Origin of the sequence: Streptomyces cadmiisoli, from assembly GCF_003261055.1 — a bacterium.
Lineage (GTDB): Bacteria > Actinomycetota > Actinomycetes > Streptomycetales > Streptomycetaceae > Streptomyces > Streptomyces cadmiisoli.
Genome location: NZ_CP030073.1, coordinates 1036743 through 1152085 on the forward strand (window position 1 = coordinate 1036743; position 115343 = coordinate 1152085).

A 115343-nucleotide genomic window follows, 5' to 3' on the forward strand; every position below is an offset into this window, starting at 1 on the left:
ACGAAGCCGAGATCGCCGCATTCACCGCGTTCCTGATCAGCGACGAAAGCCCGTTCATCAACGGAGCGGCTCTAGCGATCGACGGCGCGCTGACCGCAGGTTACTGAGTCGGCGTCCGCGCGCTTGGACCTTCTCGAGCCCGCACACCGTGCGGGGCACCGCGGGCCGGTCGACCGGTGACGCAGTTCCGGTCGACCGGCCGTCGGCTCGCCCGCCCGCCGGGCACAGGTGCCAGAAGGGGTCACCCGAACTCCCGCGACCCCGCCGCCCAGTTGCGCGGTCAGCACGCAGCCGCGGCCAGCACGCAGCCGGCGTTCGCAAGACAGGCGCCACCGGTCAAGGCGATCCGGGAAGGGCTCGCGCGCCCTGGCCATCCGACTGGACTGCATGCGCGGGATCCTGGAACAGCAGCTCGAGGACACTCTCCAACTGCCGGGCCAGAGCATCGCTTTCGGCCTGGACCAGCGCCGTATCGCCGATGATCTTTCGCATCAACCAGAACCCGGCGATCAGCGAAAGCGCGAGGCCCGCACGCTCCTGGGTACCGCTTCCCGTGAGCAGGTTCGCCAGATCCCGCCCCACGTGCCTCTCGATGGCCTGCCGCATGATCTCCGCGCTTCTCTCGTTGGACGCGGACCGAAGCATCAACAGGAACGGATCAAGATGGCCTGCTTCGGGGGCCGTTCGGTCCACGAGCGCCCGGGCCACGTCCCGGCTCAGTTCCCGCGGGTCACCCGTGACCACCGTGCGCGGGGCGAAGGACACCTCCACCGCCTCGGCGAACAACTGCTCCTTGGAACCGAAATAGCGGTTGACCAGCATGGCGGTCACACCCGCCGCCCTGGCGATCTCACGCACGCCCACACCGTCGTAGCCGAACCGGGAGAAGGCCTCCACCGCGGATCGCAGGATCGCCTCGCGCGTGGCCGCGGCGTTCCGGGGCCTCTTGGCGCCGGTTGCGCTGGTCGGCGGCTCGGGGAGGTCCATGTCCATGGTGCGCAGTGTAGCCAAGCACAGACGGCAATTCTACGGACGTATACATGTCGCTGACCTTGTCCGTTGGCTCACATGGTCCGTTGCCCTACAGGGTCCGTCTCCCTCAGGGTCCGTGGTCGGCACCGCGCGTCGTGCGTGGTCGACCTGCCGGCGCTGTTCCGATGGCGACGGTGCGTTGTCAGTACACCGAACGGATCGTGCCGCCGTCGACGCGGATGGTGGCGCCGCTGATGTAGTCGGCGTACGGACTGGCCAGATAGGCGACGGCGCCCGCGATCTCCACCGGTCGGCCGAAGCGGCCGATGTCGTTGGGCACGAAGTCGTGGGAGGCGTTGCGCTCGATCTCCTCCCACGATTCTCCCCAGCCGCGCTCCGGGGCGATCGCGGTGACCAGTTCCTGCACCGCGTCGACGAGGACCGCCCCCGGAGCGACCACGTTGGATGTCACGCCGGTGCCCGCCAGTTCCCGCGCGAGGGACACGGCCAGGTTGTGCCGCGCGGCGAGCGACGCGTTGTAGTGGGGCAGCGTCGCGATCGGCTGCGAGGCGAGACCGCCGCCGATCTGAATCACCCGCCCCCAGCCGCGCCCGCGCATCCCCGGAACCAACCGCTGGATCATGCGGACACCCGAGACCACGTTGACTTCGTAGGTACGGGCCCATGCCTCCGGCGTCGCCTCGGCCCAGCCGACGTGTTCGTACGATCCGGCGTTGTTGACCAGGATGTCCACCTCGCCCGCGGCGGCGGCCACGGAGTCCGCACCTTCGTCCGTGGCGAGGTCGCCGATGGCCACGGCGACGGCGCCGATCTCGTCCGCCACCTTCCGGGTCCGGGTTTCATCCCGCCCGTGCACCACGACCTCGGCGCCCTCCGCCGCCAGCAGCCGGGCGATCGCCTCGCCCAGCCCCGAGCTCGAACCGGTCACCAGGGCCCGGCGGCCCGTCAGGTTCAGATCCATCGCTCTAGCCTTTCCCTCTTGTATACGACTGTAGACATGACTTAAGTCTACACCCGGCAACATGCGGGTGCGGCGAAGCGGCGCGCGCCGCGGTCGCGGGCCGGTGTGCTGAGCGCGCCGGGAAGTCCGGCTATACCGTTGAACCGGGTGCGCGCCGCTGAACGAGGTGCGCACCGCGTACGACGAGCGCCCTTCGACCCAGTCGGTCGACTCGGGCCGCACGCTCTCACCCTCCTCGGCATGTGGTGCGGTTCCGGCCGTGGCGGAACGGAGGAGGGATGGCAGGTTCAGGCGACCGACCCGCTGATCCGGGGTTGGGAACGAAGTCACAGGTCCTGCTCACCACTGCCGCGGGGTGTGTCAACGCCATCGGCTTTCTGACCCTCGGCGGTGTCTTCACCAGCGTGATGACGGCCAATTCGGCACTGCTGGGGTTGGCACTGGGAAACGGCGACCCGGCCATGGCGAAACTGGCGGGGGTGGCGATCGTGGCCTATCTCGCGGGCGCGGTGCTGGGCGGGTCGGCTGCCGCACGAAGCGGCCGCGGGGTCCGCTCGGGCATGCGCGGGGCCCTGGCGGTGGAGTGCGTCGTGCTGTCAGCCGTGTGGGCGTTCTGGCTGGTCGTCGACGGCAGGCCTCAAGCCGTGGAGAAAGCGGTGCTGCTCGCCGCCAGTTGTCTCGCCATGGGATGTCAGAGTGGTGGTATCCGAGTGGCGAGCGGTGGCGCACTGACCACCGCCTATATGACGGGTGCCATGACCGGTGTCGTGACGGACTTCGTGACGCGCAGACGGTTCGACAGACATGTCGCGCTGATCGTGCTGCTGCTCCCCGTCGGAGCCGCCATCGGCGGCTTGACCGTCCGCTGGGCCCGCCTGGCAGCCCCCGCCGTACCCGTACTGCTGGTGGCCGCGGCCCTCGCAGTCGTGATGTACGGCGGACGAAGCGCGGCTCGCCGCCACCACGGTGCCGAGCACAGCGACTAGGTCGCTCCCGGCACTGGACGACGGCGAGCACAGCGTCAGTCCCGCCGGCCGTGGACGACGGCCGGCACAGCAAGTAGGACTCTCTGGGCCCTGACCGCTGACGAGCGCGACGAGTGGGCCGCACTCGGCCCCGAACTGCGGCCGGCAGGCCACTCGGGCGAAGGCCCGTTGATGCGGGGCTGTCCGATCAGCGGCGGACGGCGTCGGCGGCGTAGGCCCAGAGCCGTTCCGCCGCGTGACGGTCGAGGGCGTGCCGGGCGACACCGCCGGGGCCCTCGTCGTCGATCTCCACGACCCGGGCCTCCTGGTTGTCCTCGAAGTAGCGGCCGGTGACGCCCTTCACCAGCGGTGACGCGGCCAGCAGTACGGATGTCGCGGCTCCCTGGGCGGGTGTCTTGTAGTACGGCAGCGGTGTCAGGTTCCCTTCGTCGTCCATCACGCCGAAAGCGCGCATGGTGTCGTCGTCGAGATGGCGCTGCAAATTGGTCAGGATGTACCCGGGGTTCAGGGCGTTGACCGCGATGCCGTCCGCCGCCCATCGGTCGGCCCCGACGGCGAAGAGGACCATGGCGGTCTTGGACTGCCCGTACGCGACCCAGGGATCGTAGGGGCGCCCCTCGAACTGCGGGTCGTCGAAGTCGAACGGCACATTGCGGTGGGCGCCTGAGCCGACCAGCACCACGCGGGCCGATCCCGCGGCGCGCAGCGCGGTGTGCAGGGCGGTGGTCAGCGCGAAGTGACCGAGGTAGTTCGTGGCGAGCTGCAGCTCCCAGCCGCCGGGACCGACCTCGCGGGTCGGCAGGGCCATGATCCCGGCGTTCGCGACCAGGATGTCCAGCGGACCCTCCCAAGCCTGCGCGAAGGCGTCGACGGAGGTGAGGTCGCCCAGGTCGAGTGCCTCGGCTCGCACGCTCCCCGCGCCGCGAACGGCGGCGATCTCGGCGGCCAGCGACTCGGCGGCCTCGGGACGGCGGGTGGCCACGGTGACCTCGGCGCCGGCCAGGGCCAGGGCCCTGACGGTTTCGGCCCCGATACCGGAAGCGCCGCCGGTGACCACGGCGCGGCGTCCGGTGAGGTCCACGCCGTCGATCACCTCGGCGGCGCTGGTGTGGGAGTGGAAGGGGGTGGTCAGTCTGGATGCGGCGTTCACAAGTGGTCTTTCCGGAGATGCGGAGTCCGTACGCACTTCACCGTACGATGGCCGAATCGGACGATCTACAATTCAACGTCCGAGATACTTCAGCCATCGTCCAGAAGGAGTGCCATGGATCCGCTGGAGGACGTGCTGGCCCTGCTGCGGACACGCAGCCACCTGTCGTCGAGCCTCGCGGCGGGAGGCCGGTGGGCCGTGCGGTTCCAGGCACCCCCCGGTGTGAAATTCAATGCGGTACGACGGGGCAGCTGCCTCCTGGAAGTCGACGGCCTGCCCGAGTCCATCGCCCTGTCGGAAGGAGACTGCTACCTGCTCACCCGCCCGCTGCCTTTCACCCTGCGCAGCGACTCGGAGGCGACCCCGGTCGACGCGGCCTCCGTCTTCGCGGACGTCACCGGCGGCGTGGCGCGCACGGGAACGGGCGACGACGTCTTCCTGATCGGTGGTCGCTTCTCCTTCGGTGAGCGGGCCCAGGAACTGCTGCTCGACGGACTGCCCCCGGTGGTCCATGTACCTGCCGGTACCGAGCAGGCCGAGGCCCTGGAGTGGGCGCTCACCGCCATCGACCTGGAACTGCGGCGCAAGCCGCCGGCCTCGACCCTCGTGGCGGAACACCTGGCCGTCGTGATGCTCGTCCATGTCCTGCGTCTGCACCTCGACCGGCGGCCCCACGCACTGTCGGGATGGCTGTCCGGTCTGGCCGACCCGGTGGTGGCCGAGGCTTTGGCGGCGATGCACGAGAATCCCACCCACGCCTGGACGGTGGCCGAACTGGCCGGGGCCGCCAAGGTGTCACGCTCCACGCTGGCCGCGCGGTTCAAGGACACGGTCGGTCAGGCCCCCCTGGAGTACCTGACCGGATGGCGGATCGAACTCGCCTCCCGGCGGCTGCGGGAGGGCACCGAAACCCTTGCATCCGTCGCCCGCTCCGTCGGGTACGGGTCGGAGAGCGCGCTCAGCGTCGCCTTCAAACGGGTCACGGGAATCTCACCCAGCACGTACCGAAGGCAGTTGAACGCCGTCGGGCCGGCGCACGACGAGGACTCGGGCACGGTGGACCAGGGCCTGTCCCCAGCAGGGGCGCGCGGGAGACGGGCACCGACACCACCTGCACCGCGGACGCGAACCGATCGGAACGGCGTGGCACGGTGCCGGTGAGGTCCACGACCGTCAGGACCGGGCACCTGAGGATCGGTCAAGTGCCCTGTCAGCGAGTCGACGCACGGCGCGGGGACGGCGTTATGCGGACCGGCTTCTCCACCGGCGCGCTCTCGAGGTCGTCGAGCTGCGCGACGATCGTGCCGCGCAGGTCGTCGTAGTCCTCGAAGCAGTGGTCGTTGAAGAGGGTGTAGCCCGTCCACATGAGATTGGCGCACACCCGTGCCGGCACCCGGCCCGTCTGCGCGCCCATGCCGACCAGCGCCACCGAACGGATGCTGCCCGGCGTTCTCTTGTTCTGCTGGTGGATCGCCTGGAACGCGGCGGCGCAGGCCAGGGCCACGTTCAGTGTGTCGCTGACGTTCTGCGACGACGTCTCCATCGTCGGTGTGGAGATCAGGAATCTCGGCTTGACCGCGCCGGACGCCACGCACACCGCGCTGCCCACCGGCAGCGATCCGGCGAACTGGCTCTGGATCGCCTTCTGCACCCTCAGCTGGATTCCCGCGCCGAGATACCGCTTGACGACCGCGTCGACCCCGCCGTCCATCCGGCCCCGGGAGTTGGTGGGGCTGACCCAGGCGTCGACGTCCTCGTCGAGCAGGGAGCCCCGACGGATCTCGATCTCCGGGGTGTCCGCGAACGCCGCTCGCCAGGCCTCCACCACTTCGGTGTTGATGTCGGTCAGCACCACCTTGAGCGGCGACGGCACGCGGTCCACAGTCATGGCTAACTCCGATCGGGAAGCGGTCACTCGACTGATCGGGACGCTACCGCGACCCACTGACAGCGCAGCCGCTCGGACCGGTGGCCGCACGCGTCGGAAGCGACTGTCAGTGGGCTGCCCTAATCTCCTGTGCACCTTACGGATCAGTCCTTCCACCAGGACAGTTCAACCTCTCGGAGTCCGTCCACCATGAGCGATGCCCGCACCCCCGCCACGCCCGACCCCAACGACCCGCTCGCCCTCGCGGAACTGTTCAAGGGCGGCGGTGAACCATGGCTTCCGCTGCTGAAGCCGGTCATCGAGGCGCAGCCGGACGCTGCCGCGTTCATCGGCCCCGGCCGCAGCCCGGAGGTCGTCCCTGTTCGCGAACTGACCTTCCAGGCGCTGAAGCCCAACGCGCCGCACAAGTGGAAGGTCGTGGTCTTCGGCCAGAATCCGTATCCGCGGCCGGAGAGCGCCACCGGCATCGCCATGTTCGACAACACCTTCCACGACTGGAAGGACAGCCAGTTCGGCAGGGTCGTCAGCATCCGCTGCATCATCAAAGCGGCGGCGATGTGGAAGTACGGGATTCCCAAGAAGACCCCGATAGCCGACATTCGCGCGCTGCTGAAGGAGCGCGACACCGTGCAGCCGCCGGAGTGGTTCCAGGCGATGCTCACGCAGGGCGTGCTGCTGCTGAACGCGGCGCTGACGGCCAGCGGCGACGGCGCGATGGGCACCGACCGGCACACCCGGTTCTGGCGACCGGTCGCCGAGCGGGTCGTCGAGGAGATACTCAAGGCCAAGCAGAGCGCCGACGAGGAGGACCGCGGGGTCGTCTTCGCGTGGTGGGGGGCGCACGCGCGCAGCCTGAAGAAGGTCGTCCTCCAGCTCCAGAAGAAGTATCCCGAGGTCGAGGTCCGGCACATCGACCACGCCAATCCCGCGGCACAGGGCGACATCTTCTGCGACGGCGACCACTTCGAGATGGTGAACAACGCCCTCGCATCGCTGGGCGCCGACCCGATCGACTGGCTGCCGAGCACCGGCTGGAACAATCTCGCGGCGGGCAGCGGTCAGGCCGGCGGTGATGTCGCGGACCGTATGGGCGCGTTCATCGCGTCCACCATGGAACTGCATCAGCTGTACCTCGACCGTCTCTCGGGGGTCAAGGACGAAGGTCTCGTCCTCCCCGCGATCACCGGGATGTTCGACACTCCGCTGATGGAGTTCCGCGAGGCCGTCGCCCCGGTCGCCGGGCTGCTGTCCGGACTGGGCCATCACGTCGACCGTTCACACGAGTTCGGCAAGCGGCGGGCCGACGAGGCGTCCGGCGGCCTGTCCGCCGAAGCGATCGCGGCTCTCTACCTCTACACGTGCGAGTCCACGTTCTACCGGGAGATCAACTCCGTCCTGCGCACCCCGGACCGGACCAGACTCGTCCCGTACCTGCCCTACCTGCGCCTGCTGTTCTCGGCGGTGTCACAACTCCCGGCGCGGACAGCTCCGTTGTGGCGCGGTGTGGCCCTGGACATGCGTGCGCAGTACCCGCTCGGCCGGACCGTGACCTGGTGGGGTGTTTCCTCGTGCACCTCCGAGCTGGGCGTGGCCAAGGCGTTCCTCGGCGGCCGGGGCAAACGGACGCTGTTCGAGGTCGTCCCCGCCCGAGCGGTGAGCATCCGCGACTTCTCCGCGTTCACCAGCGAGGAGGAGTTCATCCTGCTGCCGGGAACGCAGTTGAAGGTCACGGACGTCAAGGCCGAGCGCGGCGGTCTGTGCACCGTGAAGCTGACGGAGGTGCAGGAGCAGACCCTGGTGTCCTGACCGGCGTCGCCGCCGGCCGCCGTCCCGAGTGGGGTGGCGGCCGGGGCGGTGTGGTCACCGATCCGGGAGCGGGCAGGCCGTAGCGATCGTTCCGCCCCCACGGACGGCACGGCACCGTACGGCACGACACGGCGTGGCGGGCGTGGTGTGGCCTGGCCACCGCACCTTCGGACGAGACGGATCACCAACCGCATGAAAGGATTCAACGGGTCAGGGCTCGGAAGCTATCCCCCAGTCCGCCGTCGCGTCAACGACTGAGGCAAAGAAAGCGCCTTCAGTCGCACGGCTGCACACCGGTCCCTTGACAGAGCATGCTCACGTCTCTAGCTTCCAGTTTGAATCGTTACAAAAAGGTCGCAGATTCGGAGCCGCTCGTGATCAGTAGAAGACGACTGCTCAGCACGACCAGCACCGCCGCTCTTGCCACCGCGCTCACCGCACCGCTCGCTCGGGCCGCCGCACCCGACTCCGCCGGCGCGCAGCACTCTTCGCGAACATCGCTGGATGTCACCGCTCCCAGCGTCGAGTACACCCGAAATCCGCTGGGCGTCGATGTCGCACGTCCTCGACTCACCTGGCCGCTCTCGGGCGACGGGACGCAGAGCGCGTACCAGGTCCGGGTCGCAACGACCGTGAACCGCCTCACCGACCCCGACGTCTGGGACAGCGGCAAGGTCGCCTCCCAAGACTCGGCCCTGGTGCCGTACGGGGGCCCGGCCCTCACGGCGCGCACCCGTTACCACTGGCAGGTCCGCGTCTGGGACGCCTCCGGAAAGGCGTCGAAGTGGAGCGCGCCGTCCTGGTGGGAGACAGGTCTGGACGACTGGTCGGCACACTGGATCGCCGCACCGGCCGCGCTGGTCGGCGCACCCGATCTCAAGGACGCCTCCTGGATCTGGTTTCCCGAGGGGGACCCGGCGAGCAGCGCTCCGGCCGCGACCCGCTGGTTCCGGCTCCGAGTGGACGTTCCGACCGGCGTCACCCGGGCGCGCCTGGTGACGAACGCCGATGACGGCTACACGGCGCACGTCAATGGCACGCAGGTGGCGCACGCGGACGCGGACGGCCCCGCCGAGAACTGGCGCCGCCCCGCTCTCACCGACGTCACGGCGGAGCTGGGCTCCGGCCCGGCGGTGGTCGCGGTGGCGGCGACCAACGCCTCGGTGAGCCCCGCCGGCCTCCTCGGCACGCTGGAACTGACGCTGGCGGACGGCACCGTGCGCAGGGTGCCCACCGGCTCCGAGTGGAAGGTCACCGACAAGGAACCGTCCGGGAGTTGGACCACGACGGAGTTCGACGACACGTCCTGGTCCGCGGCCAAGGTCCTCGCCGCCTGGGGTGCCGGGCCATGGGGCAAGGTGACCCCGGCCCACTCCCCCGCCGCTCAACTGCGCCACGAGTTCCGGCTCAAGGGCGGACGGATCACACGGGCACGTCTGTACGCGACGGCGCTCGGTTTGTACGAGGCCCAGCTCAACGGCCACCGCGTCGGACAGGACAGGCTCGCGCCGGGCTGGACGGATTACCGCAAGCGGGTGCAGTACCAGACCTACGACGTGACGAAGCTGCTCTCCCCCGGCAGGAACGCGCTCGGCGTGACCCTGGCCGCCGGCTGGTACGCAGGCAGCATCGCCTGGTTCGGCGCCCACCAGTACGGCGAACGTCCGGCGGTGCTGGCCCAGTTGGAGGTCACCTACGCGGACGGGACGACGCAGACGGTCGTCTCGGACCCGGAGTGGCGCGCCGCCACGGGACCCGTCACGAAGGCCGACCTGATGGCGGGCCAGGACTACGACGCCCGGCTGGAGACGGCAGGCTGGACCGGCGCCGGCTTCGACGACCGCGGGTGGACGAAGGCAGAGGTCCTCGACAAGGTCACGGCGACCCTCGTCGCCCAGGTCGACGGCGCGACGAGGGTCGAGGACACGTTGCCCGCGCGGACGCTGACCGAGCCCGAGCCCGGCGTGTTCGTCTACGACCTGGGGCAGAACATGGTCGGCACGGTTCGCCTCACCGTGTCCGGGAGGGCCGGTACGAAGGTGCGGCTGCGCCACGCCGAGGTCCTGAACCCGGACGGCACGCTGTACACGGCGAACCTGCGCACGGCGCGCGCGACCGACACCTACACCCTCAAGGGCAAGGGCCGGGAGACCTACGAACCGAGCTTCACCTTCCACGGCTTCCGCTACGTCGAGGTGACCGGATACCCCGGGAAGCCTCCGCTGAGCGCGGTCGTGGGGCGGGTGGTGCACACGTCGGCGCCGTTCACGATGGATTTCCAGACGAATCTGCCGATGCTCAACCAACTGCACAGCAACATCACCTGGGGGCAGCGCGGCAACTTCGTCTCGGTTCCGACGGACACCCCCGCGCGCGACGAGCGGCTGGGCTGGACCGGCGACATCAACGTCTTCGCCCCGACGGCCGCGTACACGATGGAGTCGGCACGGTTCCTGACCAAGTGGCTCACCGATCTGCGCGACGCGCAGACCGACGACGGGGCGTTCACCGACGTGGCACCCAACGTCGGAGGGCTCGGCCACGGGGTCGCGGGCTGGGGCGACGCGGGGGTGACGGTCCCGTGGGCGCTGTACGAGGCCTACGGCGACACCCGTGTCCTGGAGGAGTCCTGGGAGTCGATGCTGAAATGGCTCGCCTACCTGGAGGCGCACAGCAAGGGGTACCTGCGGCCGGCCGAGGGCTACGGGGACTGGCTCAACGTGCAGGACGAGACCCCCAAGGACGTCATCGGCACCGCGTACTTCGCGCACGCGGCCGATCTGGTGGGGCGTACGGCCGCGGCGCTCGGCAAGGACCCCAAGCCCTACCAGGAGTTGTTCCACGCCGTGCGCGACGCGTTCCGTGCCGCCTACGTGACCGGTGGCGGCCGCGTGAAGGGCGACACACAGACCGCCTATGTGCTGGCCCTGTCCATGGATCTGCTGGCCGACGGGGACAGGGGTCCGGCGGCGGACCGCCTCGTCGACCTGATCCGCTCGAAGGACTGGCACCTGTCGACCGGCTTCCTGGGGACGCCGCGGCTGCTGCCCGTACTGACGGACACCGGCCACACGGACGTCGCGTACCGGCTGCTGACGCAGCGCTCGTTCCCGAGCTGGGGCTACCAGATCGACCGGGGCGCGACGACGATGTGGGAGCGCTGGGACTCCATCCGTCCGGACGGCTCCTTCCAGGACGCCGGCATGAACTCCTTCAACCACTACGCGTACGGGTCCGTCGGTGCCTGGATGTACGCGAACATCGCGGGCATCGCCCCGGCCGCTCCCGGCTTCCGCTCGATCCGCGTCCGGCCGCGCCCCGGTGGGGGTGTGACCCGGGCCCAGGGGCGGTTCGAGTCGGTGCACGGCCCGATCACCACACGCTGGACCGCGGGCGACGACGGCTTCCGGCTGTCACTGTCCGTGCCGGCGAACACGACGGCCGAGGTCTGGGTCCCCGTCGGCGACGGTGCCGCGGATCAAGTCAGCCATGGTGCGGCGAAGTTCCTGCGCACGGAGGACGGCTGCGCCGTGTACTCCGCGGCTCCGGGGCGCCACGAGTTCGCGACCTGAGCCCACCGGCCGCCGAGCGGTGAGCACCGCTCGGTGGCCGCAGCTCGACGAGGAGTGCCGCACCCGCGGCGCTCCTCGTGCCTCGACCCGTCCGCGGGCAGGCCGGGCAGAGGTCCGCGAATGAGCGGAGGCCCGCGGCGGGCCTCGCGTGCCCAGGGGCACCGAGTCCGGCAGACTGTGCGCATGCATGACGATGCCATAGCCCAACTTCAGGAAATCCGGACGCTGTTGGCTTCCTTCGAGGGAACCTCCAGCATTCACCGCGCCGCGGAACTGGACGGTGCCGCGGAGAAGGTCGCGTCCTGCGCGGCCGACCTGGTCGACGTCAAGGTGCCCTACGATCTTCAGCACCGGCTGGCCTTCGCCGTCAAGGCGATCCAGGCCGCGGAGAAGGCGGGACGCGCACACCGAAGCAACCCCCTGGCTCGGCCGCTGTCCCAGGTGCGCTTCGCCCTGAAGACGGGATCGGCCCAGGGCTGGCTCCAGGGAGCCCTGGAGATCATGGATCCGGCGAACACGCCCTCGTCGCAGCGCGCCGAATAGGGCCTGGCGCACGCCCGGCATCGCCGCCCCGCACCCGGAGCATCACATCGACTGCGCGGCCCTCACCGCCGAGCACCCTCGGAACCAGATTAGATCGCACGTTCGATTTCTCGGGAAATCGGACGTACGCTCTGACATGTGACCCAAGATCCGCCGTCCCGCCTCGAGCTGCTGCGATTCGCCCGGCGCGTGTTCGTCCAGCAGGCCAGGGCGGGCCTGACACAGATCGACCGGTGGATCGCCGACGAGGAACGCCGGGAGACGGAACGCCGGCGCCGCCTTCTCGCCCGGCCTCCCGCGCCGGAGTGGCTCGTCGAACAGGGCCTCGGCGAGAGCACCGCGGTGTACGTCCATGTCGGCGACTGCCACATGGCAGGCAAGCGGTCCAAGGGCGTGCAACGCGATCAGGCGGTCCGGGCGCTGGCCGACGGAGTCGACGCCTGCCCGCACTGCCGACCCGACACACGGCTGGGAATCCTCGACTAGTGCCGTGGGTTCGCCGCGTTCAGGCCGCCGCGGCGGCGGCCGTCGCCGGATGCGGGGCGGGGCGTGCGGGTCGGCCGGTGCGGCTCCCTCAGGCGTATCCGAGCAGCAGTTCCCGGTAGCGCTTGGCGTGCAGGGCGAGTTCCTCGTCGCTGGTTCCGCGGGCGTCGTGCAGTACCAACGGGTCGGCGTACGCAAGACCCATCCGGTGCGCCGTCTGCTCCAGCGGCCTCAGCAGTTCCGCCATGGTGAAGCGATGGAAGCCATCGGGTCCGTACGCGTCCTCGACCCCGCCCGTCGACGTGACGAGCTGAAGCGTCTTGCCCTCCAGCAGCGGACCGGTGTCGTAGGCGAAGTCCCGCAGCATGACCTCGTCCAGCCACTGCTTGAGGAAGCCGGGAACGGAGTACCAGTGGAACGGGAACTGGAAGACGATCACGTCGTGCTCACGCACCAGCCGCTGTTCGGCGGCGACGTCGATGACCCGGTCCGGGTACGCCTCATGGATGTCGTGCAGTGTGACGTGGTCCAGTCCGCGGACTTCGCCGGCCAGCGCCGCATTGATCCGTGAGCGGTGCAGGGCGGGATGGGCGAGCAGCACCAGAGTGCGTGTCGGCATACGCGCTTCTTCTCTCTCCAGACAGACCTGTCTGTCTTTTTCGGGCGGTCCGACCGGCTCGCCCGGAGCAGGGCGATACGCCGGTGGGCCGTCGAACAACTAGTGCGGTGCGGGGATCGCCCGGTCGACCAGGACACGCGCGGCGGCCTTGGCGGCGGCCGGCATGGCCTCGTTCTGCTCCAGCCTGCCAGCGGCCAGGGTTCCGTCGATCAGGAGTGTGAGCTGGAGTGCCAGGGCCTGCGGCTGAGGAGCGCCGGCCGCCTCGGCCAGCCCGTGCACCCACTCCCGGACCAGCTGCTTGTGCTCGACGGTCACGGTGTGCGCGGCCGTCCCCGGCTCGCTCTCCGCCGCGGCGTTGATGAACGGGCAGCCGTGGAATCCGTGACGGCGATAGGAGGCGGCGACGGCGTCGAACATGCCGACGAGCTGCTCACGGGGATCGTCCCCCGCGGCGAGCGCGGCCGCCCGCAGCTTCCCGCGCCAGGAGTCGTCGGTCCGGCGCAGATACTCCGCGGCCAGTTCGTCCTTGGACGGGAAGTGCGCATACAGCGTCGCCTTGGCGACACCGGACTGATCGATGATGCGGTCCACGCCCACACCCCTCAGCCCGTGCTCCCTGAACAGCTCACTCGCCGTGTCCAGGATCCGCTGACGGGCGGGCGGGCGCTTCACCGTACCTGCCATGGCAACCACCTCCTCCTCGCTTCCGGTGCCACCCACCATAACGAACAGACAGGTCTGTCTAGTCCGCTGCCGATGTGTGCCGCACCACACGCGGATTCCTGTCCGAACGGCTGCTCGGGACCGTTCAGATCGCGTCGGGTCCGAGGTCGCCGGGGCCGGCTCCGTACGCCCCCGCGTGTTGGCGCCGGTAGGTGCCGGGGGTCGTGCCGTACTCCCGTTTGAAGGCGCGGTTGAAGGCGAACTCCGATGTGTAGCCGACGCGCTGGGCGATGGTGCGCAGGGCGGTGTCGGTGCCCTGGAGCTGCCGTCCCGCGATGGTCATGCGCCACCAGGTGAGGTACGCCAGCGGTGACTGGCCGACCAGCGATGAAAAACGCCGGGAGAAGGCCGCCCGTGACAAGCCGGCCCGAGTGCCCAGCTCGGCCACGGTCCAGGCGCGGCCCGGCTCCCGGTGGATGTGGTGCAGCGCGGCGCTGACAGCCGGGTCGTGCAGGGCGCGGGCCCAGCCGCCGGTGCTCTGGGCGGCCTCGTCCTCGTACCACGCCCGCAGGATGTACAGCAGCATCGTGTCGAGCAGCGCCGGGACGATCGCGTCGGTTCCGGGGCGGCGGGCGTCCAGCTCGCTGCCGAGAAGGTCGATGACGGAACTCAGCGAACCGTGGTGCCCCACCCTTTTGGGGATGTGGATGTACGCGGGCAACTGCTGGAGAACGGGGTGCTGGCGCACCTGGTCCAGCTGGTAGGAACCGCAGATCAGCACGGTCGTCGGCCCGGAACGGGCCGGGCGGGCCGGCCGCCATGCGTCGTCCATCTCCTGAGTCACCGGGACGAGCCGGCGCTCCGGGTGATCAGCGAGCGCGATCCGCTGCCCCTGCGCCACGAACACGACGTCCCCGCTGCTCAGCGCCACGGGTTCGCCCGGTCCCGGGGGCAGCAGCCAGCAACTTCCCTGGAGGACCACATGAAACCCGGCACCCTGCGCCGCGGGGAACTCCAGACCCCAGGGCGCGGCGAGGTGCGTCCGGGCGGACATGGGGCGCCCGCTGCGGATGGCACTGACGGCATCGCTGACAACATCCATGACCGGCAGGGTATGTCAGCCGCCGGGAGGAGGACGATCAGACAATGATCGGAGACAGACAGGCATTGAACGGCTCATTCCGGAGTCCTTAGGTTCATGGAGTGCCCTGTTCCGGGGCCATGAACCACCACAGCCGAAAGAGCCGAGAAGTGACATCCCCAGCGCACCACAGCAACCCGGTCAGCGATGAACTCGAATTCTCCGGAAAACGCGCCTTCGTCACGGGCGGCACCCGCGGAATCGGGGCAGCCGTCGTCGAGCGGCTGAGCCGCGCGGGCGCCCAGGTCGCCTTCGGCGCCCGGTCGGCACCCGGCGACCGGCCTTCGGAGCTGTTCGTCCAGGCGGACATCGGCACACGGGCCGGCGTGGAGGCCATCTCCCGCCATGTCGCCCGGCACATGGGCGGGGTGGACATCCTCGTGCACAACGTCGGTGCGGACGGGGGCGAACACGTCCCGCTGCTGGGCCAGGCCGACGCCGTCTGGCAGTTGGTCATGGACATCAACGTGCTGGGACCGGCGCGCCTGGATCGTGCCCTCGTTCCCGGGATGGTCGAGCGCGGGTCCGGCGCGGTGGTGCACGTGTCGTCACTGTCACGGTCGGCACCGAACCCCAACCGGGTTCCGTACGGCTCGGCCAAGGCGGCGCTGACCCACTACAGCAAGGGCCTGGCCAACGAGGTCGCTCCGCACGGCGTCCGGGTCAACAGCGTCACGCCCGGATTCACCGAGAGCGACTGGGGGCGCTCGTTCGTCGCGGCCGTCGCGGACAGCAGCGGCAGCACCTACGAGGAGGCGCGGCAGAGCGTCATGGCCCGGATCGGCATCCCTCTGGGCCGGCCGTCGCGGCCCGACGAGGTCGCCGAACTCGTCGCGTTCCTGGTCTCGGACCGCGCTTCGGCCATCGTCGGCGCGGAGCACGTCATCGACGGCGGCAGCAAGCCCACGGTGTGAACGCGCCGGACCGAACCGACACATCGCCGTACAGGCACATCGCTGTAGCGGCACATCCCCGTACAGACACATCGACTCACCGAGAAATCGACGTACCGAGTAGGAGACAACGATGACCGTCACTGCCGCTGGACTTCCCGAGTGCGTGGCCACCTATCTGACCACCCCCGTCGCCGAGTTGGCGGAGCTCTCAGATTCGGTCTTCACGCCGGACGCCGTCGTCCGCGACGAAGGCAGGAGCCACCAGGGCGCGGCCGGTGTTCACGACTGGCTGGCCGATCTCGCAGCGAACTTCACCCTCGACTGCACGATCCGACGTACCGTCCCCGGACCCGGCTTCGTGGTCGCCGAGACCACCTACGACGGCGACTTCCCCGGTAGCCCCGTCGACCGCTACCTGCACTTCAGCATCGCGGACGGACGGATCTCGGCGCTGACCATCTCCGACTGAGCAGCGGGTCGGGCGCCCGGCCGCCCCGGAGTCCGCCGTCGCCGGCCCCGTGCGTGTGCACGGGGCCGGCTCACGGCATCAGCGGGGTGTCGCCGCGTCCGAGGCCGGATCACTTGGCCTCGGCGAGCCGGACGGCGTCGGCGCCCGCCGGGAAGCGCAGCCGGCCGGTCGTGTCGTGCGCGGCGCGCCACACCGTCTCGGCCACGTCGCTCTCCCGGGTGTACACGTCCTGGCCCATGAAGTCGGCCATGACCTTCTCCGCCCAGGAAAGGTAGGGCTCCGGCACCATCTCCTCCAGCCGCCTGCCGTTCAGAGCCCTGGCACCGAAGTTCGTGGTCAGACAGGCGCCCGGCTCGACCGTCTTCGCCTGCACTCCGAAGGGCGCGAGTTCGAGAGCGAGGGACGCGGTGAACCCCTCGACGGCCATCTTGCTCGCCTTGTAGACGGCCGAGAGCGGCATGTGCCCCAGCACCACGCTGGAGGTCACGTTGACGACCACACCGGAGCCGCGCTCACGGAACTGCGGCAGCACCGCCTGGGTCATCGCCATCACGCCGAACGTGTTGGTCTCGAAGACCTCCCGGACGCGGGCCATGGGAATGCCCTCGAACACGCTGATGGACGGGACGCCCGCGTTGTTGACCAGGACGTCGACGGGCCCCGCCGCCTCCAGCGCGGCGGTGATGCTCTCGGGCTTCGTCACGTCGAGGGCGACGACACGCAGCCGGTCCGACTCGGGCAGGACGTCCGCGCGCGGCGTGCGCATCGTGGCGATGACGTTCCACCCCTGGGAGTGGAAGTGCAGGGCGGTCTGCCGCCCGTATCCGGATGAGGTACCAGTGATCAGGACTGTCTTCATGCCCACCACGCTATGAGCGCCGGGCCGGACTATCTATAATTGCGAGTCCGCAATTAGTTATCAGAAGTCCGGGAGCGTGGAATGAGCGATCCCCTCGCCCAGGTGGTCGAGCTGCTGCGGCCGCGGGCGGTGTTCGCCAAGAGCATCAGCGGCGCCGGTGCCTGGGGCGTGCGCTACTCGGAGTTCGGGGAGCCGGGCTTCTGCGTGGTCCTGGAAGGGCGGTGCCTGCTCACCGTCGCCGGGCATGCGCCCATCACTCTGGAGCAGGGCGACTTCATCCTGCTGCCCTCGACGCCCGCCTTCACCCTGTCGGGCTTCACGCCGGTGGACCCGCCCGTCCGTGACCCGAAGCTCGCACCGCGCGGCACGAACGAGGCGCACCACCCGCAGAACGAGGACCCGGACGTGCGCATGCTCGGCGGGAATTTCGTCTTCGCCTCCCCCGACACCGCCCTGCTGGGCTCACTCCTGCCCGACGTCGTGCATGTGCGCGACGTCGGGAGGCTCGCCGTGCTCGTCCAGCTCGTCCGGGAGGAAGGGATCGCGAGCCGACCGGGCAAGGAACTCGTCCTGACCCGGCTGGTGGAGGTGCTGCTCATCGAGGCACTGCGCAACACCTCCGGGGTGCACGCGCCTCCCGGCCTGTTGCGCGGCCTGGCGGATCCCCGGCTCGCACCGGTGCTGCAGCAGATGCACGAACGTATCGAACAGCCCTGGACCGTGGACCGGCTCGCGAAGGCGGCGGCGCTGTCCCGATCGGCGTTCTTCGACCGCTTCACCAGAAATGTGGGTCTGTCCCCCATGGAGTACCTGCGTGCGTGGCGCATGGCGGTCGCGAAGGATCTCCTGAGCCGGCGGGACCTGGGCATGGCGGAGATCGCCGAGCGCATCGGCTACGGCTCGGCCAGCGCGTTCAGCACCGCGTTCAGCCGGTATGCGGGCCGGCCACCCGGTCAGTACGCACGGCTGCCGGCCGGGTGACCGATGTGGCTCACGGATGTGTGGCCGCGGCCCTCAGCTCGTCCAGGTGGGACCGGCACGCGGCGTACGACGGCAGCAGGCCGGACGCGCGCGCCTCGGCGAGGGACGGCGCCGCGGCATCCTTGTCGGAGAGCAGGGGCACGATGTCCGGCCACTCGATGCCCAGTTCGGGATCCAGCGGATCGATGCCGTGCTCCCGTCGGGGCGCGTATCCCTCGGAGCAGAGATAGACCACGGTCGCGTCGTCGGTCAGCGCCATGAAGGCGTGGCCGAGTCCCTCGCTCAGGTACACGGCACGGTGGTCCACGTCGTCGAGGCGGACCGCCTCCCACTGTCCGAACGTCGGCGATCCGACTCTGATGTCCACGATGACATCGAGGACGGCACCGTGCAGGCACTTCACGTACTTGGCCTGACCTGGCGGCACGTCCGCGAAGTGGACGCCGCGCAGCGTCCCCCTGGCCGACACCGAGCAGTTGGCCTGTGCCAGCGTCAGGTTGTACCCGAGGTGCTCGGCGAAGGCGTCCGCCTTGAACCACTCGTGGAAACTGCCGCGGCTGTCCCGCAGTATCCGAGGCTCGAGGACCCAGGCCCCGTCGATGGAGAGTTCCTTCACATGCATCACGTCCTCTGATTCCCGGCCTGCGCCGAGGCGTTGGTCCGCGCGTCGCGCGGGCTCATGAACGGGCCGGTGTCTCCGCTTCGACCAGTGCCGGGATCGCCTCCGCCAAGGCCTCACGCCAGTCGCGGATCGGGGCGATTCCGGCCGCCCGCCAGCGTTCGTGGCCGAGCACGCTGTAGGCGGGGCGGAGCGCGGGTCGTCTGTACGCTTCGCTGGTGGTGGGCCTGACCCGCCCGGGATCGGCACCGAGGAGTGCGAAGATCTCGTGTGCGAGACCGCACCATGTCGTCTCGCCCGAGCTGGTCGCGTGGTAGACGCCGGCGGGCGCGGTGCCCGCGACGGCCGCGGCGCCGAGCCGCACCAGACGATCGGCGAGATCGACCGTCCAGGTGGGCTGGCCTCTCTGGTCGCCGACCACGTCCAGGGACCGGTCGGTGGCCGCCAGTTCGGTCATCGTGCGGACGAAGTTCTTGCCACCCGCGCCATAGAGCCACGCCGTCCGTACGACATAGCCTGTGTCGGGCAGCGTCCGGAGCACCGCACGCTCACCCGCGGCCTTGGTCCGTCCGTACGCGTTCAGCGGCGCGATCGGCGCGTCCTCCGCGTACGGCGTGGCGGCGTCGCCCGCGAACACGTAGTCGGTGGAGATCTGGAGCAGCACGGCACCGCTGTCGCGGCACGCCTGTGCGAGTGTGCCGGGTCCGGTGCCGTTGACCTCCAGCGCACGGTCCTCGTACGTCTCCGCGTCGTCGACCGCGGTCCACGCGGCGGCGTTGACCACGACGGCGGGGCGGTACGTTTCGAGGGCTCCCCGGACCGCTTCGGCATCGGTGATGTCGAGAGCCGCCCGGTCGAGGCCGGTCGTGGGTTCACCCCCCACCGCCAACCTGGCCAGCAGGTCCCGGCCCAGCATTCCGCCCGCGCCCGTGACGAGCCAACCGCTCGCGCTCACCCGGCCGTTCACAGGGCCGCTCGCTCCTTCAAGGCTTCCCACCAGGCACGGTTGTCGCGGTACCACTGCACGGTCTCGGCCAGTCCTTCGGCGAAGTCCTTGCGTGGCTCGTAGCCGAGTTCCTCACGGATCTTGGCGCAGTCCACTGAGTAGCGGCGGTCATGGCCCTTGCGGTCGGTGACGTACTCGACAGCGCTGTCCCAGTCCGCTCCGCACGCCCGGACCAACAGCTGCGTCAGTTCCTTGTTGGACAGCTCGGTTCCTCCGCCGATGTTGTAGACCTCCCCCGGACGTCCCTCGGTGCGGACCAGTTCGATGCCCTGCACGTGGTCGTCGATGTGCAGCCAGTCGCGCACATTGCCGCCGTCGCCGTACAGCGGGACCTTCCTGCCGTCCAGCAGGTTGGTGATGAACAGCGGGATGACCTTCTCGGGGAAGTGATGGTGCCCGTAGTTGTTGGAGCAGCGCGTCACCCGCACGTCGAGGCCGTGAGTGCGGTGGTAGGCCAGCGCGATCAGGTCGCTGGACGCCTTCGCCGCGGAGTACGGCGAGTTGGGCGCGAGGGGGTCGGTCTCGGGCCAGGAACCCTTGTCGATCGAGCCGTACACCTCGTCCGTGGAGATGTGCATGAACCTCTTCACGCCCGCCCGGTACGCCGCGTCGACCAAGGTGTGGGTGCCCAACACGTTCGTACGGACGAACTCGCCGCCGTCGTGGATGGAGCGGTCCACATGGGACTCGGCGGCGAAGTGCACCACCTGGTCGTGCTCACCCATCAGCTCGGCCACGAGTCGGCTGTCGCAGATGTCGCCCTGGACGAAGGTGAACCGGGGGTGGCCACGGACCTCGTCGAGGTTGGCGGGATTGCCGGCGTAGGTGAGCTTGTCGAGCACGGTCACCGCGACATCACCCGGACCCTGCGGTCCGAGCACCGTACGGACGTAGTGCGAGCCGATGAAGCCGGCCCCACCGGTGACGAGAATCCGGGTGCGGCGCGTGTACGGATCCGTCATGAGGAGATCTGCACCTTGCTGTGGTCGCCGAGGATGAGACGGTGTTCGGACGGATTGCGGGGAGCGGGGGTGACCTCCACGTTGCGGCCGATCAGGGACGCCGCCACCCGGCGCACTCCGACGACGGAGGAGTCCGGCAAGAGGATCGAGTACTCGATTTCACTGTCCTCGATCCGGCACCCCTCCGAGACCGAGGTGAACGGACCGATGTAGGCGTTCGTGACGACGGTTCCGGCGCCGATGATCGCGGGGCCCACGATGCGGCTCGCGCTGACCTTCGCGCCCCGCTCGATCCGGACGCGCCCCACGATGTCGCTCTCGGCGTCGACCGTGCCGAGGCAGACCGGCTCGACCGTCTCCAGGACCGAGCGGTTGACCTCCAGCATGTCGGTCACGTTCCCGGTGTCCTTCCAGTACCCGGAGATCGTCGTGGAACGAACGTCCCGGCCCTCGTCGATCAGCCACTGGATGGCGTGGGTGATCTCCAACTCACCACGCCAGGACGGTGCGATGGAGCGCACCGCCTCGTGAATGGCGGAGGTGAACAGGTAGACACCGACCAGCGCGAGATCGCTCTTCGGCTCTTTCGGCTTCTCCTCGAGGTTCACGACGCGACCGGTCGCGTTCAGCTCCGCGACGCCGAAGCTGGTCGGGTCCGGCACCTTCGTGAGGAGGAGTTGCGCGTCGGGCCGCTCCGTACGGAAGGAGTCCACCAGGGACGTGATGTTTCCGACGATGAAATTGTCGCCGAGGTACATGACAAAATCGTCGTCGCCCAGGAATTCGCGGGCGATCAGTACGGCATGGGCGAGACCCAGCGGTGCGTCTTGCCGAAGATAGGTGACGGAAATCCCGAACTGCGATCCGTCGCCCACCGCGCGCTGGATCTCCGCGGCGGTGGATCCGACGATCACGGCGACATCCGTGATTCCCGCCTCGGCGATCGCCTCGAGGCCGTAGAAGAGCACGGGCTTGTTGGCGACGGGCACAAGCTGCTTCGCCGAGGTGTGGGTAATGGGTCGCAGTCGTGTGCCGGCGCCCCCGGCGAGGACGAGAGCCTTCATTGTGAGCTTCCTGTGGTCTGGTGCGGGGACGGCGAGCCGACCGTCGCGGAACGTCGACTTGCCGCCCCCGTGGGTGCGGGGACGGCGAGCCGGCCGTCGTGGAACGTCGACTTGCCGTCCCCGTGGGTGCATGCCCGGCACGGGCAGGAGGACTGTCGCGCCGAGGCCCTACCGCGAGATGGCCGAAGCGAGCCGCTCCGCGACCTCGGCAGGGGTGTTGTAGTCGGCGATCTCCGTGGCGATCTTCTCCGCGACGGTCCGGTAGCTCGGTTCCGCCAGGACGGTGCGGACCGCGTCGGCCACCTTCTGAGGGGGTGCCTCACCCATCGGGAAGGCGATGCCGGCACCGGCGGCGCCCACACGCTCGGCCTGAACGGGCTGGTCCGCGCCCTGCGGCACCACGACCATCGGAAGACCCTCGGCCAGTGCGCCGAGCACGGTGCCCGCTCCGCCGTGGGTCACCACCACATCGACGTCCCGCAGCAGTTCGGCGAGCGGGGTGAAACCGACGAACTCCAGCCCGCCGACCGCGGCGACGTCCACGTCGAAGTCCTCAGCGGACGCCCTGTTGAGGGTGACGCGCACGTCGATGTCCTGCTTCAGCAGCTCCCGCAGCAGCGGGCTGACAACCTCGGGCGCCGCGTACGACGTTCCGGCGGTGACCAGGACACGCGGTCGGCCCTCGCCGCGCTCCACCCTGGCCGGCGGCACCTGCCCCGCAGCACGGTGCGCCTGGGGCTGGATGCCGATCCAGTTCTCGGGAGCCACCCAGCCCGGCCGCTGCAACGCGGGAGGGCAGGTGTCGAGGTACCAGCGCGCCGCCTCGTACTGCAGGCCGCGGGACTCATACCGCTTACTGACCCGAGCCGTGGTCTCCTCGATACTCTGGGCGGCCAGCACCGGGCCGTAGGCCAGATTGGCGACCGGCACGCCCAGGATCGCACCCGTCAGCGGGCCCACGAAGTCCAGGTGCTCGGAGACGATCAGGTCCGGCTCCCAGGCACGCGCCGCGGCGACGGCCTCCTCGATGGTCAGGTCCACGCGCGCCCCGGCGAAGAACTCCGCTTCCGTCTCGAGGGTGACGCCCTTGAACAGATCGTGTCCGGTGGTGCGCAGAACCTCCGCCACCGACACTTCCACCCCAGCTCCTGCGCGCAGGAACTCGATGTCTTCACCGGCGATAATGGACGCCGCTGATTCTGCGCCCATCAAGGCCACGCTGTCCCCGCGCAGGCGAAATGCCCGGGCCAACGGAATCAGGGGAAGAATGTGACCATGGATCGGCGTGGCAGAAAGCAGTATGCGCATGGTTCTCGATTTCTGTCTCAGATGCAGGAACCGTAATAGACCCTTGATGGGTCAACTAGATCACTGATCAACCTAGAGGGTGGTAGTTGATCCGTCAACTTCCCGCCCGGAGGGCGGGGAAGGTCGCGATCGGAAGGTCACTGCCGTCGCCATCACACCGCGACGCGCCCCAAAGGCGCCCGAACGGGCCGCCCCGCCATGACGCAAGGCCCTTGCGCCGCGCGGGAATTGCCGTCGCCGCGCGACCCGAGTCGGGCGGCGTCGACACCCGACGGCACACCGCTTGCGACGTCCGGCCCGGCCCACACACCGGTCACGAACGCTCAGGCGGTCCGGCGATCCTCGACCGACAGCACACCGGCCCCAGGACGAAGGCGCGGTGCACTCCAGCACCTCGGCGGCTCCCGCCGGTGACGCGAGCGCCTCAGGGCGAAGGCGCGATGCGCTCCAGCACCCCGGCGGCGGCCGGCAGGTCGCACCCCTCCAGGCGCGAGAAGACATGCCGGCGCATCGCGGCGAGGTTCGAGGGCCAGGCCCGCTTCAGGCGCGTCCATCCGGAACCGGTCAGGATCGCGAGCCAGGCCCGCCCGTCGTCGGGGCATCTCACACGTACGACGAGGGACTGGTTCTCCAGGCGCTGCACCACCCTGGTCATGCCGCTCACGGACAGCCCGAACATGTTGGCCGGCTCGCTCATGCGCATCTGGTGGTCCGGCGCTTCGGACAGGTGCACCAGCGTCATGTACTCGTTGCCGTTGATGCCCTGCTCCGCGAGCATGTCGGCGTCCACGACACGGGGCAGGGAAGCCATCACCTTTCCCAGGGCGCGGAGGAACGCCTCCTCGTCCGGCGAGAGGGGCTCAAGCCTCGGCATGTCGGCCACGCGGACAGTGTAATTGTCCGGAACTGAGCCAACCCGCACCGCCCCGCACCGCCGCGGCACAGGGACACCGCACCGGAAACGATCAAGGTTTCGACGGCCCGCACCGCGGACCGGGACTCACACCCCCGACCAAGTCCCGGGCGTTGTCGTGCAGTTCACTCTCAGGCCGCCGGTTTGATCGAACAAAACCAGATAATTCCGGCAAATGCCAGCGGATGTGATGTATCAGTCACGGTATTGCCTTCAACTATCCGTCCTGTCTACAGTCACGCCGATCATCGAATCGATTCGACGTCCTCGGTGAGGCCAACTGTCGAATCGATTCGACGATCCGAACCGTACACACCTCAGACGGCGGACAAGGACGAGGATGACCACGATCAAGGACGTTGCCGAACGCGCGGGTGTGGCGCCGAGCACCGTCTCCTACGTCCTCAGCGGATCCCGCAAGATCTCCGAGGAGACCAGGCGGGCGGTCCAGGCCGCCATCGACGAGCTCGGCTACCACCCGCGGGCCAGCGCGCGCACCCTGCGCAGCGCCCGCACCCGGGTGCTCGCGCTGGCCGTGCCGCGCGCGCCCGGCGAGTACCGTGCGATCGACGGCAGGTTCGCCGTCGACGTCACCGACGCCGCCCGCGGCCACGACCACGACGTGCTCCTCATCACGGACGAGGACGGCGTCGGCGGACTGCGCCGGGTGGCCCGCAGCGGACTCGCGGACGCGGCCGTGCTGATGGCGGTCGAGGAACGCGACCCCCGAATAGAGGTCCTGCACGAACTCGGGTTCCCCGCCGCGCTGCTCGGCCATGACGGCCACGCCGGACTGCCCTGGACGGATCTCGACTGGGAGGCCGCTGTCGCCCTCGCCGTACGCGAGACCGCCGCGGCCGGCCACCGAAGAATCGTCTTCCTGTCGTCGGCCGAGCACGAGGTGGCCGCGCGTCGCGGATACGCGCTGCACGGCCTCGACGGCGCCCGGCGCGCGGCCCGCGAAACCGGCGCCGATGTGCGCGTGGTCCCCTCGCACCGCGATCCGGACGTGCTCGCACACCGACTGCACGAGGCACTCACGACGACCCCCGCGCCGACCGCACTGGTCGTCCAGCACCTGATCCTCCTGCCCCACCTGCTGGACGCGGTGGCCTCGGCCGGGCGGCGGATCCCCCAGGACCTGTCCGTGGTCCTCGTCGGCAGCCTCCCGGACGAGCTGGGCATCCGGCATCTGCCGCGGATCGACCTGCCCGTCGCCGAGATGTCCGCCGCCGTGGCCCGACTCGCCATCGCGGCCGTCGAACTCGGCTACGGCGGTCCGGAACCAGCCTCCGCCGCGCTCCGCACGAAGGCACGCGACTCGAACGCGTCCCCCGGAGCACCACACCACCCGATCCAGCCGCGCATGGCCGGGCCCGCCATCGCCCCGCCGCCCAGCGACTGAGCAGGACGGGCCGCCCGTACGGCACGGACGGCCACCCGGACTGCGCCAGATCACCGCATGTCCAGAGCCGCACATGTAAGGGAGAAACGATCATGCCCTCCGTAGGAGGACGCGTCAGAGCAGGAATCGCCAGAGCAGGAGGCAAGCGTGTTCCCGCGCTCGCCGCGACCCTGGCGTGCGCCACTGCCGCGCTGGGCCTGACCGGCTGCGCCGCGGAGCCCGACCCGGGCACCGTCACCGTGCTGAACTCGGCGACCGACACCGCCGAGCACACCGCCAACCAGCGATTCTTCGACCGCTGCGCCAAGCCGCTGGGCATCAAGGTCGAGCAGATCAGTGTGCCCGCCGACCAGATCGCGTCGAAGACGCTGCGGATGGCGTCGTCCGACTCGCTCACCGACATCCTGGAGCTGGACGGCTCCGAGCTGCCGCAGTTCGCGCAGACCGAAGGACTGCGTCCGCTGAAGGAGGCCGGCGTCGACACGTCCGGCTTCTCGGCGAGCGCCACCTCCCTCGGCTCGTACGACGGTGTCCAGTACGGCGTCGCCCGCTCCGTCAACTCGCTGGCCCTGATCTACAACACCAAGCTCCTCGAGGACGCCGGCATCGACCCGCCGCGCACCTGGGCCGAGCTGCGCGAGGCCGCGAAGAAGCTGACCGAGGGCGACACCTACGGAATGGCCTTCAGCGCGAGCCCCAACGCGGACGGCGTGTACCAGTTCCTGCCCTTCTTCTGGTCCGCCGGCGGCGACGAGGCGAAGCTCGACAACGGCAAGGGCGAAGCCGCGCTCCAGCTCTGGAAGGACCTGCTGGCGGACGGGTCCGCGTCGCGGTCGGTCGTCAACTGGAACCAGCAGGACGTCAACGACCAGTTCGTGGCGGGCCGCGCGGCCATGATGATCAACGGTCCGTGGCAGGTCCCGGTCCTCAGCGCCCAGAAGAACGTCGACTGGGCCGTCGCGAAGATCCCGGTCCCGGAGGCGGGCAAGGACGCAGTGCCGCCCATCGGCGGCACCGTCATGGCCGTACCGAAGAACGAGGACCGAGCCCGTGAGAAGCGGGCCGGCGACCTCCTCAACTGCCTGAACTCCGAGCAGAACCAGCTCCAGTGGGGCGAGTCCGTGAACAACGTGCCCACGCGCGCCTCGGCCGCCCAGGCATACGCGGAGCAGAACCCGAAGCTCGCCCCGTTCGCCGAGCTGGTCACCACGGCCCGGTCCCGCACCGCGAAGGTCGGCACCGGATGGCCCATCGTCGGTGACGCGCTGGCCGGTGCCTTCCAGTCCGTGCTGACCGGGCGCACCAGCCCGGAACAGGCCATGGACCGGGCACAGCAGCAGGCTTCGGCAGGGAAGTGAGGAAGCGGCCATGACCACCATCACCTCGATCGCGCCCGCCGCGAGCACCGGCAAGACGAACTCGAAGACGGGCCGTGCACCCAGGCGCCAGCGGCTGCTGCGCTGGCTGTTCGTCGCCCCGGCCCTCACCTACATGGGGCTGTTCTTCGGCTACCCGCTCGTCAACAACATCCTCATCAGCTTCCAGCACTACACACCGAAGACGTACTTCACCGGCGAGGCCCCGTTCAACGGTCTCGACAACTGGCGGGCCGTCTTCGCCAACGATCTGTTCGGCGACGCGCTGTGGCACACACTGCTGTTCACCGTCGGCTCGCTGCTCGGCCAGTTCACCATCGGTCTCGCCCTCGCCGTCTTCTTCTCCCGGCGCTTCCGGCTGTCCGGAATGGTGCGGGCCGTCCTGCTGCTGCCCTGGCTCGTCCCCATGGTGGTGTCCGCCGTCGTCTGGCGCCGGATCCTCGACCAGGAGCACGGCATGCTGAACACCGTGCTGCACGCGATCGGCCTGGCGCCCGCGGACGGTGTCCCGTGGCTCAGCAGCCCGAGTGTGGCGCTGCTGTCGGCGGTGCTGGTCAACATCTGGGTCGGCATCCCGTTCAACATGGTCATCCTCTACGGCGGTCTCCAGGAGATCCCGCGTGACGTGTACGAGGCCGCCTCGCTGGACGGCTCGGGCCCGTGGCGCACGTTCCGCAGCATCACCCTGCCGATGCTCCGGCCGGTGATCACCGTCGTGCTGGTGCTGGGCTTCATGTCGACGGTGAAGATCCTCGACCTGATCCTCGCCCTGACCTCCGGCGGGCCGGCCGACTCCACGCAGACCCTGGGCACGGTCACGTACCAGCTGTCCTTCCTGCAGCTCGACTTCGGCCAGGGCGCCGTCGTGGGCAATGTCCTGATCCTCATCAGCGCGCTCTTCGCCGTGCTGTACCTGCGGGCCAACCGCGCCGACTTCGGCAAGGGGAAGTGACCGACGATGAAGCAACCGACGAACCTGCCGGCGGCCGTGCCGGCGAACCGGCCCACCCGCTCCGTGCGCCTGCGCTCGGCCTGGAACACCACCGCGGCGCTGCTGATCCTCGCCGTCCTGCTCTTCCCGGTGTACTGGATGCTCAACACGGCGCTCCAGCCGGACTCGAGCGTCGCCGCCACCGAGTGGTTCCCCACCGCGCCGAGCCTGAAGAACTTCGACACGGCGATCAGCACCCAGGGCGGCTCGCTGCTCACCAGCCTCGGCGTCGCGCTGGGCGCCGTCGTCGTCTGTCTGGCGCTCGCCGCGCCGGCCGCCTACGGACTCGCGCAGTTCGGCCTGCGCGGCGGTCAGACGATCGTCTTCACCACGCTGATCACCCAGATGGTGCCGGGCATCGTCATCGCCAACGCCATGTACAGCGCCTACGCGGAGCTGGGACTGGTCAACTCCTACCTGGGCCTGATCCTCGCGGACGCCTCGCTCGGGCTGCCGTTCTCGATCGTGCTGCTGCGGGCGTTCATGGTCTCGATCCCCACCGAGGTGGTGGAGGCCGCGATGGTGGACGGAGCGAACCGGTTCACCGCGTTCATCCGGATCGTGCTGCCGATGAGCCGTAACTCGCTGATCACGGCGGGTCTGTTCACCTTCCTGTTCGCCTGGTCGGACTTCATCTTCGCGCTGACGCTCAACACCACGGACGACGTCAAGCCGATCACGCTCGGCATCTACCAGTTCGTGGGCGCGCACGTCAGCGACTGGGGCGCGGTGATGGCGACCGCCGTGCTCTCCGCCGTGCCGGCCGCGGTGCTGCTCGTCGTCGCCCAGAAGTACATCGCCGCCGGGATCACCGGCGGATCGGTCAAGTAGGACGGTTCTCCGTGAGCATCCCCAAGTTGCCTGAGTTCTCCGGCTTCCCCGCCTTCCCCGACGGTTTCTTCTTCGGAGCCGCGACGGCGAGCTACCAGATCGAGGGCGCGTACGACGAGGGCGGCAGGGGTCCGTCCATCTGGGACACCTTCAGCCGCGAGCCCGGCCGTGTCGTCGGAGGCGCCACCGGTGACGTCGCCTGCGACCACTACCACCGCTACCCCGAGGACGTCGCCCTCCTGCGCGACCTGGGCGTGGACAGCTACCGCTTCTCCATCGCCTGGCCGCGTATCCAGCCGACCGGCTCGGGCCCGGCGAACAAGGCGGGGCTGGACTTCTACGACCGGCTCCTCGACGAACTGCACGCCGCCGGCATCTCGCCGGCCGCCACGCTCTACCACTGGGACCTCCCGCAGGCCCTGGAGGACCGGGGCGGCTGGCGGGTGCGCGAGACCGCGGAGCGCTTCGCCGAGTACACGGCGATCGTCGCCGACCGGTTCGGTGACCGGGTGGACCGCTGGATCACCCTCAACGAACCGTTCTGCAGCGCCTTCGTCGGCTACGCGGCGGGCGGCCACGCGCCGGGTACCCGGGAGGGCCGCGGCGCCCTCGCCGCCGCCCACCACCTGCTCGTCGGACACGGCCTCGCCGTGCGCGCGCTGCGCGCTGCGGGCGCCAAGGAGGTCGGGATCACACTGAACCCCGACCGGTTGCTGCCGGCCACCGAGTCGGCGGCGGACCTGGCCGCCGTACGCCGTGCCGAGACGATGCACAACGACGTGTGGTTCGAGCCGATCTTCGCCGGTCGTTACCCGCAGCACGAGGCCGAGACCTGGGGTGAGCTCCTCGATTCGGGCGAGCCGTACCGGCAGGAGGGCGACCTCGAGCTCATCGGCGCTCCGCTGGACTTCGTCGGCATCAACTACTACAGGCCGATCACCGTCTCCGACGCCCCGCACGAGGACCCGGACCCGGCCTCGCGCTCGGCCGTCGACATCCGGGCGGTGGAGAGCTGGCGCGCCGACGTGCGCCACACCACCATGGGCTGGCCCGTCGTCCCGCACACCTTCACGGACCTGCTGGTCGACCTGGCCAAGCGCTACCCGACGCTGCCGCCGGTGCTGATCACCGAGAACGGCTCCGCCGAGGCCGACAGCGTCGACGCCGAGGGCCGGGTCCGCGACACCGACCGGGTGGAGTACCTGCGCACCCACCTGGAGGCGCTCGCCACCGCGATGCGGGCCGGTGTGGACGTCCGCGGCTACTACGTCTGGTCGCTGCTGGACAACTTCGAGTGGGCCCGCGGCTACGACCAGCGCTTCGGCATCATCCGGGTCGACTACGACACGCTGGAGCGCACCCCGAAGGACAGCTACCACTGGTACCGGCAGCTGATCGCCGACCACCGCGCCCGCACCGGCGGCGCCGACCCGGCCGAATGAGCGGTGGCCCGGCCGGTCGCGCCGGGCCACCCCCACCAGCACTTCCGTGTGCGAGGCACGCACCACGGGCCTCGCACACCCGGTCCCTGCGGACCGCCGACTCTTTCCGAGGAACATCCGATGAAGTTCACCGACGGCTACTGGCTGATGCGTGACGGCGTCCGCGCGTCGTACGCGACCGAGGTCGGCGACGTCCACGTCTCCGACGACCGGTTCACCCTCTACGCCCCCGTACGTCATGTGACCGACCGCGGCCACACCCTCAACAGCCCGCTGCTGACCGTCGAATGCTGGTCCCCTGCCGAAGGGGTGATCGGCATCCGCTCCACCCACCACGCCGGCGCCGCCGAGCACGGCCCGGACTTCACCCTGCACACCGACCCCGGCCACGCGGCCAAGGTCTCCCGGGACGGCACCCTGCTGGAACTGGCGGCGGGCGACCTGTCCCTGCGCGTGGACACCTCCGCTCCCTGGCGGCTCGACTTCACGGCGGACGGACGCGTCCTCACCTCGGCCGAGGCGCGGGGCACCGGCTTCGCGGTCACCGGTGACGGCGCCCACCACTCCCTGGCCCAGCTCTCGCTCGGCGTCGGCGAGCTGGTGTACGGGCTCGGCGAGCGTTTCACGCCGTTCGTCAAGAACGGCCAGACCGTCGACATCTGGCAGGCGGACGGCGGCACCGCCAGCGAGCAGGCCTACAAGAACGTGCCGTTCCACCTGACCAACCGGGGCTACGGCGTCTTCGTCAACCACCCCGGCAACGTCAGCTACGAGATCGGCTCCGAGGCCGTCGGCCGGGTGCAGTTCAGCGTCGAGGACCAGTCGCTGGAGTACTTCATCGTCTACGGCCCGACGCCCAAGGAGATCCTCGACCGGTACACGGCCCTGACCGGCCGCCCGGCCCTGCCGCCGGCGTGGTCGTTCGGTCTGTGGCTGTCGACGTCGTTCACGACCTCGTACGACGAGGACACGGTCAACAGCTTCGTGCGCGGCATGGCCGAACGCGACATCCCGCTCGGCGTGTTCCACTTCGACTGCTTCTGGATGCGCGAGTACCAGTGGTGCGACTTCGTCTGGGACCCGGACGTCTTCCCGGACCCGGAGGGCATGCTGGGGCGCCTGAAGGAGGAGCACGATCTGCGCGTCTCCGTGTGGATCAACCCGTACATCGCCCAGAAGTCCCACCTGTTCGCGGAGGCCAAGCGCCACGGCTATCTGGTGCGCAAGGCCAACGGCGACGTGTGGCAGTGGGACCTGTGGCAGGCCGGCATGGCGCTGGTCGACTTCACCAACCCGGACGCGCGCGAGTGGTACGCCGACAAGCTGCGGGTGCTGGCCGCGCAGGGTGTCGACTGCTTCAAGACCGACTTCGGGGAGCGCATCCCGACCGATGTCGTCTGGCACGACGGCTCCGACCCGGAGCGTATGCACAACTACTACACGCAGCTCTACAACCAGACGGTGTTCGACGTGCTGACCGAGGCCAAGGGCGTCGGCGAGGCCGTGCTGTTCGCCCGCTCGGCGACGGCCGGCGGCCAGCAGTTCCCCGTGCACTGGGGCGGCGACTGCGAGTCCCACTTCGGCGCGATGGCCGAGTCGCTGCGCGGCGGACTCTCGCTGGGCCTGTCCGGCTTCGGCTTCTGGAGCCATGACATCGGCGGCTTCGAGGGCACACCGACGCCCGAGGTGTTCAAGCGGTGGGTGCAGTTCGGTCTGCTGTCGTCGCACAGTCGGCTGCACGGCAGCAAGTCGTACCGCGTGCCGTGGGACTACGACGACGAGGCGGTCGCGGTCACGCGTGACTTCACCCGCCTCAAGCACCGGCTGATGCCGTACCTGTTCCGCGCCGCCCGCCAGGCCGCCGAGCAGGGCACGCCGATGATGCGCGCGATGGTGCTGGAGTTCCCCGAGGACCCGGCCTGCCACACCCTGGACCGGCAGTACATGCTGGGCGACGATCTGCTCGTCGCGCCCGTCTTCTCCGCCGACGGCGAGGTCGACTACTACGTGCCGGCGGGCACCTGGACCCATCTGCTGTCCGGCGAGGAGATCCAGGGTCCCGGCTGGCGACGCGAGCGCCACGGCTTCGACAGCCTGCCGCTCCTGGCCCGCCCCGGATCGGTGATCCCGTTCGGCGCGAGCGACGACTCGGCCGTCTACGACTGGGCCGACGGTGTGACGCTGCGCGTCCACGCGCCGGTCGACGGCGTGACCACGGTGACGGAGATCCCGGCCTCGGACGGTTCCTCGACCACCGTGTTCCGCACCCGCCGCGACGGTGACGTGATCAGCGTCGAGGCACAGGGCGTGCCCGGAGCGTGGCAGGTCCTGCTCGTCGGCGCGCGGGCGGAGCTCGTCGCCGGGTCGCCGTCGAGCGCCGAGGCGTCGACGCACGGCACCCTGCTCAGCGTCCCGTCCGGCACCACCGAGGTCTCGGCCCGCCTCGTCTGAGGTGACCGAGGGTTCAGGCCCGAGTCGGTGCGAAGCCCCTCGGTCCGGTCAAGGCCGGGCCGAGGGGCTTCGCCGTCTGTCCGACCGCGCCGGGAGGGGTTCCGGCCGGAGCCCGTCAGGGGCGTGGCCGGTCCGCGTGCGCCGCACCGTCCGCCGGCCCGAGCCGGTGTGCCGGTGCGGCCCGCTGCGCCACCTGCACACCCGCGCCGTGCGGGAAGCCGACGCGCAGCACGCCGGCGGCCGTCGCGGCCGCCAGCACCACACCGGAGGCGAGCATCAGCACCTGCCGGTAGCCGTGGTCCAGCAGCGGGGTGACGACCAGGGGACCGATGATCTGGCCGACCGAGTAGCCCGCGGTCAGCAGTGCCACGGACCGACGGAACCGCAGCTGCGCGCCCGCCGCGAGGGCCAGCGTGCTGACTCCGATGAACGTCGCTCCGAACAGGACCGCCGAGACCAGTGCGGCCGCGGTGCCACCGACCAGCGCCGGCAGGGCGATACCGACCGCCTGGACGACGAGTGCGCAGAGCAGCAGACCGGGGCGGGACCAGCGGCGTCCGAGCCGGGCCCACAGCGCCGCGGACGGCACGGCGGCCAGACCGACCAGCACCCAGGCACCGCCGCCGACCCAGCCCGCGGAGCCCTGCCCGATCGCGGCGACGAGGAACGTACCGGCGACGATGTAGCCGATGCCCTCCAGGGTGTAGGAGACGAACAGCGCGGTGAACCAGCGGTGCGTGCGCACCCCGCCCGCCGCCGCTGAGCCCGACTCCGCGGACACCGCCCGCGCGACTTCCGGACGGAGGTTCCAGGCGACCGCCGTCAGAAGCGCGGCCAGCGCGGCCGAGGCCCACCAGGCCGCCCGCCAGTCGGCGACGGGACGCAGCACGAGGACGAGCACCCCGGACAGGGCGATGCCCCCGCCGACTCCGCCGAAGGCCCAGCCCGGCAGGTGGGCCGGATGCTCCCGCAGATGACAGAGCAGGGAACCGGCCGCGATGACGAAGATCAGTGCGCTGGCCACCCCGGCGAGCAGCCGGAGCACGATCCAGACGGCGATGCTGTGAGTGGCCGGCATACCGGCCAGCGTGGCGGTCAGCACGACCAGGCTGACGCGCAGGATCGCGGGTGAGCGCACCAGCGCGGGGGCCAGGAAGCCGACGAGTGCGCCGAGGAAGTATCCGACGTAGTTGGCGGTGGCGACATGGGCACCGTTTCCCGCGGACAGGCCGGCCTGGGTGTGCATCAGCGGGAGGATCGGCGTGTAGACGAACCGGCCCACCCCCATGCCCGCCGCGAGTGCTGCGGCGGCCCGGGCGACATGGCTCCAGGGACGTACGGTCATGAAAGTGCCCTTCGGTGCGGAGGGATCCGTACGAGGTCGAGCGCGCTGCGAGGTGTGCGCGCCCCGGTGTCCCGGCCACGGGCCGGTGGCGGTGGGGCGCGCCGGGTGTGTGCTCAGCCTGCGGGGTCGACGCGGCCGGGGTCGTTGGGATGGGATTCGAGCGCGGTGACCGTGACGGTCATCCAGGGACGCAGCGGGAGCGTGCCGAGCACCGACTCGTGCAGTTCCTTCTCGTCCGCGGCGCGCCAGACGCCGAGGCTGCGCATCTCCCCCACCGGGCGCCACAGGCGCGCCAGATGTCCGGCGGCGGCCAGTTCCCGGGCACGTACGGCCTCGGCGGCACGCCGCCGATCGACCTCGTCCTGCGCGGTGCCCTCGGGGACGATGGTGATGAGTTCGACCAGGAACTCCCGCATGGTGCTGCTCCGTTCGGCTGGGCGCCGGCCGGGGGCCGGACGCCGTGGATGGGACGGTGCCGGGGTCGTGGCGACGGGTCGCCGGGCCCGCACCCGTGCCGCGCGGCGCGGGACGGCTGCACGGATGCCGCGCGGCGCGGGACGGGCCGCACCGTGACCGCCGTTCGTCCCGCGGGCCGCCGACGCGGTCGTCCGTCGCCGAGCCCGCACCTCCAGCATCCTGCGCCCGCGGCCGCCGCGAACGCCACGACCGGTTTCCTCCCCGCTGGTAGGCGCAGCCTCGCACCGGCGTCACCCGCCGAGCGAGGGCGGCCGGACCGGGCGAACAGCACCCGTGTCCGGCTGACCCGGGCGCCGCGGTGACCGGGTCGGCGGCGCCGGTGCGGTCCTCGCCCGTCGGCCGGCGTCGCCCTTCCGACTCCCGGCCAACGCCTCCTCCGTGCCGGCCACTTGGGCCGTCGGACCCGTCCGCGGTCCGCTCCGTCCCACGCCGGTGACTCGATGGGGGTTGGGCCCGGCGGCCCGGGGGAAGAAACCGACGTACCCGATGATCGGAGTTCTCGGCCCAGGGGCCGGCCGCCGGTCGCGGACAAGGCTTGCGTACTCGCGGAGCGCGGACCGGCGACCCGCGGGATCACCCGCGAGGAGGCGACGGTCATGAAGCGTATTCGGGAGGAGAGGCGTCCCAGGCCTCCACGTCGCCCTGCGGGTCTCGATCTGCGGACCCCGTCCGGCCGCCCACTGCCCTACTGAGGGCTCCGCCGGGCCCCGACGGCCCTGGCGCCGACGCAGCCCGCGTGGTCTCCTGTAAGTGACGGGAAGGACCCGAGAAAGACGCGGGGAAGCGGCCGGGTGCCGCGCACCGCGCAATCAGGATCCGCGAGAAGTGGATGTCCTTCCCGTCCCGTCGTACGGGGACGTCTCTGTCGCGTCCAGGTCCCGTCGTACCGGGCCCTACCGGCCCCGTCGTGCACCGCCGCCGTCGCCCGAGGCGCCCCGGTCGGCTCGTCCACCGGGGCCGAACGGCCCACGACCAGGCCCGTGCGGCCCGTGGTGTCGCGGCCCCCGCGGGAACAGTCTGGAATCAGCGGACTCCACGGCTCCCGGTGGGCACCGACGACCGGCCGGAGCCATGGGCCGGTCGGGTCGGCAGCGACGAAAGGATCCGGAGCGATGACCTCCACCACCACTCTGGCCGGTGGCCTTCCGGCCAGGCAACAAGAACGGCTGATGCGGATCGCCCGCGAAGTCTCCTTCGACGCGGGGACCCGTCTGTTCGAGGAGGGCCGGCACGCCGACCGCTTCTGGATCATCCGGACCGGCACGGTCACCCTCGATCTGCACGTACCCGGCCGTCGCGCCGCCGTCATCGAGACGCTGGGCCACGGCGAACTGGTCGGCTGGTCCTGGCACTTCCCCCCGTACACCTGGCACCTGGGCGCCGAGGCGATGAGCCCGGTGCGGGCCTGGGAGTTCGACACCGAGGTGGTCCGGGCGATGTGCGCCCAGGACCCGGCGTTCGGCCGCGCGATCGCCTGCTGGGTCGGCAATGTGGTCGCCGACCGGTTGCACGCGTCCCGGGTACGGCTGCTGGACCTGTACGCCCCGTACGGCAGCGGGAACACGTGACCGACCCGCGACACAGGTGCGGGTCGCCGCACCGACCGCACTCCCGGCTGGCGTGCTGCTGCGGGGGCGGGCAGCGTGGAGTCGGAGACCTCGACGACTTCGACAGCTGACGGAGGTGGCCATGCGATCCACGGAACCGGTACCACGGGTGGTCGTGGGTGTGGACGGTTCGCCGTCGTCGTACGCCGCGCTGCGCTGGGCCGACCGGTACGCGCGGCGCGTCGGCGGTGTCGTGGAGGCGGTGCACGCCTGGGACACACCGTCGGCCATCGGCTGGAGCGGACCGGCGGTCGACCCGGCCTTCGACCTGGAGCAGGCCCGGGAGCGCTTCGCACGGGAACTGGGCAGCGTCTTCCCGGACGAGCTCCCCGCCGGGCTGCGGCAGGAGCTGGTCGAGGGCGACCCCTCCGAGGTGCTGATCCGCGCCTCGCAGGGAGCCGAACTGCTCGTCGTGGGCAGCCGCGGGCGCGGCGGCTTCGCCCGCGCGATGCTGGGATCGGTCAGCCAGCGCTGCGCCCAGCACGCGGCCTGTCCGGTGGTCGTCGTCCGGCAGGAGCAGGACACGGCGTACTGACCGTCACGTCCGTGCCGAGCGGGCCGTGTCCGTCCTCGCCGCCGCTCGACCGCGATTGACTGCCCGTCAGATCACTGCGCCCGGTGCGCCGGCGCCGTGCGTCCCACAGGGCGGGGCCCTGCTCGTCTCACTCTCGGCAGGGCCGTCAGCGGCCTTCTACGGCTCCCGCACCGGTACCCGCCACACGATCCGCGCTCCGCCTCCGGCGGGAGCGGTCACCTCCAGCGCGCCGCCCAGCTGCGCCGCCCGGTCGGCCATGTTGCGCAGACCACTGCGGCGCCCGTCCGCCGGGATACCGACGCCGTTGTCCGTGACCGTCAGGCACAGGGTGGCACCGTCGGTGTTCAGGAACACGTCGACGCGGGACGCCCGGGCATGCCGGGCCACGTTGGTCAGGGCCTCGGACAGGACGGCGAGCACCTGGTCGCCGGTGTCCTCGGGGATCTGTGTGTCCAGCAGCCCCTCCATGCGCAGGCTGGGCGCGAACCCGAGCACGGGCGCGGCCTCGCCCGCCGTCCGCACCACCCTCGCCCGCAGTCCCCTGCCCGCGGCCTCCTCACGCGTGCGGAGCCCGAAGATCGTCGACCTGATGATCTTGATGGTCTCGTCGAGGTCGTCGACGGCTCGCGCGACCCGTTCCGAGGCCTCGGGGTGCTCGATGAAACGGCTGGCGCTCTGCAGCGTCATACCGGTGGCGAACAGGCGCTGGATGGCCAGGTCGTGCAGGTCGCGGGCGATACGGTCGCGGTCCTGGAGCAGCGCGATCTGCTCGGCGTCCCGGCGGCGTTCGGCGAGTTCCATCGCCACCGCGGCCTGCGCGGCGAAGCCCTGCAGCGGCTCGGTCTCCTTCTCCGAGAACACGGTCCGGCCGGCCGGGCGGACCAGCAGCACGACGCCTCGTACGCCGTCCTTGCTGCCGATGGGCACCGCCACCGCCGGCCCGAGCGCGTTCGCCTGCCCGGGATCGGACGGCACCCGCTCGTCACCCGGGACGTCCGGGCAGGTGACCGGGGCGCCGGTGGAGAAGGCCCGGCCGATGAGGCTGTCGTCGACCGGCAGCACCCGGCCCCGGTGCGTGTCCGACTCCTGCCCGATCGCCAGCTCCACCGTGAGGGAGTCGGTGCCCTCCACCGGAACGGCGACCACGGCCAGCGCGGCGCCGGTGTTCTCCCTCGCCCGCTCGGCGATCAGGGCGAGCACCTCACCGCGTTCGCTGCCGGACAGCAGCCGGTGGGTGATCTCGGCGTTCGCCCGAAGCCACCGCTCCCGCAGGCGGGACTCCTCGTAGAGCCGGGCGTTGTCGATCGCCACCCCGGCCGCCACGGCCAGCGTCGCCAGCACCGACTCGTCCTCCTCGTCGAACTGCGCCCCACCGCGTTTCTCGGTCAGGTACAGGTTGCCGAAGACCTGGTCGCGGACGCGGATGGGGACGCCGAGGAAGGTGTTCATCGGCGGGTGGTGCGCGGGGAAGCCGTACGAGGCGGGGTGTGCGGAGATCTTCTCCAGCCGCAGCGGCTCGGGGTTGCGGATGAGCTCACCGAGGATGCCGTGTCCCTCGGGGTAGTGGCCGATCCGGGCGATCTGGTGCTCGCTGATGCCCACGGTCAGGAACTCCGACAGCCGCTCGCCGTCCGGTCCGATCACGCCCAGGGCGGCGTACTCGGCGTCCACCAGTACGGCCGCGGCCTGCACGATGCCTCGCAGCGCCTGCTGGAGGTCCAGCTCGCGGCCGACGGAGAGCACCGCCTCCAGCAGGCTGTGCACTCGGTCGCGGGTGCCGCGGGCCGCGTCCAGGCGGGCCTGCAGCTCCTCCAGCAGCTCGTCCAGCCTCAGCTGCGGCAGCCGCAGACGGGCGCCCCCGGGCTCCTTGGGGCTTCCCACCGCTGATCCTCCAGGTCCCCTCGACGTACCCCGGGCCGGACGTACCGGTCCCCTGCCACGGTATCGGCCGGGGCGGGGGCACGGCAGGAGATCGGGGAAGCGGAGCGGGGCGCACCGACGGGGGACGCCCGGCCCGCCGCCTCAGTGCCCGTCCCGCCGCATCCGGTCCTCGGCCTGGGTCGCGATGACGGCGGCCTGGACGCGCCGTTCGACACCGAGTTTGGTCAGCAGCCGGGAGATGTGGTTCTTGACGGTCTTCTCGGCGAGATAGAGCCGCCGCCCGATCTGGCGGTTGGTCAGGCCCTCGCCGATCAGGGCGAGGATCTCCCGTTCGCGCTCGGTGAGGCCCGGCAGCGGGTCCGGCTCGGGCTCCGGTTCCTGCCCTGAGCGCAGCCGTGCCATGAGCCGGGCCGTGGCGCTCGGGTCCAGCAGGGACTGGCCCCGGGCCACCGCACGGACGGCGGACACCAGGTCCGAGCCCTGGATCTGCTTGAGGACGTAGCCCGACGCACCGGCCATGATCGAGTCCAGCAGGGCCTCCTCGTCGTCGAACGAGGTCAGCATCAGGCAGGCCAGGTCCGGCAGCTGCGAGCGCAGTTCCCGGCACACGCTCACGCCGTCTCCGTCCGGCAGGCGCACGTCCAGCACCGCGACACTGGGGCGCAGGGCCGGGACCCGGACGAGGGCCTGCTCGGCGGTGGCGGCCTCACCGACCACGGAGATGTCCGGCTCGTCGTCCAGCAGGTCACGCACCCCGCGGCGCACCACCTCGTGGTCGTCGAGGAGGAAGACCCTGATCGGGGTCTCGGCGCCGCCGCGCTGGGTGTCCGACATGGGCTGCTCCCGTCGTACGCCGTCGCGCCAGCGCGGACGCGGCCGGCTCCCTGTGCAGGATCTTGCTCGTTCCCGGGCCGGAGGGCCAGGGCCGGTCGGCCCTGTTTCCCGCGCCTTCCGGGCGACCGGCACCTGCCCGCGCCGCCCGGGTGCGTCCGACGCCGTGACCCACCGCACCGGCACCGGTCCGGCCCGCGGGCCCGGGGGGGTCCGGCGACCTGCGAGGTCATGGACCGAACGGCCCTAACACCTCCAGGGTCACATGACGTTGCATGGACACGAGCATGCGATGAGCGACGAATCCGTACGAGAGATCACCATGACCGTTCCGGACAGCCGGCCCGGCGCCCTCGGCCCGCGGCAGAGCGTGGCGCTCGGCAGCGCCGAGGCGCTGCGGCTGCTGGCCGGCGTGTCCGTGGGCAGGATCGTCTTCACCCGGCGGGCCCTGCCGACGGTACGCCCGGTCAACCACGTGATGGACGGCGGCGCCATCGTCATCCGCACCCATGAGGGCGGCGCGCTCACCCTGCACGCCCGTGACGCCGGCGCCACGGGGGTGGTGGTCGCCTATGAGGCGGACTCCATCGACCCGGACACCCACCTCGGCTGGAGCGTCGTGGTCACCGGCTACGCCAGCCTGGTGACCGACGCCGAGGAGCTGGCCCGCTACCGGTCGATGCTGCACCCGTGGGTGCAGCAGACCATGGACTACGCGGTCCGTATCCGCCCCGGCCTGGTCACCGGCATCCGGCTCACCGTGCCGGACGGCACGGTGTGACCTCCCGGTCGGCCGCGGAGCGCTGAGGGAATCCTGGGCCCGTCAGTCGTTCCAGGACCAGTCGGCCACCTCGGGCAGGTCGGTTCCGTGGGCACGGATCCAGTCGTGGTGCCGCAGGCGGGCGTCCTCCATGCGCTGGCGTACGGCGGCGGCGCGCACCGCGAGGCCGGGGACCCGGTCGATGACGTCCATGACCAGGCGGTAGCGGTCGAGGTCGTTGCGCACGACCATGTCGAACGGCGTGGTGGTGGTGCCGATCTCCTTGTAGCCCCGGACATGCAGGTTGCGGTGTCCGTCGCGCCGGTAGGCCAGGCGATGGATCAGCCAGGGGTAGCCGTGGTAGGCGAAGATGACCGGCTTGTCCGGGGTGAACAGCCCGTCGTACTCGAAGTCGGTCATCCCGTGCGGGTGTTCCTCGCTCGGCATCAGCCGCGCGATGTCGACCACGTTCACGACCCGGACGGCGAGCCCCGGCAGATGGCGGCGCAGGAGCTGGGCGGCGGCCAGCACCTCCTGGGTGGGGACGTCGCCCGCGCAGGCCAGCACCACGTCCGGCTCCCGGGTGCCGTCCTCGGTGCCGGCCCAGTCCCAGATGCCGGCGCCGCGCGCGCAGTGCACCCGGGCCTGGTCCATCGACAGCCAGTCGAAGCAGGGCTGTTTGCCCGCGACCACCACGTTCACGTAGTCGCGGCTGCGCAGCGCGTGGTCGGCCACGGAGAGCAGGGTGTTGGCGTCCGGCGGCAGATAGACCCGCACCGCCTCGGGGCTCTTGTTGAGGATGTGGTCGACGAAGCCGGGGTCCTGGTGGGAGAAGCCGTTGTGGTCCTGCCGCCACACATGGGACGTGAGGAGGTAGTTGAGGGAGGCGATGGGGGCGCGCCAGGGCAGCCGGCGGGTCACACGCAGCCACTTGACGTGCTGGTTGACCATCGAGTCGACGATGTGCACGAAGGCCTCGTAGCAGGAGAACAGCCCGTGCCGGCCGGTCAGGAGGTAGCCCTCCAGCCAGCCCTGGCAGGTGTGTTCGGACAGGATCTCCATGACCCGGCCGTGCCGGTCGAGGTGCTCGTCCACGTCCAGGGTCTCGGCCTGCCAGGCCTTGCCGCTCGCGGCGTAGACGGCGTCGAGCCGGTTGGAGGCCGTCTCGTCCGGACCGACGAGGCGGAAGTCGCGGCGCCCCGCGGTCTCCCGCATGACGTGTTCCAGCAACTCCCCGAGCACCCGGGTCGGTTCGTGCATCGTCGCGCCGGGCTTGTCGACCGGGACGGCGTACCGCTCCAGCTCCGGCAGGGGCAGTTCGCGCAGCAGGAGACCGCCGTTGGCGTGCGGGGTGGCGCCCAGCCTGCGCGGACCCGCCGGGACGCAGGCGAGGACCTGCGGCCGGGGGCTGCCCTGCTCGTCGAACAGTTCCTCCGGCCGGTACGAGCGCAGCCACTCCTCCAGCCGCCGCAAGTGGTCGGGGTTGTCACGCACACCCGCCAGCGGGACCTGGTGGGAGCGCCAGGTGCCCTCCACCGGCAGCCCGTCGACCTCCGCCGGGCCGGTCCAGCCCTTCGGCGTTCGCAGCACGATCAACGGCCAGCGAGGACGTTCGGTGGCGCCGTCCTCGCGGGCGGCACGCTGGACGGCGGCGATCCGGTCCAGCGCGGTGTCCATGGCACCCGCCATGGCGCGGTGCACGGCGGCCGGGTCGTCGCCGGCGACGTGGATCGGGTCGTGGCCGTACCCCCGGAGCAGGTCGTCGAGCTCGGTCCGCGGCAGCCGGGCCAGCACGGTGGGGTTGGCGATCTTGTAACCGTTGAGGTGGAGGACCGGCAGCACGGCGCCGTCGTGGACCGGGTCGAGGAACTTGTTGGAGTGCCAGGAGGTCGCCAGCGGGCCGGTCTCGGCCTCGCCGTCCCCTACGACACAGGTCACCAGGAGGCCCGGGTTGTCCAGCGCGGCGCCGTAGGCGTGCGACAGGGAGTAGCCCAGTTCGCCGCCCTCGTGGATGGAGCCCGGCGTCTCCGGCGCGACATGGCTGGGCACTCCGCCCGGGAACGAGAACTGCCGGAACAGCCGCGCCATCCCCGCCGCGTCCCGCGTGATGTCCGGGTAGGTCTCGGTGTACGAGCCCTCCAGCCAGCTGTTGGCCAGCACGGCGGGCCCGCCGTGCCCGGGACCCCAGACGCACAGGGCGTCGAGACCGCGGGACTTGATCACCCGGTTGAGATGGGTGTGCACCAGGTTCAGGCCCGGGGAGGTGCCCCAGTGCCCGAGCAGACGCGGTTTGATGTGCTCCGGGCGCAGCGGCTCGGTGAGCAGCGGGTTGGCCATCAGGTAGATCTGGCCCACGGCCAGGTAGTTCGCGGCGCGCCAGTGGGCGTCCAGAGCCCGCAGCTCCTCGTCGGTGAGCTCGGCGGGCGCCTGTCGCGTGTCGACGGACATGGGGTGTCCTCCCGGTCGGACGGAGTCGGTGGGCCCAGGTGGTGCCCTCCCACCCTCCGCCCGGGGGCCGGGTACCCGACAGGGCCGACCGGGCCATCCCGGGGTACGGCACCCGTTCGGCCCGCCGAATCGGCCGCGTCCTCCCGGCCGGCTCGCGGGACCGTCTCGGGGACCGGTGCGGCGCGTCCGGCGTACCGTCCTCGGCCACCGGGGCACGGCCCTGATCCGCACCGTCGGGTTCGGCCGCACGGCGACGGCTTGGTGCGGCGGCTCGCCGAGCACGAACCAGGAGCGCACCGGTCTCGGCGGCCCGCGCGCACACGCCGTACGCCTCCTCGACCCGGTCCGTACGCCTCCCCGATCCGGTCCACGGGGATGGTGTGCGTCGCCGAGCCGGTCGGCACCGGTACGTGGCCGCACGGGCCGGGCGGCGCCGCCCGGGGCCACGGGCCCCTGCGGACCGGGCCCGAACGGCCCTGTCGCGGGCCGCCCGGACCGCGATGTTCTACGACCGTGTCTGGAACCCGGATCAGGGCCGTACCCGGCCTCACGGAACAGGACGTCGGCGATGCGACGGTCGTGGTGCTGAGCGGCGAGATGGACATCCTCACGACGCTCCGCGACCGCGTCCGCCTGGACGCGCTGACCGCGGGCCCCTGCCCCGATCTGGTGCTGGACCTGCGCGCGGTGTCGTTCATCGACTGCAGCGGCCTGGGCATGCTGTGCCGGACCGCGAACCGCGTCGGCGCACGGCACGGCCGGCTGCGACTCGTCACCGACGACCCGTACTTCCTCAGGCTCCTGCGGCTGTCCGGCCTCTCCGGGGCGTTCGAACTCTGCACCGGCCTCCCCGGCACACCGCTCTGATTCCCGGCACGGGTGTCGCCCGGCATGGACCGAACGGCCCTGCGCGGGCACACCGTCCGGCCCTCCTCCCGGCAGGTGGCGCGATGCGACCCTGGAAACAAGGAAACGTGTGCGGCACCGTGTGCGGCCCCGGGTCGTCGCCGGTCCGCCGAGACACGGAGGTGCGTCATGACCGGGCCCGTCGTCGTCGGCATCGACGGTTCGTCCACCTGCACGTCGGCCGCTTGGTGGGCCGCCCGCGAAGCGGCGGTCCGGCAGGTACCCCTCCACCTGGTCCACTCGTGGACCACGCAGCCGCACGGCATGCCCGGCGGCATGGAAGCCGAGGGGCAGCGCCGGTACGGGCAGGACGTGCTGCGACAGACCGCCACCGAGCTGCTGCACCGCTACGCCGGTCTCCGGCTCACCACCGAAATGGTCGCGGCTCCCGCCGCACAGGACCTGCTGGACCGCAGCCGGGACGCGGAACTGCTGGTGCTCGGGTCCCGCGCACCCGGCTCCGCGGCGGGCTTCCTGCTCGGCTCGACGGCACGGCACGTCGTCGGCCTCACCCGGTGCCCCGCCGTCGTCGTCCGGAGGGACGACCCCACGGTCGAGGTCGGCCGAGGCCCCGCCGGGGCGGCGGACCGCGACGAGATCGTGGTGGGCGTGCCGGAGCCCGGTCCGGCTGCCGACGCCGTGCTGGAGTTCGCCTTCACGACCGCCGACGCACGCGGCGACGTGGTCCGCGCGGTCACGGCCGTGCGCAGGTTCCCCGGGGCGCCCGACGACGGGGACCCTCGCGCCGGACTCGCGGCCGCGCTCGCGCCGTGGCAGGTGAAGTTCCCCGGCGTCGGGGTCGTGGAACGAGTCGCCGCGGGACCGGCCGATCAGGTCCTGCTCACCTCGTGCGCCCGAAGCCGGCTGCTGGTCGTCGGCCGCCGACCGCACCCGTCCCACGTCGCCTGGGAGCTGCGGCCGACCGTGCACGCGGCGGTCCGTCACGCCCCCTGCCCGGTGGCGGTCGTCCCGCACGGCTGATGAACGACCGCCCGGCCCGGCCGGCGCCCGGAACGTGTCGGTCGAGCGTGCGCCTCGGGGCTACGCCCCCGTGCCGCACCCGCGGGCACGGTCCAGTGGCTGAGCACAGGCGATGAGCAGCGCTACGTCGTCGTGCCCGGCCGGGTGGCGGAGCTCTTGCAGGAGACGGTCGCACAGCTCCTCCGCGGAGGGCTGCGGCGACGACAGCAGGCCCAGGAGGTCGTCGAGGCGCTTGTCGATGGGCTCGTGGCGGGTTTCGACGAGTCCGTCGGTGTACAGGACCAGCTGATCGCCGGGATTCAGTTCCAGGGAGGTGGCTTCGAACGGGACGCCACCGACCCCGAGCGGAGTCGCGATGGGGAGGTCGAGGAGTTCGGGTGGCCGGCCCGCCCGGACGAGGACGGGGGGCAGATGACCGGCGGAGGCCACGTCCAGGCGGCATTCGTGCGGATCGTAGACCGCGAAGACACACGTGGCGAGGTACGGGTCCAGACCGTGGGTGATCTTGTCGAGGTGGGTCAGGACGCGGGCCGGGTCGAGGTTGAGGTCGGCGAGGGTGGACGTGGCGGTGCGCAGGCGGCCCATCGTGGTGGCGGCGGGGATACCGCTCCCCATGACGTCGCCGACCGTGAGGGCGGTCCGGTCGCCGTCGAGCGGGATCACGTCGTACCAGTCGCCGCCGACCTCGCTGAAGGCCTGGGCGGGCCGGTAGCGGGCGGCGACCTCCAGGCCGGGATGCATGGGCGAGAGCTGCGGGAGCAGGCTGCGCTGAAGGGTCTCGGCGGCGCTGCGGATGTGCTGGTGCAGGACGGCGTTGTCGATGCTGAGCGCGGCCGAGGAGGCCAGTTCACACGCGAGGGCGAGGTCGTCCTCGTCGAACGGGAGCGGATTGCGGGCCCGGGCCAGGCCCATGACCCCGATGATCTCGCCGCGGGCGATGAGCGGGACGGCCATGTCGCTGTGCACACCTGCCCGGGCGAGCAGCCGGGCGGCGTCGGCGTCGGCGGCGATGCGGTAGAGGTCGCTGCCCTCCAGGTGGGTCAGCAGCAGGGGACTGCGGGTGCGGATGCAGTGGGCGGCCGGATGGTCGGCGTGGTACGTGGTGAGGCGGCCGGGCGGCACGATCGCTTCGGCGGCGTCGGTGGGGTAGGCGGTCTTCACCGCGAGGGCACGGAACAGCGCAGGGCCTTCGCCGAGGTCGGAGCGGCCTCTCTTCAGCACGGAGTCCAGCAGGTCGACCGCGACCATGTCCGCGAGGTCGGGTACGAGGGCGTCGGCCAGTTCCTGCGCGGTCCGCCCCACCTCCAGGGTGGTCCCGATCCGAGCCGAGCCGTTGGCCACCAGCCGCAGACGCTGCTGAGCCCGGTCGGCCTTCTTGGCCGCCAGGTAACGGTCGGTGACGTCGACCACCACGTTGGCGATGCCGAGCACGTGCCCGCGGTGATCCTCCAGCCGGTACAGCGACACCGCCCAGGCGCGGTCCTGCTCCGGGTCGGCGGCGGTGCGGCCCACCACCTGCTGGTCCACCAGGGGGACGCCGCTGGCGAGTACCTGCCGCATCGACGCCTCCACGCTGGAGAACGCGTCACCGGGCAGGACCTCCCGGTAGCTGCGGCCGAGGTGGTCGGCCTCGGGCACGCCGTGCATGCCCGCCAGGGCGGGATTGACGGCCAGGTAGCGCAGGTGGGTGTCGAGGACCGACAGCCCGATGGGCGCCTGCGCGACCAGCCGGGTCGACAGTGCCACGTTGCGCTCCACGTGCCGCAGGGTGGAGCGGTCGGTGGCCAGTCCCAGGGCGTAGTGGTCACCGAGGCTGTCGGTCAGCCGCATGTTGCGGAATTCGACCATCCGGGTGCTGCCGTCCTTGTGCCGGACGGGGAACGCGCCTGCCCAGGCCCGGCCGGTCTCCATCACCTCGGCGAACAGCCTGACCGCCATGTCCCGATGCTCGGGGTGCACCAGCAGCGGCGCCGCGTGCTGCCCGACCGCCTCCGCGCGGGCGTATCCGAACAGTTCCTCGGCCTGCGGGCTCCACATGTCGATCCGCCCGTCGGCCTCCACCAGCACCGCGGCGACGCCCAGCAGGTCCATCAACCCGCTCGGGCCCGACGGCCCCTCCTCCGCGCGATCCGCATGCGCGAGGCGTTGCTCCGCTCGGCTCATCGCACTCACTCCCTCCACCTGCCTACCGCAAATCGGGCACGAGCGCAGAATCTCGCGGGAGTGGCGGCGTCGACGGACGCCGGTCGGCGACCGCCGCCGGCGGTGCCGGGCTTGTCGTGTTCATGGGTGCCACGGCCGGGCGCCCCGGCCCTCGGTGCCGGTCAGCCGCGACCGCTCGGCGCGCACCGTGTCGCCCTGATGGGCTCGGGGTCCCACACGGGGGCGGACGAGGAGCCGACGGGTCGATCCCGACCAGGACAGGACGGCCGGCCAGCGCCGTCCGACCCGTCGGCACCCGCGCCACGAAGGCGTTCGGACCCGGGAACGGCCCGGGAACAGGGCCCTAGGACACCTGAGCCTTGTCGTACAGGGCCTTCGCCACGTCACCGAAATACGGTCCGAACATCCGGTTCGGCAGGAACGTGTAACCGAAACTGTTCACGGAGACCTGCAGACCGGTGCCGGTCGCCTCGTCGAAACCGGTGAACCAGGGGCCGCCGCTGGAGCCTCCCGTCATGTTGCAGGCGAGGCTGTGGTCCTGCGAGAAGAGGAAGTCCCTCGAACTGTTGCCGCTGCAGTAGATGAGCTTCGTGCCGTCGTACGGCGAGGCGGCGGGAAAGCCGAAGGCGTACATCTGCTTGTTGTAGCCGCCGTTGAACTGGAGGCCCTGCGCGCCGACGACCGACGTGAGCGTCCGTCCGTTCAGCGGGGCGACGACCGCGGCACCGATGTCGTGGTTGATGTCCTCGCTCGCCTCCCACTGCGGGGTGGTCAGCGTCTTGGTCGCGGTCCACTGGCCGTGGGGCGCGTTCCCGTTGTCGTACGCGGGCACGAAGACCCAGTCGGTGTGCCAGCTGCCCTGGTACTTCACACAGTGCCCGGCCGTGATGACGGTGCTGGCGTTCTGACTGGTGACGGCGTTGCCGGAGCAGGAGGCGGTACGTCCCTGGAAGGTGAAGAACACCCGGCCCGAGGTGGACACCACCGCTCCGCCGCCGGTCCACGGGCCGCCCGCCTGCGGGAAGGCGGCCGGGGCGGCGCCGGGTACGACGGTTGCCGAACGCCCGTCGGACTCGGGGGTCTTCAGCGACTTGGCTGCCTCACGGGTCAGCAGCAGATCGAGCGGCGCGGCGCCGCGCATCCGCTCGGCGGTCCAGAACGAGCGGGCCTTGCTCTGTTCGGCGAGCGAGGCGGTTCGGATCGCGGGCGATCGCCCGTCAGCCGGTGCCGCGTGGGCGGCACCGGCGTTGACAAGGCCGCCGGCGAACAGGGCCCCGACGGCCAACAGGATGCTCGCGGCGGTGCGATGGCGTCTCACGCATGCCTCCTTCTGCCATGCCGGGACCGCTCGGGTCCGGGCATGGGTGGGGGAACGAAGTGCGGTGCGGACAGACGTGCGTGAGGCAGCGTGCCACGTAGATCTTGCTTTGTCAGGATCGCGTCAACTCGGACTTTCGGGGACCCGTTTCGGCCGGAACGGCACGGTGCGCGCCGGCACGGTCCGGCGGAGTCAGCCCGTGGCGCGCCGTCCGTCGCAAAGGGCCGCTCGCTCCGCCTCCTCGGCGAGGGTGCAGTCGGCGACGATCCGGCAGACGTCCACCATCGGCCCGTGCGCGTTCACATGACCGGCGAGCGTGCACAGCATGGCCTGGAAGCCCGCCCTCGATTCCTCCGGGAGGCCCGCGAGGATGTGCCGTTCGACCAGCTCGACCCGGCCGCGCAGTTCCGTCCAGCGCTCCGCGCCGTGCGGGGTGGCGATGATGTGCCGGCTCCGGCGGTCGGCGGGATCCGGCCTGCGCTCGACCAGACCGGCGCGCTCCAAGTCGTCCAGCAGGTACGTCATGACCGTACGGTCGACTCCGAAGCGCTCGGCGAGGGAGCGCTGGTTGTTCGCCTCACCCTGTACGGCGGCCGTGAGCACGAAGTACCCGCGGGGCCCTCCGGGAATGTCGGCGACCGCCGCCTCCGTCGCCTTCGCGTAGGCGCGGAACACCGCACCGATGGCGATCCCGAAGTCGTTCCCCAGATGGAATGCCCCGGCCGCCGCGGCATCGTCTCCGGAGCTGCGGTGCGAAGTCACATGTCGCAGCCTAGACCATCTTCGGCTTGCAATATGCTCTGCTTGACAGAGCATCTTGAACAGATATCATCGTATCGACACCACGTGAAAGCGGTACGCCGGATCGTGGAGGGTGAGGCGTACGACCCGGCGGGACGCGATCAGACCGCGCCACGACCTCCGGGACGGACACACCGACCCCGGCGGCGACAGCCGCCGTTCACCACATGACGGTGCTGCGAACACCACGACACACCAAGAGACCCGGGCCGCCGCCCGCCGGATGACCGGACGGCGACCCGATCGCGCCGCCCCGATGGGACGAGGAGCGGCGCGCACCCCGAGGCCGGGTGGGTGCCCCACGAGCGGGGGGCATCCCACCCGGCCTCTGCGCTGTGCGCGGCAGGGCCGTCATCCGGGCCCCGGGCCTGCGCCGTACGCAACGAGGACGGGCCGCCGGGCACGCCGAAGCCGCGCCGCCCGAAGACGGCGCGGCGCTGCGGCCGGCGACGACGCACCGGGCGCCGCCGCTCACCACTCCCCAGCCCTGTCGGGGCCGTCGACGGTCGTGCCGCCGGACCGACCCCTTTTGTCAGCGGCCCCGCTCCCGGGCCACCATGTCACGCGCGGCGGGGGCCACCTCGGCACCGAACCGCTCGATCGTCGCCCGGTCGTCGCCACCGATGATGAAGGCGCTGAGGCCGTGTTCGAGGGCCAGAGCGGCGATCTGCTCCGCCCACGCCTCGGCGGGTCCGTTGAGCAGACCACCCGATGCGGGCGAGAACTGGACGTTCATGAAGTTCATCAGACGGCGGACATCGGACGGGGAACGGCCGGCCCCCTCGGCGGCTTCGTCGATGCGGGCGTTCATCTCCGGCAACGACTCCACCCCCCGCGGCAGGTACTCCATCGAGGGCAGCCAGCCGTCGCCGACGGAGCCGGTGAGAGCGAGCATCCTGGGCTTGTACGCACCGACCCACACGGCGATGTCATGGGCGGGACGCGGTCCCCGCTTGGCACCGTTGACCTGGTAGTACTGGCCGTGGTGGCGCACGCCGCCCCGAGTGTCGGTGTCCCACAGGTCGCGGATCACGGTGATGGCCTCCCGCAGCGCCTCCACGCCCTGAGCGGCCGTCAGGCTGCGGCCTCCCATGGCGGCGATGCCCTCCCAGAAGGCGCCGGCGCCGATGCCCAGTTCGAAGCGTCCGCCGGAGAGGATGTCCAGGGACGCGGCTGCGCGTGCCAGGACGGCCGGCGGGCGCAGCGGCAGGCTCGTCACATTGGCGCTGATGTGGACGTTCTCGGTCCGGGCGGCCACGTAGGCGAGGAGCGTGGACGTGTCCAGGAACGAGGCCTGGTAGGGGTGGTCCTGAAAGGTGACCAGATCAAGACCCGAGCGGTCCGAGGTGACCGCCAGCTCGACGGCCTGCTGGGCGCCGCTCGCGCTCGGTGTGATGAACGAGCCGAAGAGCAGGTCGTGTCCGTAGTCGCTCATGAGGTGGCTCCTTAGCTCTTGACTGCGCCGGAGGGGGCGGTCCGCGCGTCCGGGTGGGGGTCGATGTTGAAGTTGTCCCGGAAGAGGTTGTTCGGATCGTAATGGCGCTTGATCTCGCGCAGCCGTTCCAGGACGGCCGGCGGAAATGCGTCGTGGAGACGCTCGGGGCGCGGGTCCGTCTCGAAGCTGAGGTAGAGGCCGTCGAAGTGGTGCCGCAACGGGTCCCAGACCTGGTTGATGGAGCCGTCGTTGGCTCCCATGGCGGTCACCTGGAAGGCGGACGCCCGGTGGGGGAAGGCCATCTCCCCGGACGGCACGTCGGCGATGGCCCCGCCCATGGCGCGCAGCTCGAAGAAGTACACCCTTCCGGAGCGCAGCAGGTCGGCGGCGTCCCGGGCGAACTCGGGGGTGAGCCTGGGAAGGAACGCCGAGCGGGAGACCGGTTGGCCGAAGCCCTGGTGCCCCTCGGGACCGACGTCGGCGGCGGAACCCATCACGCCCATGTACGGCGTGACGACGACCTGCTGCTGGGCGAGCAGACCGATCTGCGCGAAGGGGGTCAGCCGCTCCACGATGACCTCGGGATCCGGGTTGTCCACGACGCCGAAGAGCTGGACGGTCCACTGGCCCTGCCGCGGGCGCCCGGTCACGAGGAAGACCGTGGTGTCACGGGGGGCCTCGGAGGCGATCCGGCCGTAGTCGGCCAGTGACTTCTCGATGTCCGTGGTCACGAACGTCAGCTCGGCGTGACCGACCTGGCCGATCCGGTCGGCCTCGAACTCGAACGCCGTGCCGACGCCGAAGTTCGCGCCCGCGCCACGGAACGCCCAGAACAGTTCGGGGTGCTCGTCCGCACTGGCGCGCACCTGGCTGCCGTCGGCGAGCACCAACTCCACGCCACGCAGGTGGTCGATGGTCAGACCGTGGGCCCGGCCGAGCAGTCCGATGCCGCCCGCGGTGGCGAGCCCGCCGACACCGACACCACCGTAGTCGCCGGAGCCGATCGCCCAGCCGTGCGGGTGCAGGGCGGCCGACACCTGCTTCCAGGTCGCTCCCGGTCCGATGCGCACCAGGCGCCGGGCCGGGTCGAGCACCTCGATGCCGTTCATCCGCCGCAGGTCGACGACGAGTCCGCCCTTGTTGGTCGAGCGGCCGCTGACACCGTGTCCGGCGCTGCGTATACCGAGCGGCAGGTGTGTGTGCCGCCGCGCGTAGCCGAGTGCGTCCGCGACCTCGTCCGGGGTGCCCGGGCGCAGGACGAGCCCGGGGGAGCCGGCCCGCAGGTAGTTGGAGGCGACACCGCGATAGCCGGGATCGCCCGGTTCGACCGCGAGGCCCGCCAGTGACTCGGGTACGGACTCGTAGTCGATCCCCGGGCGGCGACGGGCACGGACGGCGAGTGAACGCTGCGGGCGGACAACCCGGGGCGCACCGCTCACCAGGTCCGCGAGCCGCCGCACCTCCTGCTCCGAGTCGACCGGGACCACCACGGGCCGGCCTTGCCCGGCCAGCACGGACAGTTCCTCGGCCGAAGCGCCCCGTGGGGCGTGGACCCAGGCGGCGGCATCGGTGAGGAGCCGGCCGGGCGCCAGGAGGTCGAAACTCTCACCGGCCTTCGCCACGACCATCGGATACGGCGTGACGGCGTCGTGCGACGACTCCGCCCGGAGGTCCGGCAGCGGCACCCCGATGCCGATGCTGCTGGTCCTGCCCGCCAGCCAGGTGGCCGCCGTCCACGGATCCAGCCCTGCCGTCGCCGGCTGTTCGGCCGCGGCGCCCTCTCCCGACGGCTCCCCCGACGCTGCGGCCCCGCCGCCCTCCGGAACGCTCTCCCGCCCGTCGGACGCGGTCAGGACGACCAGAGCCAGACCTCGTTCCTCGGCCAGTCGGGCCAGTTCGTCCCACGTGCCGGTGCTGACACCGGGCTCCGACAGATCGAGCGCGATCCCCAGCTCCATGCCCATTCCATCCCTACTGTGCGCTTGCGCAGACCATACGACTCTCAAAACAGTCTGTTCAGCAGAACATATTCCACGAGGCGTACGACCGTCGAGCGAGCCACTCCGTCCGACCGGCGCCCTCGGCGGGCATCACCGCCTGTTCGACTGCCAGCCAGATAGTCCACTCACCTCAATATTCTGGTTCGGATACTATCTGCGCCTGTCGACCGGTCCAGCAAGCTGGGCTCATCGGGTCGGTGCACGCCCCTTCGCGCTCCGCCCGCCGACAGGACCCGGAAAGCCCTCAGGCCACCCACTGCTCGGGACGGGACGGACTGCTCGGTACGGGGCGGACGCCGACCCGCACCGTCGCGGCACGCCTCCCGACTCCAGCCGCCCCGCGGATCCACTACCGGGTCGGCCCGGGAAGGCCGGTTGATCGACACATATCCGAACCGAGAGATCACCCCCGCGCGGAGACACATATGAAACGTTCCGATTCCCCGTCGGCCGCAGTGGCCGCACTGGCCGGTGCCGGCCTGCTGGCGGCGCTGCTGCAGACGCTGGTCATCCCGCTCATCCCGGCCTTTCCGGAACTCCTCGATGCCCCACCCACCAGTACCTCCTGGGTCGTCACGATCACACTCCTGACCGGCGCGATCGTGACGCCGGTCAGCGGACGCCTCGGCGACCTCTTCGGCAAACGGCGCGCCCTGATCTCCACACTCGGCGTCGCGACGACCGGCACCGTCATCTCCGCACTCACCAGCGCGCTGCCACTGATGGTGATCGGGCGCGGGCTGCAGGGCTTCGCGATGGGAGTGATCCCGCTCGCCCTGGGGATCCTCCGAGACCGACTGCCACCCCATCGGACCGGTTCGGCGATCGCGCTCCTCACCGGAACGCTCGGTCTGGGAGGCGCCATGGGCATACCGCTGGCCGGGCTGGTTGCCGAGCACTTCGACTGGCACGTGCTGTTCTGGGGGGCCGCGGGACTGGGCGTGCTGTGCACTCTCGTGATCGCGGCCGTGGTGCCGGAGACGCCGCGGCGCAGTCAGGGACGCTTCGACGTCGTCGGCGCCCTGGGGCTCGGCGCAGGCCTGATCGGACTCCTCCTGCCGATCGTCAACGGCGGCAAGTGGGGCTGGGGCAGCGCTCGCACGCTGGGACTCGCAGCCGCGGCCGTCGTCATCCTGCTGGCCTGGGGCCGACATCAGTTGCGAAGCTCGTCACCTTTGGTCGACCTGCGGCTGTCGGCCCGGCGGCCGGTACTGATGACGAACCTCGCGACCGTCGCGTCCGGCTTCTCCATCTACACCATGCTGTTCGTGTTTCCGCAGATCCTCCAGGCGCCGCCCGGCACCGGGTACGGACTCGGTCAGAGCCTGGTCCGCACCGGTTTGGCCGTGGCTCCGAACGGTGTGGCAGCGCTGCTCGTCTCACCGCTGGCGGCCCGGATGATCGGCCGGTACGGGGCTCGGGCGGCCATCATGCTGGGAGCTTCCCTCATCGCCACCGGCTATGTCTTCATCGCCGTGCAGATGACCGGCGTCGCCCAGTTCGTGCTCGCCTCGTGCATCATCGGGGCGGGCGCCGGCATCTCGGTCGCGGCCATATCGAAGCTGATCACCGATGTGGTGCCGGTGACCGACACGGCCTCGGCGAACGGGGTCAACAACCTGATGCGCTCGTTCGGAACCTCCGTCGCCAGCGCGGTTCTGGCAGCGATCCTGGCCCAGGCCACGGTCACCGCCGGAGGTGTGACAGTGCCGTCGGAGGGCGCATTTCGGACCACCCTCATCGTCGGTGCCTCCGCCGCACTCCTCGTCGTGGCCCTCTCCGCGCTCGTCCCGACCCGCACACCGCCTCCGGGCGGTTCGACACAGCGGACCACGAGGCCCCTGGCCGACCGGACCGGACTGCGTTAGGCGAGGGCGACCCACGTCTCGGCCGACGGCCCCCGCAAGCCGTCACGCCCCGGTGCGGCGACACCGGGCGATGAAGCCGAGGGGAGAACGCGGTCCCCGCGCCGGACACGGCCGCGGGGGCCGCGACGCCGTGAGACGCCATCGGGCGGATCAGCTTCGGCCCAACACCCCCGCTCGGCAGAAGATGCCCTGTTCAGGATTGAACAACTGAGGTAACCGTCACACGGCACTAATGATTGAGGTACTTCAATCATCTGTTAGGTTCAAGGCACGACGGCAAGGAGCCGCAGCGGTGAACCACCACCGCAGGGCGACTCCCCGGACGGCCGGGCGAACACCACGCCCGACGAACGGACTTCACCCCCCCAGAGCCGTCGTTCCCCGCCCATCGGCGGGCGCAGAAGGAGACAGAGACATGAACAAGCTGATTCGACTCATCGCCACCGCCACCACCTCGGCAGCAGTGGCCGGGGCCGCCCTCGTCGGAACGGCCGGCGCCGCGTCCGCGGCCCCGCTGCCCACCTCCTCGGAGCAGCGGACCACCACCGTCGCCACCACCGACCGCGACAGCGAGCGCCACGACCGCGACAGCGAGCGCTACGACCGCGACGTGAAGCGTCACGACCGGGACGACCGGAACGACCGGTGGCGCTGGAACGACCGATGGGACCGCGGACACGCCGGCTACTGGTACTGGAGCGACCGCGACCGCCACCACTACCGCTACGACGGCCACCGCTACTTCCGCTGGATCGAGGGCAAGTGGATCGTCATCGTCCTCAAGGACCACCGGCACGACGTCCACACCTGGAACCTCGACCGAATCGCCGACGGCCAGAAGCACAACAGCCACAAGAGCTGAACGGCATCCGGGCCGCTTCGCCCAGGAACCGCGCCGGCACCGACGCCGACGAGCACAATCCGGAGTCCATCATGCTCAAGACCACCGTATTCACCGCCATCCACCGCGTGACGTCCACCGCGGGATCCCCCGACGCCGGACGCCACCGCGGCCGACGCGCCGAGGAGGGCCTGACCGCCCTCCACCTCCCCGGACACGGCAGACACCGCCGCACACCGGTCACGGAACCGTCCGTGAGCACCGCGAAGATCTGACCGCACGACGGCAGAAACACAGTGCAGAGCGCTGAGTGCCGGGCCCCACAAAGGCCCGGCACTCAGCGCTCTGCACTGTCCGTTCCACCGCACACCCAGCCGACATGAACAGTCGGCGGACGACCGTCGCGGCGGTGCCGCATGGGCAGCCGGATCCAGATCTGGAGGGGAGCCTCATGTTAAGCTGCACTGCATGATTCAGCGACCCGACCTTGCGGCCCAGGGAGCTCCCGCCAAACCTCGGCGGCGTGACGCGCTGCGCAACCGCGAGGCAATCGTGGCGGCCGCGCGCGAGGCCTTCGCGGAGGAGGGCCTGGAGGCGTCCCTGGAGGGGGTCGCCCGCCAAGCGGGCGTCGCGATCGGCACCGTGTACCGGCACTTCCCCACCCGGCTCGACCTGGTCGAGGAAGTCTTCGCGGAGAAATTCGCCCGCCTTGTCGACGTAGCCGAGCAGGCAGCCGCCATGGAGGATGCCTGGGAGGGATTCTGCTTCTTCCTGGAGCAGTACGGCGAACTGCAGCAGTGCGACCTCGCCTTCAACGCGCTGACGGCCGCCCGCCTCCCGGCGCACACCGGGATCGCGCGGTTCAACGAACGCATCAAGGAAATTTTCACCGCGATCCTCAAGAACGCCCAGCAGCAGGGCGCCGTTCGCGGCGACATCACCGGCGAGGACATCGCCTTCGTGGCCTGGTCCCTGGTGGGCATCATCCAGGCGACTCGCGCGGTCGCCCCCCGCGCCTGGCGGCGCCATCTCTATCTGATGCTCGACGCTTTCCGTGCCGACTGTGCCCGGGAGTTGCCGGAACCTCCGCTCAGCCCGCAACAGGTCGAACAGACGATTCCCGCGCTCGAATGCTATGAACGCGGGAACTGAGGAAATCTGCCACGACTGGTGAATCCGGCCGTCTTCACGGTCCGGGTTCAGTCGGATGGAAAGGCACTGCTCAGCCGCCGGCCAGAAGGTGTGCGACCTCGGTGTCCAGGTCGAACTGCCGGGACTCCCCGCCCAACGGCACCACGGACTGCGATTCGTCCAGGAAAAGTCGTACGTCCTGCAAGGAGGCCTCGATCAGGGCGGACCCGGCCGGCGAACTGAGGGCGATGTACAGAACGTCCCGCGCGGCGCCGACGCCGGGCCAGACGCGGATATCGCCGTGTCCGGCATGAGCGGTCATTCCCTCGGCCAGCACCTCCCGGCTGAAAACCCACTCCACCGTCCCTTGTCGGCCGAGCGGCGAAAAGGTCGCCCGAACGGCATAAGGATCATGGGCCGCGTAATGCAGCCTCATCGGTACCGACACGGACGCGGCGAAGGAGAGGACGAGCCGTACAGGCAGCTCACGCTCCGCGGTTCTGATCGATTCCATAGTGCCTCACTTTGCTCCGGTGCCCCCGCTCGGCGTCTCACTTCCGCTGCCGGCCTCGGCCGCGCGTCCGACGGCGCGGCCGATCACCATTCGCCAGACGGATACAGGAAGGAAAACGGGGAGAACGGCGAACGAATTCCTGCGCGGACCCTGCTTTCTCACCCGCGATCTCCGGGTGGCACCCGAAAGCCCCCGGGCCGCGCCCGACAGTCGGCCGGGCGGCACCGGACAACTTCCGGGCGGCAGCGCGCAGTCAGAAGCCCTGCATGCAGGGCAGGCTCATCAGCGCCCGAACGTGAGCAACTGGTCCAGGTACCAGCGGTCCACGACGCCATTGCGGTACGGCGTCGCGTCGATCCACCGGCCGTCGATCTCGCGGAACAGCCGGTGGCCGTCCCAGCGGTACGTGATCCCTTCGAGCGTGAACTGGTCGACCGCGTGGTGGCCGTGGCCGCACCGGTCACGGTCGTGATCCCAGCGATGCTGACCGGAGTGCCGGTGGTGGGTCCACTCCCGGCCGTCGTCACCGCCATGAGCGCCGTAGAGCTGAGAACCCGTACTCGATGACGGGGCGTGTCCGTCGGACTGTGGAGTCGCAGCCGACGCCGAACCCCCGGCGCCGAGGAGTGTTCCGCCCGCGATCGCCACGGAAGCGACAGCGACCGAAACCCGCTTGATGAACCTCTCCATCGTCATCTCCAAAATCAACCGGAGGGAACCCTCATGTTCAAGCTTCGTCAGCGTACCTGAGGGGCTCCTCATGTATACGCATACCTGCGGTGAGGCTCCTCACAGGCATCCGAGAGCCCATGAATGCCGAATGGAAACCGCCGTGAGAGACCCGACTCGGCGGCGCAGAGGGCCCGCGGAGGCGAGGTCAGCGCTCCAGGGCAGCCGTAGCAGGGCAGCGGCGGCGTCGGGTACGAGAAGGGCGCGTAGCGGCTACGCCGGAGAGCGGGCGCGCACCTGCGCGCGGACATGCAGCAGCCGGCCGACCACCCTGGGCCGACCGGCTGAGTCCCGCGACGATCCCGGCCGCTACTCGGCGCAGGCCTCGTCGCTGTGCGAAGTCCGAATACGGGCCAGCAGTCCGCGCAGCACAGTGATCTCCTCCGGGGAGAGATCGCCGAACAGGCCCTGCTCGACATCACTGACGGCTCCGCGAGCCTTCGCCAGGACGTCGCGTCCCGCGTCGGTGATGGCCACGATGTGCCGGCGCCGGTCGGACGGATCCCGGCGGCGCTCCACGAACCGGGACGATTCCAGCTCGTTCAGGATGCCGACCATGATGCTGGCGTCGACCTGGAGCTTGGCGGCGAGCGCCTGCTGAGCCATGGCGCCGGACTGGCCGAGCAACATCAGTGTCGTACCCTGCCGAGGACCCAGTCCGCACTCGGCGAATGCCTGGCGCACCTGGTTGTTCGCGATGGCGCCGTGCCGGGCCAGCAGAAACCCGAGCCGGTTCATGGGGTCGGTTTCGGCTTCGTCGATCACGTTCGCATCCAGGGTCACGCAACGATCTTATCAAGTAGAAAACTATTTGGCCAGACGGATGGTTGACCGGAACTGACAGGTCACGCGGCATCGGCACGGGGCAGGTCGACCTCGGCGATACGCCGAGTCATCGACTCGGGGGCCGTTGACGACGGACGGGTCTTCACTCGCGGCCGCCCCCTGCCCGCCACCGCCACCCCGAGCGCCCGGTCCCCGATCCGTGCGCATCGACGCGTCCGGCTGGGCGGCCCCTGTCCAGGGCGCGGGATGCGGGGCCGCCCAGGCCCTGCCCGTCCTGTCACAGCGCAAGGCACTTCGACGCTAGGCCCGAGAACCGCCGTCAGCCTGCCGATCCGGTCCGGCCGGGTGAGCGCGGGGTGCGCCGCCAGGCATCTATCCGGTCGCATGTTCTATTCTTCGTTCCAGGTGAAGTGCGCATTTCATCTGGAACGGAACATAACGATGGCAACTTCGGATCCCCCGCCCACGGAAGCCGACCCGTCGGCGCTGATGTGCCACTCGGACGAAGTCGGCCTGTGCGCGAAGTGCTGGCGAAAGACACATCGGTACGGCCGCGGCGGCAACCCCCTGTGCTCGTACTGCTTCGCCGCCGTGTCCGCGCAGTGGGGTCCGCGTGTGCGCCGGACTCCCCGGGCCTGACCCCGCCCCGGAGGACCCGGAAGGAACTGCGGCGTCACTTCGCCGGCGAAACTCCTTCGGAGCGCCGTCACAGCACCCGCAGTTCCCCGCCGTCTACGGGCAGCATGACCCCGGTCAGGTAGGCGGCGGCAGGTGACAGCAGAAACACGGCTGCCCGGGCGAACTCCTCCGGTGTGCCCGAGCGCCGGAGAGCGTTGCCCGGCCGCTTCCCTCCGGTCACCGCCTCGAGCTCCTTCTGGCGTTCGGTGTCGATGTACGCGGGCAGGAGGCCGTTGACCCGGACTCCGGACGTACCCAGTTCGTCGGCCAGGGTCTTGGCCACCATGGCGAGCCCCGGGCGAAGCCCGTTGGAGACGGCCGGACCGGGTATCGGTTCGCGGACCGAGGACGACAGGACGAACGCGATCGACCCACCCTCGGTGAACGCCCGCGCGGCGGCTCGCGCCTTCCGCACGGCTCCCAGGAACGTGGCTTCGAAACTGTCCCGCCAGGTCTGGTCCCCGACCTCCATGGCGGCGCCCACCGGCGGCCCGCCCACGCTGACGAGGGCCCCGTCCACACGACCGAAGTGTCGTTGAGCCGCGTCCATGACCAGGTCGGCGGACCCGGGATCGGCGTTGTCGGCGACGATGCCGACGGCGTGCTCCGCACCGCCCAGGCTCCGTGCCGCGTCCTCGACCGACGCGCCGCGCCCGGTGACGACCACGCGGGCTCCCTCGGCGGTGAGCTCCTGTGCCACCGCGCGCCCCAGTCCGCGGCTGCCACCGGTCGCGACGTAGACGTGGTCCTGAAGTCCGAGGTCCATAACGCTCTCCCGTTCCGCCTCGTGGCCGAGGTCACGGAGTCGTGGAGGGAGGTTCCGCACGACTCGGGAGTGATGCACGGCGCTGTCCGTCGTGACCGGCGGGCAGCGGTGCGCACCGGCACACTCGAGTCGCGCGCGATCAGCCGTCGAGCCCCTCCGCCTCCTCACCCGGATCGGGCAGTACACGTCCCGCCTCCACGGCGGATCTCGCCGGACTGTCCTGGATCACCACCATGACGCGGTCCTGCGGCACACCGGCGATCCGCGACGCCGCGGCGGACCGTTCCAGCGCCAGACGTGTCGTCTCCGTCTGCGGGTGACCGCGCCGCGCCCACCCACTGACCAGCAGGGGCGTTCCGGGGCGGCCGCCGACGAACACACTGTCCTGGGGCAGCTCGGAGAAGACCACGTCGACGTAGGTCGGCGGCACCTTGTTGATGTCCGCGTGGATCCTCGTGATGTCGGCGGCGAGCCGGGCCTCGGCGGCTGCCGTCAGCGTCCCCCGGGCAGGGGTGCAGGTGCAGATCGGCACGTCGGCTCCTGACGAGGGAGACGCTGCCGGGCGAAGCCCCGCACGGTGCCGGGCCGTTGGACGGCCGACCGCGTGATGCCCGGCCCCGCAGCGTCGCTCACAGCGAGATCTTCTGTGGCGCGGTGGTGACCACGATGACCGAGGTGCTGCCGGAGTCCACCGCGGCCGTGAACTCCTTCTCGAGCTCGGCGGTGTCCTCCACGTCCACCGACCGGCAGCCGAATCCCCTGGCCAGCGTCGCGATGTCCAGCCCGGGCAGGTCGAGCCCGGGCACGCCCGGTGTCTTCTCCAGGTCGGCGAACGACTTCAGGATCGAGTACTCGTGGTTGCGCATGACGACGTACACGATCGGCAGTCGCTGCTGCACCGCGGTCCACAGGCCTTGGATCGAGTACTGGAACGAGCCGTCCCCGATCAGCGCGACCACGGGGCGGCCGAGCCCCCGTTCGCGGTCGCCGAGGGCGACACCGACGGCGGCCGGCAGCGCCCAGCCGATGCCGCCGCTGGCGGTGGCGAAGAACGACTCCGGTTCCACGGTCGGCAGCCATTGAGCGTGCTCGGTCATCGTCGAGGTGGACTCGTTGACGAAGACCGCGTGCTCCGGGCGGACCGTGCTGAGGGCGGCGTAGACCTCGGTGGGAGTCAGCGGGCTGCTCTGCGTCTTCGGCAGGTCCCGGGGTCGGGTCATGGGCTCGGGCTGCACCCGGCCGGCACCGTCACCGACCGACTCCGCGAGCGCCTCCAGGGTCAGACGCGGATCGCCCAGCAGGCTGTCCCCGACCCGGGCCGCCGAGGCGGTCGCGGGGTCCTGCGTCACCTGGAGCAGTTGCGTCCCGGCCGGCAGGATCTCTCCAGGCACATAGGGGTAGTAGCGGAAGACCTCGGCTCCGACGACGACCACCAGATCGTGCCCCGTGAGCCGATCACCGACGGCCTTGACCGAGAGGCCCAACGGCCCGCGGTACAGGGGGTGGTCCTCGGGGAAGGAGCCGCGGTCGGCCAGCGGGGCACTGTAGACCGCCGCCTTCATCCGCTCGGCCAGCGCCACCCCGGCGTCCCATCCGCCCGCGCGGTCCACATCGGGCCCGAGCACCAGAGCCGGCCGTTCACTGGCGGTGATGCGATCGGCGAACTCCCGCACACGCTCCGGGTCCGGGGCGTAGGTCCAACTGACCGAGCGCAGGACGGCGGGGCCCTCCAGGGGGCAGTTCCAGTCGTCGAGCGGAATGGAGAGGAAGACCGGTCCGGCGGGTGGTTGGACGGCTGTCGCGTAGGCACGCATGAACGCCTCGGGCACGTCCTCGGCGCGGAACGGTTCGTACGACCATTTCACCCAGGGTTTGGGCATGGTCGTGGCGTCCCGGTTTCCCAGGTACGGCTCGCCGATGACCAGTTCGCGGTGCTGCTGGCCGGCGGTGACGATGAGGGGTGTGTGGCCGTGGTACGAGGCGACCAGGTTGCCGATGCTGTTGCCGAGTCCGGCGGAGGAGTGCACGTTCACCAGGGCCGGGCCCCGGATGGTCTGGGCGTAGGCGTCGGCCATGGCGATGGCGGACGCCTCCTGGAGGGCGAGGACGTAGCGGAAGTCGTCCGGGAAGTTCTGGAGAAACGTCTGCTCGGTGGATCCCGGGTTGCCGAAGACAGTTGTCAGCCCCAGTGACCGCAGCAAGTCATAGGTCACGTCGTGGACGGTCGATTGGTCGGTCATGGTTCGCAGTCGCATTCCCGAGTCGAAGGACGGTGAGCGGGCCCGGCGCTCGGCGCTCTGCGCTCGGGACGGCTGCGGCGAGGCTCGCTCTGCAACGTGTCCCGTCCGAGGTGGGCGTTCTGGACCGTCTTTTCAGCATGGCCCACATCCGCGACGCCCGCAGCGCGGACACCCCCGGCTCCCCCATGTGACCGCATGAGCACCCGAAGTACGGGACGAACCGAGCCGGTGGGCGCCTACGCGCCCACCGGCTCGTCCGGGTGCAAGGCGTCGAGGATGAGGGTGAGGCCGAAGGGGAACTCGTCGGCGTAGTCGTAACCCGGCTTCAGGGCGTGTTCGACGGCCAGTTCGGCGAGGTGGGGGTAGGCGTCGGCGGGCATCTCCCGCAGCATGCCGGTCGCGACCTCGTTCAGCTCCGCCGAGTTGCTGAACGGCAGGCTCAGTTCCTGGATCACGAAGCCGTACAGGTAGCTGTCGATGAGTGAGAAGGCGTGCGCGGCCATCGCCACGGAGAACCCTCCGGAGCGGAGGGCGCCGATGACGGCGTCGTGGTGACGCAGCGTCGCGGTACCGGGCCGGGTACGGGAGTCCATCAGGGGGACGGCCCACGGATGGCTCCGGAGCACGGTACGCGCGGAGTTCGCCCGGTGGCGCATGGCGCTCTTCCAGTCCGCGTCGCGTGGCGGCAGGTCGATCTCGTCGAAGACGGCGTCGACCATGCCGTCGAGGATGTCCTCCCTGCCCGACACGTGGTGGTAGAGCGACATCGCCTCGACGCCGAGGGGTTCGGCGATGGCGCGCATGGTGAGCGCGGCCGCGCCCTTGGCGTCGGCCACCGCCATCGCCGTACGGATCACGCGCTCACGACTGAGCGGCGTGCGCGCCGACCCCCCGCGTCGCCGCTTGCCTCCTTCGGGCATCCATCCCTCCCGGACGTTCCCATTGACTGCCTTACAGCATAAGGCTAACTTGCCTTACAAGGTAAGGCCGGATTTCCGCGAAGGGGTCGCGCCATGAGCACGGATCGCATGAAGAAGGTCTGCATCGTCGGCGCCTCGGGGAAGCTGGGGCGGTACATGGTCCAGCAGTCGCTGGAGCGCGGATACGAGGTGGTCGGCGTGTGCCGGGAGCGCAGCGTGTCCAAACTGGCCGAGTTCGACGGGCGGATGACCATCGTGCCCGGCCCCACGGACGACCCGGAGGTGATCCGGCGTGCCGTCGCCGGATGCGACGGAGTGCTGACGGTGCTGGTGCCCTGGGGCGTGCGGCAGTACTCGTCGGGCACGGCTCAGGCGGTTCTCGACCACGCCCGTCCGGGCGCGCGCCTGGTCTTCTCCTGCGGCTGGCACATCACCCGCGACGGCAAGGACCGCTACTCGCGTCTGTTCACCCTGGGCGTGCGGCTCGCCTCGGTACTGGGCAAGCTCGTCCGCGCCGTCGAGATCGACGACCAGGTGGAGGCGTGCCGTCGGGTGTTCGCCAGCGACACCCGGTGGACCGTGGTGCGCGGCAGTTCCCTGGAGGAGGGCGACAGCCAGGGCCTGCCGGTGTGGAGCCGACACGTGGGCGACCCCGTACTGGCCAGCGATCTGACACGCCGTGTGGACTTCGCACTGTTCATGGTGGAGGCGCTCACCGACGACACGCTCGTCCAGGAGGCGCCGGCGATCGTCGGTTGCCGCGCCCCCAGCGCCCTCGCCCACGCGGGCGACCGCGAGGACCGGAAGGACCGCAACTAGCGCGCGTTGTGCGGGCCTCGCGGAGGACGTCCACACCTCGCCGTCGCCGCCCGCACCCGGCACGACGACCTCGGTACGGCATGGCCGGACGCCCCGCCCACTCGGCAGGCCACGGTGCTGCATCCTCGGCCGCGGCCTGCGGTTGCCCGGCACGGAGCGCCCGGATCAGGGCCGGGGAATCAGGCCGTCCACAACTGGACGGACCCGTCGGTCCCCGTGACGGCGAGGGTGTTGTCGTCACCGTTGGCGAAGGCCACGCTGCTGAGTGCGCCCTGGTTGGTCTCGCGCGTCAGGATCCGGGGGTTCATCAGGTCATTGAGGTCTTCCCACACACGCACGGTGCCGTCCGAATTGCCGGCGGCCAGGATGTATCCGGGCGCGTTGAAGCTCAGATCGTTGGTGTAGCCGACCGCGCGGGCCGCGTCCACCTTGCGCGGGCTCGCCGGATCGGCCACGTTCCACAACTGCACCGCGCCACGGGAGTTGGCGACGGCGAGGGACTTCTTGTCGGCGCTGAAGGCGAGTGCCGTCACCGAGGCGTTGGTGACGACCTGACCGCCTTCGATGGTCCGGGGATTCGCGGGCACGGTGAGGTCCCACAACTGCACCGTGCCGTCCGTGCTGCCGACGGCCAGGACGGTCCCGCTGGGATTGAATGCCAGACGGGTGACCGCGTGATCGCGTCCGGGCGCCGCGAGGGCCCTCGGGGAGCGGGGACTCGAGACGTCCCAGATGCGCACCGTGGAGGTGGAGCTTGCCACGACGAGGATCTTTCCGTCGGGGCTGTACGCGAGATCGGTCACCGCTCCCCCGTACTCGCCGTCCTCGCGCATCTTCAGTTCGGCCGTGGGGTCTTGCGGCCCTTGCATCGGGTTGCGCCACAGCCTGACGGTTCCGTCGTCGCTGCCTGCGGCCAGTACGGATCCCCCCGGGCTGAAAGCGGTCCGTGTGATCGGCCCGGAATCGGGGCTGACGAGTTCGGTCTTCTGCTCGGGGCGGCGCATGTCGAACACCGTGACGCTCCCGCGAGCCGTGCCCACGGCGAGCGTTCCCTCCGGCCCGAACGTGGCCCCCGTCGCGGCACTGCCCACCTGGAACGCCTGCTGCACCTTGGCCGGAGCGGCGGCCGGCCCGTACGGAGTGGCGGGCCGGTTCATCCAGCCCGTCCAGTATCCGGCCGACCCTCCGAGAGCCAGTCCGCCGACCAGGGACAGCAGTGCCACGCTGCGCATACGAAGCCGCGTCGGCTTCCACGCCGCGGAGATCGCCTGAGCGCTCCAGGTCGCCGCGTCAGGATTCCGCCTGGGTGGTTGTGCGGCGAGTGCCGCAAGGTGCGTATAGCGATATCCGGTTTCTTTCGGAGCGAGTGTTTCCGGTTTTGCCATACCGTCGAGCACTTGAGCTAGCAATCGACTACCGTTCGGCATTGTCCACCCCCGTGTTGGCGATGTCGCTGGCAGGGCTTTCCCCCTGTGTACGCGGTTCCGGAACAGACCGGGACTCGCTCTGAGACGCGCCCGATTCCGCGGTGGTTCCCGGCTCTTGCGGCGCGAGATCGACCGCACTTCGACCGACGAGTACCTGTGCCAGCGCGGCGACTTTGGTCATCAACAGGGGGGCCGCCACCCCCAACATGAACGCCATGAAACTGTCGGTAATACGGCCCGCATCAGCGAAAGGTGCCGCCAGTGCACCGCTGAGGCCCAGCCTGACGACCACCCACACGGCATACACACGCAGTTCTGCCCGCGTCCATGGCCATACCCACGGCTTCTTGGCTGATGGCGGCCGTAGCGTGCCCAAGAACAGTGTCATTTCCGCCGCACCGCCCCCGAGAAGCGCCCACAGCACCGCCTCCTTAATTCCCATGGCCGGAAACGCTAGCAATACCAGTCCCCCGACACCACTCGGTCACCAGGCACATTCATGAAGGCGCTTGCATCTGGCACATCCCTGCCGCGACGGAAAAGAACCCGACAAAAAAGAAGGAGAAAGGTTTCTGCGCAGGGGGAGAAAACTTCAGCACACAACAGGAGCGGTTGTCCGACGACCCAGATCGAACCCCGACGTGCATAATTCTGCCGTTCACGAAAGACGTAATGGCAGTCGGCCTTGCGTGCGGCCGTTTCCCTCGGGGTGGGGCACTTCGGAGGTGCCGTCGGCCGCGCCGCTCACGATCGGCCGACAGACCGGCCGGCCGGCCGGCGACGCGACCCGGTCGGCGCGCGGCCGGCTCCCTTCCGGTCAGGACGCGACGTTGCGCAGCGCCACGGCGAGCTTCTGGAGGTCCAGGCCGACCAGATGGTCGAGGAAGTTGCGGCGTACGGAGGCCAGGTTGGTCGGCCAGGCCTCCTCCAGACGGTCGAAGCCGGCTTCGGTCAGGATGGCGTTCCAGCCACGTGCGTCCTGTTCGGACCTGACCCGCTCGATGAGTCCCTGGCTCTCCAACCGGATCGCCAAACGCGTCATACCACTGAGCGACATCTCGACCGCCGCGGCCAGATCGCCCATACGCAGCTGCCGGTCCGGTGCCTCGGAGAGGTTCATCAGCGCCAGGTACTCCACGAGGGACAGCTGCTGCTCCCGGAGCATGTCGGCATCGATGGCGCGCGGCAGGGCGTAGACGACACGACTGAGCGAGCGAACCACTGCTTCTTCGTCCGGGGTGAGAGGTTGCAGCCGCCGCTCAGTGGGATCCGGCTGCCGTGCGGCGCGTGACATGGCTGCATGTTACTTGCCTGAGTAAAGAATCTGCCAGGACGTGCCGGAAAGGGGTGGGAGCCGACGGTCGAGCGCATGACTCGACGCCAGCATACGAGCTGCACTTACGTCACACGTGTGTGAAACACACCCACCCAGCTCACCACTCCCACCCCGGGACGGACACACCGAACCGGTGGACCCCGACGGCGTCACCACCACCGGGGTCCACCGGTCATACCCCCACCGTCACCTACCACCGCCTGCCGCTGCCGCACTCTTCCCCGTCGGCGGCCGCAGGCGACGAAGCGCTGGGCGACGGCGCTCTGCAACCGTGTTTCCGTGTGTACTGGTTACGCGGCGCGCAGCGGGGCGAGGGCCGCACTCCAGGCCCGCACCTGGTCCAGCGTGGTGTTCAGGGCCTCGACCTGGAAGTCGCCGGGCTTGAACTCGCTGAAGTTCTCGAAGTCGTTGAACAGCGACAGCGCGACCTGGGAACGGACGTCGGCCATCTGGAGTTCGGCCGCGACCAGGCGCAGGTGCTCCACGGCACGCGCTCCGCCCAGGGAGCCGTAGCTCACGAAGCCGACCGCCTTGTTGTTCCACTCCGCGTAGAGGAAGTCGATCGCGTTCTTCAGCACGCCGGACGTCGAGTGGTTGTACTCGGGCGTGACCATGATGAAGCCGTCGAACGAGTCGATCTTGCGGGCCCACTCCAGGGTGTGCGGCTGGGCGTACTGCCCCATCGACGGCGGGACCATCTCGTCGAGGTGCGGAAGCTTGTAGTCCAGCAGGTCGACCAGCTCGAACTCCGCATCGGTGCGCTGCGAGGCGATGCCGTAGACCCAGCGGGCCACGGCCTCGCCGTTACGCCCGGGACGGGTGCTGCCGAGGATGATGCCGATCTTGATCATGGCTAACCCCTTCACGAAGGTGCCCCGGAGTGACGCCCGGGGATATACTTGCTTCGACAAGCAACCTAAGGGGAAGTGATTGCTTCGTCAAATAAGTACCCGGAGGGAACGGTTCGACGTGACCAGGACCACATCCCGATGCACCCCGCCGACAACCGGCTCTCGGCATCAGGACGGCTGATGCCTCGCGGGAGCCGGAGGGCGGAGCGCACCGCCAGGTGCTCCGGCCGCTCCCAGTCCCGACCGCACAGATGAGGTGATGTCTTCCATGGCACAGAGACCCGCACCGGGCGCAGCAGCGGAACCGGTGCGACCACTGACCGCGGACGAAGAGGCCGTCGTCCGATGCCTTCCGTTCCTCATCTACGCCCTGCCGCGCGCCATCGACGCCGACCTGACCCGTGAGCAGCAGATGTCCACCACGGAGTATCTGGTTCTGATGCACCTGTCCGAAGCGCCGAACCGTCAACTGCACATGGGCGACCTGGCGGACGCCTGCGAGATGTCACTCAGCGGCACGACCCGGATCGTGCATCGGATGGAGCGTGCGGAGTTCGTCAAGCGGTCGCGGTGCGGCCAGGACGGCCGCGGCTGGCACGCCACGCTCACCGACGCCGGCCTCGCCCGTTTGGAGGAGGCCTGGCCGACCAACGTGGCCGCCGTGCGCCGCCACTTCCTCGACCATCTGACCGACCTGGATCTCAAGCAGCTCGCCGCGGCCCTGCAGAAGGTCGCGACCTGAGCCGTGCGCACATCGAGCGCTCGACCGCTCGCACAGCACCCACCGTCGGCCTGCGGTCACCTGGGTGATCAGCGCAGCAGCACACCGAAGACGACCGTGAAGAACGATTCGAAGGCCCGGGGCGAACGGTCGGCTCGGGCCGAGATCAAGGCGCCCTCCCACGCGCTCAGCACGAAGCGCGCCAAGGTGGACGCCTCCAAGGTCTTCGACACCTCACCCGCCCGCTGGGCATCGGCGACGGCGACGGCCAGCGCCTCGGTCCACGCCTCCAGACCGCCCCGCGTCGCGGCGCGCAGCGCGTCGCTGTGGTCGGCCACCTCGACAGCGAGGTCACCCACGAGGCAGCCACCCTGGAATTCCGCCCGGATGTTCTCGTCGCGCAGGAACTCGAAGTGCTCGCGCAGCCGGGTCAGCGGCGCGACCGAGGTGTCGCGCAGGGTCTCCAGCCGCCGGGTGATGCCGTACCTTTCCAGGGCTACGACGGCCAGAGCCTCCTTGCTCTGGAAGTGGTTGTAGAAGGAACCCTTCGGAGCGCCGGCGGCGTCGGTGATGTCCTTCACACCCGTCGCCGCGTAGCCGCGGGCGTGGAACTGCTCGACCGCCGCGGCGATGAGGTTCTCTCGCAGACTGGCTCTGGGCACCGAAGGACCTCCTGCCGTACAAGGTGGGCGATCACCTTACATCCGCCGTTCGCCCGTCGAACTGCCTGAGCTGCCGCTCTGCCGTCCAAGCTGCCCCCCTCGCCGAGAGTACAAGACGAGCGGTCATTTTGAAGAGCTCGCCAGGGCTAAGCCGTCCGCCGCCGACTCGAGACCGTCTCTCCCCTCAACTCCTGGGGAAACCCGGACCCGGTGAGCGGGTACGCGCCTGGGTCGGTTTGCCTCGACTAAGACGACCGGTCATTATCGGGCTGCGGCACCAGCTCGCCTGGCACCCCCGTCACGGGGGAGGAACACTCTCAAGCAGGAGGAATCGTCATGACTGATCTCACGGCCCAGGTCATCCGGGCGCACGGCGGCCTTGACCGCTTTCAGCAGTACGAGACCGCAACGGTGGACTTCCGGTCCGGCGGAGGACTGTGGCCGCTGAAGGGCCAGGCGGGGATCTTCGATCGCGCCACGGTCCGGGTCGACCTCCATCGGCAGCACGCCAGTCACTACCCCTTCACCGCTCCGGGTCTGCGTACCTCCTTCACCGCCGAGCGCGTGGCCGTGGAGAACGACCGCGGCGAGGTGCAGTCCGAGCGCCTGGCGCCGCGGGACGCCTTCAAGGGGCACACCGTCGAGACACCCTGGGACGACCTGCACGTCGCCTACTTCGCGGGCTACGCGATGTGGACGTACCTGACCTCCCCCTTCACCTTTGTCTCCCCCGGATTCCGGACCGAGGAGCTGTCTCCCGTCACCGAGGCGGGCGAGACGTGGAGCCGGCTCAAGGTCACCTTCCCCGAGGAGATCGCCACCCACTGCCGTGAGCAGGTCTTCTACTTCGGCGAGGACGGATTGCTGCGCAGGCACGACTACACCGCGGAGGTCATCAACGGTGGGCCGGCCGCGCATTACACCTACGACCACGCGGAGTTCGGCGGAATCATGGTTCCGACCAGGCGACGGGTCCACCCGCTGGGGGAGGACGGGGCAGTGGTCCGCGACATCGAGCTCGTCACCATCGACATCGAGAACGTCGACTTCGCCTGACGCCGACAGCCGTCCGCCGCCTGCTGTCTGCCGTCTGCCGTCTGCCGTCTGCCGTCTGCCGTCTGCCGTCTGCCGTCTGCCGTCTGCCGTCTGCCGATCGGGCGGCTTCGTGGTGCCGGCCGGGGCCGAGCGGAGATACGGCCGCCGCGGCACGAGGGAGACGCACGGGCGGCCGTACCGGGCCCGCCCCGGCCGGTGATCGTGTCACCGACTCCGCCAGGGAAAGGCTCCTCAGAGTTCGCCGGACGGGACAGTCGGGTCCGAAAATGCGGTGAACGTGATCGGCTCTGACAAAACACGGTGTGGGGCGGCGGGCGTGCGTTAAGAGTGAGGGTCGTTGGACGGCCACCACTGGAGACACGTATGACAACTGCCTCTGCGCAGCCGCCGGGGAGGGAGACGCCCGGCCCGCGACGGGTGTCCCCCACCGGACCGCAGACGACCGAGGACTGTCCGGCGCGGCCCAACGCCCGGCGGGTGGTGACGACGCGACGGTGGACGAGGCCCGGCACGCGTACCTGGCGGGCGCGGCAAGGCAGTTGAAGCCGTATCGGTGCCCGTACGCGGTCTGGAGCGGGCGAGCCGCTGGTGGCACACTCCTGAATCCGGGTTTCCACCGATTCGATCCGCGTCTCGTAGTCCGCAGGTGAAGTGCGCACGATTCAACACCGGTTGATGTGGAGGTCACGAGCGTGCAGGAAGCGCCCTTCGGAGCGGATCGGCCGACGCGTCGCCTGTTCTTCGTCGGTGGTGTGCACGGCCGGACGGGGACCAGCGTGGTCAAGCGGCTGCTGTGCGCCCATCCGCAGGTGAGTGCCGTGAGCGGTGGTGAGACCCGGATGCTGGAGGCCGTCAGTGAGGTCTGGCCGATGCTCGATCCCGACCTCGGATACACGCCGGGCACGGCGAGCACCGCTCTCGCGGAGTTCGCACAGCACGTACGCGAGACCCTGGGGGACACGCCCGAGGTGCAGGCGGCGCTGACCGGCTTGTCGGCCGATCTCGGCGCCGGCTCCGTGCGGCTTGTCGGCAGGCCTCGGCTGCCGCTTCCGCCACCGACGTCTTCCGGCGACCTCGTGCGGTCCTTCGGCCGGTTCGTCACGGATGTGTTCGCGGCCTGCGCACTGGATCCGGCGCGCCCGTACCTGTGCGAGAAGACACCGAGCAACGCGCAGTACATACGCCGGCTGCGTCTGCTGTTTCCCGATGCCCGGGTCGTGGTCATGGTGCGTCACCCGGTCCATGTCGCGCTGTCCCACACGCGTCGCGACTGGGGCCCGCCGGACCCCGTGGAAGCGGCCCACTACACAGCCGCATACTTCCGTTCGTGGCGGGAGGCCTTCTCGGAGGATTCCGCCGTTCTGCTCGTGCGGCACGAGCGTCTGGTGTCCGAGCCCGGGCAAGTCCTCGAAGAGGTGCGCGCGTTCCTCGGCCTGACCGCCGACGCGGACTGGCTGAAGTGGGCCGGCGGCGCGATCAGGTCGTCCCAGGACCGCACCGCGTCACTGCCCGAGTCCGGACTCGCGGACATGCACACGGCCCTCGCCCTGGAACTGGAGCAGCACGGCTACCGCACCCGGACGGAGTCCTCGTGACCGGCGGCAGTCGCTCACGGAGCGAACGCCTGCCGAGGAACCGGCCGGTTGTCCCGGACCGAGCCGACGTGACGCCGGTGCCGGACGCCCTCCCGGAGCGCCGCCGTCTCGGCGAGGCCGGTCCTGCGTCGCGCCGGTCACGGACCGCCGGGCGCGGAGGACCGGGAACCGGGCTCGTGGCCGAGGCGGCAGCGTGAGCGGCCGGGCCGACGCATGGGTGCGCAACCCGCCGTGTGATCGGCTTCTTGAACGGGTGGACTCCGGCGGCGGTGTCGCCTTCGCCAAGCGGACGCACGGTGTCTGGGATCACCTGAGCCTGCTGAGCACCGGCGGCTGGGAGGCCGACGGCTGGCGCCGCTGCGACCAGATGATCTTCAAAGGGGCTGCCGCGCCGACGCCCGCCGTCACACATGAACGCCAGGCCTATCTCGCCTACTTGCGGGAGATCCTGGACGACGTGGTCCATCCGCCGGCCGACCCTCGGTGGATCCAGACGATCAGCCTGGACCTGGACTATCTGACCGGCAAGCTGCGCAAACCGGCCTTCGCGCTGCGCGCCGGTGTGGATCCCCGTCTGCTCAGCTATTGGCAGTGGGAGTACTCCTACAGCGAGCTGCTCCAGCGTTTCGAACTCGGCGACCGGCCCTTCCAGTTCGCACAGACCCTCACGAGCGGCCTGGTCACACTCAGCCTGCTCGACCTGCCGCGGATCGCGCGCGACCGTCACGTGATCGTCGTGGCACCGGAGAAGATGAGGGATCTCGACGAACGCTGGAGCCTCGAACCCGAACACTTCACGTTCCTGCCCGCGCCCAGGTGGCCGGACCGGCGGCCGAACGGCTCGCTTTTCAGCGACCCCGTCCTGCCCGCGCTGCGTACCTACGCGATCCGTCATCGACTGCTCGGGGACCTCCGGTCCGTCGCGTCCACACGTCCTCGGTTGTACCTGTTCGAACTGGGCACGTGCGCCCAGTGGCTCATCGCTCGGCTGTTTCGCGCCCAGCCCGGTGACTCGTACCTGGACATGGGGCGATGTCTCGAGGCCTGGTATCCCGACACGCCGTGGCCCTTGAAGGCACCGGTGACAGCGGTGTACCGGCGCGCCGCGCGTGCCTACTACGGACAGGCGCGCTACCTCGCGCTGCGGGCACGACTGTGACGGCGCCGCGCACCGTGGTCCTCACCAGTGCCGCGGGCGGTGTCGGCACGGCGGTTCAGCAGGCGGCCGAAGTCAGCGCGCACGCCTACACCGTCATCGGGCTGAGCTCCGAGCCGGCTCACCTGCTCTCCGGTGCTCCCGCACTGGCCTGTCCGCCGACCCGGGACCGGGTCCGTTTCTCGGAGCGGGTTCTCGCACTCGTCGAACGGGCCGGCCCCTGTCTGGTGGTGCCGGGCCGGGACGAGGACGCCGTCGTGCTGTGCGAACGGGCCGCCGAACTCGCCCCCTTGGGCGCATCGCTCACCTCCGGGCCGGGACCGGCCGTGCGGCAGGCCTACGACAAGGCGCTGACTCCCGCTCTCCTGGCCGGCTCGGCGCTGTCCATGGCCCGGACGGCGGCCACGCTGCCCGACGCCCTCGCTGTCGCCGAACAGGTGGGCTACCCGCTGTTGATCAAACCGCGTCGCGGGAACGCATCGCGCGGTGTGCGGCTGGCCCACGGGAGCGGCGAACTGCGCAGGCTGTTCGTCCCCATGCAGGATGTCGCACAGGAGTTGCTGCCTCTCGTGGCCGACGACCGCCGCCCCTGGGACCATCACGGGGACGAACGGGCTCAGGTGGGCGAGTACTCCCTTCAGTTCCTGATCGGTCCCGCGGGCGACGACCTGGGATGCTTCGCCTCCCGCAACAACCTGTCCGGCGGAACACCCCGCCTGGTGGAGGTCGTCGACGCGAGGACACTCGGCATCGGCACCCGCGCCCACGAGGCCCTCACCCGCAGCGGGGCCTGGGGAGCCTGGAACCTCCAGGGCCGCCTCGCCCCGTGCGGAACCCTCCGGTTCTTCGAGATCAACGCACGGCCGACGGGGCTGACCGGTCTGCGCGCACGGCTCGGGTTCAACGAACTGGACCGCCTCTACGAGGCCTGCGTACTGCGCCGACTGCCGCCACCGGCCCGGCCGCCCGTGCCGGGCCAGGTCATCGACGTCTCCGGCCCGCAGGGCGACGCAGGGCCGGTTCTCCGCCGACGAGGGGAGGAGGCCTCATGAGTGTGGCGGTGACGGGCTGCCAGGGGTATCTCGGCAGCGCGGTGGTGGAGCATCTGCGACACGGGGGCACGGCATGCCGGTCCGGTCTCGGCAGACTCCAGGAGTTACGGCCCGGTTCCGTCGACAGCCGTGCCGTCATCCACTGCGCGGGCGCGCTGCGGTCCCGGCCCGCTCCGGAGATCTGGCACGCCAACGTCGTCTGTCTGACGCCGCTGCTCCGCGCGATCGACCCTGACTGCGTCGTGGTCCTCGCCTCCTCCCGTGCCGCCGCCGCTCCGCCGAACGAACAGGACCTCTACGGGCGCAGCAAGAACGCCGCCGAGCAGATCGCCGACCAGCACCCCGGACCGGTGCGCATCGTTCGCCTGACGGTTCTGGCGGGCCCCTCTCCCGCGGGCCTGGGAGATTCCTTCGTCAGCCGGATGACGGACGCGGCGCTGCGCACGGGAGCGATCCGGATCCCCGCGGACGAGCGCACCGTCGACTTCCTGGACGTCCGTGAGGCGGCCGCTGTCATGGCCGGGCTCACGGACCCGGCGCGGCCGTGGCCGGACGCAGAACCCGTGGACGCCACGTCCGGCCCACTGGAACTGACGGCGGTCGCCCGTGCAACGGCCGAGGCGGTGCAGGAAGCGACCGGGCGCCGCGTCCGCGTCGTACGGACCGGGCTGCCGGCCGGCAGCCGACAGCCGCCGGCCGATCCGACCCGGTGGGCGCGGCTGCGGACCGCCGCCGGGGTGACACCCCGCGCGCCGCTTTCCACCATCCGTGACACCGTCCGCGCACGTGTGCGCGCTGGGGAGCTGAGCACACTGTGACCGAACCCGCACAGGTCATCTTCGTCGCCGCCGGACCGGGACGGTCGGGAGCCGACTCCACCCTCACCGCCTTGAGCGCCCACCCCTTCGTGACCACGGCGCCGGTGTGGAACGTCGCGATGACTGCGGCTGTGAACCGCCTGCTGGCGCACGCCCCGAACGACGACCACAACTGGCTGCCGCGGCGCGCCGCCCAAGCCCTGACCGACGTGATCGCCAGGCTCGACACGGGATCCGCCGCGGACCGCGCGGCGGCCTCCGATCTCCTCAGCCGCACGCGGGCGCGCTCCGTCACGATCCCCGTGTACGGCAGGCTGTGGGTGCCCGACCCGCTGCCCCGCCGTCACTGGCAGCGGCTGATCAGGGAGACCATGCTGCTGACGGCTTCCGGCGGATCGCATCTGGCGGTGAAGATCGGCCCTCATGTGTCCCGTCTGGTGGCCGGTGTCCTGGGCCCCGAGGACTGTCTGCTGTTCGCCGTCCGCCATCCGGTGGAGACAGCCGTGCAGTTGGCCGCGTCGCGGGTCGACGGAATGCGTCCGGACGAGGCCGTGCACTATGTGGACGTCGCTCTGCGCCATGCCCGCCATGTGCTCACCGGACTGGACACGAGGGTCGACCCGGTCCGGCTGGAGGAGTTGGTGCACTCCCCCGAATCCACCCTCGCCCGAGTGGAGGAGATCACCCGCCTCCCCCGCGTCGCCTGGCCGCCGCACGTGTTCGAAGCCCTTCCCCACGACGTCGGTCGCGCTCCGGATCTCGACCACCCGCTCGCTCGGGCACACGGTGCGGATCTGACAGCCCTCGCGTCGCAGTGGGGGTACGCGTGAACGGCCTTCCACGGCTCGCGCCACGGGAATTCGGCGACGTCACGCGTTGGTCGTCGCTGCTGCGCCGGTACGGGCTGGCCGTCGCGCCGGCCTGGGTGACGGGCGGCCGACTCGACCTGCTCCTCGAAGAACACCGACGGGCTTTCGCGTCCGCCGTACCCCGGGACACGACCGCGGCGCGGATGCCCGACGCACAGACCGGGCAAGGGGTCGGCGAAGTCGCCTATCGTCCCGGGCTGTCCTCCCGGGCCCTGCGCCTCACCACGGCGGCCGCCGATGCCTTTCCGGCGACTCAGTCGTTTCTGAGGCACTCGACACTGGCCGCGGTGGCGGCCGCTCATCTCGGCGAGGACGCCTCGGTCAACCGGTTCGCGTATCTGACGTACGACGTCGCGCACGACACCCCGGTCACACAGTTGCACTACGACCGCAAGCACGCCCTGAAGGCCTATGTGTGCCTGACTCCGGCGCTTCCCGAGTTCGGAGCCCCGGCTTTCGTACCCGGCTCGCACGATCGCTGCCGGAAAATCCGTGAAGCGCATCTGGCGGCCGGCGTTCCCCAGGACCGGTTGCCCATCACACACGGGCATCACGGTCACACACCACAGAGTGTGACCGGCCCGGCCGGAACACTGGTCCTCTTCGACACCGACTGCCTTCATCAGGGCGGCACCGTCTCCGCGGGCAACACGCGTCGTGTCCTGCGCGGCCATTCGCATCCGGCGCCGCGCACCCGCCCGGACGCACCGGACTCTCAGGACCGCTCGCAATAGACACCTCACTCCCCGATGCGGGCGCCCGCGCTCGACGGCACCCGGTCGTGGTGCCTGCCCGGCGGGCGGCGCCGTGCCCGATGGCGTTTGCGCGGTCACCACCACCAGGAAAGAATCGGGAGAAAACGGACTCATGGCCTCGGGAGAGGGCCCTGCGCCGAAAGGCCGGGCACCATCCCGGTGGAGGTGGTCGGGCGTGCGGCATTACGATCTTGTGCTCCTCGGGGCGGGCAGCGGCAACATGGTGCTCACCGCGGAACTCGCCCATCTGCGCACCGCCATCGTCGAACCCGACCGCTTCGGCGGCACGTGCCTGAACCGGGGCTGCATTCCGAGCAAGATGTTCGTCGTCACCGCCGACGCGGCCGAGGGTGCGCGGGAGGCGGCACGGCTCGGTGTCCACGCCGGCGTCGAGCGCGTCGACTGGAAGGCCATCCGCGACAGGATCTTCCACCGCATCGACCCACTGCACGACAGCGCGGTCGACTACCGCAGGGCGAACGGGATCGACGTGTTCACGGAACCGGGCAGATTCATCGCCCCGAAGGTGGTGCTCGCCGGATCCGAGGAGATCACCGCCGACACGTTCGTGGTGTCCGTCGGCTCACGGCCCACGGTGCCCGACATCCCCGGACTCGACGGCGTGCCGTACCACACCTCCGACACCGTCATGCGGATCGACGATCTGCCCGCGTCCATGGCCGTCATCGGCGGCGGTTTCATCGCCGCCGAGTTCGGCCATGTGTTCAGCTCGTTCGGTACGGATCTCACGATCGTGCAGCGCGGGCCCCGTCTGCTGATGGCGGAGGACGAACAGGTGTCGGCGCGGTTCACCGAACTCGTGTCGCGCAGACATCGCGTGCTCCTCGACGCCGCCGTCACCTCAGTCGAACGGCGTGCCGACGGGGTGGCGCTCACCGTGACCTGCCCGGGCGGCGACCAGGTCGTGGAGGCGGAGACGCTGCTGGTGTGCGTCGGCCGCCGGCCCAACACCGACCGTCTCGACGCGGCCGCCGGCGGACTGGCGCTCGACGAGCACGGCCACATCGTGACCGACGACGCCTACCGGACGTCGGTGCCGGGAGTGTGGGCGCTGGGCGACGCGGTGAACCACTTCCAGCTCAAGCACATGGCGAACGCCGAGTCGCGGGTCGTGCAGCACAACCTGCTCCACCCGCAGGACGTGAAGACCCTGTCGAACCGGGTCGCGCCGCACGCGGTCTTCACCAGCCCGCAGATCGCCAGTGTCGGACTGACCGAGCAGGAGGCGCGCCGGCGGAAGATCGAGTACCTGGTGAGCGTGCGTGACTACGCGGACGCCGCGTACGGATGGGCCCTGGAGGACACCACCAGCTTCGTGAAGGTCCTGGCGAATCCGGTCGACCGCACCATCCTGGGCGCGCACATCATCGGGCCGCAGGCCGCGACCCTCATCCAGCCGCTGATCCAGGCGATGTCACTGGGTCAGACAGCGGACCAGGTCGCCCGGGACGTGCTGTACATCCACCCCGCGCTGACGGAGGCCGTCGAACAGGCCCTGCTGGACCTGTAGAGGCAGCGTCAGTGCGCGGAGACGTTGGCCGTCAGACGCTCCAGCACGGCCTTGGCCTCCCGCGTCTCACGATCGCTGAGGTCCGCGGCGCGCGCGATGGCCGCCGGGACGGCGCGGGCGCGCTCACGCAGCTCGACACCCTCCTCGGTGAGGGTGATCTGCACGGAGCGCTCGTCGTCGACCTGGCGCTCACGCCGGATGAGGCCGTTGGCCTGGAGGCGCTTCAGCAGTGGCGTCAGTGTGCCGTAGTCCAGCTGGAGGAGGGTGCCGAGGGTCTTGATGGGGAGGGCACCGCGCTCCCACAGGACCAGCATCACCAGGTACTGGGGGTAGGTCAGGTTGATCTCCTCCAGCAGCGGTCGATAGCGGCTGGTCAACGCCCGCTGCGCCGCGTAGAGCGCGAAGCACAACTGGTCCTCGAGGAGCATGCTCACCTCATCGGCGCCGTCGGACTGCTCCACGCTCTTGTCGACCTCGCTCATGACCGCTCCTCTCCTGTCCTGCTTCCGGTGTCCCCCAAGCCTACCCCGCAAGCTCCCATGACGCAATTAGATTGCGCGCAGCTAAAGCGCGAACACGGCCCAATCACCCTCGACACAGAGGCCTCGCCCATCCCGACCTCGACATCTACCTGCACAAATGCCCCAAAGATACCTATGTCACACTTACCTTTGGCCCGTTTTCCTTGCGCGCAAGTTAAGTGGACGGTAGGTTTCCTGTCAGGTTGGGCCGCACGGAAGGGCCGATGCCTCGGCAATCTCCGCCGTCCGCCGCAGCAGCCGGGGGGCACGAGTCGCCCCGGCTGCGACCAACCGACACACCCCCCCAACAGGAACCGGGTGACGCACAGGGTGCGGACATGGACCGCCCCGCTCACCCATACCGAGAAATGAGGACACTCCCATGAAGCTGAAGCTCGAAATGATCGTGCTGCCCGTCTCCGACGTCGACCGCGCCAAGAACTTCTACGACGCGCTGGGATTCCGCCTGGACGTCGACTACACCGCCAACAGCGAGTTCCGAGTCGTGCACTTCACGCCGTCCGGCTCCGAGTGCTCGATCATCTTCGGTGAGGGCATGACCCCCCTCGCCCCCGGCTCCATCCAGGGGCTGTACCTCATCGTCGACGACATCGAGGAGGCGCGCGCCGACCTCGTGAGCCGCGGCATCGAGGTCAGCGAGATCTTCCACGACGCCAACGGGCTCCTGTACCACGGCCATGAGGGCGGGGACGTCACCCACCCCCTCGCGGACCAGGAGCGGCGGGCCGGCCTGCACCCCGAACGCGCCTCCTACGGCTCGTACGTCACCTTCAGCGACCCGGACGGCAACGGCTGGGTGATCCAGGAGGTCAAGCAGCGCCTGGCCGGCCGCTGACCCCCGCACCGAACCCGCCCGAGGGGCTGCAACGGGCCGTGTCCGGCCCGTTGCCCGGAGGGACGGTCCCCTCCCCCGTCCATCCCTCGGCCATCCCCGCGACCCGCGCGGTGCGACGGCTCCCGAGCCGTCCACCGGCGGGGAACAGCGCCGCGTGCGCACCGGCAGGGGCCCGTCCGGGCAGTGGCCCGGGCCGCAGCAGCAATGAGCAACGTGTAACGAGCAACGAACCCGTGAGGAATTCAGCAGTGAGCAACGCAGCAGTGATGAACGAGTCCGCCCGCATCTACGACGTGATCGTGATCGGCGGTGGCCCGGTCGGCGAGAACGTGGCCGAACGCGCCCGCGCGGCGGGACTGAGCGCCGTGATCGTGGAACGCGAACTCCTCGGCGGAGAGTGCTCGTTCTGGGCCTGCGACCCCAGCAAAGCCCTGCTGCGACCGGTCGTGGCCCGCGCCGACGCAAGCCGAATACCCGGCCTCGACCCGGCCGTCGCCGGCCCCCTCGACGTCGACGCGGTCCTCGCCCACCGCGACAAAATGTCCTCCTACTGGAAGGACGAGGACCAGGTCGACTGGCTCGACTCCGTCTCCGTCGACCTCGTCCGCGGCCACGGCCGCCTCACCGGCCCCAAGCAAGTAGCCGTACAGACCCCCGAAGGCGACACCGTCGCACTGACCGCCCGCCACGCCGTCGCCGTCTCCACCGGCACCCGCGCAGCCCTGCCCCCCATCCCCGGACTCGACACCGTCCGCCCCTGGACCAGCCGCGAAGCCACCAGCGCCGACAAGGTCCCCGGCCGCCTCGCCGTCGTCGGCGGCGGCGTCGTCGCCGTCGAGATGGCCACCGCCTGGCAGGCCCTCGGCTCCCAGGTCACCATGCTCGTCCTCGAGAACAGCCTCCTGGAGCGCATGGAACCCTTCGCCGGCGAACTCGTCGCCGACGGACTGCGCGAAGCAGGCGTCGACATCCGCTTCAACACCACCGTCTCCTCCCTGACCCGCGACAACAACGCACACAGCGCACACAGCGCAAACAGCGCGAACGGCGAGAGCGGCGCGAGCGGCGAGATACGGATCACCCTGTCCGACGGCGGACAGCTCACCGCCGACGAGATCCTCCTCGCCACCGGCCGCGCCCCCCAGACCCGCGACCTCGGCCTGGAAACCGTCGGCCTGACACCCGGCGACTGGCTCACCGTCGACGACACCTTCCAGGTCACCGCCATCGACGGCGGCTGGCTCTACGCCGTCGGCGACGTCAACCGCCGCGCCCTGATGACCCACCAGGGCAAATACCAGGCCCGCATCGCCGGCGCCGCCATCGGCGCCCGCGCCAACCGACAGCCCCTCGACACCACCCCCTGGGGCACCCACGTCGCCACCGCCGACCACACCGCCGTCCCCCAGGTCGTCTTCACCACCCCCGAAGTCGCCGCCGTCGGCCTGACCAGCCGCGAAGCCGAACACAGCGGACGCCCCATCAAGACCGTCGACTACAACCTCGCCCACGTCGCCGGCGCCCACCAGTACGGCGAGGACTACCGCGGCCACGCCCGCATGCTCGTCGACACCGACCGCAACACCGTCGTCGGCATCACCTTCGCCGGCCCCGGCGTCGGCGAACTCGTCCACTCCGCCACCATCGCCGTCGCCGGCGAAGTCCCCCTCGACCGCCTCTGGCACGCCGTCCCCGCCTTCCCCACCCTCGGCGAAATCTGGCTGCGCCTGCTGGAGACCTACCGCGGCTGAGAGCAGCCACGGGAGATCGTCCCCGGCTCCCCGGTCCGCCATGAGGCGCACGGTATGCACCGGTGCCCGGACCGGGGCGGGGGACGGACGACGCAGCGGCACCGCTTCCCCGGGGGAGGAGTGCCGCTGTCCGACGTGCGGCCTCCACGTCGAACGGCCCGTGCCCGGCTGCTCCCGGCGGGGCGGTCGGCGCGTACCCGGTGGCTCCCGTCCGGCCGTCAGGCGAGCCGGTCGATGAGGATCATCGCCACGTCGTCCGACAGGGGTCCGCCGGTGTGCCGGATCAGTGCCTGGTGCAGTTCGTCGAGGTACTCGCGCGGAGTCGTAGCGGCGGGAATCCGTTCCATCGTCTCCGGCAGCGGGAAGAAGCGGCTGTCGCGGTCGCGGGCCTCGATCACACCGTCGGTGTAGAGCAGCAGCCGGTCGCCGGGCAGGAACGGATGGCTCTCGGATGTGACGGGCGGGCCGGGGACGAGGTCGCCCAGGCCGAGCGGCGGCTGGGGAGCGCTCGGCATCAGGGCCAGGGCCTTGCCCTGATGCAACAGGTACGGCGGCGGATGGCCGCGGTTCACCAGCCGGACCACGTGATCGGCCGGCACCTGTGCCATGAGGGCGGTGGTGAATCCCTCCATCAGGACTTGCTCGGGGTAGGCACCGGGCAATGCCGCCTCGCGCCGGAGTGCGGCCTCGCAGCGGTCCATGACCTCCTGGAGATCCGCCGTGTAGTGCGAGGCCTCCCGGAACGCCCCCAGTACGGCCGCGACCGCGCGCACGGCGCTGAGCCCTTTGCCCCGGACGTCGCCGACGATCAGCCGGACGCCGTACCGCGTCTGCACCGCGTCGTACAGATCCCCGCCGATCTGGGCCTCCGCCTCCGCCGTGAGGCACAGGCCCGCCGCCCACACCGGGCCGAGGCGCTCGGGGAAGGGCCGCAGGACCACCTCCTGCGCCGCGAGGGCGACCCGGCGGATCTGGTCGAGCTCGCTCTGCCTGCGCCTGCGCACCGCCCGGCTCAGCAGGACTCCGGCCAGCGACACCACGAGCAGGCCCAGGAAATTGCCGGTGACCAAAGGGGTGCCCCACGCCTCGTTGACGGTGGCGGTGATCACGCTCACGGCCAGGGCGACGGCCGCGGCGGCGAGGGTGCCGACCGGGCCGAGCGTCAGTGCGGCCAGCGCGGGCGTGGTGGTCAGAACGGGGCCGGTGACCAGGTCGTGGGCGGGCGAGACCTCGATGACCAGAACGCCCAGCGCGATGACGAAGGGCAGACACTGCGCCATCTTGAACAGGGTCCGGCTGTGACCGCCCGCTCCCGCTGGTCGAGAAGGCGCCCCCGGCCGGCCTTGCGAGCGATTGTGCGACCGCATGGGAACAGCCTGCCTCGCGCGGGGCCCCGCGGCCTCCCGAGTGGGCGGCGCGACCGGCACGGTCGGAGCCGTCGAGCCCGGTCACCTGGACGGAACGCGTCTCGTGGCGCGGCATGCGTCCCGCCCGGCGCCCTCGGAACCTCCGGCCTACAGTGGGTTGGGGTGGCACTGGTGGGATGCGGGTGAGCCGACCGCGCCGGCCCTGGGGCGGGCCGACCGCTCCGGTTCTCGGCCGGGCCGGCGGTGCGGTTCCCGGGTGGGCGGGCCCGCTGTCAGAGGCGGAGGTACTTCGCGATGCCCAGCGGTGACGTGCTCGTGCTCATCGATGAGGGCGGCCGGGTGGTCGAGTGGGGACGTCCGGCCGAGGAGTTGTTCGGCTGGTCCGCCGAACAGGCCGTCGGCCGCTCGGTGACCGCGCTGCTGCGCGAGGCGGCCACCGGCCCCGACGGTGCAAGGCGCCGGAAGAGGCTCGCCGACGCGGCCGCGGTGCGGGTCGAACCGGTACTGCGGGACGCTTCCGTGCTGTGGCTGGTGCGTACGGCGGAGGACACGGCGCGGGGGCAGGATCTGGCCATGCTGGAGGCGGTGTTCGCCCATACCCCGGTGGGGTTGCTGGTCCTCGACGACGGTCTGCGCGTGGTCCGTATGAACAGTGCTCTCGGGGAAGTGTGCGACCCGCGCGAGGAGCGGGCGGGACCGGTGACGGGCAGGCCGTTCGCCGAGGTGTGTCCGTTCGAGGACCCCGAGGCGGAGGCCACCGTGGCACAAGGTGTCATGCGGGACGGGCAACCCGTGGTGAACCGGATCGTCCGGGGCTTCAGAGTGCCCGCCGGGCCGCGGCGGCGTACTCATTCCGCGTCGTACTTCCCTTTGCGCGACGTGCGTGGCGCCGTTTCGGGAGTGGTGGCGACCGTGGTCGACGTGACGGAGCGGGAGAACGCGACAAGCCGCCTCGCCCTCCTGGACGCGGTCCGTACACGGGTGGGGCGCCGGCTCAATGTGATGGACGTCTGCCAGGAGTTGGTGGACGCGGTGGTGCCCGCCTTCGCCGACACCGCCGACGTCGAGGTGATCGAGGACGTCGTGCGCGGGGAGGACCCTCCCTCTGCCCCCGTCCACCGGGACGTCCGGCTGCGCCGAGCAGCCTCCCGAGGCCGTGAGAACGGTCCTCCGGCCGGTGCGGTGCGCCCGCTGGCGGCGAACACTCCCTTCGCGCAGGTCCTGTCCGACCTCCGGCCCCGCCTCCTCCCGCTGGACGGGGACAGCCCGTGGCGGGCCGCCGACCCCGAACGCGCCGACGTCGTCGAGCGGTCCGGCGCGCACTCGCTGATCGTCGTACCGCTGGCACTGCACGGCCAGGTGCTGGGCGTGGTCAGCTTCTACCGTCGGCGGCAGGAGGATTCCTTCGAGCAGGACGACGTCGCGGTGGCGTCCGCGGTGTGTTCGCACGCGGCGTTCTGCATCGACCACGCCCGCCAGTTCATGCGCGAGTGGATGATCGCCTCGACCGTGCAGCGCAGGCTCCTGCCCCAGCATCCGGTGTCGCTGGACACCGTGGAGATCTCTCCGTTGCGGCTGGCCGGGCCGGAGGGCGGTGGTGCCTGGTTCGACGCGATCGCACTGCCCGGCGCGCGCACCGCGCTGGTCGTCGGCGACGTCGCGGGGCAGGGTGTGGCCGCGGCCGGCACGATGGGGCTGCTGCGCACCGCCGTCCACACGCTCGCCGCCCTGGACCTGCAGCCCGATGAACTGCTGGCCCGCCTCAACGACACCGCGGCCCGCCTCTTCACCGCACGTGCCTCACTGCCTCCGATGGATCCCCTGAGCGATGAACCCCTGACCGCCGGATGCATCGTCGCGATCCACGACCCGGTCAATCTGACCTGCACCATCGCCCGCGCCGGCCTGCCGGAACCCGTCGCGGTCCTGCCCGACGGCACGACGGCCGACCTCTCGGTGCCCCCGGGTCCACCGCTCGCCGGAACGGACAACGCCCCCTTCCCCGCGACCACCGTCAGCCTGCCCGAGGGCAGCACGCTGGCGATGGGTACGTCCGTACTGGCCGATGAGGTCCTGGCACCCTCCGGCGCGTTCCGCCGACTCCTGACCGACGCCGGGGCGAGGCCCTTGCCGGAGGTGCGCGAGACCATCGCGCACGCGTTCGCCGACGTCCCGCGCACCCGCGAGGCCCTGCTGCTCCTCGCCCGCACGAAGGCGCTGCCCGCGGACCGGGTGATGACCTGCGATCTGCCCGCGGATCCGGAGGCCGCGCCGATCGCCCGCGCGGCGGCCCGCCATCAGTTGAGCGTCTGGGGGGTGGACGAGGAGACGGCGTTCACCACCGAGTTGATCGTCAGCGAGTTCGTGAGCAACGCGGTCCGCTACGGCGCTCCCCCACTGCGACTGCGCCTGCTCCACGACCGGGTGCTCACCTGCGAGGTCAGCGATGCCGCGGCCAGCGCTCCGCAGGTGAGGCACGCGCGCACCGTCGACGAGACCGGCCGGGGCCTGTTCATCATCGCCAGCCTCGCGGACCAGTGGGGAACCCGCTACCAGGCCATCGGTAAGACGGTCTGGGCGGAACAGCCGACAGGGGAGCCACCGCCCCCGGAACGGATCGCCGGCGACCCGGTGTGAGTGCGGGCGACGGGCGCGCCGCAGCACGGCCGGCACGACACCGGTCACGACGCCGTCGAAGCACCCCGTCGTCCAGCGCTCCGAGCGTGGAACTTGCCCCCGAGGGCAAAACCGCCCGCTTCGGCAGTGTCATCAGCGTCTACGTCCGGGCGGGCATCGTCGGCGCCTGCGGGCCGGGCTGCCGACGGGGGTCTGCACCCGCGGTCTCGCCGCCTCCCACCGCTTCGCCGCACGGGTGCGCGTGGGTGTGGTCGAGGTCAACCGGCCGACCACCGGCCTGGACCTCAACGTCCCGTTCGGCGGTGGCGGCGACTCCTCCAGCAACACCTTCCGCGAGCAGGGCGCGGTCGCGGTGGACTTCAACACCTGGTCGAAGTCGGTCTACCTCGGCTGGGACGCGGGGACTTGACCCGTCAGTGCACGCGTTCACCGCACCCGGTGGGCAACAGGACGGCGCCGGGCGGCAGTTCGCCCGGCTGCCGTCCCCTCGCCCGCAGGCATGCCTCGGCGGAGCCCCCCGCGGGCGGGTACTCGACGGCGACCCCGTCCAGCACGGTGACCTCTCCGCCGACGTGCAGCTCCGCCACGTCCACGCCGTCCGGGACGCGGCCGGACAGGTCGCCGAAGGCGGCCGTGTCCGTGCCGTCGGCGACGCACTCCCGGACCTCGAAACGCCAGTGCTCGGCCGCGTCGGCGAGGAGCCTCCGGCCCTGTCCGCCCAGTCCGGTGAGGAAACCGCCCGGGCCCGCACCTGATGGGCGATGGCGCAGCAGATCGGGACCGGACCCTCGGGCGTCGTCACCCGCGTGTATCCGGCGTGCGGGTACGACGACAGGGCCTCGTCGACGAGACCCAGCGCCGTGTCGCGTGCCGCCGGACGGCCGTGCCGGGCGATGTCCAGGAGCAGCGGCACCGCGACCGCCGCCGCCGGGAACACCGCCCCGCTGTGGCCGTGGACGATTCCGCCGCCGCCGAGCAGTGAGCCGGCCTCCGCCGCCTGCACCAGGTGCGCCGCGTCGGCCAGGGCCCGCATACCGCGAGCGGCCAGGACCGGTGCGTACCAGTCCGGATGGCCCGGTAGCGCGCCCCAGTCCACCGCGTCGATCGCATCCGTCACACCGGCATCCGCTCTCAGGGTTCGAGACACGCGGCGACTTCCGCGGCGGCCCCGTCACCGTAGGACTGCCGCATACGTGTGAGGAAGGAGTGCCGGCGCCAGACGTACCCCTGACCCCCCACCGTTTCCACCGCGTGGACGGCGACGAGGCCGCCGACCTGGGCGGCACGTTCGAGGCCGAGTCCCCAGGCCGTCGCGGCGAGGAAGCCGGCGCGGAACGCGTCACCCGCGCCGGTGGGATCGACCGCCGTGTCCGCCCGCACCGCCGGGACGCGCAGTGGCCCGGACCCGGCGCGGTCGAGGACCACCCCGGCCGATCCGAGCGTGGTGACACGGACACCGACCCGGCCCAGGATCTGTGCGTCCGACCAGCCGGTCTTCTGTGCGCAGAGACCCCTCTCGTACGCGTTGCCGAACAGGTAGGCCGCGCCGTCGATCAGTGCCCGGACCCGCGGGCCGTCCAGGCGGACCAGTTGCTGCGAGGGATCGGCCGCGAACCGGATGCCGCGGGCCCGGCACTCGGCGGTATGGCGGAGCATGGCCTCGGGGTCGTTGGGAGAGACGACCACCAGGTCGATGCCCCGGAACGACGCCAGTTCGATCTCCCGGGCCTCGGCCATGGCACCGGCGTAGAAGGAGGCGATCTTGTTCTGGTCGGCGTCGGTCGTCGACATGGAGCGCGCGGTGTGCCGGGTCCGCGACTCCCGCACTCCCGAGGTGTCGACGCCGTGGCGCTCCAGCCAGGACCGGTAGTCGGCGAAATCGTTCCCGACGGCGCCGACCAGGAGCGGGCGCAGGCCGAGACGGGCCAGGCCGAAGGCTATGTTGGCGGCCACGCCGCCCCGGCGGACATCGAGACTGTGCACTTCGTACGAGAGCGCGACCCGACCGGCCCGGCCGGCCGACAGGAGGTCGGCGAACCGGCCCTGAAAGGTCATCAGGTGGTCGGTGGCTATGGAACCCGTCACCGCGATGCGCATGGCGGACGCTTCTTTCGTCGGTCGGGGCATGCAGAAGGGGCGATCAGGGTATTGCCCTCGGCGATATGGGGGAGAATGCGGCATCGAGCCGGGTCGGCCGTGGGGGGACCGACCGGTGGCAGCCTCCTCATGCATGGCTGAGGCGACGGCAGGAGGATGAGTGAGCAGGCTCATTGAGCTCTCGGACGGTGCGCTCGTCGAAGTGGAGTCCCAGGGAGGGGAGATCGAACTCGTCTCCGCCGGTCTGGCGTCGCGCGTGGACCGGGCGGCGGACCAGATCGGTCCGCTGCTGGAGAGGATCTGCCGGCCGATCCGCGCGTATCTGGACGACGGCGGTGAGGCCAGTGGCGCCCGTGAGGCCGAGGTGGAGATCGCCATCGGCTTCGAGGGCGAGGGAAATGCCTATCTGGCACGGGCGAAGAGCAGCGCGGCACTGGTCGTCCGCATCCGACTCGAGGCCGCCCGTGCCGACGGCGCCTGAGGACTCGCTCGTCAGAATCAGCAGCACGCGCGCCGAACGGCGGGACACCGGCACCGGCTTCGTCATCGGCGGCGACGACAGCGGGGCCCATGTCGTCACCTGCCATCACGTGCTGGAGGCCGTGGGCGGCGCCGACGCGGTCCAGGTCAACGGCGCTCGCGCCGAGGTGCTCGCGGCGGACCCGACGGCCGATCTCGCGGTGCTCAGGGTCGAAGGGCTCGACGCACCGGTCCTCCCGCTGAGTCCCCTCGCCCGGACGGGGGACGCCGTGAGCCTGCTGGGGTTCGCGCCGTTCGGCCGGGCCGACGGTCCGCTCGTCCTGCGCACCCGCCCGGCCGTGCTCTCCAGGTCGACCTCGCTGTACCCGCGCGCCGGGGGCCGGCCCGTCCGGCTGTGGGAGCTGTCGGTGCTCGGCAGCCGAGGTCTGGAGACGGGGAACAGCGGCGGCCCGGTGCTCGACCGGTCGGGCGCCGTCGTCGCCGTGGTCAACGCCAGACAGCCCAGCACGGACACCGGATACGCCGTATCGGTGGAGGCACTGCGCGGGATGTGGAACGGCATGCCCGCGCAGGCCGGCGACACGGTCGCGTCCGGCGGGCACGGCGGCGCGCCGGACGGCGACCTCTTCGTCGGCCGGGCGGCCGAACTGGGCGCGTTGCACACCTGGACGCTGGACGAGAACTGCCGGATGGTGGCACTCGTCGGTGCGGGCGGCGTGGGAAAGAGCGCGCTGGTCGAACGGTTCTCACTGCTCACGACACCTGATGCCGGGCCGTCCCCGCTCGGTTTCGACCATGTGTCGTGGTGCCGGCTGCTGAACGCCCCGCCGGTGGAGGAGATCGTGGAGGGGCTGGTGCGCGACCTCTCCGAGCAGGCCGAGGTCGAGCTGCCCGACTCGCTGGAAGGCCGTATCGACCGTCTGCTGCACTATCTGACCAGCAGACGGTGCCTGGTCGTGCTCGACAATCTCGACTCGCTGCTGTCCGAGGAACCCGGCCGGATCCGGTTCCGGAAGGACCACGAGTCCTGCGCCGGACTGCTCCAGGCGCTGAGCCGAGGTGGTCACCGCAGTTGTGTGCTCATCACCGGCAGACGGCTGCCCGACGAGCTGTCCCGTCTCGAAGACCCTGCCGGGCGGGTCAGGTTCCTTCGCGTCGAGGGACTGGACACCGCTTCGGGTGTGCAACTGCTCGCCGCGGTGGGCGGCTTGACCACCGGCGACGCTCCGCTCCGGCAGGTGGTCGAGCGGTGCAGCGGCAACCCGCTGGTCCTCCAGCTGGCCGCGCGGCACATCCGCGACGTCTTCGGCGGCGACGTCGGGGAGTTCCTGGCCGACGAGGGCGAGATCTTCGACGGTCTGGACGAGATCCTGACCGCACAGCTGGAGCGGCTCGCGCCGTCCGGCCAGGACCTGCTGCTGATGATGGCGGCGCTGCGTGAGCCCCGGCAGCTCGGCGATCTCCGGGACCGGATCATCAACGTCCGCTCCCGCCGGCGTATCGCCCTGGACCTCGAACTCCTGCAGCGCTCACTGCCGTTGGAGAGATCCGCGGCCGGCTACTCCGTGCAGCCGATGATGATGGAGTTCCTCACGCAGGTGATCATTTCGCGGGCGGAGCGGGAGATCCTCGACGGTGAGATCGACGGGGTCCTGCACAGCCACGCCCTGCTGTCCGCGTCTTCCAAGGAGTACATCCGGACGGCCCAGCGCCGAGTGATCCTCGACCCGCTCCTGACGATCCTGGGCGAACGGCTGGGCGAGGTGGGACTGCGGGCCCGGCTGCTGGCGTTGGCGGAGCGGGAACGGCTGGGTGCCGCGCTGCGCCGCAGCCACGTGGCGGGGAACGTCATCAACCTCTTGGGAACGCTGGACCGCACCCTCAGCGGCGTCGACTTCTCCTCGCTCGTGGTCCGGGAAGCCCATCTGCAGGAACTCCGCCTCGCCGACGTGAACTTCCGGGACGCCCGGTTCGAGCACACGACGTTTCCCGAGTCGCTGGACCGCGTCTACGGTGTGGCGGCCTCGGCCGACGGTGCGTACATCGCGGCGGGCTGCGCCGACGGCCGGGTCACGGTGTGGCGGCGGTCCGGGCACACGGAGATGTTCACGGCGACACACGACAGCTGGGTGCGGGCCGTCGCCTTCTCCCCCGACGCCGCACTGCTGGCGACCGGCGGTGGCGACACATCGGTTCGGGTGTGGCGGGTCGGTACCGGGGAACGGCATCTGACGTTGGACGGCCACGCGGGACGGGTCCGCGCGCTGGCTTTCGGGCCCGACTCGGACGTCCTGTTCAGCGCGGGCGACGACGGCGCGATCAAGGCCTGGAGCATGGCGACGGGGGCCCCGGCCCTGGAGATGACCGGCCACACCGGGTCGGTGCGGGCCCTGTCGCTGCACGCCGGTGACCGGTTGTACAGCGCGGGCGACGACGGGATCGTACGGATCTGGGCGGCGTCCACCGGAACGCTGCTCGACGAACTCGCCGACGCCGGTCAGCCGATCTGGTCGCTGGCCGTCGACGCGTCCGAGGGCGTCCTGGTCCATGGTTCCCCGGACGGTACGGTCGCCGTCCGCGACCTGCCCGGCGGTGCCGTCCGCCACCGGCGCCGGGAACACACCGGACTGGTGTGGAGCGTGGTCCTCACGGCGGACGGGACGGCCCTCAGTGCCGGCGAGGACCGGCTGATCCGATGCTGGGACATCGACTCCGGCACGGTGGTCAGGACGATCCCCGGACACACTCAGTGGGTGCGTTCCCTGGCGCTCTGCGCGAACGACGAGGTGCTCGTCTCGGGCGGTGACGACCGCACGGTACGGCAGTGGGAGATGCCGTCGGGCCGCTGCGTGGAGATGCTGACCGGGCACATGGCCCGGCTCTGGAGCGCGGCGTTCAGCCCGGACGGCGGGTGGCTGGCCGGTGCGGGCAACAGCCGGGACATCCGGGTCTGGGACGCCGGTACGGGCCGTCCGGTCAGGGTGCTGCGCGGCCACGAACACTGGGTGTGGCAGGTGGCGTTCAGCCCGGACGGCACGAAGCTGGCCAGCGCCGGTAACGACCGGACCGTGCGGCTCTGGGACGTCGCCGGCGGCCGGTGCACCGCCGTGCTGACCGGCCACACCACCTGGGTCTGGTCGGTCGCCTTCGCACCGGACGGCACCCGTCTGGCCTCGGGCGCGGACGACGGCACCGTGCGCGTCTGGACGACGGACGGTCCGCGCGCGGAACACGTGCTGCGCGGCCACTCGGGCGGCGTCCGCAGCGTGTGCTTCTCCTCGTCCGGGCACGTTCTGGCCTCGGGCGGCTACGACGGCCGGGTCATGCTGTGGGACGCCCGGTCGGGCGAGCGGCTGCACCTGTGGCAGGCACATCGCGGGGTCGTCCGGTCCGTCGCCGTCACCCCCGACGGCACGGGACTCGCCACAGGGGGCGACGACGGCGCGGTCCGGGTGTGGCGCCTGCCGACCGGAGAGCCGCTCCGGCAGTTCACCGACGCGCACGGTCCGGTCCGGTCGCTCACCCTCACGACGGACGGCCGCTTCGTCGTCGCCGGGTCGGACGACGGGCACATCCGCTTCCTCCCCGTGCGGGACGACGTCCCTCCCGTGAGGAACGACGTGTCGCTGCCCGCCACGATCGACGCCGGCTGCGCGGTCAAGGTGGTGACCGTCGCCCCCGGGACCGGGGCGCTCGGGTGGGTGGACGACGACGGAGCGGTGTCCGTGCAGGCCTCCTGCACGGGTCCCGTGGTCCGGACGTTCCGGGAGGACAGGGCCTTCGAACGCGTGGACATCCGCGGCGCGTCCGGGATCGGCGCGGCACGCGGCAGCACACTGCGCCACCTCGGCGCGATCCTCTGAGCGACATGGCACTCCTCGACGAGAAGGGCTGTCCGTGCGATGACTCGACGACAGGTTTGGCTCACCCCGCCCGTGTTCGGCGATCCGGCCGAGGAACGCCGGTACCGGAAGACACATCTGACGGCCGCCCTGAGGATCTTCGGCTCCCTCGGCTACGACGAGGGCATCGCCGGCCACCTCTCGGTGCGTGACCCCGAACGCCCGGACCACTTCTGGGTCAACCCCTTCGGCGTCGCCTTCGGCAAAGTACGCCTCGACGACCTGATCCTCGTCTCGCCGGACGGTGACGTGATCGAGGGCGACCGCCCGGTCAACCACTCGGGCTGGGTACTGCACAACGCGATCCTCCGGGCGCGGCCTGACGTGATCTCCGTGGTCCACGCGCATTCCGCGCACGGCAAGGCGTGGTCGGCGCTCGGCCGGCTGCTCGACCCGCTCACCCAGGACGCCTGTGTCTTCCACCGCGACCACGCCCTGATCAAGTTCAACGGGCTCCTGCGCACCCCCGCCCAGGGCCAGGAGGTCGCCGGGGGACTCGGTTCCTGCAAGGCGGCGATCCTCCAGAACCATGGTCTGCTGACCGTCGGCGCCGGCATCGACGAGGCCGCCTGGTGGTTCGTCGCCATGGACCGCGCCTGTCACGTGCAGCTGATGGCCGAGGCGGCCGGCGAGGTGAGCCGCGTCCCGGAGGACCTCGCCGAGAGCGCCGGCGCGGGACCCGTCACGGATCGGAGCAGGTTGTACGGGTGGGCCTCCTTCCAGCCCATGGTCGAGGCCGTGCTGGAGGACGCCCCGGAGATGCTGCTTCCCAGACCCCGGAAGGGGTGACCCGTGCGCGCCGTCGTGGTCCACCCCGGTATGGACGTGCGAGTGGAGCGGGTGCCGGATCCCGGGCCGTGCGAGGACCACGGGGCCGTGGTCGCGGTACGGCTCGCCGGGATCTGCGGGTCCGATCTGCGGACGCTCCGCACCGGTCGGACCGCCCACCGCCCGGGTCACGAGTTCGTCGGCGACGTCGTCGCGGTCGGCGCCGGGGTCGGACGGTGGCGACCGGGCAGCCGGGTCTTCGGCTCCGCCCTCGTCGGCTGCGGCCGATGCGCTCACTGCCGGGCATCCGACCCTCTGCGGTGTCACGACGGGAGCCGCGTACTCGGCGAGGGCCCCGATCTGCCGGGCGCGCAGGCCGACTACGTGTACGTACCGGCGGCCGACCGGTCCCTGCACGCGCAGGGCACCTTCAGCGATGCCACGGCTCTGCTGCTCACCGACGCCCTGCCGACCGGCTGGGCGGGCGCCGAACGGCTGGACGTGGGGCCCGCGGACGACGTCCTGGTCGTGGGGCTGGGGCCGGTCGGACTGTGTGCCGTGGCCGTCTGCTCGATGCGGGGGGCACGCAGGATCTTCGTGGCCGATCCGGACGGGGAGCGGCGGCGGTCGGCGGAACGCCTCGGCGCGGAGCCGCTCGATCCTCTCCTGCCGGTCCCGGAACAGATCCGCGAGCACACCGGCGGCGGGGCCCACTGCGTGTTCGACGCCGTCGGAGACCGGGAGTCGGTGGCCGAGGCGATCAGGTCCGCCGCGGTCGGGGGCCGGGTGGCGCTGCTCGGCATGGCGGTGGCCGCCGACACTCCCGTACCGCTGCGCCGCGTCGGTGCGTACGGTCTGACACTCCACGGGGTGATCTGCGCACCGTCGGCGATCTGGCCGGGCCTGGTCCCCGAGGTCACCGCCGGGCGTTTCGACCTCGACCGGATCGTGGCCGCGCCCCGGCCGTTGCGGGACGCCCGCCACGCCTACGACGACGCCCTCGCCGCGATCGGTGGAGCCAAGTTCCCGCTGCGGCCCTGAAGCATGTGCGCACGCCCCGTCCCGCTGTTCCTCCTCAGACGCGAAGGACTTCGCCATGTCGTCAGTGGAGCACTGCCGCTTTCGCCCGCCCCGGACAGGTCACCTCCTGATGTGGGAAGTGACGAGGTACTGCAATCTCGCCTGCGCCCATTGCTGCACCGACGCCAGCCCGCTGCTGCGCCGTACGCCCGCGGTCTCCACCGAGAGCGCGCTGCGCCTGATCTCGGAACTGCCCGCCCTCGGGATCACGAGCATGACGCTCTCCGGAGGCGAGCCGCTGCTCCGCCCCGACCTGCCCCGGCTGCTCGACCTCGCCGGGCATCTCGGTGTCGGCGTCTACCTGAACACCAACGGCTATCCGATCACCCGCCGCCGCGCCGAGGCGCTCCGGGCCGCCGGCGTGCGGATGGTGACCATCAGCCTGGACAGCCACCGGGCGGAGGACCACAACACCATCCGCCGGAACCCGTCGGCCTTCGACCGGGCCGTACGCGGCATACGCGAGTGCCTGCGCGCGGGGGTCCCCGTACGTGTGTCGGGCGTCATCACCCCCGATCTGCTGCCCGAGTTGGAGGAATACGTCGCCTTCGTGGCCGGGCTCGGGGTTCCTCGCGTCGTGCTCAACACGGCCTTCCCGGTCGGCAGGGCACGCCGGAACCCGGCGCTCGTCCCCTCACCCGACCCCGGACTGGCCGCCCACCTCGACACGCTGAAGCACAGGTACGCCGCCGGCGGCCCGCAGCTCGACCACTCTCTGGGCGCAGACGAGGGCGGGAGCAACGGCGCAGGTCGCACGGCCGCACCGGCCACCTGCGCGGCGGGCACCCGCATCCTGCACATCGCCGCCAACGGCGACGTCTCGGGCTGCTCGTGGCTCTACAAACTCGACCCCGGCCGGTTCAGGCTCGGCAACATCACCCGGTCCTCCCTCACCGACATACTCCGCCGGGTGCCCGCGATGCGGGCCTCGCTCCCCCGGACGACGGAAGGGTGCCCGCTGACCGATGTGGAAGCCGAGACCGCCTGACGACGAATGGCGCCGGACGGCGCGGCGCGCGCTGCTCGGCAGCGACGAGGCTCCGGGCTCCGTCGTCCTCACCCCGATGGGACGCCTTTTCCGGGCTGTCACCCGGCAGCACACCGTGCGCACGGACGGCTGGCTGACCACCGGCACGTTCGGCGCCGCGACGGTGGTCTGGACACCGCAGGGACAGCCCGTCGCCGACGCCCTCGCCGCCCTCGAACCCGGTACACACGTCACTTTCGTCGGACTGTGCGGTTCCCTGAGGCGGCATCCCCTGGGCTCCGCCGTCGCGATCGCCGCCGCCGTGGGCGCGGACGGCCGCCGGCACCACCCCCGGCTCGGCTTTGCCTCCGCGGTGACCCACGCGACGAACGCCCAGGTCACCTCGTTCCTGGAGGCCGAGCAACGCCATGCCGAGCTGACCGGTCTGGCGGACACCGTGGACATGGAGACGGCCACCGTCCTCGCGTGCGCGGAGGCCTTCGGCCTCGCGTCCCGGGCGTTGCTGCTGGTGTCGGATCACAACCGTTCCCCGAGTCCGTTCACGGCACCGCCGCACCCCATGGAGGAAGCCCTGCGCCGACTTCCGTACGTGCTCGACCGACTTCTGTGAGTCAAGCAGGACCGGGCCGGAATGCATACGCCTATAGTGGGCGTTTGCAAATAACGTCGCACGCAAGCAATAGTGGCGACTCCCACCCGCGGGGCTTCGGTGGCCCCTTCCTCTCGCACAGCAGGAGACCCAGTGAGCACGATCTTCGAGCCCTACACCCTTCGCTCGCTGACCATTCCCAACCGGATCTGGATGGCAGCGATGTGCCAGTACAGCGCCGCGCCGGACGGTGCGCAGACGGGCGTGCCGAACGACTGGCACTTCGCGCACCTGGCCGCGCGCGCCACCGGAGGCACCGGGCTGATCATCACCGAGGCCACCGCGGTCAGCCCCGAGGGCCGGATCAGCCCGTACGACCTGGGCATCTGGAACGAGACCCAGGTGGAGGCCTTCCGCCGGATCACCGGGTTCCTGAAGTCGCAGGGCACCGTTCCCGGTATTCAGCTGGCGCACGCCGGCCGCAAGGCGTCCACCGAGCGGACCTGGGTCGACCGCGGTGCCCAGATCATGCCCGACGAGCGGTACGGCTGGACGCCGGTCGGACCGAGCGTCGTGCCGTTCGACGAGAACTCGACGGTTCCGGAGGAGCTGACGGTCGAGCAGATCGGCGCCGTCGTACAGGACTTCGCCGATGCCGCGCGGCGCGCCCTGGACGCCGGTTTCCAGGTCGCCGAGATCCATGGCGCCCACGGCTACCTGATCCACCAGTTCCTCTCCCCCTTCAGCAACCGGCGCACCGACGCCTACGGCGGCGACTTCCAGGGGCGTATCCGCTTCGCCCTCGAAGTCGTCGACGCGGTCCGGGCCGTCTGGCCGCAGGATCTGCCGGTCTTCTTCCGCATCTCCGCCACCGACTGGCTGCGGGAGAACGGCGACGAGCGCGAGGGATGGACGGCGGACGACTCCGTACGCTTCGCCAAGGAACTCCAGGCGCGGGGAGTCGACCTGATGGACGTCTCCACCGGCGGCAACGTGGCGGACACGTCGATCGCGGTCGGCCCCGACTATCAGGTGCCCTACGCGCAACGTGTGCGCGCGGAGGCGGGCATGCCGGTGGCGGCCGTCGGTCTGATCACCGAGCCCGAGCAGGCAGAGTCGATCGTGGCGTCGGGCCGGGCGGACGCCGTCCTGCTCGGCCGTGAACTGCTGCGCGACCCGTACTGGGCCCGCCACGCGGCCCAGGCCCTGGGCGGGCAGGTTCCCACCCCGGTCCAGTACCACCGGGCGTGAGCCACCCCCTCCCCGGGCGGCACGGTCCGCCCTGCCGCCCCGGGACCGTGCGCCGGTACGGCATCGTCCACCCGGCCCGCGGGCACACCCCGCGGGCCGGGCGCGCGGCACCCGCGTCACCCGCCTGACCCGCTCACCGAGCGTCGTCGCCCCGCACAGTGAGGCTGGGAACGGGAGCGGTCGCCGTGACCGCTCGCCGGGCCGGCCGAAGGAGCAGGGGATGCGCATCGATCTCGCTGGACGGACCGCTTTGGTGACGGGATCGACGCAGGGCATCGGGGAGGCCATCGCGGCCGGTCTCGGCCGCGCCGGGGCCCGGGTCTGCGTCAACGGGCGCGATCCGAGCCGGGTCGACGAAGCCGTCACACGGCTGCGGGGCTCGGTGCCCGAGGGCGATTTCGTCCCGGTCGCCGTCGACGTGACGACGGAGAGAGGCACCGACCGCGCCTACGAGATGGTGCCGGACGTCGACATCCTCATCAACAACCTCGGCATCTACGGCGCGAAGGACGCGCTCGACATCGACGACGACGAATGGCGCCTGTATTTCGAGGTGAACGTCCTCACCGCCGTGCGTCTCACCCGGATGTACCTGCCGCGGATGCTGGAGCGGGACTGGGGGCGCGTCCAGTACATCTCCAGCGAGTCCGGCGTGGCGATCCCCGCCGAAATGATCCAGTACGGCATGACCAAGACCGCGATGCTCGCCCTCGGCCGCGGCTTCGCCAAGAAGGCCGCGGGGTCCGGCGTCACGGTGAACTCGGTCCTCGCCGGCCCCACCCACACCGGCGGAGTGGAGGAGTTCGTCCGGGGACTGGTCGGCGGCGACCTGCCCTGGGAGGAGACACAGCGGACCTTCATGCGCGAGCACCGGCCCCAGTCGCTGCTGCAACGCCTGATCGAACCGGCGGAGATCGCCAACATGGTGGTGTACCTCAGCTCGGACCTCGCCTCGGCGACCACGGGCGGCGCCCTGCGGGTCGACGGCGGCTGCGTCGACGCGATCGTTCCCTGAGCGCACCGCCCCGCTCGCGCCGCCCGCCGCCCGCACCGGCCGGCTCGTACGGGCTTCGCTCCCGTCCGCACACCCCGGGCCGCCTCGGAGCCCGGCGGCTAGAATCTTCTGGATATATCGCCCAAGGTGGCGATGCAACGCATTCGGTGGAACGACAGCGGTCGCCTCCGTCACGGCGGAGGCGGCAGAAGATCCAGAAGCGGTGCGATGGGGATGGTGCTCGCAGTCCTGTTTGCCCTCTTGTCGGCGACCAGCAATGCCTTGGGGACCGTACTCCAGCGACGTGCGGTGCTGAAGGTACCCGCATCCCAGTCGAAGCGATTCGGCCTTGTCCGGACCCTGCTGCACAATCCGGCCTGGTTCGGCGGAATCCTCGGCGTGGTGGGCGCCGCCCTCTTCCAGGCACTGGCCCTGGCGGCGGGATCCCTGGCCGCCATCCAGCCGATCTTCATCCTCGAACTTCCGCTCGCGCTCCTCATCGGCAGCGTCGTCTTCCGCGTCGGAGTGTCCCGGAAGGCCTGGCTGTGCGTGGTGTTCATCTTCGCCGGGCTGGCGATCAGCCTCTTCTCCACGGCACCCAGCGGCGGACGTTCCCAGGTCCCCGGAATCTGGTGGGTGCCCACCCTCGCACTGGCCGGCGGGCTGGCCGTCGCCCTCGTCCTGACGGGTCTGCGCCGGCCCCACGGCCTGTCCCGCGCCGCCTGCCTGGCCGCGGCCGCAGCCATCGGCAACGCGCTCACCGCGGCGCTGGTCAAGTCGTCGATGAGCATCCTCTCGGAGGAGGGAGCCGTCGGCTTCTTCCTGGCCTGGCAGACCTACGCCTTCGCGATCGCGGGTTCGTCAGCCATCTTCCTGCTCGGGTACGCCCTGCAGGCCGGCCCGCTCATCGCGTCACAGCCCGCCCTCACCCTGGGCGACGCGGTCATGAGCTTCTGTCTGGGAGTCACGCTCTACGCGGAGACACTGCGGCAGGGAGTGTGGCTGGCGCCCGCCCTCCTCGGCGTGGCCCTGTTGTCCTACGGCGTCTTCGCCCTGTCCCGCACCCGCTGCCTGGAGCACTGCATCCATCCGGACACCGAGGAATGTGCGCCCCAGGACGGCAAAACGGCGACCGCGACCCTGTGAGACATCGCGTCCGGCCGCTCGACCTGCGGAATCACCCGTCAGCCGGCGGACTCCGCCCCGGCGGGCGATCTTGTCAGGTCGATCCGAGAATGAGCGTGGGCAGGTCGGCCCGGCGCGGCTGAGGTCGTCCGCCGTGCCGCTTCCGGTCAGGCCCGCGGGACGTGCCGGACACACCCGGGGCCGGAGAGGAACGGTCACTGATGTCGGACGACAGAGCCGAACGCATCGCGGATTTCATCCGGCCCCTGCGGGTGAAGCCCGGGTCGAAGGTGAACCTGGGCCGTGACTTCGACCCCCGGTACAGGGCCGGACTCAAGAAGCGGGACGGGGTCGAGCTGCTGCGGGCCGGGGTGTCGCTGCTCGCCGAGTACCAGGACCGGCTGGCCGCCCAGGACACGTACGGCGTGCTGCTGTGCCTCCAGGCGCTCGACGCCGGCGGCAAGGACGGAACGATCCGTCATGTGATGAGCGGCGTCAATCCGCAGGGCGTCCGGGTGAGCAGCTTCAAGGTGCCCTCCGCGGAGGAACTCGACCACGACTATCTGTGGCGGTACGCACGGCGGCTGCCCGCCCGGGGCGAGATAGCCATCTTCAACCGCTCCCACTACGAAGAAGTGCTGGTCGTCCGGGTGCACCCGGAGAATCTCCTCCGGCAGAAACTCCCGGACAGCACGCGCGGCGCCGGCATCTGGGAGCGGCGCTACCGGGAGATCAACAACTGGGAGCGCTACCTCACCGACAACGGGTTCAAGGTGGTCAAGGTCTTCCTGAACCTCTCCAAGGAGGAGCAGCGGACCCGGTTCCTGAAGCGGATCGACCTGCCGGACAAGAACTGGAAGTTCTCCGCGGCCGACGTCCGGGAGCGCCGCCACTGGGACGAGTACCAGAGCGCGTTCTCCGAGATGCTGTCGGCCACCAGCACGCGCTGGGCGCCCTGGTACGTCGTACCGGCGGACCGGAAGTGGTTCGCCCGGATCTGCACGGCGGCCGTGCTCGCGCACACGCTGATGGACATCGACCCCCGTTACCCCGCCGTGGACGACGAGGCTCGTGCGGACCTGCTCGTCGCGAAACGCGAACTGGAGCAGGAGGCCCCGGCCGGCGCCCCCGCCGATCCCTACGCGTCACGGCACGGAGACGCCGACCGATGACCGCACGGCCGCAGGCGTAGCCGCCGGCGTGAGCGTGGCCGTCGGTCCGGGAACGGGGACGGGCTACGCAGGCTCGCGTCCCGCCGCCGTCCGGCCCATCGTGAGTGCCAGGCGCCGCACCCTGCGCCAGTCCACGGGCGGGGCCGAGTGGGGCACCCCCGGACGGTGCCGGGGCACGCGGACACGCAGCTCACGGGACGGCAGACGGCAGCGCACCGGGGTGCGCAGAAGCAGCGCCTCGCCGTCGACGCCGACCGGGATGACGGGGGCGTCGGCGTCGATGACGACCTCCCGGGCCGTGGCGACGGTCAGCCCGCGCCCCCGCCCGCCGCGCAGCAGCAGTTCCGTCGCCTCGGCGGCGCTGGCGACGTCGACGCCCAGCACGCCCAGTTCGCCGGAGTCCAGTCGTTCCCGGCGCCCGAGGCCCGCCGAGTCGCCGCGCCCGTAGGGGTTGTTGCTCACCAGCAGTGCCTGCGGGGCGTTCAGGGTGAGGGAACCGGCCCGGACCCTGAGCCGGGCCCCGGCGTGGTGGGTCAGCAGGTCGGGCAGCGTCTCCAGGACGGTGCGGGCCTTGTCGTCGCGGTAGGCGGGACTCTGCACCACGGCCGCGTAGGCACCGAACGAGGCGTTGTTGACGAAGACGCGCTCGGTGGTCTCGCCGTTCGCCTCGCCCGCCTCGATGTGTCCCAGGTCGACCCGCATCTCGACACCGTCGGACAGGGCCGCCAGACAGGTCGAGGGGTCCTGCCGGTCCAGGCCCAGGTCCATGGCGAAGTGGTTGCGGGTGCCGGCGCTGATCACCATGAAGGGGATGTCGTTCTCCGCGGCCACACCGGCGACCAGGGCCTGGGTGCCGTCGCCGCCCGCGACCCCGAGCAGGTCGGCTCCGTCCCGCACGGCCCGCCGGGCCAGTTCGGCCACGTCCTGGCGATGGTCCGGGTCCAGCACGACGACCTCGGCGCCGAGCTCCCTGGCCCGCTCGGCCAGGTGGAACTTCTCGACCTTTCCGCCGCCGGAGCGCGGATTCATGATCAGGAACGGGTGCTCGGGCCGGCCGGCGGACCGCTCGGGCATGCCGGGCGCGCCGCCGTCGGTCAGTGCGGCCCGGCCCGCGGACAGGGCCAGCGACCACAGACCGAGCGAGACCAGTACGACCCACAGCAGCCCGGCGGCGGCGTACAGCACCAGGACGGTGATCGGCGCGGCGACGACCAGCAGTGCGGCCAGCGCCCGGACCCAGCCGGTGTGGGTGAGCAGCCACCAGATACCGGCGGCGGTCAGCGCGATCCCGGCCAGCCCCACCGCCACCAGGACCACGCTCGCGATCCCCGCGAAGACCAGCAGTACGGCAACGGCCGCCACGCCCGACGCGAGGGCGAGCCGCGCGGTCCAGCGCCTGTTCATGGGCAACCTCCCGCTCGACTCTCAGGCTACGAGCGGTCACCACGGGCGGCATGTCCACGGTGGGTGGCTGCGTCGCGCACCGCCGCGGAACCAGGCCCCGCTACAGCAGGCGCAGGACGCCGACCACCTTGCCGAGGATCTGTGCCTCGTCACCGGGGATCGGCTCGTAGGACGGGTTGCGCGGCATGAGCCAGACCCGTCCGTCCTGGAGGCGCAGCACCTTGACGGTGGCCTCGTCCTCCAGGAGCGCGACCACGATGTCGCCGTGGTCGGCGCTGTCCTGCCGCCGGACCGTCACGATGTCGCCGTCGCAGATCGCCGCCTCGATCATGGAGTCGCCGGACACCGTGAGAGCGAACAGATCGCCGTCGCCGACGATCTGGCGGGGCAGGGAGTAGACGTCCTCGATCATCTCCTCCGCGAGCAGGGGTGCTCCGGCGGCGATCCGGCCGACGAGCGGAACCTCGACGGGAGCCTCGCTCCTGCTGCCCAGGTCCGGCGCCCACGCGGACCGGACCCGGTAGGCGCGGGGACGGTGCGGATCGCGGTAGAGGACCCCCTTGCGCTCCAGCGCCATCAACTGGTGGGCGACCGAGGAGGTGCTGGCGAGGTTCACGGCCTCGCCGATCTCCCGCATCGACGGAGGGTAGCCGAGCCGGGCCACCGTCTCCGTGATGTACCGGACGATGGCCGCCTGGCGGCTGGTCAGCTCGCCCTCGGTGTTCCGGGTGCCCGGTGGGCGGCCCCGACGTGCCGGCGCGCTGTTCTCCATCTGGGCACCTCCGTACAAGATCGTTCGGATCGACCCTAACCTGCCATCCCCCATAAATGGAACACCGTGTCGAATCCCGACTACCGTCGGCTCCGATCAGGCGCCGGTCGGAGGTCCTGTCGCACGGCGACGTCACTCGGGGCGCGGGCCGCCGGAACACGGCCGAGCAGCCACTTCACGTGGCTGCTCGCGAGAGGGAGGGTGCACGTCGCACGGGTGGTCGGACCTCGGCGCAGCGGCGTACGACCCGCCTCGGTCAGGGCGGGCCGTACGCCGCTGCTGCCGGCCCCGGCTCGGAACCCGCCGTCAGAAGCCGAGATCGCTGAGGCCGGGATGGTCGTCGGGGCGCCGGCCGATGGGCCAGTGGTACTTCCGGTCGGCCTCCGCGATCGGCAGATCGTTGATGCAGGCGAGACGGACGCGCATCAGGCCGTCCTCGCCGAACTCCCAGTTCTCGTTGCCGTACGAGCGGTACCACTGGCCGGAGTCGTCGTGGCACTCGTAGGCGAACCGCACCGCGATGCGGTTTCCGTCGAAGGCCCACAGTTCCTTGATGAGCCGGTAGTCCAGCTCCCGGTTCCACTTGCGGGTCAGGAAGGCGACGATCTCGTCGCGTCCGTGGACGAACTCCGCCCGGTTGCGCCAGCGCGAGTCCTCGGAGTAGCCGAGCGCCACCTTCCGCGGATCGCGGGTGTTCCACGCGTCCTCAGCCAGGCGGACCTTCTCGACGGCGGTCTCCCGCGTGAACGGCGGCAGGGGTGGACGTGTGCTCATGGTTTCCTCCCGGGACGAAGCACCCACGCCCGGGCGGGCATCATCGGTCGCGCGATGACGCTCCGGTCACCCGCCGACCACCGCGCCCGTGCCGCGCTGCCCCACGAGTGCGGTGAAGCGGTCCGGGCGCGGCTCGCGCCACCAGGCGCCGTACGGTCCGAGGTCCGCGTCCGAGCGGTACACGACGGCGGTCGGCGTGCCGACGCTCCAGACGCCGTCCCGCCACATCAGGCTCACGGTGCGCCGGGGTGGGGTCTGAAGGTTCCAGAAGGTTCGTACCGGCGCGGACAGGGCCTGCACGATCAGAGCCCGGGCGACGGTCGGCTCCACGACCGCCAGGACCCGGCCCGTCTGCGACGTCAGGGAGCCGAGCCAGTCCCCGGTCCGGGCGCAGAGGCGGCGCACCGTCTCCCCTCCGTGCGGTGCGGCGTCGGGGTCGGTGAGCCAGGCGCTGTACCCGTAGGGATCGGTCGCCACTATCTCGGCGGGCCTGCGCCCGCGCCATGTGCCGTGGTCGAGGTCGCGCAGCGCCGGCTCCACCGCGGGCTTGAGCCCGAGGAAGGCGGCGGTGAAGGCGCAGCGGGTCGACGGCGACCGTACGGCGGAGAAGTGGGGTGGAAGCGCCGCGAGGGCCGCGCCCGCCTCGGGGAGATCGCGCTCTGTCAGTGACGTGTCGCCCAGGACCGCCTCAGTCGAGGTGGCCGGGCGGTGCGCGCAAAGGAGTGTCAGGCGGATCGTCATTCGGCTGCCCTCCAGATCGGCGTGGTCCTGCGTGACGCCGGAGGATGCGGCACCGCCCCGGACTGCCCGGCCGGTGGCGGTGGCGGCGTCCTGCCGACGCCCGTGAGCGGCCCTGCCGCGGCCACCGGCGCCGATGCACGGCGCGCGGCGGTCGACACGTTGCACGTCACGTTCTCCAGCTTCGCCAGACCGGCTCGCGGAAACCATCCGGCACAAGTCCGGAACATCCCCGCCGACTGGCTGGCCGGAGCCCAGCCACCTGGAGGGTCGCCCGTGTGGGCAAGCGCGCCGCCGGTCGGCGTGGTACGACGGAGAGTGGTCCGATCGTTGGTGGGAGCGCACGTGATCCGGGTACTGGTGGTCGACGATGAGGCCCTGATCCGTACGGGGTTCAGCCGCATCCTGGACGCCGCGGACGAGATCGAGGTCGTGGGAGCGGTTCCAGGGGGAGACGCCGTCCGGACGACGCAGGAGACGCGTCCCGACGTGGTGCTGCTGGACATCCGTATGCCGGACGTGGACGGACTCACCGTCCTGGCGGATCTGTGCCGGCTCCGGGAGCCCCCGGTGGTGGCCATGCTCACGACGTTCGACATGGACGAATACGTGGCCACGGCGCTGCGCCGGGGCGCGGCGGGCTTCCTGCTCAAGGACACCGACCCCGAGGAGCTGCCGTTCCTGGTGCGTTCCCTGGCGGACGGGGGCACGGTGCTCTCGTCCAAGGTGACGCGGACCGTGGTGGACGGATATCTCGAAGCCGGTGGTCAGCGACCGTCCGTGCGCGGGGTGGAGCGGCTCACCGATCGTGAGCGCACCGTCCTCGTCCTGATCGCTGAGGGGTTGTCCAACGCGCACATCGCCGAGCGGATGCATCTGAGCACCGGCACGGTGAAGGACCATGTGAGCGCCATCCTCACCAAACTGGAGGTGGGCAGTCGCGTCCAGGCGGTCGTGGTCGCCGAACGGGCCGGACTGCTCAGACCACCCCGCGAGCCGGAGCCATGATGATCCCCCGCCCGTCGGCCGGCGTACTGCGTGACGCCGCGTTCGTCGCGGCGGCACTGCTCGACGTCTGGGTGCACGTCGAGCCGGACGAGCCGAAGCGCCTGGCCCTGGCCCTGTTCGCGGCCAGCGCGCTCGTACTGCGTCGGCGGCTGCCGATGCTCACCTTCGTGCTGACCCTGCCCGCCGTGGTCTTCTCGGACGCGATCTTCGCCTGTCTGGCGGCGCTGTACACCCTGGCCACGTTCACCCGGCGCCGGACCCTGCTGGCCGCCTGCGGGATGGCGTACACGCTCAGCGACATGACCGACTGGACCCCGGGGCCGTCGCTGAATCTCTGGAGCCCGTCGGGTCTGATCACGCTCGGTTATACGGCCGCGACGGCCGCGGCTCCCATCTTCCTGGGGCAGCTCGTACAGGCCCGGCGGGACCTGTCGCTGCGGCTCACCGAGATCTCCCAGGCGCGTGATCACGAGCGCAGGCTGAGCGCTCAGGCCGTCCTGGCCGAGGAACGCGCCAAGCTCGCCCGCGAGATGCACGACGTGGTCTCCCACCAGGTCAGCCTGATCGCCGTGCAGGCCGGTGCGCTCCAGGTCGGCGCGCAGGACACCGAGGTCAAGCGGGCCGCGGCGACGATCCGGCGGATGAGCGTGCAGACGCTCGACGAGCTGCGGCACATGGTCAATGTGCTGCGCGACTCCCACGGCCGCCCGACGGAACTGACTCCGCAGCCGTCCCTGACGGATCTGCGGCGACTGATCGACAGCAGTGGCATCGACGCCGAGCTGAAGGCGGAACTGCCCGACGGCCTTCCGCCGACGCTCCAGCGCGCCGTCTACCGCACCGTCCAGGAGGCGCTGACCAACGTACGCAAACACGCCCCCGGCGCCACCGCCACCGTCCGCCTGACCTACGAGGGCAACGCCGTCCATCTGAAGGTCAGCAACACCGCGCCCACCCGGCCTGCGCTTCCGCTGCCCGGCGCGGAGTACGGCCTGGTCGCCCTGCGGCAGCGTGCCGCCCTCCTCGGCGGCACCGTCAGCACCGGTCCGACCCCGGACGGCGGCTACGAGCTGCGCCTGGTGCTGCCGGTGAAGAAGGCCCCGTGAACGGGTCGGCCGGGCGCCGCGTGCCTTCTCGGCCCCGGGGCCTCAGTGGTCCTTCAGCAGTGCCTGGCACGCTGAGCGGGCGGTCCAGGCCTGGGCGCGGTCGAACGGCCAGGCCCGTTCGCCGACGAGTGTCATCCAGGCGTGCGGGCCGAGGTGGAACCACAGCAGATCGACGGCCTCCTCGCGGGAGACGTCGCCGCGCAGGGCGCCGAGTTCCACGAGGCGGTCGGCCACCCGGGTCAGCGCCTGGACGTAGTCGTCGGCTCCTTTGTCCAGGACGGCTTTGACCGCGGGCTCCCCGGGCGGGTTCCGGTAGAAGAGGCCGTACACGAGGTCCCAGTGGCGTTCATGGGTGAGCCGGGTGCCCTCGGCGGTCAGCTCGACGACCGCGCGGGGATCGTCGGCGGCCTCCACCGCGGCGAGGGTGTCGGCGATGGCCGGTTCGGTCAGGGCGGGCTTGAGCAGCTCGGTGAGGATGCTGGGCTTGTTCCCCACGCTGGTGTACACCGTCGGCACGGCGACCCTCGCCGCCTCCGCGATCTCCCCGATCGTGACCCCGGCGTACCCGCGCGCCAGGAACAGCGTGTGCGCGTTGCTCAGGATGGCCCCGCGTGTGGCGGCTGCCGAGTCGGTGCGGCGGGGGGAGTTGTACTTCCGAATGCTCACCGACGAAGCATACACCATCCACAATGAGTCACTTTATTGACGATAAAAGCCTCTAATGAATATGATCTTACGCATGACGAAAGAAGCCCCGGAGCACCCCACGGCGGTCGTCGAGACACGTCTTGCTCATGAGGTCCACCGCGCCGCCACCACGCTGCTCGCCGACGCGGCAGTCGATCCCTCGGTCCCCCTCACCGCGCTGGCCCAGCTGCGCGACTTCGTCGTCGCGAACCTCGGCCATCACCACGAGACCGAGGACAACGACCTGTGGCCGCGGATCATCGCGGCGGCGCCGGACACACGGCACGCGCTCGAGGCCCTCAGCGAGCAGCACGAGCGCCTGGACGAGGAACTCGACGTGCTGTCCGCGGTGATCCTGCGCGAGGACGCGGTGGCGGACGGCGACGCCATGGCCGCCGTCCGGACGGCACTGCGGGACGCTGCGGCCGCGTTGCGCGACACGGTGCACGAGCACCTCGCTCATGAGGAGCCGCTCCTCCTCCCGGCGCTGCGCGACCACATCAGCCCCGCCGAATGGCAGGACTTCGCGCGGCGGGTGATCGCCACCACGCCACCGGTGGCCGGACACCTGATGGTCGGTCTCCTCGACGAGGTGGGCACACCCGCCGAGGTGGAACTGGTCCTGGCGGGTCTGCCGGAACCGGTCCGGCCACTCCTCCCCGCCATGCGCCGGCAAGCGGCGGACGACCTCCGGGTCCTGCGCGCCGCATCCTGACCTTCACCCGCCGGGCGTCCGGACGCGGCACACGCCCCGTCCGAAGGTCGACCTCACTGTCGCGGTCGCACTTCCGGCCCCGCCCGCGGTGCCGCCGTCATCGGCCTCTCCCGCGCCGGCCCCGCCGGCCGGCAGGCGGTCTCGTCGGCTCCCCCGCCTCGCTCGACTTCACCGACACAATGATCAGCGCGTCTTCCGACGGGCGCCCTCAGAAAGAACTTCGAGCATGACGACCGTACTCGACCGCTATTTCGAGATCGTGGACTCGGCCGGCGGTCACCCCGCGGACCTGGCCGACCTGCGTGACGTCCTCGCCGAGAACGTACTGCTGATGCACAGCGGGGAGATGGTCCAGGGCCGGAATCCGGCCGTCGACCTCCATGTCGCGCAGGCGGCCAAGTGGGCGCGGTCCAAGCACCGGTGGACGTCCTCCGTGGGCGCCGACGGCTCCGTCACCGGCTGGTGGAGCCGGTCCGGACAGGATCAGCACGGCCACGGATGCCACGGCGAGGGCCAGGTCACCGCCGCCGTGGACGCGGACGGACGGATCTCCCGGCTCCACCTCACACTGACCGACGGGTCGGACCGCGCCAGAGTGCTCATAGCCCGGCACCTGGAGGTCTGGATGATGCCGGACCCGACCGAGCGCGCCGAGGCGATGGCGGGGATCTACACCGAGGGCATCAGGTTCATGGAGCCCGACGACGTGTTCGTGGGCCGCGAGGTCCTCAACGAGTACATCGACGTCGTGCGGCGCAAAGCTCCACCGCTGAGGAGCCGGGTCGTGAGCCACACCCGGAACAGGGAATTCATCCTCTGGACCTGGGACTTCGGGTTCGCGGGCAACAGGACGGCAGTCGGTCTGGAGGTCCTCCGCCTCGATGGGGACCTCATCGACACGGTCACCGTCTTCGGTTCGGACAGGGACGCCGAGTCCGCACGATAGTCGGGCACACGTCGTACGCCACCCGGAGCCGTCGCCGCGGGCGCGCGTCAGTGGGACTCGGCCTCGTCGGCCTCCAGACCGCGGTCGATGCCGTGGGGCACGACGATCTGCCCCTGTTCGAGGTCCAGGCGCCTGCCGTCGAGACGGACCTCGACCTTGTCCGGTTCGAACGACACCAGACCGCTGATCCGGTCGACCTCCCGGCAGGCGTCGGGATACGACCAGGCCGCGCGATGCGCGTCCCCGATGTCGTAGTAGTCGCACAGACCCTTGTACGGGCAGAAGGTCCGGCCCTCGACGGGGCACAGCACGGTCTCGTCGATGTCGGCCCGCGGGACGTACCAGCGAGGGGCGAATCCCGACTCGTAGAGCACCACGGGATGTTCGGAGCGGGCCACCACGGTGCCGTCGAGGCGCACTTCCAGGGTGCGTGAGGTGTCGCGGAGATCGATGCGGTGGTACGGATCGGCGGCGTGTCCGAGGACGCGTTCGTCCTCCTCGTAGAAGGCGTCCATCGCACGCCAGGCGAAGGCGATCCGGCCCTGGAGGTCGGCCGCGTGGCCGGGCAGCGCGGTGAACTCCCAGGCGGCGCGCTCGGTACCGCGGTCTCCGGCGCGCACCGTGTACCAGGCGGTGTCGCCGAGGTCCTTGTGGTGGGTGACCCTGCCGCTCTCGACCAGGGCCTCCCCGTCGACGTCCTCGCGGGGGAAGTAGGCGACGGGGTAGCGGCCCGGCTCGTGCAGCAGCACGACGTTCTCGCTGTCGGCGATCCAGGTGTTGTTGAACCTGACCCGCATGCGGCGGCGCAGCCGCTCGGCGAACAACAGCCGCTCGGGGACGGGCTCGGGGGTGAGGAAGTGCCCGACGGCGCCTGCGGACAGGGGGCCTTGCTGCCAGGACAGTCCCATGGCGATGCCTTTCGGGTACGGGGCGCACGGGTGGTCGGCGCCCCGGGTGTCAGTCGAGAACGCGGGCCAGGAAGTCGCGGATGTGGCCGGCGATGGTGTCGAGATGGCTCTCCAGCGCGAAGTGACCCGACTCCAGCAGATGGACCTCGGCATCGGGCAGGTCCCTGCGGAACGCCTCGGCTCCCGCCGGACCGAAGATCTCGTCGTTGGCGCCCCATACCGCGAGGAGGGGGACCTGGGAGTCACTGAAGTACTGGTGGACCTGCGGATAGAGGTCCACGTTCGTCGGGTAGTCGCGGAACAGCCTGAGCTGGATCTCGTCGTTGCCGGGCCGGTCCAGCAGCGCCTGGTCGTGGACCCAGCTGTCGGGGCTGACCAGGCTGGGATCGGCGACACCGTTCACGTACTGCCAGCGGGTGATCTCCGGGGTCAGGGCGGCACGCATCGGGCCTTCGGTCTCCGGTCCCGGTGCGTCGGTGTACGCGAAGACGTTGTCCCAGAACGGCTTGACGAAGCCCTCCTCGTAGGCGTTGCCGTTCTGCGTGATGATCGCCGTGACGCGGTCCGGGGCCTGGAGGGCGAGCCGCCAGCCGATGGGGGCGCCGTAGTCCTGCACGTACATCGCGAACCGGTCGATGCCCAGTTGCCGGAGCAGGCCGGAGGTCACCTCCGTCAAGGCGTCGAAGGTGTACGGGAAGTCCTGCGGGGTGGGCATCGCCGACTGGCCGAACCCGATGTGGTCGGGGGCGATCACGTGGTAGCGGTCGGCGAGCGCGGGGATGAGATGCCGGAACATGTGCGAACTGGTCGGGAAGCCGTGGAGCAGCACGAGGGCCGGCGCCTCGGGGTCACCGGCTTCCCGGTAGAAGACGTCCAGGCCGTTGACGCCGACGGTGCGGTGATGGACTGCGGAACCCATATTCCTAACCCTTCTAGCGAGCTTTAGCGGTTATATCGAGTGGAGCACATCAGGCCTAACCAGTCAAGGAGCTTTTGCTGGTTATATTGGACCGGTGGGCGCGGGGTGCTGCGGCATTCAGCGGACGGCACGGCCACCCCACCTCAAGCCTCGACCCGTGGCGGGGCATCAGCCGGCGCACCGGGCGCGAGCCGATGTAACCTGTCAAGTGAATCAATCAGGTTAGGAGGTGTGTCGGTGACCGACCGAGAGCAGCAGGACGTACTGCTGGAACTCCTCAACACCACGCCGGTGGTCGACGGCGTGGTCCAGGACCGGCTGGCGGACCCCGAAGCGGCCAGGTCGTGGCAGCAGGCCCACGGCGGCAGCGGAACCGCCGACGAACTCCACCACCTCGTGCGGGCGCGCGACACGCTCCAGGACGTGGTGCGCGGCAGCGAGCCCGCCACGTCGCTGGCTCCGCTCCTGGAAGGTGTGACGTCCCGCCCGCAGCTCACACCCGCGGGAGTGTCGTGGCAGCTGGAGGCCCCGGCCGAGCGCCGGCCGGCGGTGGACGCCGTCATGGCGTGGAGCACGCTCCAGCAGACGGTCCCCGGCCGGCTGCGGCCGTGCGCCAACCCGGAGTGCCGGCTGTTCCTCATCGACCGCAGCAAGACCAACAAGGCCCGCTGGTGCTCGATGGCCGTGTGCGGCAACCGTATGAAGGCCCGGCGGCACTACCAGCGCACCCGCGAGGCCGCCGAACAGCCGCCGACCGCTCCCGCGGCCGCGTCGCCGGCCCCGGAACGCGCCCTGACCCATGATCACGGAATCGCGGGGCCTGCGGCACAAAACTAGGATCGCTTCCGGCGCCCGGATCACGGCGCGCTCGCCACAAGGCACGCAGCACACCGATCGCAGAGCGCGGCGCACCGATCGCAGAATCCGGATTCACGGCGCCATCGGGAACCGACCCGGCCGACCACCCAGCAGGAGGTCCGCAATGGCGACGCTGCTGTCCGTCAACGTAGGCATGCCGAAGGACGTCTCCTGGCAGGGGCGGACCGTTCACACCGGAGCCTGGAAAGCGCCCGTCCAGGGTCCCCGCATGGTGCGGCGGCTGAACGTCGACGGCGACGGCCAGGGAGATCTGGCCGGGCACGGCGGCGAGATCCGGGCCGTCCTCGTCTACCAGCTGGACTCCTACCGGTACTGGCGCGCGCAGCTGGGTCGTGACGACCTGGCGTTCGGCATGTTCGGGGAGAACTTCACCGTGGACGGCCTGCCCGACGACGACGTGTGCATCGGCGACCGGTACCGCATCGGCGAGGCCGAGTTCGAGGTCACGCAGCCGCGTGTCACCTGCTACCGCGTCGGCCTGCGCCTCGGCGAACCCACGATGGCCTCCCTGCTGGTCGCCCACCACCGCCCCGGCTTCTACCTGCGCGTGATCACCGAGGGACACGTCCAGGCCGGCGACGAGATCACTCTGACCGGCAAGGGCCCGCACCGGCTCAGCGTCGCCGACACCGACGCGCTGCTCTACCTGCCCGACCGCGACCCCGCGAAGCTGAGCGAGGCACTGGACATCCCCGCCCTCAGCCCCGGATGGCAGCAGTCCTTCCGCGAGCTCGCCGCCGCTCAGGAGCCGAAGCAGGAAGCCGGTCGGGCGGGCGAACGCTCCGGCACCCGGCAGACCGAGGCAGAGCCGCAGTGGCCGGGCTTTCGGACCATGCGCGTCGCCCGCGTCGTCCCCGAGACACCCACCATCTCGTCGATCTACCTCGACACCACCGACGGCACCGCGCTGCCGGAAGCCCGCCCGGGCCAGTACCTCTCCATCCGCCTCAGCATCGGGGACACCGACCCGGCGGTACGTAGCTACTCCCTGTCGTCCACCCCCGCGACCGACACCTACCGCATCAGCGTCAAGCACGAACCCCACGGGAGAGTCAGCGGCCACATCCATGACACGCTCCGCGCCGGAGACCTCGTGGACATCGCCAGCCCCCGCGGGACGTTCGTGCTCGAACCGAGCACCCGACCCGTCCTGCTCGTCTCCGCCGGGATCGGTGCCACCCCGGTGCTCGCCATGCTGCACAAGCTCGCCGCCACCCGGGACCCCCGCCCGGTCTGGTGGATCCACACCACGCACGACCGCGCCCACCACGCCTTCGCGGCCGAGACCCACGCCCTCGTGGCCGAACTCCCCGACGGCCACGAGTGCATCTACTACACACGCGAGACCCCGCGTCCCGGCGAGTCCCACATCACCCGGGGCCGACCGACCGCCCGATCGCTCACGGCCAACGGCGTCCCCACCGACGCCGACGCCTATGTGTGCGGGCCGACCGTCTTCATGGACGACCTCCGGCACCATCTGAGCGAGCACGGGCTGCGCCCGGAGCGGATCCACACGGAACAGTTCAGCGCCCTGCCCGCCATCAATCCCGGCGTCACCTCCGCGACCGCGGTCCGCCCGCACCAGCCGGCCGGGCCCACCGGCAGCGGCCCGCTCGTCACCTTCGCCCGCAGCGGCATCACGACCCCCTGGTCACCCGCTCACACCTCGCTGCTCGACCTCGCCGAAGCCTGCGACATCCCCACCCGCTGGTCCTGCCGCACCGGTGTGTGCCACACATGTGTCACGCACCTGATGGCGGGCGACGTCGCATACACCTTGCCGCCCCTCGAACCGCCCGAGGCCGGCACGGTCCTCGTCTGCTGCAGCGAACCGGCCACGGAAGTGGTCCTCGACCTCTGACCGGCCCCGCGGCACGATCGGCGCCGGCATCCAGGAGGCGCGCACCGCCCGTACGTCTCCCCCGGCACCCGATCAGCGGGGCCACCGCCCGCCCGCTACTCGGCCCAGGGCTGGAAGCCGGTGCCGAGGACGGCCTCCAGCAAGACCCGCAGCCTGGCCGCCTCCTCGGCGCCGAAACTGTCCTCGAAGCGTTCCTGCACGGCCTTCCACAGGGGCGTCGCGGCCCTCATCCGGGCGCGGCCCTCCGGCGTGATCGTCACGATCCGCGCGCGGCGGTCGGCTTCGGACCGTTCGACGGTCACGAGGCCCTCACGCGCGAGCGGCTTGAGGTTCGACGCCATCGTCGTGCGGTCCATGGCGATCGTCTCGGCCAGGGCGGAGATGGTCATCTCTCCTTGCCCGTTCAGCTTCTGCAGGATGCTGAACTGGGTGCCGCGCAGCCCCACCGGGCTCAGCGCCTTGTCGTAGGTCGCGCCGATGTATCGGGCCGCCTTGCGCAGGGCCAGGTTGTTGCAGCTGTCGACCAGGTTCGTCGGCGCAGGGGTCATGTTGTCCTCCAGAGCTTCCCCTCCACGGTAAGAGCACATACTCCTAAGCGCCAGGGGCGCCCACGCGAGTCAGACATGGCAGACATCTCTTGCATTTCGCGCAATAGGAGCATATCCTCCTTTCAGGAGTTGCGGCGCGCCGCCGTCCGGCCCGATGCCCCGGCGCTTCATGAACCCGCACCTTTCACACACGACAGCACTCACCCATCACAGCCGCGTGTGCTCACACGCCGGCGCGACGCTCAAGGGAAGATCGACCCATGGTGGCCAGCAACCTCGTCCTCATCGCCAACGCCGGCGGCGTCGGCCGTACCGTCCTGGAAACGCTGCGCGCGCACGACGTACCTGTACGCGCGATGGTCCGGCGCGACGACGAGCGCGCGACCGCGCTGCGCGACCTCGGCGCGGAGGTCGTCGTCGGCGACCTGACCCGACCCGAGACCGTCGCGGCGGCGCTGGAGGGTGTCGCGAGGATGTACTTCGCGATGCCCGTGTCACCGGACCACCTCCTGGCGGCGACCGTGGCGGCGAGCGTGGCGCGGGAGCACGGACAACTGGACGGGCTGGTCGCCATGTCCCAGATGACGGTGTCGCAGATGACCGCGACCAGCACCGGGGAATCGCACCAGCAGCGGCTGCACTGGCTCGCCGAGCAGGTCCTCGACTGGTCGGGCCTGCCGGTGGTGCACATCCGGCCCACGGCCTTCCTGGACAATCCGCTGTTCACCGCGCTGCCGGCCCGGACGATCCGGGAGAACGGCACGATCGCGCTGCCGTTCGGCACCGGACGCACCTCGCCGGTCGCCGTGTCCGACGTCGCGCGCGTCGTCTCGACCGTGCTCCGCGAGCCCGCCCCGCACGTCGGCAACGTCTACGAGCTGACCGGTCCCCGATCCATGGACATGACGGAGATGGCCGCCGAGTTCTCCAGGGCCCTGGGGCGTCCGGTGTCGTACGTCGACGTGCCTCCGGAGCGGTGGCGGTCCGAGGTGCTCGCCAAGGTCGGCCTGCCTCCGCACACCGAACAGCACATCGTCACCATGGCCCGCCTGCATCGCGAGAACCGCTACGACCGGGCCACCCAGGACGTCGAACGCGTCACGGGCACACCGGCGCAGTCGGTCGAGGCGTTCGTGGCCGAACGCAGGGACTTCTACGTCGGATAGCAACACCGGACCGCAGCGGTTGGCCCGCCCCGAGGTTCAGACGGTCCCGGGCAGCCCGTCCGGTCGGGTCGTCGTGGGAAGCACGACGCGACACGACCGGACGGGAACGGGTCGTCAGCCCTTCGCGCGGACGGGCAGGCGCCAGTTCGGACGGATGAAGTGGCAGGTGTACCCCTCGGGGTAGCGCTCCAGGTAGTCCTGGTGCTCGGACTCGGCCTCCCAGAACGGCCCGACGGGTTCGACCTCGGTCACGACCTCGCCGGGCCACAGGCCCGAAGCCTCGACGTCGGCGATGGTGTCCTCGGCCGTGCGCTTCTGCTCGTCGTCCACGTAGTAGATCGCCGAGCGGTAGCTCGGACCGACGTCGTTGCCCTGCCGGTTCTTCGTCGTCGGATCGTGGATCTGGAAGAAGAACTCCAGCAGCCGGCGGAAGTCGGTCCGGTCGGGATCGAAAACGATCTCGATCCCCTCGGCGTGGGTACCGTGGTTGCGGTACGTGGCGTCGGGCACGTCACCGCCGGTGTAGCCGACGCGGGTCGACACCACTCCGGGTTGGCGCCGGATCAGGTCCTGCATACCCCAGAAGCATCCGCCCGCGAGAACGGCCCTCTGTGTCTGTCCTGTCATCTCAGTACTCCGCACTAGCGTGATCGTGGTGTCCACGGACCGGGGGGAGCGTTCCGTGCCCCTCACGCGCCGGATCCCCGCGTGGGAAAAGCGCCCGCAGAGCGGGTCGCCGTCGAATTTGTCCTGTGCGGCATGCACCTCCCCGACACCAAGGTCGTCGGACGACGCGCAGGTGAAGGCGCCCTCTCCTGCCGCCCGGGAACTCGGTCGCCGGGAAAACGGACCGCCGTCGGCGTGGGACTGTCGCCGCGCCCCTACGCACCACACGCTACGTCCCTGGAACACCCGTGTCACCGCCACCACCTGCGGCGGGCCGCCGCACGTGGCCCCGCCCGGCCGCGCCGGGGCGGATCGCGGCCCGCGAGCGCGCCGTACGACCAGGGCCGCGGACCGTGCTCAGGAATTCTTTTGAGCTTGTGGGTACCGTGAGGCGAGGAACGCTCGCGCCCCCACGAGTCGGGGTCGCTCGGCGTCACCACCCGGCACCGACCGCTCACCTCGTCTCGTCGCCGTCGCCCCGCAAAGTCGCTCGTCGACTCGGGAGGTTTCATGGCAGACAACACCGGCGTCACGGCCGACACCGCCGGTCTGAGGGACCTGGCCTCGCGCGTGCGTACGCCCGACGTCGTCGACGCCATGGGCCGCGCTCACCGGCACGTGTGTCACATCGGCGACCTGGTGAGCCCGACCCCCGGCCGTGTGCTGCTGGGCCCGGCGTTGACCGTCTCCTATCTGCCTTCGTGCGCGGAGGCGCTCCCACCGGAGCGGTACAACTTCACCCGGCTGCTGACCGACGCCGTCGGAGAGGGCGCGCAGGGTGGCGTGCTGGTGCTGGCCGGCAACGGCCACACCGGTGTGTCCCTCGGAGGTGGGGGCAAACTCTCCCTGCTGGCGGCGCACGGCCTCGCCGGCGTCCTGGCCGACGGCCGGCTCCGGGACTTCCCGCAGCTCGCGACGTACGACTTCGCCGCCTACTGCTGGGGGGAGACGACCAAGTGGGGCGGCGACGTGGTGACACCGTACGAGGCCAACCGGCCGGTCGTCGTGGCGGGTGTGACCATCCGACCCGGTGACTACGTGTTCGCGGACGGGTCCGGCGCCGTCGTCATCCCCGCCGCACAGGTCATCAGCGTGTTCGAGGAGGCCAACCGCATCGTGCGGGACGAGGAAGCCTTCGTCGAGAGCGTCCGAAAAGGTGCCGTCGACGCCCGGTTCGAGTAGTCCCGGCCGGCGTCCGGCCACCGGCCGGACAGCCACCGCCGCGCCCGCGATTCATGGGCGGCCGCGCAGAAAGGTGATCAACGTGAATGAGTCCGTCCGGCAACTGATCATCGTCGGCTCCGGTCCGGCCGGCTACACCGCCGCGCTCTACGCGGCCCGTGCGCTGCTGCGCCCCTTGGTGTTCGAAGGCGCCGTCTCCGCCGGCGGCGCGCTCATGAACACCACCGACGTGGAGAACTATCCGGGGTTCCCCGAAGCGGTGCTGGGTCCGGAACTGATGGAGAAGATGAGGTCCCAGGCCCAGCGCTTCGGCGCCGAATTGATCCCCGACGACATCGTGGAGGCCCGCCTCGACGGCGAGGTGAAGGAACTCGTGGACAGCACGGGCCGAACGCACCGCGCCCGCGCGGTCATCCTCGCCACCGGCTCCAGCTACCGCGAGCTGGGGCTGGAGAACGAGAAGCGGCTGTCCGGGCGCGGCGTGAGCTGGTGCGCC

General features: G+C 70.7%; 105 protein-coding genes and 3 pseudogenes (2 of these 108 cut by a window edge). 60 read left to right on the top strand and 48 right to left on the bottom strand.

Features of this window, described 5'->3' with window-relative positions:
- Window positions 1-107 (top strand): annotated as a pseudogene (locus tag DN051_RS04100) (SDR family NAD(P)-dependent oxidoreductase) (it extends 603 nt beyond the left edge of the window).
- A 229-nt stretch (window positions 108-336) separates the two neighbouring features.
- Here the strand turns inward: DN051_RS04100 and DN051_RS04105 are convergent.
- Window positions 337-993, bottom strand: coding sequence for a TetR/AcrR family transcriptional regulator (locus DN051_RS04105; protein WP_234388713.1), 657 nt, complete (start codon window positions 991-993; stop codon window positions 337-339).
- A 181-nt stretch (window positions 994-1174) separates the two neighbouring features.
- Window positions 1175-1954: an SDR family NAD(P)-dependent oxidoreductase gene (locus DN051_RS04110; RefSeq protein ID WP_053757770.1), complete on the bottom strand. Its 780-nt coding sequence runs from the start codon at window positions 1952-1954 to the stop codon at window positions 1175-1177.
- A 314-nt stretch (window positions 1955-2268) separates the two neighbouring features.
- Here DN051_RS04110 and DN051_RS04115 point away from each other — a divergent pair, with 314 nt between their 5' ends.
- Window positions 2269-2940 carry a YoaK family protein gene (locus tag DN051_RS04115; protein ID WP_162624842.1) on the top strand — a complete coding sequence of 224 codons (672 nt, stop codon included), beginning with the start codon at window positions 2269-2271 and terminating at the stop codon, window positions 2938-2940.
- Between the two features lie 187 nt (window positions 2941-3127).
- Here DN051_RS04115 and DN051_RS04120 read toward each other — a convergent pair whose 3' ends face one another.
- The gene (locus DN051_RS04120) at window positions 3128-4090 is read right to left on the bottom strand and encodes an SDR family NAD(P)-dependent oxidoreductase (protein WP_112438004.1); all 963 of its coding nucleotides are present in this window, start codon (window positions 4088-4090) and stop codon (window positions 3128-3130) included.
- Window positions 4091-4204: 114 nt separating this feature from the next.
- On the opposite strand from DN051_RS04120, the pseudogene DN051_RS04125 reads away from it, so the two are divergent.
- Window positions 4205-5104 (top strand): annotated as a pseudogene (locus DN051_RS04125) (AraC family transcriptional regulator); the annotation flags it as partial.
- Between the two features lie 196 nt (window positions 5105-5300).
- Here DN051_RS04125 and DN051_RS04130 read toward each other — a convergent pair.
- Entirely contained in the window at window positions 5301-5978 is a 678-nt protein-coding gene (locus tag DN051_RS04130) for a macro domain-containing protein (protein WP_053757772.1), read from the bottom strand.
- Between the two features lie 189 nt (window positions 5979-6167).
- Between DN051_RS04130 and DN051_RS04135 the strand changes: the two genes are divergently transcribed.
- The 4 genes from DN051_RS04135 (at window position 6168) to DN051_RS04150 (ending at window position 12385) form a co-directional block, all read left to right on the top strand.
- Window positions 6168-7784: an ADP-ribosyltransferase domain-containing protein gene (locus tag DN051_RS04135; RefSeq protein ID WP_112438006.1), complete on the top strand. Its 1617-nt coding sequence runs from the start codon at window positions 6168-6170 to the stop codon at window positions 7782-7784.
- A gap of 374 nt (window positions 7785-8158) precedes the next feature.
- Window positions 8159-11356 (top strand): alpha-L-rhamnosidase, encoded by a 3198-nt coding sequence (locus DN051_RS04140; protein WP_112438007.1) that lies wholly within the window; start codon window positions 8159-8161, stop codon window positions 11354-11356.
- Window positions 11357-11539: 183 nt separating this feature from the next.
- Window positions 11540-11899 (top strand): hypothetical protein, encoded by a 360-nt coding sequence (locus tag DN051_RS04145; protein ID WP_162624844.1) that lies wholly within the window; start codon window positions 11540-11542, stop codon window positions 11897-11899.
- Window positions 11900-12037: 138 nt separating this feature from the next.
- Window positions 12038-12385 (top strand): DUF6233 domain-containing protein, encoded by a 348-nt coding sequence (locus tag DN051_RS04150; RefSeq protein WP_053757776.1) that lies wholly within the window; start codon window positions 12038-12040, stop codon window positions 12383-12385.
- An 88-nt stretch (window positions 12386-12473) separates the two neighbouring features.
- Here DN051_RS04150 and DN051_RS04155 read toward each other — a convergent pair whose 3' ends face one another.
- From DN051_RS04155 to DN051_RS04165, 3 genes are all read right to left on the bottom strand, one after another.
- Window positions 12474-13001, bottom strand: a complete 528-nt coding sequence (locus DN051_RS04155) for an NAD(P)H-dependent oxidoreductase (RefSeq protein ID WP_053757777.1) — start codon at window positions 12999-13001, stop codon at window positions 12474-12476.
- 99 nt (window positions 13002-13100) lie between these two features.
- Entirely contained in the window at window positions 13101-13685 is a 585-nt protein-coding gene (locus tag DN051_RS04160; protein ID WP_053757778.1) for a TetR/AcrR family transcriptional regulator, read from the bottom strand.
- A gap of 124 nt (window positions 13686-13809) precedes the next feature.
- Window positions 13810-14766, bottom strand: coding sequence for an AraC family transcriptional regulator (locus DN051_RS04165; protein WP_112438008.1), 957 nt, complete (start codon window positions 14764-14766; stop codon window positions 13810-13812).
- Between the two features lie 149 nt (window positions 14767-14915).
- Here DN051_RS04165 and DN051_RS04170 point away from each other — a divergent pair, with 149 nt between their 5' ends.
- Window positions 14916-15719, top strand: coding sequence for an SDR family oxidoreductase (locus tag DN051_RS04170; RefSeq protein ID WP_246040915.1), 804 nt, complete (start codon window positions 14916-14918; stop codon window positions 15717-15719).
- 112 nt (window positions 15720-15831) lie between these two features.
- Window positions 15832-16170, top strand: a complete 339-nt coding sequence (locus DN051_RS04175) for a nuclear transport factor 2 family protein (protein WP_112438010.1) — start codon at window positions 15832-15834, stop codon at window positions 16168-16170.
- 109 nt (window positions 16171-16279) lie between these two features.
- Here the strand turns inward: DN051_RS04175 and DN051_RS04180 are convergent, their stop codons facing one another.
- A complete protein-coding gene (locus DN051_RS04180; RefSeq protein WP_053757782.1) occupies window positions 16280-17029 on the bottom strand; it encodes an SDR family oxidoreductase in 750 nt (249 codons plus the stop codon).
- Window positions 17030-17110: 81 nt separating this feature from the next.
- Here DN051_RS04180 and DN051_RS04185 point away from each other — a divergent pair, with 81 nt between their 5' ends.
- A complete protein-coding gene (locus DN051_RS04185) occupies window positions 17111-18010 on the top strand; it encodes an AraC family transcriptional regulator (protein WP_112438011.1) in 900 nt (299 codons plus the stop codon).
- Window positions 18011-18020: 10 nt separating this feature from the next.
- Here DN051_RS04185 and rfbC read toward each other — a convergent pair whose 3' ends face one another.
- The 6 genes from rfbC to DN051_RS04215 all read right to left on the bottom strand — a co-directional run bounded on the left by rfbC (window position 18021) and on the right by DN051_RS04215 (window position 23843).
- Window positions 18021-18632, bottom strand: a complete 612-nt coding sequence (gene rfbC / locus DN051_RS04190; RefSeq protein WP_425471805.1) for a dTDP-4-dehydrorhamnose 3,5-epimerase — start codon at window positions 18630-18632, stop codon at window positions 18021-18023.
- A 55-nt stretch (window positions 18633-18687) separates the two neighbouring features.
- Window positions 18688-19545, bottom strand: a complete 858-nt coding sequence (gene rfbD, locus DN051_RS04195) for a dTDP-4-dehydrorhamnose reductase (RefSeq protein ID WP_112442044.1) — start codon at window positions 19543-19545, stop codon at window positions 18688-18690.
- Between the two features lie 47 nt (window positions 19546-19592).
- Window positions 19593-20597, bottom strand: coding sequence for a dTDP-glucose 4,6-dehydratase (gene rfbB / locus DN051_RS04200; protein ID WP_053757784.1), 1005 nt, complete (start codon window positions 20595-20597; stop codon window positions 19593-19595).
- Complete coding sequence (locus tag DN051_RS04205; protein WP_112438012.1) at window positions 20594-21661, bottom strand: glucose-1-phosphate thymidylyltransferase; 1068 nt, start codon at window positions 21659-21661, stop codon at window positions 20594-20596. Before DN051_RS04205 ends, rfbB begins: the two co-directional genes overlap by 4 nt.
- Before the next feature lie 168 nt (window positions 21662-21829).
- Window positions 21830-22870 (bottom strand): glycosyltransferase, encoded by a 1041-nt coding sequence (locus tag DN051_RS04210; protein WP_199314882.1) that lies wholly within the window; start codon window positions 22868-22870, stop codon window positions 21830-21832.
- A gap of 523 nt (window positions 22871-23393) precedes the next feature.
- A complete protein-coding gene (locus tag DN051_RS04215; RefSeq protein ID WP_112442046.1) occupies window positions 23394-23843 on the bottom strand; it encodes a MarR family winged helix-turn-helix transcriptional regulator in 450 nt (149 codons plus the stop codon).
- A 379-nt stretch (window positions 23844-24222) separates the two neighbouring features.
- Between DN051_RS04215 and DN051_RS04220 the strand changes: the two genes are divergently transcribed.
- The 6 genes from DN051_RS04220 (at window position 24223) to yicI (ending at window position 32378) form a co-directional block, all read left to right on the top strand.
- The gene (locus tag DN051_RS04220; protein WP_053757787.1) at window positions 24223-25287 is read left to right on the top strand and encodes a LacI family DNA-binding transcriptional regulator; all 1065 of its coding nucleotides are present in this window, start codon (window positions 24223-24225) and stop codon (window positions 25285-25287) included.
- 92 nt (window positions 25288-25379) lie between these two features.
- Window positions 25380-26645: a sugar ABC transporter substrate-binding protein gene (locus DN051_RS04225; protein WP_053757788.1), complete on the top strand. Its 1266-nt coding sequence runs from the start codon at window positions 25380-25382 to the stop codon at window positions 26643-26645.
- Between the two features lie 10 nt (window positions 26646-26655).
- Window positions 26656-27615 carry a carbohydrate ABC transporter permease gene (locus DN051_RS04230; RefSeq protein WP_079000612.1) on the top strand — a complete coding sequence of 320 codons (960 nt, stop codon included), beginning with the start codon at window positions 26656-26658 and terminating at the stop codon, window positions 27613-27615.
- A gap of 6 nt (window positions 27616-27621) precedes the next feature.
- Window positions 27622-28485 carry a carbohydrate ABC transporter permease gene (locus DN051_RS04235; protein ID WP_053757789.1) on the top strand — a complete coding sequence of 288 codons (864 nt, stop codon included), beginning with the start codon at window positions 27622-27624 and terminating at the stop codon, window positions 28483-28485.
- Between the two features lie 11 nt (window positions 28486-28496).
- Window positions 28497-29927 carry a GH1 family beta-glucosidase gene (locus tag DN051_RS04240; protein WP_425471724.1) on the top strand — a complete coding sequence of 477 codons (1431 nt, stop codon included), beginning with the start codon at window positions 28497-28499 and terminating at the stop codon, window positions 29925-29927.
- A 120-nt stretch (window positions 29928-30047) separates the two neighbouring features.
- The gene (yicI, locus tag DN051_RS04245) at window positions 30048-32378 is read left to right on the top strand and encodes an alpha-xylosidase (RefSeq protein ID WP_112438014.1); all 2331 of its coding nucleotides are present in this window, start codon (window positions 30048-30050) and stop codon (window positions 32376-32378) included.
- A 115-nt stretch (window positions 32379-32493) separates the two neighbouring features.
- Here yicI and DN051_RS04250 read toward each other — a convergent pair whose 3' ends face one another.
- Together DN051_RS04250 and DN051_RS04255 are read right to left on the bottom strand one after the other, a co-directional pair.
- Complete coding sequence (locus DN051_RS04250) at window positions 32494-33723, bottom strand: YbfB/YjiJ family MFS transporter (protein ID WP_246040916.1); 1230 nt, start codon at window positions 33721-33723, stop codon at window positions 32494-32496.
- Window positions 33724-33836: 113 nt separating this feature from the next.
- A complete protein-coding gene (locus DN051_RS04255; RefSeq protein WP_112438015.1) occupies window positions 33837-34139 on the bottom strand; it encodes a muconolactone Delta-isomerase family protein in 303 nt (100 codons plus the stop codon).
- Window positions 34140-35312: 1173 nt separating this feature from the next.
- On the opposite strand from DN051_RS04255, the gene DN051_RS04260 reads away from it, so the two are divergent.
- Together DN051_RS04260 and DN051_RS04265 are read left to right on the top strand one after the other, a co-directional pair.
- The gene (locus DN051_RS04260; RefSeq protein ID WP_112438016.1) at window positions 35313-35768 is read left to right on the top strand and encodes a cyclic nucleotide-binding domain-containing protein; all 456 of its coding nucleotides are present in this window, start codon (window positions 35313-35315) and stop codon (window positions 35766-35768) included.
- 121 nt (window positions 35769-35889) lie between these two features.
- The gene (locus DN051_RS04265) at window positions 35890-36342 is read left to right on the top strand and encodes a universal stress protein (protein ID WP_112438017.1); all 453 of its coding nucleotides are present in this window, start codon (window positions 35890-35892) and stop codon (window positions 36340-36342) included.
- Between the two features lie 156 nt (window positions 36343-36498).
- On the opposite strand, the gene DN051_RS04270 is transcribed toward DN051_RS04265, so the two are convergent.
- On the bottom strand, window positions 36499-38223 hold the full coding sequence (locus DN051_RS04270) for a sensor histidine kinase (RefSeq protein WP_112438018.1): 1725 nt from the start codon (window positions 38221-38223) through the stop codon (window positions 36499-36501).
- A 141-nt stretch (window positions 38224-38364) separates the two neighbouring features.
- Entirely contained in the window at window positions 38365-39057 is a 693-nt protein-coding gene (locus DN051_RS04275; protein WP_112438019.1) for a response regulator, read from the bottom strand.
- Between the two features lie 289 nt (window positions 39058-39346).
- On the opposite strand from DN051_RS04275, the gene DN051_RS04280 reads away from it, so the two are divergent.
- Window positions 39347-39835 (top strand): pyridoxamine 5'-phosphate oxidase family protein, encoded by a 489-nt coding sequence (locus DN051_RS04280; RefSeq protein WP_112438020.1) that lies wholly within the window; start codon window positions 39347-39349, stop codon window positions 39833-39835.
- A gap of 42 nt (window positions 39836-39877) precedes the next feature.
- Here the strand turns inward: DN051_RS04280 and DN051_RS04285 are convergent, their stop codons facing one another.
- Window positions 39878-42262 (bottom strand): phosphoketolase family protein, encoded by a 2385-nt coding sequence (locus tag DN051_RS04285; protein WP_112438021.1) that lies wholly within the window; start codon window positions 42260-42262, stop codon window positions 39878-39880.
- 513 nt (window positions 42263-42775) lie between these two features.
- Between DN051_RS04285 and DN051_RS04290 the strand changes: the two genes are divergently transcribed.
- On the top strand, window positions 42776-43129 hold the full coding sequence (locus DN051_RS04290) for an STAS domain-containing protein (RefSeq protein ID WP_053757799.1): 354 nt from the start codon (window positions 42776-42778) through the stop codon (window positions 43127-43129).
- Window positions 43130-43297: 168 nt separating this feature from the next.
- Entirely contained in the window at window positions 43298-44149 is an 852-nt protein-coding gene (locus DN051_RS04295; RefSeq protein ID WP_053757800.1) for a universal stress protein, read from the top strand.
- A gap of 60 nt (window positions 44150-44209) precedes the next feature.
- On the opposite strand, the gene DN051_RS04300 is transcribed toward DN051_RS04295, so the two are convergent.
- From DN051_RS04300 to DN051_RS04320, 5 genes are all read right to left on the bottom strand, one after another.
- Window positions 44210-46312 carry a SpoIIE family protein phosphatase gene (locus DN051_RS04300; RefSeq protein WP_112438022.1) on the bottom strand — a complete coding sequence of 701 codons (2103 nt, stop codon included), beginning with the start codon at window positions 46310-46312 and terminating at the stop codon, window positions 44210-44212.
- Between the two features lie 343 nt (window positions 46313-46655).
- Complete coding sequence (locus tag DN051_RS04305; protein ID WP_112438023.1) at window positions 46656-47630, bottom strand: trypsin-like serine peptidase; 975 nt, start codon at window positions 47628-47630, stop codon at window positions 46656-46658.
- Between the two features lie 192 nt (window positions 47631-47822).
- Window positions 47823-48392 carry a MarR family winged helix-turn-helix transcriptional regulator gene (locus tag DN051_RS04310; protein ID WP_246040918.1) on the bottom strand — a complete coding sequence of 190 codons (570 nt, stop codon included), beginning with the start codon at window positions 48390-48392 and terminating at the stop codon, window positions 47823-47825.
- A gap of 571 nt (window positions 48393-48963) precedes the next feature.
- Window positions 48964-49866, bottom strand: a complete 903-nt coding sequence (locus tag DN051_RS04315) for an LLM class flavin-dependent oxidoreductase (protein ID WP_053757804.1) — start codon at window positions 49864-49866, stop codon at window positions 48964-48966.
- An 11-nt stretch (window positions 49867-49877) separates the two neighbouring features.
- Entirely contained in the window at window positions 49878-51824 is a 1947-nt protein-coding gene (locus DN051_RS04320; protein WP_112438025.1) for an FAD-binding protein, read from the bottom strand.
- 467 nt (window positions 51825-52291) lie between these two features.
- Between DN051_RS04320 and DN051_RS04325 the strand changes: the two genes are divergently transcribed.
- The 4 genes from DN051_RS04325 (at window position 52292) to DN051_RS04345 (ending at window position 55727) form a co-directional block, all read left to right on the top strand.
- Window positions 52292-53734: an MFS transporter gene (locus tag DN051_RS04325; protein ID WP_053757806.1), complete on the top strand. Its 1443-nt coding sequence runs from the start codon at window positions 52292-52294 to the stop codon at window positions 53732-53734.
- Window positions 53735-54149: 415 nt separating this feature from the next.
- Window positions 54150-54596, top strand: a complete 447-nt coding sequence (locus DN051_RS44880) for a hypothetical protein (RefSeq protein ID WP_162624846.1) — start codon at window positions 54150-54152, stop codon at window positions 54594-54596.
- Window positions 54597-54667: 71 nt separating this feature from the next.
- Window positions 54668-54850 (top strand): hypothetical protein, encoded by a 183-nt coding sequence (locus DN051_RS04340; protein ID WP_112438028.1) that lies wholly within the window; start codon window positions 54668-54670, stop codon window positions 54848-54850.
- 193 nt (window positions 54851-55043) lie between these two features.
- The gene (locus tag DN051_RS04345; protein WP_112438029.1) at window positions 55044-55727 is read left to right on the top strand and encodes a TetR/AcrR family transcriptional regulator; all 684 of its coding nucleotides are present in this window, start codon (window positions 55044-55046) and stop codon (window positions 55725-55727) included.
- 70 nt (window positions 55728-55797) lie between these two features.
- Here the strand turns inward: DN051_RS04345 and DN051_RS04350 are convergent, their stop codons facing one another.
- From DN051_RS04350 to DN051_RS04385, 7 genes are all read right to left on the bottom strand, one after another.
- Window positions 55798-56220 carry an SsgA family sporulation/cell division regulator gene (locus DN051_RS04350; RefSeq protein WP_053763797.1) on the bottom strand — a complete coding sequence of 141 codons (423 nt, stop codon included), beginning with the start codon at window positions 56218-56220 and terminating at the stop codon, window positions 55798-55800.
- A 282-nt stretch (window positions 56221-56502) separates the two neighbouring features.
- Window positions 56503-56910 (bottom strand): hypothetical protein, encoded by a 408-nt coding sequence (locus tag DN051_RS04355; RefSeq protein WP_162624847.1) that lies wholly within the window; start codon window positions 56908-56910, stop codon window positions 56503-56505.
- A gap of 348 nt (window positions 56911-57258) precedes the next feature.
- Window positions 57259-57732, bottom strand: coding sequence for a MarR family winged helix-turn-helix transcriptional regulator (locus DN051_RS04360; RefSeq protein ID WP_234389120.1), 474 nt, complete (start codon window positions 57730-57732; stop codon window positions 57259-57261).
- Between the two features lie 709 nt (window positions 57733-58441).
- Entirely contained in the window at window positions 58442-59179 is a 738-nt protein-coding gene (locus DN051_RS04370; RefSeq protein ID WP_112438031.1) for an SDR family oxidoreductase, read from the bottom strand.
- A gap of 139 nt (window positions 59180-59318) precedes the next feature.
- Entirely contained in the window at window positions 59319-59711 is a 393-nt protein-coding gene (locus DN051_RS04375) for a tautomerase family protein (protein WP_112438032.1), read from the bottom strand.
- 97 nt (window positions 59712-59808) lie between these two features.
- Window positions 59809-61419, bottom strand: a complete 1611-nt coding sequence (mdlC, locus tag DN051_RS04380; RefSeq protein ID WP_053763800.1) for a benzoylformate decarboxylase — start codon at window positions 61417-61419, stop codon at window positions 59809-59811.
- A 236-nt stretch (window positions 61420-61655) separates the two neighbouring features.
- Window positions 61656-62339 (bottom strand): TetR/AcrR family transcriptional regulator, encoded by a 684-nt coding sequence (locus DN051_RS04385; protein WP_199314883.1) that lies wholly within the window; start codon window positions 62337-62339, stop codon window positions 61656-61658.
- A gap of 93 nt (window positions 62340-62432) precedes the next feature.
- Here DN051_RS04385 and DN051_RS04390 point away from each other — a divergent pair, with 93 nt between their 5' ends.
- Window positions 62433-63158 carry an NAD(P)-dependent oxidoreductase gene (locus tag DN051_RS04390; RefSeq protein WP_112438033.1) on the top strand — a complete coding sequence of 242 codons (726 nt, stop codon included), beginning with the start codon at window positions 62433-62435 and terminating at the stop codon, window positions 63156-63158.
- A 179-nt stretch (window positions 63159-63337) separates the two neighbouring features.
- Here the strand turns inward: DN051_RS04390 and DN051_RS04395 are convergent, their stop codons facing one another.
- From DN051_RS04395 to DN051_RS04405, 4 genes are all read right to left on the bottom strand, one after another.
- Window positions 63338-64390 carry a WD40 repeat domain-containing protein gene (locus tag DN051_RS04395; RefSeq protein WP_053763802.1) on the bottom strand — a complete coding sequence of 351 codons (1053 nt, stop codon included), beginning with the start codon at window positions 64388-64390 and terminating at the stop codon, window positions 63338-63340.
- Between the two features lie 181 nt (window positions 64391-64571).
- Complete coding sequence (locus DN051_RS44885; RefSeq protein WP_159054311.1) at window positions 64572-65027, bottom strand: hypothetical protein; 456 nt, start codon at window positions 65025-65027, stop codon at window positions 64572-64574.
- A gap of 375 nt (window positions 65028-65402) precedes the next feature.
- Complete coding sequence (locus DN051_RS04400; RefSeq protein ID WP_053763803.1) at window positions 65403-65879, bottom strand: MarR family winged helix-turn-helix transcriptional regulator; 477 nt, start codon at window positions 65877-65879, stop codon at window positions 65403-65405.
- Window positions 65880-66211: 332 nt separating this feature from the next.
- On the bottom strand, window positions 66212-66772 hold the full coding sequence (locus tag DN051_RS04405; RefSeq protein WP_112438034.1) for an NADPH-dependent FMN reductase: 561 nt from the start codon (window positions 66770-66772) through the stop codon (window positions 66212-66214).
- A gap of 268 nt (window positions 66773-67040) precedes the next feature.
- Between DN051_RS04405 and DN051_RS04410 the strand changes: the two genes are divergently transcribed.
- A complete protein-coding gene (locus DN051_RS04410; protein WP_053763805.1) occupies window positions 67041-67514 on the top strand; it encodes a MarR family winged helix-turn-helix transcriptional regulator in 474 nt (157 codons plus the stop codon).
- 68 nt (window positions 67515-67582) lie between these two features.
- Here the strand turns inward: DN051_RS04410 and DN051_RS04415 are convergent, their stop codons facing one another.
- Window positions 67583-68155, bottom strand: a complete 573-nt coding sequence (locus DN051_RS04415; protein WP_053763806.1) for a TetR/AcrR family transcriptional regulator — start codon at window positions 68153-68155, stop codon at window positions 67583-67585.
- 336 nt (window positions 68156-68491) lie between these two features.
- Here DN051_RS04415 and DN051_RS04420 point away from each other — a divergent pair, with 336 nt between their 5' ends.
- The 8 genes from DN051_RS04420 (at window position 68492) to DN051_RS04450 (ending at window position 76987) form a co-directional block, all read left to right on the top strand.
- A complete protein-coding gene (locus DN051_RS04420) occupies window positions 68492-69211 on the top strand; it encodes a hypothetical protein (RefSeq protein WP_053763807.1) in 720 nt (239 codons plus the stop codon).
- Window positions 69212-69903: 692 nt separating this feature from the next.
- Entirely contained in the window at window positions 69904-70806 is a 903-nt protein-coding gene (locus tag DN051_RS04425) for a sulfotransferase family protein (RefSeq protein WP_162624848.1), read from the top strand.
- 193 nt (window positions 70807-70999) lie between these two features.
- Window positions 71000-71965, top strand: a complete 966-nt coding sequence (locus tag DN051_RS44890) for a hypothetical protein (protein WP_162624849.1) — start codon at window positions 71000-71002, stop codon at window positions 71963-71965.
- Window positions 71962-73014, top strand: a complete 1053-nt coding sequence (locus tag DN051_RS04430; RefSeq protein WP_053763810.1) for an ATP-binding protein — start codon at window positions 71962-71964, stop codon at window positions 73012-73014. The genes DN051_RS44890 and DN051_RS04430 overlap by 4 nt, the downstream gene beginning before the upstream one ends.
- A complete protein-coding gene (locus DN051_RS04435; RefSeq protein ID WP_159054313.1) occupies window positions 73011-73832 on the top strand; it encodes an NAD-dependent epimerase/dehydratase family protein in 822 nt (273 codons plus the stop codon). The genes DN051_RS04430 and DN051_RS04435 overlap by 4 nt, the downstream gene beginning before the upstream one ends.
- Window positions 73829-74662, top strand: coding sequence for a hypothetical protein (locus DN051_RS04440; protein WP_112438036.1), 834 nt, complete (start codon window positions 73829-73831; stop codon window positions 74660-74662). The genes DN051_RS04435 and DN051_RS04440 overlap by 4 nt, the downstream gene beginning before the upstream one ends.
- Window positions 74659-75435, top strand: coding sequence for a phytanoyl-CoA dioxygenase family protein (locus DN051_RS04445; RefSeq protein ID WP_112438037.1), 777 nt, complete (start codon window positions 74659-74661; stop codon window positions 75433-75435). Before DN051_RS04440 ends, DN051_RS04445 begins: the two co-directional genes overlap by 4 nt.
- A 196-nt stretch (window positions 75436-75631) precedes the next feature.
- Window positions 75632-76987, top strand: coding sequence for a mycothione reductase (locus tag DN051_RS04450; RefSeq protein WP_053763814.1), 1356 nt, complete (start codon window positions 75632-75634; stop codon window positions 76985-76987).
- An 8-nt stretch (window positions 76988-76995) separates the two neighbouring features.
- On the opposite strand, the gene DN051_RS04455 is transcribed toward DN051_RS04450, so the two are convergent.
- Entirely contained in the window at window positions 76996-77469 is a 474-nt protein-coding gene (locus DN051_RS04455; RefSeq protein WP_079002106.1) for a MarR family winged helix-turn-helix transcriptional regulator, read from the bottom strand.
- Window positions 77470-77890: 421 nt separating this feature from the next.
- Here DN051_RS04455 and DN051_RS04460 point away from each other — a divergent pair, with 421 nt between their 5' ends.
- Window positions 77891-78364, top strand: coding sequence for a VOC family protein (locus tag DN051_RS04460; protein WP_112438038.1), 474 nt, complete (start codon window positions 77891-77893; stop codon window positions 78362-78364).
- Between the two features lie 266 nt (window positions 78365-78630).
- Window positions 78631-80115, top strand: coding sequence for a dihydrolipoyl dehydrogenase family protein (locus DN051_RS04465; RefSeq protein ID WP_112438039.1), 1485 nt, complete (start codon window positions 78631-78633; stop codon window positions 80113-80115).
- Between the two features lie 218 nt (window positions 80116-80333).
- On the opposite strand, the gene DN051_RS04470 is transcribed toward DN051_RS04465, so the two are convergent.
- On the bottom strand, window positions 80334-81395 hold the full coding sequence (locus DN051_RS04470) for a PP2C family protein-serine/threonine phosphatase (RefSeq protein WP_112438040.1): 1062 nt from the start codon (window positions 81393-81395) through the stop codon (window positions 80334-80336).
- Window positions 81396-81776: 381 nt separating this feature from the next.
- On the opposite strand from DN051_RS04470, the gene DN051_RS04475 reads away from it, so the two are divergent.
- From DN051_RS04475 to DN051_RS44900, 4 genes are all read left to right on the top strand, one after another.
- Window positions 81777-84119 carry a SpoIIE family protein phosphatase gene (locus DN051_RS04475; RefSeq protein WP_112438041.1) on the top strand — a complete coding sequence of 781 codons (2343 nt, stop codon included), beginning with the start codon at window positions 81777-81779 and terminating at the stop codon, window positions 84117-84119.
- A gap of 178 nt (window positions 84120-84297) precedes the next feature.
- Complete coding sequence (locus tag DN051_RS04480) at window positions 84298-84528, top strand: aldehyde dehydrogenase family protein (RefSeq protein WP_234388592.1); 231 nt, start codon at window positions 84298-84300, stop codon at window positions 84526-84528.
- A 7-nt stretch (window positions 84529-84535) separates the two neighbouring features.
- Window positions 84536-84874 (top strand): hypothetical protein, encoded by a 339-nt coding sequence (locus tag DN051_RS44895; protein WP_053756272.1) that lies wholly within the window; start codon window positions 84536-84538, stop codon window positions 84872-84874.
- Between the two features lie 62 nt (window positions 84875-84936).
- Window positions 84937-85101: a hypothetical protein gene (locus DN051_RS44900; RefSeq protein WP_159053872.1), complete on the top strand. Its 165-nt coding sequence runs from the start codon at window positions 84937-84939 to the stop codon at window positions 85099-85101.
- Window positions 85102-85250: 149 nt separating this feature from the next.
- On the opposite strand, the gene DN051_RS04490 is transcribed toward DN051_RS44900, so the two are convergent.
- The gene (locus DN051_RS04490; protein WP_112438042.1) at window positions 85251-86216 is read right to left on the bottom strand and encodes a carbohydrate kinase family protein; all 966 of its coding nucleotides are present in this window, start codon (window positions 86214-86216) and stop codon (window positions 85251-85253) included.
- A gap of 160 nt (window positions 86217-86376) precedes the next feature.
- Here DN051_RS04490 and DN051_RS04495 point away from each other — a divergent pair, with 160 nt between their 5' ends.
- The 10 genes from DN051_RS04495 (at window position 86377) to DN051_RS04540 (ending at window position 98565) form a co-directional block, all read left to right on the top strand.
- The gene (locus DN051_RS04495) at window positions 86377-86697 is read left to right on the top strand and encodes a CU044_2847 family protein (RefSeq protein WP_112438043.1); all 321 of its coding nucleotides are present in this window, start codon (window positions 86377-86379) and stop codon (window positions 86695-86697) included.
- Window positions 86681-90559 (top strand): WD40 domain-containing protein, encoded by a 3879-nt coding sequence (locus DN051_RS04500; protein WP_162624850.1) that lies wholly within the window; start codon window positions 86681-86683, stop codon window positions 90557-90559. The genes DN051_RS04495 and DN051_RS04500 overlap by 17 nt, the downstream gene beginning before the upstream one ends.
- Before the next feature lie 39 nt (window positions 90560-90598).
- A complete protein-coding gene (locus tag DN051_RS04505) occupies window positions 90599-91387 on the top strand; it encodes a class II aldolase/adducin family protein (RefSeq protein ID WP_053756268.1) in 789 nt (262 codons plus the stop codon).
- A 3-nt stretch (window positions 91388-91390) separates the two neighbouring features.
- Window positions 91391-92407, top strand: a complete 1017-nt coding sequence (locus DN051_RS04510) for a zinc-dependent alcohol dehydrogenase (protein ID WP_112438045.1) — start codon at window positions 91391-91393, stop codon at window positions 92405-92407.
- A 109-nt stretch (window positions 92408-92516) separates the two neighbouring features.
- Entirely contained in the window at window positions 92517-93434 is a 918-nt protein-coding gene (locus DN051_RS04515; RefSeq protein WP_162624851.1) for a radical SAM/SPASM domain-containing protein, read from the top strand.
- Window positions 93412-94044, top strand: coding sequence for a phosphorylase family protein (locus DN051_RS04520; protein WP_053756265.1), 633 nt, complete (start codon window positions 93412-93414; stop codon window positions 94042-94044). Before DN051_RS04515 ends, DN051_RS04520 begins: the two co-directional genes overlap by 23 nt.
- A gap of 132 nt (window positions 94045-94176) precedes the next feature.
- On the top strand, window positions 94177-95274 hold the full coding sequence (locus tag DN051_RS04525; RefSeq protein ID WP_053756264.1) for an NADH:flavin oxidoreductase/NADH oxidase: 1098 nt from the start codon (window positions 94177-94179) through the stop codon (window positions 95272-95274).
- A gap of 220 nt (window positions 95275-95494) precedes the next feature.
- Window positions 95495-96289, top strand: coding sequence for an SDR family NAD(P)-dependent oxidoreductase (locus DN051_RS04530; protein WP_053756263.1), 795 nt, complete (start codon window positions 95495-95497; stop codon window positions 96287-96289).
- A gap of 207 nt (window positions 96290-96496) precedes the next feature.
- Window positions 96497-97414, top strand: coding sequence for a DMT family transporter (locus DN051_RS04535; RefSeq protein WP_079000255.1), 918 nt, complete (start codon window positions 96497-96499; stop codon window positions 97412-97414).
- Between the two features lie 200 nt (window positions 97415-97614).
- Window positions 97615-98565, top strand: coding sequence for a polyphosphate kinase 2 family protein (locus tag DN051_RS04540; protein ID WP_112438047.1), 951 nt, complete (start codon window positions 97615-97617; stop codon window positions 98563-98565).
- A 63-nt stretch (window positions 98566-98628) separates the two neighbouring features.
- Here DN051_RS04540 and DN051_RS04545 read toward each other — a convergent pair whose 3' ends face one another.
- From DN051_RS04545 to DN051_RS04560, 4 genes are all read right to left on the bottom strand, one after another.
- A complete protein-coding gene (locus DN051_RS04545) occupies window positions 98629-99969 on the bottom strand; it encodes a diacylglycerol/lipid kinase family protein (protein WP_112438048.1) in 1341 nt (446 codons plus the stop codon).
- Window positions 99970-100069: 100 nt separating this feature from the next.
- The gene (gene lexA / locus DN051_RS04550) at window positions 100070-100795 is read right to left on the bottom strand and encodes a transcriptional repressor LexA (RefSeq protein ID WP_162624853.1); all 726 of its coding nucleotides are present in this window, start codon (window positions 100793-100795) and stop codon (window positions 100070-100072) included.
- A gap of 252 nt (window positions 100796-101047) precedes the next feature.
- Window positions 101048-101515, bottom strand: coding sequence for a nuclear transport factor 2 family protein (locus tag DN051_RS04555; protein WP_053756258.1), 468 nt, complete (start codon window positions 101513-101515; stop codon window positions 101048-101050).
- A gap of 66 nt (window positions 101516-101581) precedes the next feature.
- Window positions 101582-102421: a histidine phosphatase family protein gene (locus DN051_RS04560; RefSeq protein WP_063797204.1), complete on the bottom strand. Its 840-nt coding sequence runs from the start codon at window positions 102419-102421 to the stop codon at window positions 101582-101584.
- 177 nt (window positions 102422-102598) lie between these two features.
- On the opposite strand from DN051_RS04560, the gene DN051_RS04565 reads away from it, so the two are divergent.
- Window positions 102599-103261 carry a response regulator gene (locus DN051_RS04565; RefSeq protein WP_053756309.1) on the top strand — a complete coding sequence of 221 codons (663 nt, stop codon included), beginning with the start codon at window positions 102599-102601 and terminating at the stop codon, window positions 103259-103261.
- Entirely contained in the window at window positions 103261-104367 is a 1107-nt protein-coding gene (locus tag DN051_RS04570; protein WP_053756257.1) for a sensor histidine kinase, read from the top strand. The genes DN051_RS04565 and DN051_RS04570 overlap by 1 nt, the downstream gene beginning before the upstream one ends.
- Window positions 104368-104409: 42 nt before the next feature.
- Here DN051_RS04570 and DN051_RS04575 read toward each other — a convergent pair whose 3' ends face one another.
- Window positions 104410-105033 carry a TetR/AcrR family transcriptional regulator gene (locus tag DN051_RS04575; protein WP_053756308.1) on the bottom strand — a complete coding sequence of 208 codons (624 nt, stop codon included), beginning with the start codon at window positions 105031-105033 and terminating at the stop codon, window positions 104410-104412.
- Between the two features lie 73 nt (window positions 105034-105106).
- Here DN051_RS04575 and DN051_RS04580 point away from each other — a divergent pair, with 73 nt between their 5' ends.
- Both DN051_RS04580 and DN051_RS04585 read left to right on the top strand, forming a co-directional pair.
- Entirely contained in the window at window positions 105107-105769 is a 663-nt protein-coding gene (locus DN051_RS04580) for a hemerythrin domain-containing protein (protein WP_112438050.1), read from the top strand.
- 226 nt (window positions 105770-105995) lie between these two features.
- Window positions 105996-106715, top strand: coding sequence for a hypothetical protein (locus DN051_RS04585; protein ID WP_112438051.1), 720 nt, complete (start codon window positions 105996-105998; stop codon window positions 106713-106715).
- A 47-nt stretch (window positions 106716-106762) separates the two neighbouring features.
- Here DN051_RS04585 and DN051_RS04590 read toward each other — a convergent pair whose 3' ends face one another.
- On the bottom strand, window positions 106763-107623 hold the full coding sequence (locus tag DN051_RS04590; protein ID WP_112438052.1) for a DUF427 domain-containing protein: 861 nt from the start codon (window positions 107621-107623) through the stop codon (window positions 106763-106765).
- Window positions 107624-107672: 49 nt separating this feature from the next.
- Window positions 107673-108542, bottom strand: coding sequence for an alpha/beta fold hydrolase (locus tag DN051_RS04595; protein WP_112438053.1), 870 nt, complete (start codon window positions 108540-108542; stop codon window positions 107673-107675).
- 237 nt (window positions 108543-108779) lie between these two features.
- Here DN051_RS04595 and DN051_RS04600 point away from each other — a divergent pair.
- Window positions 108780-109274: pseudogene (locus DN051_RS04600) on the top strand (CGNR zinc finger domain-containing protein); the annotation flags it as partial.
- Between the two features lie 250 nt (window positions 109275-109524).
- Complete coding sequence (locus DN051_RS04605; RefSeq protein WP_112438054.1) at window positions 109525-111285, top strand: MOSC and FAD-binding oxidoreductase domain-containing protein; 1761 nt, start codon at window positions 109525-109527, stop codon at window positions 111283-111285.
- A 95-nt stretch (window positions 111286-111380) separates the two neighbouring features.
- Here DN051_RS04605 and DN051_RS04610 read toward each other — a convergent pair whose 3' ends face one another.
- Window positions 111381-111833: a MarR family winged helix-turn-helix transcriptional regulator gene (locus DN051_RS04610; protein WP_053756251.1), complete on the bottom strand. Its 453-nt coding sequence runs from the start codon at window positions 111831-111833 to the stop codon at window positions 111381-111383.
- 260 nt (window positions 111834-112093) lie between these two features.
- Here DN051_RS04610 and DN051_RS04615 point away from each other — a divergent pair, with 260 nt between their 5' ends.
- Complete coding sequence (locus DN051_RS04615; RefSeq protein WP_112438055.1) at window positions 112094-112999, top strand: NmrA family NAD(P)-binding protein; 906 nt, start codon at window positions 112094-112096, stop codon at window positions 112997-112999.
- 114 nt (window positions 113000-113113) lie between these two features.
- On the opposite strand, the gene msrA is transcribed toward DN051_RS04615, so the two are convergent.
- Window positions 113114-113626 (bottom strand): peptide-methionine (S)-S-oxide reductase MsrA, encoded by a 513-nt coding sequence (gene msrA, locus DN051_RS04620; protein ID WP_112438056.1) that lies wholly within the window; start codon window positions 113624-113626, stop codon window positions 113114-113116.
- A 549-nt stretch (window positions 113627-114175) separates the two neighbouring features.
- Between msrA and DN051_RS04625 the strand changes: the two genes are divergently transcribed.
- Both DN051_RS04625 and trxB read left to right on the top strand, forming a co-directional pair.
- Entirely contained in the window at window positions 114176-114847 is a 672-nt protein-coding gene (locus DN051_RS04625) for an RraA family protein (protein WP_053756248.1), read from the top strand.
- A gap of 82 nt (window positions 114848-114929) precedes the next feature.
- Window positions 114930-115343: the 5' portion of a thioredoxin-disulfide reductase gene (gene trxB / locus DN051_RS04630; protein ID WP_053756247.1), read on the top strand. The gene runs 582 nt beyond the window's last position; the window shows 414 of its 996 coding nt (coding positions 1-414); the start codon lies at window positions 114930-114932; its stop codon lies beyond the right edge, outside the window.

Coding starts and splice junctions, on each gene's coding strand:
- DN051_RS04105 (WP_234388713.1), bottom strand. CDS start 993: ATGGACATGGACCTCCCCGAGCCGCCGACCAGCGCAACCGGCGCCAAG.
- DN051_RS04110 (WP_053757770.1), bottom strand. CDS start 1,954: ATGGATCTGAACCTGACGGGCCGCCGGGCCCTGGTGACCGGTTCGAGC.
- DN051_RS04130 (WP_053757772.1), bottom strand. CDS start 5,978: ATGACTGTGGACCGCGTGCCGTCGCCGCTCAAGGTGGTGCTGACCGAC.
- DN051_RS04135 (WP_112438006.1), top strand. CDS start 6,168: ATGAGCGATGCCCGCACCCCCGCCACGCCCGACCCCAACGACCCGCTC.
- DN051_RS04145 (WP_162624844.1), top strand. CDS start 11,540: ATGCATGACGATGCCATAGCCCAACTTCAGGAAATCCGGACGCTGTTG.
- DN051_RS04155 (WP_053757777.1), bottom strand. CDS start 13,001: ATGCCGACACGCACTCTGGTGCTGCTCGCCCATCCCGCCCTGCACCGC.
- DN051_RS04160 (WP_053757778.1), bottom strand. CDS start 13,685: ATGGCAGGTACGGTGAAGCGCCCGCCCGCCCGTCAGCGGATCCTGGAC.
- DN051_RS04165 (WP_112438008.1), bottom strand. CDS start 14,766: ATGGATGTTGTCAGCGATGCCGTCAGTGCCATCCGCAGCGGGCGCCCC.
- DN051_RS04175 (WP_112438010.1), top strand. CDS start 15,832: ATGACCGTCACTGCCGCTGGACTTCCCGAGTGCGTGGCCACCTATCTG.
- DN051_RS04180 (WP_053757782.1), bottom strand. CDS start 17,029: ATGAAGACAGTCCTGATCACTGGTACCTCATCCGGATACGGGCGGCAG.
- DN051_RS04185 (WP_112438011.1), top strand. CDS start 17,111: ATGAGCGATCCCCTCGCCCAGGTGGTCGAGCTGCTGCGGCCGCGGGCG.
- rfbC (WP_425471805.1), bottom strand. CDS start 18,632: ATGCATGTGAAGGAACTCTCCATCGACGGGGCCTGGGTCCTCGAGCCT.
- rfbD (WP_112442044.1), bottom strand. CDS start 19,545: ATGCTGGGCCGGGACCTGCTGGCCAGGTTGGCGGTGGGGGGTGAACCC.
- rfbB (WP_053757784.1), bottom strand. CDS start 20,597: ATGACGGATCCGTACACGCGCCGCACCCGGATTCTCGTCACCGGTGGG.
- DN051_RS04205 (WP_112438012.1), bottom strand. CDS start 21,661: ATGAAGGCTCTCGTCCTCGCCGGGGGCGCCGGCACACGACTGCGACCC.
- DN051_RS04210 (WP_199314882.1), bottom strand. CDS start 22,870: ATGGGCGCAGAATCAGCGGCGTCCATTATCGCCGGTGAAGACATCGAG.
- DN051_RS04215 (WP_112442046.1), bottom strand. CDS start 23,843: ATGCCGAGGCTTGAGCCCCTCTCGCCGGACGAGGAGGCGTTCCTCCGC.
- DN051_RS04220 (WP_053757787.1), top strand. CDS start 24,223: ATGACCACGATCAAGGACGTTGCCGAACGCGCGGGTGTGGCGCCGAGC.
- DN051_RS04225 (WP_053757788.1), top strand. CDS start 25,380: ATGCCCTCCGTAGGAGGACGCGTCAGAGCAGGAATCGCCAGAGCAGGA.
- DN051_RS04230 (WP_079000612.1), top strand. CDS start 26,656: ATGACCACCATCACCTCGATCGCGCCCGCCGCGAGCACCGGCAAGACG.
- DN051_RS04235 (WP_053757789.1), top strand. CDS start 27,622: ATGAAGCAACCGACGAACCTGCCGGCGGCCGTGCCGGCGAACCGGCCC.
- yicI (WP_112438014.1), top strand. CDS start 30,048: ATGAAGTTCACCGACGGCTACTGGCTGATGCGTGACGGCGTCCGCGCG.
- DN051_RS04250 (WP_246040916.1), bottom strand. CDS start 33,723: ATGACCGTACGTCCCTGGAGCCATGTCGCCCGGGCCGCCGCAGCACTC.
- DN051_RS04255 (WP_112438015.1), bottom strand. CDS start 34,139: ATGCGGGAGTTCCTGGTCGAACTCATCACCATCGTCCCCGAGGGCACC.
- DN051_RS04260 (WP_112438016.1), top strand. CDS start 35,313: ATGACCTCCACCACCACTCTGGCCGGTGGCCTTCCGGCCAGGCAACAA.
- DN051_RS04265 (WP_112438017.1), top strand. CDS start 35,890: ATGCGATCCACGGAACCGGTACCACGGGTGGTCGTGGGTGTGGACGGT.
- DN051_RS04275 (WP_112438019.1), bottom strand. CDS start 39,057: ATGTCGGACACCCAGCGCGGCGGCGCCGAGACCCCGATCAGGGTCTTC.
- DN051_RS04280 (WP_112438020.1), top strand. CDS start 39,347: ATGAGCGACGAATCCGTACGAGAGATCACCATGACCGTTCCGGACAGC.
- DN051_RS04285 (WP_112438021.1), bottom strand. CDS start 42,262: ATGTCCGTCGACACGCGACAGGCGCCCGCCGAGCTCACCGACGAGGAG.
- DN051_RS04295 (WP_053757800.1), top strand. CDS start 43,298: ATGACCGGGCCCGTCGTCGTCGGCATCGACGGTTCGTCCACCTGCACG.
- DN051_RS04300 (WP_112438022.1), bottom strand. CDS start 46,312: ATGAGCCGAGCGGAGCAACGCCTCGCGCATGCGGATCGCGCGGAGGAG.
- DN051_RS04315 (WP_053757804.1), bottom strand. CDS start 49,866: ATGAGCGACTACGGACACGACCTGCTCTTCGGCTCGTTCATCACACCG.
- DN051_RS04320 (WP_112438025.1), bottom strand. CDS start 51,824: ATGGAGCTGGGGATCGCGCTCGATCTGTCGGAGCCCGGTGTCAGCACC.
- DN051_RS04325 (WP_053757806.1), top strand. CDS start 52,292: ATGAAACGTTCCGATTCCCCGTCGGCCGCAGTGGCCGCACTGGCCGGT.
- DN051_RS44880 (WP_162624846.1), top strand. CDS start 54,150: ATGAACAAGCTGATTCGACTCATCGCCACCGCCACCACCTCGGCAGCA.
- DN051_RS04340 (WP_112438028.1), top strand. CDS start 54,668: ATGCTCAAGACCACCGTATTCACCGCCATCCACCGCGTGACGTCCACC.
- DN051_RS04345 (WP_112438029.1), top strand. CDS start 55,044: ATGATTCAGCGACCCGACCTTGCGGCCCAGGGAGCTCCCGCCAAACCT.
- DN051_RS04350 (WP_053763797.1), bottom strand. CDS start 56,220: ATGGAATCGATCAGAACCGCGGAGCGTGAGCTGCCTGTACGGCTCGTC.
- DN051_RS04355 (WP_162624847.1), bottom strand. CDS start 56,910: ATGGAGAGGTTCATCAAGCGGGTTTCGGTCGCTGTCGCTTCCGTGGCG.
- DN051_RS04370 (WP_112438031.1), bottom strand. CDS start 59,179: ATGGACCTCGGACTTCAGGACCACGTCTACGTCGCGACCGGTGGCAGC.
- mdlC (WP_053763800.1), bottom strand. CDS start 61,419: ATGACCGACCAATCGACCGTCCACGACGTGACCTATGACTTGCTGCGG.
- DN051_RS04385 (WP_199314883.1), bottom strand. CDS start 62,339: ATGCCCGAAGGAGGCAAGCGGCGACGCGGGGGGTCGGCGCGCACGCCG.
- DN051_RS04390 (WP_112438033.1), top strand. CDS start 62,433: ATGAGCACGGATCGCATGAAGAAGGTCTGCATCGTCGGCGCCTCGGGG.
- DN051_RS04395 (WP_053763802.1), bottom strand. CDS start 64,390: ATGCGCAGCGTGGCACTGCTGTCCCTGGTCGGCGGACTGGCTCTCGGA.
- DN051_RS44885 (WP_159054311.1), bottom strand. CDS start 65,027: ATGGGAATTAAGGAGGCGGTGCTGTGGGCGCTTCTCGGGGGCGGTGCG.
- DN051_RS04400 (WP_053763803.1), bottom strand. CDS start 65,879: ATGTCACGCGCCGCACGGCAGCCGGATCCCACTGAGCGGCGGCTGCAA.
- DN051_RS04405 (WP_112438034.1), bottom strand. CDS start 66,772: ATGATCAAGATCGGCATCATCCTCGGCAGCACCCGTCCCGGGCGTAAC.
- DN051_RS04410 (WP_053763805.1), top strand. CDS start 67,041: ATGGCACAGAGACCCGCACCGGGCGCAGCAGCGGAACCGGTGCGACCA.
- DN051_RS04420 (WP_053763807.1), top strand. CDS start 68,492: ATGACTGATCTCACGGCCCAGGTCATCCGGGCGCACGGCGGCCTTGAC.
- DN051_RS04435 (WP_159054313.1), top strand. CDS start 73,011: ATGAGTGTGGCGGTGACGGGCTGCCAGGGGTATCTCGGCAGCGCGGTG.
- DN051_RS04455 (WP_079002106.1), bottom strand. CDS start 77,469: ATGAGCGAGGTCGACAAGAGCGTGGAGCAGTCCGACGGCGCCGATGAG.
- DN051_RS04460 (WP_112438038.1), top strand. CDS start 77,891: ATGAAGCTGAAGCTCGAAATGATCGTGCTGCCCGTCTCCGACGTCGAC.
- DN051_RS04465 (WP_112438039.1), top strand. CDS start 78,631: ATGAACGAGTCCGCCCGCATCTACGACGTGATCGTGATCGGCGGTGGC.
- DN051_RS04470 (WP_112438040.1), bottom strand. CDS start 81,395: ATGGCGCAGTGTCTGCCCTTCGTCATCGCGCTGGGCGTTCTGGTCATC.
- DN051_RS04475 (WP_112438041.1), top strand. CDS start 81,777: ATGCCCAGCGGTGACGTGCTCGTGCTCATCGATGAGGGCGGCCGGGTG.
- DN051_RS04490 (WP_112438042.1), bottom strand. CDS start 86,216: ATGCGCATCGCGGTGACGGGTTCCATAGCCACCGACCACCTGATGACC.
- DN051_RS04505 (WP_053756268.1), top strand. CDS start 90,599: ATGACTCGACGACAGGTTTGGCTCACCCCGCCCGTGTTCGGCGATCCG.
- DN051_RS04515 (WP_162624851.1), top strand. CDS start 92,517: ATGTGGGAAGTGACGAGGTACTGCAATCTCGCCTGCGCCCATTGCTGC.
- DN051_RS04520 (WP_053756265.1), top strand. CDS start 93,412: ATGTGGAAGCCGAGACCGCCTGACGACGAATGGCGCCGGACGGCGCGG.
- DN051_RS04530 (WP_053756263.1), top strand. CDS start 95,495: ATGCGCATCGATCTCGCTGGACGGACCGCTTTGGTGACGGGATCGACG.
- DN051_RS04535 (WP_079000255.1), top strand. CDS start 96,497: ATGGGGATGGTGCTCGCAGTCCTGTTTGCCCTCTTGTCGGCGACCAGC.
- DN051_RS04540 (WP_112438047.1), top strand. CDS start 97,615: ATGTCGGACGACAGAGCCGAACGCATCGCGGATTTCATCCGGCCCCTG.
- DN051_RS04545 (WP_112438048.1), bottom strand. CDS start 99,969: ATGAACAGGCGCTGGACCGCGCGGCTCGCCCTCGCGTCGGGCGTGGCG.
- lexA (WP_162624853.1), bottom strand. CDS start 100,795: ATGGGGGATGGCAGGTTAGGGTCGATCCGAACGATCTTGTACGGAGGT.
- DN051_RS04555 (WP_053756258.1), bottom strand. CDS start 101,515: ATGAGCACACGTCCACCCCTGCCGCCGTTCACGCGGGAGACCGCCGTC.
- DN051_RS04570 (WP_053756257.1), top strand. CDS start 103,261: ATGATCCCCCGCCCGTCGGCCGGCGTACTGCGTGACGCCGCGTTCGTC.
- DN051_RS04580 (WP_112438050.1), top strand. CDS start 105,107: ATGACGAAAGAAGCCCCGGAGCACCCCACGGCGGTCGTCGAGACACGT.
- DN051_RS04585 (WP_112438051.1), top strand. CDS start 105,996: ATGACGACCGTACTCGACCGCTATTTCGAGATCGTGGACTCGGCCGGC.
- DN051_RS04590 (WP_112438052.1), bottom strand. CDS start 107,623: ATGGGACTGTCCTGGCAGCAAGGCCCCCTGTCCGCAGGCGCCGTCGGG.
- DN051_RS04595 (WP_112438053.1), bottom strand. CDS start 108,542: ATGGGTTCCGCAGTCCATCACCGCACCGTCGGCGTCAACGGCCTGGAC.
- DN051_RS04605 (WP_112438054.1), top strand. CDS start 109,525: ATGGCGACGCTGCTGTCCGTCAACGTAGGCATGCCGAAGGACGTCTCC.
- DN051_RS04610 (WP_053756251.1), bottom strand. CDS start 111,833: ATGACCCCTGCGCCGACGAACCTGGTCGACAGCTGCAACAACCTGGCC.
- DN051_RS04615 (WP_112438055.1), top strand. CDS start 112,094: ATGGTGGCCAGCAACCTCGTCCTCATCGCCAACGCCGGCGGCGTCGGC.
- msrA (WP_112438056.1), bottom strand. CDS start 113,626: ATGACAGGACAGACACAGAGGGCCGTTCTCGCGGGCGGATGCTTCTGG.
- DN051_RS04625 (WP_053756248.1), top strand. CDS start 114,176: ATGGCAGACAACACCGGCGTCACGGCCGACACCGCCGGTCTGAGGGAC.